The sequence below is a fragment of the Selenomonas sp. oral taxon 137 str. F0430 genome (assembly GCF_000183625.1).
GTDB classification, from domain to species: Bacteria; Bacillota; Negativicutes; order Selenomonadales; family Selenomonadaceae; genus Centipeda; species Centipeda artemidis.
This window is the reverse complement of sequence record NZ_AENV01000006.1, coordinates 57,672-173,014: the sequence shown is the minus strand read 5'-3', so window position 1 is coordinate 173,014 and position 115,343 is coordinate 57,672. Positions and strand designations below refer to the sequence as shown.

96 protein-coding genes, 1 tRNA gene, 1 other RNA gene and 4 pseudogenes (2 of these 102 cut by a window edge) are annotated in these 115,343 nt (G+C 54.6%); 41 read left to right on the top strand and 61 right to left on the bottom strand.

Translation table 11 applies throughout. The features are described 5' to 3' along the window. The 5 genes from HMPREF9162_RS04560 to HMPREF9162_RS04540 all read left to right on the top strand — a co-directional run. Nucleotides 1-959 carry the 3' portion of a multidrug effflux MFS transporter gene (locus tag HMPREF9162_RS04560; RefSeq protein ID WP_009438488.1) on the top strand. It extends 232 nt beyond the left edge of the window, so 959 of the gene's 1,191 nt are visible here — the last part of the coding sequence; the start codon falls outside the window, past its left edge; it ends in the stop codon at nt 957-959. 83 nt (nt 960-1,042) lie between these two features. Then, the gene (locus HMPREF9162_RS04555; protein WP_009438394.1) at nt 1,043-1,720 is read left to right on the top strand and encodes a response regulator transcription factor; all 678 of its coding nucleotides are present in this window, start codon (nt 1,043-1,045) and stop codon (nt 1,718-1,720) included. Next, complete coding sequence (locus HMPREF9162_RS04550; RefSeq protein WP_009438549.1) at nt 1,717-3,021, top strand: cell wall metabolism sensor histidine kinase WalK; 1,305 nt, start codon at nt 1,717-1,719, stop codon at nt 3,019-3,021. Before HMPREF9162_RS04555 ends, HMPREF9162_RS04550 begins: the two co-directional genes overlap by 4 nt. Before the next feature lie 51 nt (nt 3,022-3,072). Beyond that, on the top strand, nt 3,073-3,912 hold the full coding sequence (locus HMPREF9162_RS04545; protein ID WP_009438383.1) for an energy-coupling factor transporter ATPase: 840 nt from the start codon (nt 3,073-3,075) through the stop codon (nt 3,910-3,912). Then, nucleotides 3,897-4,823: an energy-coupling factor transporter ATPase gene (locus HMPREF9162_RS04540; RefSeq protein WP_009438522.1), complete on the top strand. Its 927-nt coding sequence runs from the start codon at nt 3,897-3,899 to the stop codon at nt 4,821-4,823. Before HMPREF9162_RS04545 ends, HMPREF9162_RS04540 begins: the two co-directional genes overlap by 16 nt. Here the strand turns inward: HMPREF9162_RS04540 and HMPREF9162_RS04535 are convergent. Further along, complete coding sequence (locus tag HMPREF9162_RS04535; RefSeq protein ID WP_009438336.1) at nt 4,816-6,021, bottom strand: HD-GYP domain-containing protein; 1,206 nt, start codon at nt 6,019-6,021, stop codon at nt 4,816-4,818. The genes HMPREF9162_RS04540 and HMPREF9162_RS04535 overlap by 8 nt on opposite strands. Nucleotides 6,022-6,258: 237 nt before the next feature. Here HMPREF9162_RS04535 and HMPREF9162_RS04530 point away from each other — a divergent pair, with 237 nt between their 5' ends. The 25 genes from HMPREF9162_RS04530 to HMPREF9162_RS04420 all read left to right on the top strand — a co-directional run bounded on the left by HMPREF9162_RS04530 (nt 6,259) and on the right by HMPREF9162_RS04420 (nt 37,920). After that, nucleotides 6,259-7,734 carry an LCP family protein gene (locus HMPREF9162_RS04530; protein WP_009438450.1) on the top strand — a complete coding sequence of 492 codons (1,476 nt, stop codon included), beginning with the start codon at nt 6,259-6,261 and terminating at the stop codon, nt 7,732-7,734. Nucleotide 7,735: 1 nt separating this feature from the next. Then, the gene (locus HMPREF9162_RS04525) at nt 7,736-9,652 is read left to right on the top strand and encodes an ABC-F family ATP-binding cassette domain-containing protein (protein WP_009438539.1); all 1,917 of its coding nucleotides are present in this window, start codon (nt 7,736-7,738) and stop codon (nt 9,650-9,652) included. Between the two features lies 1 nt (nt 9,653). Next, nucleotides 9,654-11,828 (top strand): ATP-dependent RecD-like DNA helicase, encoded by a 2,175-nt coding sequence (locus HMPREF9162_RS04520; protein ID WP_009438553.1) that lies wholly within the window; start codon nt 9,654-9,656, stop codon nt 11,826-11,828. 201 nt (nt 11,829-12,029) lie between these two features. Beyond that, the gene (locus tag HMPREF9162_RS04515; RefSeq protein ID WP_009348783.1) at nt 12,030-12,974 is read left to right on the top strand and encodes an aspartate carbamoyltransferase catalytic subunit; all 945 of its coding nucleotides are present in this window, start codon (nt 12,030-12,032) and stop codon (nt 12,972-12,974) included. After that, nucleotides 12,971-14,263 (top strand): dihydroorotase, encoded by a 1,293-nt coding sequence (locus HMPREF9162_RS04510; protein WP_009438508.1) that lies wholly within the window; start codon nt 12,971-12,973, stop codon nt 14,261-14,263. The genes HMPREF9162_RS04515 and HMPREF9162_RS04510 overlap by 4 nt, the downstream gene beginning before the upstream one ends. Beyond that, entirely contained in the window at nt 14,260-15,333 is a 1,074-nt protein-coding gene (gene carA / locus HMPREF9162_RS04505) for a glutamine-hydrolyzing carbamoyl-phosphate synthase small subunit (RefSeq protein ID WP_009438573.1), read from the top strand. The genes HMPREF9162_RS04510 and carA overlap by 4 nt, the downstream gene beginning before the upstream one ends. Before the next feature lie 3 nt (nt 15,334-15,336). After that, a complete protein-coding gene (gene carB / locus HMPREF9162_RS04500; protein ID WP_009438572.1) occupies nt 15,337-18,564 on the top strand; it encodes a carbamoyl-phosphate synthase large subunit in 3,228 nt (1,075 codons plus the stop codon). Continuing rightward, a complete protein-coding gene (locus tag HMPREF9162_RS04495; protein WP_037350210.1) occupies nt 18,536-19,324 on the top strand; it encodes a dihydroorotate dehydrogenase electron transfer subunit in 789 nt (262 codons plus the stop codon). Before carB ends, HMPREF9162_RS04495 begins: the two co-directional genes overlap by 29 nt. Further along, nucleotides 19,311-20,240 (top strand): dihydroorotate dehydrogenase, encoded by a 930-nt coding sequence (locus tag HMPREF9162_RS04490; protein WP_009438343.1) that lies wholly within the window; start codon nt 19,311-19,313, stop codon nt 20,238-20,240. Before HMPREF9162_RS04495 ends, HMPREF9162_RS04490 begins: the two co-directional genes overlap by 14 nt. A gap of 168 nt (nt 20,241-20,408) precedes the next feature. Next, an RNA gene (gene rnpB, locus HMPREF9162_RS11745) (RNase P RNA component class A) lies at nt 20,409-20,766 on the top strand. Between the two features lie 37 nt (nt 20,767-20,803). Then, entirely contained in the window at nt 20,804-21,466 is a 663-nt protein-coding gene (locus tag HMPREF9162_RS04485; protein ID WP_009438357.1) for a C40 family peptidase, read from the top strand. A 210-nt stretch (nt 21,467-21,676) separates the two neighbouring features. Next, on the top strand, nt 21,677-22,768 hold the full coding sequence (dprA, locus tag HMPREF9162_RS04480; RefSeq protein WP_009348775.1) for a DNA-processing protein DprA: 1,092 nt from the start codon (nt 21,677-21,679) through the stop codon (nt 22,766-22,768). Beyond that, on the top strand, nt 22,731-25,046 hold the full coding sequence (gene topA / locus HMPREF9162_RS04475) for a type I DNA topoisomerase (RefSeq protein ID WP_175282244.1): 2,316 nt from the start codon (nt 22,731-22,733) through the stop codon (nt 25,044-25,046). The genes dprA and topA overlap by 38 nt, the downstream gene beginning before the upstream one ends. Beyond that, a complete protein-coding gene (trmFO, locus tag HMPREF9162_RS04470) occupies nt 25,043-26,374 on the top strand; it encodes a methylenetetrahydrofolate--tRNA-(uracil(54)-C(5))-methyltransferase (FADH(2)-oxidizing) TrmFO (RefSeq protein ID WP_009438485.1) in 1,332 nt (443 codons plus the stop codon). The genes topA and trmFO overlap by 4 nt, the downstream gene beginning before the upstream one ends. Beyond that, entirely contained in the window at nt 26,371-26,910 is a 540-nt protein-coding gene (hslV, locus tag HMPREF9162_RS04465) for an ATP-dependent protease subunit HslV (protein ID WP_009438474.1), read from the top strand. The genes trmFO and hslV overlap by 4 nt, the downstream gene beginning before the upstream one ends. Further along, on the top strand, nt 26,907-28,301 hold the full coding sequence (hslU, locus tag HMPREF9162_RS04460) for an ATP-dependent protease ATPase subunit HslU (protein WP_009438425.1): 1,395 nt from the start codon (nt 26,907-26,909) through the stop codon (nt 28,299-28,301). The genes hslV and hslU overlap by 4 nt, the downstream gene beginning before the upstream one ends. Before the next feature lie 121 nt (nt 28,302-28,422). Continuing rightward, a complete protein-coding gene (locus tag HMPREF9162_RS04455; RefSeq protein WP_009438349.1) occupies nt 28,423-29,757 on the top strand; it encodes a replication-associated recombination protein A in 1,335 nt (444 codons plus the stop codon). A gap of 88 nt (nt 29,758-29,845) precedes the next feature. Further along, on the top strand, nt 29,846-30,640 hold the full coding sequence (speD, locus tag HMPREF9162_RS04450; protein WP_009438381.1) for an adenosylmethionine decarboxylase: 795 nt from the start codon (nt 29,846-29,848) through the stop codon (nt 30,638-30,640). An 11-nt stretch (nt 30,641-30,651) separates the two neighbouring features. Continuing rightward, nucleotides 30,652-31,212, top strand: coding sequence for a helix-hairpin-helix domain-containing protein (locus HMPREF9162_RS04445; RefSeq protein WP_009438523.1), 561 nt, complete (start codon nt 30,652-30,654; stop codon nt 31,210-31,212). Nucleotides 31,213-31,428: 216 nt separating this feature from the next. Continuing rightward, nucleotides 31,429-32,868 carry a ComEC/Rec2 family competence protein gene (locus HMPREF9162_RS12690; protein WP_009438434.1) on the top strand — a complete coding sequence of 480 codons (1,440 nt, stop codon included), beginning with the start codon at nt 31,429-31,431 and terminating at the stop codon, nt 32,866-32,868. Between the two features lie 44 nt (nt 32,869-32,912). Continuing rightward, complete coding sequence (locus HMPREF9162_RS12685) at nt 32,913-33,641, top strand: ComEC/Rec2 family competence protein (protein WP_009438571.1); 729 nt, start codon at nt 32,913-32,915, stop codon at nt 33,639-33,641. Nucleotides 33,642-33,705: 64 nt separating this feature from the next. Then, entirely contained in the window at nt 33,706-34,431 is a 726-nt protein-coding gene (locus HMPREF9162_RS04435; RefSeq protein WP_009438472.1) for an HAD family hydrolase, read from the top strand. Between the two features lie 140 nt (nt 34,432-34,571). Further along, complete coding sequence (locus HMPREF9162_RS04430; RefSeq protein WP_009348765.1) at nt 34,572-35,198, top strand: DUF47 domain-containing protein; 627 nt, start codon at nt 34,572-34,574, stop codon at nt 35,196-35,198. Further along, nucleotides 35,191-36,189, top strand: a complete 999-nt coding sequence (locus HMPREF9162_RS04425; RefSeq protein ID WP_009348764.1) for an inorganic phosphate transporter — start codon at nt 35,191-35,193, stop codon at nt 36,187-36,189. Before HMPREF9162_RS04430 ends, HMPREF9162_RS04425 begins: the two co-directional genes overlap by 8 nt. Before the next feature lie 114 nt (nt 36,190-36,303). Further along, complete coding sequence (locus tag HMPREF9162_RS04420; RefSeq protein WP_009438566.1) at nt 36,304-37,920, top strand: nucleoside kinase; 1,617 nt, start codon at nt 36,304-36,306, stop codon at nt 37,918-37,920. A gap of 61 nt (nt 37,921-37,981) precedes the next feature. Here HMPREF9162_RS04420 and HMPREF9162_RS04415 read toward each other — a convergent pair whose 3' ends face one another. Beyond that, the gene (locus HMPREF9162_RS04415; RefSeq protein WP_009348762.1) at nt 37,982-39,370 is read right to left on the bottom strand and encodes a pyruvate carboxylase subunit B; all 1,389 of its coding nucleotides are present in this window, start codon (nt 39,368-39,370) and stop codon (nt 37,982-37,984) included. 266 nt (nt 39,371-39,636) lie between these two features. On the opposite strand from HMPREF9162_RS04415, the gene HMPREF9162_RS04410 reads away from it, so the two are divergent. Beyond that, the gene (locus HMPREF9162_RS04410; RefSeq protein ID WP_009438564.1) at nt 39,637-40,593 is read left to right on the top strand and encodes a D-2-hydroxyacid dehydrogenase; all 957 of its coding nucleotides are present in this window, start codon (nt 39,637-39,639) and stop codon (nt 40,591-40,593) included. Nucleotides 40,594-40,596: 3 nt separating this feature from the next. Here the strand turns inward: HMPREF9162_RS04410 and HMPREF9162_RS04405 are convergent, their stop codons facing one another. The 15 genes and pseudogenes from HMPREF9162_RS04405 to cobO all read right to left on the bottom strand — a co-directional run bounded on the left by HMPREF9162_RS04405 (nt 40,597) and on the right by cobO (nt 58,557). After that, nucleotides 40,597-41,133 carry an HDIG domain-containing metalloprotein gene (locus HMPREF9162_RS04405; RefSeq protein WP_009438411.1) on the bottom strand — a complete coding sequence of 179 codons (537 nt, stop codon included), beginning with the start codon at nt 41,131-41,133 and terminating at the stop codon, nt 40,597-40,599. 18 nt (nt 41,134-41,151) lie between these two features. Beyond that, complete coding sequence (locus HMPREF9162_RS04400; protein ID WP_009348759.1) at nt 41,152-41,472, bottom strand: YerC/YecD family TrpR-related protein; 321 nt, start codon at nt 41,470-41,472, stop codon at nt 41,152-41,154. Between the two features lie 106 nt (nt 41,473-41,578). Beyond that, entirely contained in the window at nt 41,579-42,466 is an 888-nt protein-coding gene (locus HMPREF9162_RS04395; RefSeq protein ID WP_009438366.1) for an HlyD family secretion protein, read from the bottom strand. Between the two features lie 124 nt (nt 42,467-42,590). Next, nucleotides 42,591-45,209, bottom strand: coding sequence for an alanine--tRNA ligase (gene alaS / locus HMPREF9162_RS04390; protein WP_175282247.1), 2,619 nt, complete (start codon nt 45,207-45,209; stop codon nt 42,591-42,593). A 92-nt stretch (nt 45,210-45,301) separates the two neighbouring features. Further along, nucleotides 45,302-47,911: a DNA translocase FtsK gene (locus HMPREF9162_RS04385; protein WP_009438461.1), complete on the bottom strand. Its 2,610-nt coding sequence runs from the start codon at nt 47,909-47,911 to the stop codon at nt 45,302-45,304. 85 nt (nt 47,912-47,996) lie between these two features. Next, on the bottom strand, nt 47,997-49,274 hold the full coding sequence (locus HMPREF9162_RS04380; protein ID WP_009438389.1) for an amidohydrolase: 1,278 nt from the start codon (nt 49,272-49,274) through the stop codon (nt 47,997-47,999). An 11-nt stretch (nt 49,275-49,285) separates the two neighbouring features. Next, a complete protein-coding gene (locus HMPREF9162_RS04375; protein ID WP_037350208.1) occupies nt 49,286-50,527 on the bottom strand; it encodes an adenosylhomocysteinase in 1,242 nt (413 codons plus the stop codon). 23 nt (nt 50,528-50,550) lie between these two features. After that, complete coding sequence (locus HMPREF9162_RS04370) at nt 50,551-51,120, bottom strand: cob(I)yrinic acid a,c-diamide adenosyltransferase (protein WP_009438517.1); 570 nt, start codon at nt 51,118-51,120, stop codon at nt 50,551-50,553. Beyond that, nucleotides 51,117-53,131, bottom strand: a pseudogene (locus HMPREF9162_RS04365) (polyribonucleotide nucleotidyltransferase). The gene HMPREF9162_RS04370 and the pseudogene HMPREF9162_RS04365 overlap by 4 nt, the downstream one beginning before the upstream one ends. A gap of 183 nt (nt 53,132-53,314) precedes the next feature. After that, a pseudogene (rpsO, locus tag HMPREF9162_RS04360) lies at nt 53,315-53,580 on the bottom strand (30S ribosomal protein S15). Between the two features lie 84 nt (nt 53,581-53,664). Continuing rightward, the gene (gene ribF, locus HMPREF9162_RS04355; RefSeq protein WP_009348750.1) at nt 53,665-54,624 is read right to left on the bottom strand and encodes a riboflavin biosynthesis protein RibF; all 960 of its coding nucleotides are present in this window, start codon (nt 54,622-54,624) and stop codon (nt 53,665-53,667) included. Nucleotides 54,625-54,665: 41 nt separating this feature from the next. Next, a complete protein-coding gene (gene murB / locus HMPREF9162_RS04350; RefSeq protein WP_009438451.1) occupies nt 54,666-55,577 on the bottom strand; it encodes a UDP-N-acetylmuramate dehydrogenase in 912 nt (303 codons plus the stop codon). 15 nt (nt 55,578-55,592) lie between these two features. Next, nucleotides 55,593-56,081, bottom strand: coding sequence for a tRNA (cytidine(34)-2'-O)-methyltransferase (locus HMPREF9162_RS11880; RefSeq protein ID WP_009348748.1), 489 nt, complete (start codon nt 56,079-56,081; stop codon nt 55,593-55,595). Between the two features lie 113 nt (nt 56,082-56,194). Then, nucleotides 56,195-57,847, bottom strand: coding sequence for a dihydroxy-acid dehydratase (gene ilvD / locus HMPREF9162_RS04345; protein ID WP_009438417.1), 1,653 nt, complete (start codon nt 57,845-57,847; stop codon nt 56,195-56,197). A gap of 170 nt (nt 57,848-58,017) precedes the next feature. Further along, entirely contained in the window at nt 58,018-58,557 is a 540-nt protein-coding gene (gene cobO, locus HMPREF9162_RS04340; protein ID WP_009438344.1) for a cob(I)yrinic acid a,c-diamide adenosyltransferase, read from the bottom strand. A 46-nt stretch (nt 58,558-58,603) separates the two neighbouring features. On the opposite strand from cobO, the gene HMPREF9162_RS04335 reads away from it, so the two are divergent. Further along, a complete protein-coding gene (locus tag HMPREF9162_RS04335) occupies nt 58,604-60,226 on the top strand; it encodes a GDSL-type esterase/lipase family protein (protein WP_009438561.1) in 1,623 nt (540 codons plus the stop codon). 26 nt (nt 60,227-60,252) lie between these two features. Here the strand turns inward: HMPREF9162_RS04335 and queA are convergent, their stop codons facing one another. The 28 genes from queA to HMPREF9162_RS04195 form a co-directional block, all read right to left on the bottom strand. Continuing rightward, complete coding sequence (queA, locus tag HMPREF9162_RS04330) at nt 60,253-61,293, bottom strand: tRNA preQ1(34) S-adenosylmethionine ribosyltransferase-isomerase QueA (RefSeq protein WP_009438403.1); 1,041 nt, start codon at nt 61,291-61,293, stop codon at nt 60,253-60,255. Nucleotides 61,294-61,308: 15 nt separating this feature from the next. After that, nucleotides 61,309-62,352, bottom strand: coding sequence for a SpoIID/LytB domain-containing protein (locus HMPREF9162_RS04325; protein WP_139057083.1), 1,044 nt, complete (start codon nt 62,350-62,352; stop codon nt 61,309-61,311). A gap of 129 nt (nt 62,353-62,481) precedes the next feature. Then, nucleotides 62,482-63,084 (bottom strand): epoxyqueuosine reductase QueH, encoded by a 603-nt coding sequence (locus HMPREF9162_RS04320; RefSeq protein ID WP_009438496.1) that lies wholly within the window; start codon nt 63,082-63,084, stop codon nt 62,482-62,484. Between the two features lies 1 nt (nt 63,085). Beyond that, nucleotides 63,086-64,120, bottom strand: a complete 1,035-nt coding sequence (ruvB, locus tag HMPREF9162_RS04315; RefSeq protein WP_009438370.1) for a Holliday junction branch migration DNA helicase RuvB — start codon at nt 64,118-64,120, stop codon at nt 63,086-63,088. Nucleotides 64,121-64,146: 26 nt separating this feature from the next. Then, complete coding sequence (ruvA, locus tag HMPREF9162_RS04310; RefSeq protein ID WP_009438438.1) at nt 64,147-64,743, bottom strand: Holliday junction branch migration protein RuvA; 597 nt, start codon at nt 64,741-64,743, stop codon at nt 64,147-64,149. A 12-nt stretch (nt 64,744-64,755) separates the two neighbouring features. Further along, nucleotides 64,756-65,250, bottom strand: coding sequence for a crossover junction endodeoxyribonuclease RuvC (ruvC, locus tag HMPREF9162_RS04305; protein WP_009438437.1), 495 nt, complete (start codon nt 65,248-65,250; stop codon nt 64,756-64,758). Between the two features lie 48 nt (nt 65,251-65,298). Next, the gene (locus HMPREF9162_RS04300; RefSeq protein ID WP_009348738.1) at nt 65,299-66,024 is read right to left on the bottom strand and encodes a YebC/PmpR family DNA-binding transcriptional regulator; all 726 of its coding nucleotides are present in this window, start codon (nt 66,022-66,024) and stop codon (nt 65,299-65,301) included. Nucleotides 66,025-66,042: 18 nt separating this feature from the next. Continuing rightward, nucleotides 66,043-67,251 (bottom strand): tyrosine--tRNA ligase, encoded by a 1,209-nt coding sequence (gene tyrS / locus HMPREF9162_RS04295; RefSeq protein ID WP_009438518.1) that lies wholly within the window; start codon nt 67,249-67,251, stop codon nt 66,043-66,045. An 18-nt stretch (nt 67,252-67,269) separates the two neighbouring features. After that, nucleotides 67,270-69,390, bottom strand: a complete 2,121-nt coding sequence (locus HMPREF9162_RS04290; protein WP_009438339.1) for a transglycosylase domain-containing protein — start codon at nt 69,388-69,390, stop codon at nt 67,270-67,272. 442 nt (nt 69,391-69,832) lie between these two features. Beyond that, nucleotides 69,833-70,639, bottom strand: a complete 807-nt coding sequence (locus tag HMPREF9162_RS04285) for a response regulator (RefSeq protein WP_009438448.1) — start codon at nt 70,637-70,639, stop codon at nt 69,833-69,835. Nucleotides 70,640-70,663: 24 nt separating this feature from the next. Further along, nucleotides 70,664-72,322, bottom strand: a complete 1,659-nt coding sequence (locus tag HMPREF9162_RS04280) for a histidine kinase (protein WP_009438378.1) — start codon at nt 72,320-72,322, stop codon at nt 70,664-70,666. Nucleotides 72,323-72,482: 160 nt separating this feature from the next. Next, nucleotides 72,483-73,994 (bottom strand): lysine--tRNA ligase, encoded by a 1,512-nt coding sequence (gene lysS / locus HMPREF9162_RS04275; RefSeq protein WP_009438524.1) that lies wholly within the window; start codon nt 73,992-73,994, stop codon nt 72,483-72,485. Nucleotides 73,995-74,005: 11 nt separating this feature from the next. Beyond that, complete coding sequence (gene greA / locus HMPREF9162_RS04270; RefSeq protein WP_009438369.1) at nt 74,006-74,476, bottom strand: transcription elongation factor GreA; 471 nt, start codon at nt 74,474-74,476, stop codon at nt 74,006-74,008. Then, nucleotides 74,433-74,789 (bottom strand): GIY-YIG nuclease family protein, encoded by a 357-nt coding sequence (locus HMPREF9162_RS04265; RefSeq protein WP_009438568.1) that lies wholly within the window; start codon nt 74,787-74,789, stop codon nt 74,433-74,435. The genes greA and HMPREF9162_RS04265 overlap by 44 nt, the downstream gene beginning before the upstream one ends. Further along, nucleotides 74,789-75,403 carry a peptidylprolyl isomerase gene (locus HMPREF9162_RS04260; RefSeq protein WP_037350203.1) on the bottom strand — a complete coding sequence of 205 codons (615 nt, stop codon included), beginning with the start codon at nt 75,401-75,403 and terminating at the stop codon, nt 74,789-74,791. The genes HMPREF9162_RS04265 and HMPREF9162_RS04260 overlap by 1 nt, the downstream gene beginning before the upstream one ends. Nucleotides 75,404-75,438: 35 nt before the next feature. Continuing rightward, on the bottom strand, nt 75,439-76,161 hold the full coding sequence (locus tag HMPREF9162_RS04255) for an MBL fold metallo-hydrolase (RefSeq protein ID WP_009438408.1): 723 nt from the start codon (nt 76,159-76,161) through the stop codon (nt 75,439-75,441). 5 nt (nt 76,162-76,166) lie between these two features. Further along, complete coding sequence (locus HMPREF9162_RS04250) at nt 76,167-77,090, bottom strand: YitT family protein (protein ID WP_009438440.1); 924 nt, start codon at nt 77,088-77,090, stop codon at nt 76,167-76,169. Continuing rightward, the gene (locus tag HMPREF9162_RS04245; protein WP_009438530.1) at nt 77,087-77,734 is read right to left on the bottom strand and encodes a hypothetical protein; all 648 of its coding nucleotides are present in this window, start codon (nt 77,732-77,734) and stop codon (nt 77,087-77,089) included. The genes HMPREF9162_RS04250 and HMPREF9162_RS04245 overlap by 4 nt, the downstream gene beginning before the upstream one ends. 16 nt (nt 77,735-77,750) lie before the next feature. Beyond that, nucleotides 77,751-78,983, bottom strand: coding sequence for an aminopeptidase (locus tag HMPREF9162_RS04240; RefSeq protein ID WP_009438465.1), 1,233 nt, complete (start codon nt 78,981-78,983; stop codon nt 77,751-77,753). Nucleotide 78,984: 1 nt separating this feature from the next. After that, nucleotides 78,985-79,428, bottom strand: a complete 444-nt coding sequence (gene dtd / locus HMPREF9162_RS04235) for a D-aminoacyl-tRNA deacylase (protein WP_009348715.1) — start codon at nt 79,426-79,428, stop codon at nt 78,985-78,987. 63 nt (nt 79,429-79,491) lie between these two features. Further along, nucleotides 79,492-80,778: a M18 family aminopeptidase gene (locus HMPREF9162_RS04230; protein ID WP_009438510.1), complete on the bottom strand. Its 1,287-nt coding sequence runs from the start codon at nt 80,776-80,778 to the stop codon at nt 79,492-79,494. A 72-nt stretch (nt 80,779-80,850) separates the two neighbouring features. Beyond that, nucleotides 80,851-80,927: transfer RNA gene (locus tag HMPREF9162_RS04225), tRNA-Pro, on the bottom strand. A gap of 102 nt (nt 80,928-81,029) precedes the next feature. After that, entirely contained in the window at nt 81,030-81,398 is a 369-nt protein-coding gene (locus HMPREF9162_RS04220; RefSeq protein WP_009348713.1) for a cupin domain-containing protein, read from the bottom strand. A 97-nt stretch (nt 81,399-81,495) separates the two neighbouring features. Next, nucleotides 81,496-82,161, bottom strand: a complete 666-nt coding sequence (gene narI / locus HMPREF9162_RS04215; RefSeq protein WP_009348712.1) for a respiratory nitrate reductase subunit gamma — start codon at nt 82,159-82,161, stop codon at nt 81,496-81,498. Then, a complete protein-coding gene (gene narJ, locus HMPREF9162_RS04210) occupies nt 82,158-82,694 on the bottom strand; it encodes a nitrate reductase molybdenum cofactor assembly chaperone (RefSeq protein ID WP_009438486.1) in 537 nt (178 codons plus the stop codon). Before narJ ends, narI begins: the two co-directional genes overlap by 4 nt. After that, nucleotides 82,694-84,115, bottom strand: a complete 1,422-nt coding sequence (gene narH, locus HMPREF9162_RS04205; RefSeq protein ID WP_009438375.1) for a nitrate reductase subunit beta — start codon at nt 84,113-84,115, stop codon at nt 82,694-82,696. The genes narJ and narH overlap by 1 nt, the downstream gene beginning before the upstream one ends. Beyond that, nucleotides 84,105-87,797 (bottom strand): nitrate reductase subunit alpha, encoded by a 3,693-nt coding sequence (locus HMPREF9162_RS04200; RefSeq protein ID WP_009438420.1) that lies wholly within the window; start codon nt 87,795-87,797, stop codon nt 84,105-84,107. Before HMPREF9162_RS04200 ends, narH begins: the two co-directional genes overlap by 11 nt. Nucleotides 87,798-87,954: 157 nt before the next feature. Then, entirely contained in the window at nt 87,955-88,632 is a 678-nt protein-coding gene (locus HMPREF9162_RS04195; protein WP_009438377.1) for a Crp/Fnr family transcriptional regulator, read from the bottom strand. Nucleotides 88,633-88,780: 148 nt separating this feature from the next. On the opposite strand from HMPREF9162_RS04195, the gene HMPREF9162_RS04190 reads away from it, so the two are divergent. Next, complete coding sequence (locus HMPREF9162_RS04190) at nt 88,781-90,103, top strand: MFS transporter (protein WP_009438398.1); 1,323 nt, start codon at nt 88,781-88,783, stop codon at nt 90,101-90,103. 223 nt (nt 90,104-90,326) lie between these two features. Here HMPREF9162_RS04190 and HMPREF9162_RS04185 read toward each other — a convergent pair whose 3' ends face one another. From HMPREF9162_RS04185 to ychF, 5 genes are all read right to left on the bottom strand, one after another. Next, entirely contained in the window at nt 90,327-90,959 is a 633-nt protein-coding gene (locus tag HMPREF9162_RS04185) for a hypothetical protein (protein WP_009438421.1), read from the bottom strand. A gap of 180 nt (nt 90,960-91,139) precedes the next feature. Continuing rightward, on the bottom strand, nt 91,140-94,673 hold the full coding sequence (nifJ, locus tag HMPREF9162_RS04180) for a pyruvate:ferredoxin (flavodoxin) oxidoreductase (protein WP_009438331.1): 3,534 nt from the start codon (nt 94,671-94,673) through the stop codon (nt 91,140-91,142). A 284-nt stretch (nt 94,674-94,957) separates the two neighbouring features. Then, complete coding sequence (locus tag HMPREF9162_RS04175) at nt 94,958-95,182, bottom strand: hypothetical protein (protein WP_009438468.1); 225 nt, start codon at nt 95,180-95,182, stop codon at nt 94,958-94,960. Next, nucleotides 95,179-96,132, bottom strand: a complete 954-nt coding sequence (locus tag HMPREF9162_RS04170; RefSeq protein ID WP_009438407.1) for a magnesium transporter CorA family protein — start codon at nt 96,130-96,132, stop codon at nt 95,179-95,181. Before HMPREF9162_RS04170 ends, HMPREF9162_RS04175 begins: the two co-directional genes overlap by 4 nt. A gap of 228 nt (nt 96,133-96,360) precedes the next feature. Further along, on the bottom strand, nt 96,361-97,467 hold the full coding sequence (gene ychF / locus HMPREF9162_RS04165) for a redox-regulated ATPase YchF (protein ID WP_037350199.1): 1,107 nt from the start codon (nt 97,465-97,467) through the stop codon (nt 96,361-96,363). A 246-nt stretch (nt 97,468-97,713) separates the two neighbouring features. Between ychF and HMPREF9162_RS04160 the strand changes: the two genes are divergently transcribed. Then, nucleotides 97,714-97,929 carry a DUF1858 domain-containing protein gene (locus HMPREF9162_RS04160; protein WP_009438538.1) on the top strand — a complete coding sequence of 72 codons (216 nt, stop codon included), beginning with the start codon at nt 97,714-97,716 and terminating at the stop codon, nt 97,927-97,929. A 183-nt stretch (nt 97,930-98,112) separates the two neighbouring features. Here HMPREF9162_RS04160 and trmD read toward each other — a convergent pair. Next, nucleotides 98,113-98,884, bottom strand: a pseudogene (gene trmD, locus HMPREF9162_RS04155) (tRNA (guanosine(37)-N1)-methyltransferase TrmD). A gap of 154 nt (nt 98,885-99,038) precedes the next feature. On the opposite strand from trmD, the gene HMPREF9162_RS04150 reads away from it, so the two are divergent. After that, nucleotides 99,039-99,839: a DUF4931 domain-containing protein gene (locus tag HMPREF9162_RS04150; protein ID WP_009438559.1), complete on the top strand. Its 801-nt coding sequence runs from the start codon at nt 99,039-99,041 to the stop codon at nt 99,837-99,839. Next, a complete protein-coding gene (locus HMPREF9162_RS04145; RefSeq protein ID WP_009438467.1) occupies nt 99,820-100,734 on the top strand; it encodes a transglycosylase domain-containing protein in 915 nt (304 codons plus the stop codon). Before HMPREF9162_RS04150 ends, HMPREF9162_RS04145 begins: the two co-directional genes overlap by 20 nt. Nucleotides 100,735-100,736: 2 nt before the next feature. Here HMPREF9162_RS04145 and HMPREF9162_RS04140 read toward each other — a convergent pair whose 3' ends face one another. The 9 genes and pseudogenes from HMPREF9162_RS04140 to HMPREF9162_RS04100 all read right to left on the bottom strand — a co-directional run bounded on the left by HMPREF9162_RS04140 (nt 100,737) and on the right by HMPREF9162_RS04100 (nt 110,643). Beyond that, a complete protein-coding gene (locus HMPREF9162_RS04140; RefSeq protein WP_037350197.1) occupies nt 100,737-103,373 on the bottom strand; it encodes a TIGR03960 family B12-binding radical SAM protein in 2,637 nt (878 codons plus the stop codon). Between the two features lie 87 nt (nt 103,374-103,460). Beyond that, a complete protein-coding gene (rodA, locus tag HMPREF9162_RS04135) occupies nt 103,461-104,570 on the bottom strand; it encodes a rod shape-determining protein RodA (RefSeq protein ID WP_009348688.1) in 1,110 nt (369 codons plus the stop codon). Continuing rightward, entirely contained in the window at nt 104,567-104,842 is a 276-nt protein-coding gene (gene minE / locus HMPREF9162_RS04130; RefSeq protein WP_009348687.1) for a cell division topological specificity factor MinE, read from the bottom strand. Before minE ends, rodA begins: the two co-directional genes overlap by 4 nt. Before the next feature lie 12 nt (nt 104,843-104,854). Further along, nucleotides 104,855-105,649, bottom strand: a complete 795-nt coding sequence (gene minD / locus HMPREF9162_RS04125; protein WP_009348685.1) for a septum site-determining protein MinD — start codon at nt 105,647-105,649, stop codon at nt 104,855-104,857. A gap of 8 nt (nt 105,650-105,657) precedes the next feature. Further along, nucleotides 105,658-106,335 (bottom strand): septum site-determining protein MinC, encoded by a 678-nt coding sequence (gene minC, locus HMPREF9162_RS04120; protein ID WP_009438433.1) that lies wholly within the window; start codon nt 106,333-106,335, stop codon nt 105,658-105,660. After that, nucleotides 106,332-108,137, bottom strand: coding sequence for a penicillin-binding protein 2 (gene mrdA, locus HMPREF9162_RS04115; protein WP_009438542.1), 1,806 nt, complete (start codon nt 108,135-108,137; stop codon nt 106,332-106,334). The genes minC and mrdA overlap by 4 nt, the downstream gene beginning before the upstream one ends. 25 nt (nt 108,138-108,162) lie before the next feature. Then, nucleotides 108,163-108,659, bottom strand: a pseudogene (mreD, locus tag HMPREF9162_RS04110) (rod shape-determining protein MreD). Then, nucleotides 108,656-109,612 carry a rod shape-determining protein MreC gene (gene mreC, locus HMPREF9162_RS04105; RefSeq protein WP_009438334.1) on the bottom strand — a complete coding sequence of 319 codons (957 nt, stop codon included), beginning with the start codon at nt 109,610-109,612 and terminating at the stop codon, nt 108,656-108,658. The pseudogene mreD and the gene mreC overlap by 4 nt, the downstream one beginning before the upstream one ends. Further along, the gene (locus tag HMPREF9162_RS04100) at nt 109,609-110,643 is read right to left on the bottom strand and encodes a rod shape-determining protein (RefSeq protein WP_009348678.1); all 1,035 of its coding nucleotides are present in this window, start codon (nt 110,641-110,643) and stop codon (nt 109,609-109,611) included. Before HMPREF9162_RS04100 ends, mreC begins: the two co-directional genes overlap by 4 nt. Before the next feature lie 323 nt (nt 110,644-110,966). On the opposite strand from HMPREF9162_RS04100, the gene HMPREF9162_RS04095 reads away from it, so the two are divergent. From HMPREF9162_RS04095 to HMPREF9162_RS04075, 5 genes are all read left to right on the top strand, one after another. After that, complete coding sequence (locus tag HMPREF9162_RS04095; protein WP_009438570.1) at nt 110,967-112,199, top strand: aspartate kinase; 1,233 nt, start codon at nt 110,967-110,969, stop codon at nt 112,197-112,199. A 127-nt stretch (nt 112,200-112,326) separates the two neighbouring features. Continuing rightward, nucleotides 112,327-113,568, top strand: coding sequence for an aminotransferase class I/II-fold pyridoxal phosphate-dependent enzyme (locus HMPREF9162_RS04090; RefSeq protein ID WP_037350195.1), 1,242 nt, complete (start codon nt 112,327-112,329; stop codon nt 113,566-113,568). A gap of 150 nt (nt 113,569-113,718) precedes the next feature. Beyond that, nucleotides 113,719-114,144, top strand: coding sequence for a 50S ribosomal protein L13 (rplM, locus tag HMPREF9162_RS04085; protein ID WP_009348673.1), 426 nt, complete (start codon nt 113,719-113,721; stop codon nt 114,142-114,144). A 27-nt stretch (nt 114,145-114,171) separates the two neighbouring features. Continuing rightward, nucleotides 114,172-114,564 carry a 30S ribosomal protein S9 gene (gene rpsI, locus HMPREF9162_RS04080; RefSeq protein WP_009348672.1) on the top strand — a complete coding sequence of 131 codons (393 nt, stop codon included), beginning with the start codon at nt 114,172-114,174 and terminating at the stop codon, nt 114,562-114,564. 131 nt (nt 114,565-114,695) lie between these two features. Continuing rightward, nucleotides 114,696-115,139, top strand: coding sequence for an Rrf2 family transcriptional regulator (locus HMPREF9162_RS04075; protein ID WP_009348670.1), 444 nt, complete (start codon nt 114,696-114,698; stop codon nt 115,137-115,139). A gap of 52 nt (nt 115,140-115,191) precedes the next feature. Here HMPREF9162_RS04075 and HMPREF9162_RS04070 read toward each other — a convergent pair whose 3' ends face one another. Next, nucleotides 115,192-115,343 carry the end of a DUF445 family protein gene (locus HMPREF9162_RS04070; protein ID WP_009438525.1) on the bottom strand. Its footprint extends 1,138 nt past the window's final position, so 152 of the gene's 1,290 nt are visible here — the last part of the coding sequence; its start codon lies off the right edge, out of view — the gene reads right to left on this strand; the stop codon is at nt 115,192-115,194.

The following is a 115,343-nucleotide window of genomic DNA, read 5'->3' as shown; positions in this document are numbered from 1 at the left end:
TGTTCATCGGGATGCTTGTCTTTATCGGGGCAACGCTCGGCTGCGTCCTTGCCGAGGACATCGATTATTTTCTGTTCTTCCGTTTTTTCGCGGATTTTGCGGGGGCAAGCGGCATCGTGATCGCGCGTGCGATTGCGCGGGACGTGTGCGAGGGCGCGGAGCTCACGCGGTTCTTCGCCGTACTCATGATGGTCAACGGTCTCGCCCCAATCTTGGCGCCTATTATCGGTGGGCAGATCCTGCTCTTTGCATCGTGGCGCGCGACGTTCGTCTTGCTGACACTCATCGGCGTGGGGCTTGCCGCCGCGACGCTCGCTTACAGTGAGACGCTGGCGAAAGAGGCGCGCAGCAGCAATGTGACGGACTCGCTGAAGAAATTTCCGATACTTCTCAAAAATCGTTACTTCTTAGGGCATTGTCTCGTGCAGTGTTTCGTATTCGGCGCGTTCTTCTGCTATCTTGCGGGCTCATCCTTTATCTTTCAAAATATCTACGCGGTATCGCCACAAGCGTACAGCTTGATCTTTGGGGCTATTGGACTGGGGCTTCTCGTCACGGGCGTCCTGCCCGCGCGTCTTGCGGGACGCGTGCCGGACGTGCGTCTGCTGAAATATGCGGTGCTTGTCCCACTCCTTGGCAGTATTCTGCTTTTGACGGGATTTTATTTTACCGCGCCGCTGCTCGTGATCGTGTTGCTGCTCTTCCTGACAGTCGTTCCGCTTTCGGTGATGGGCGCCGCGAGCTTTTCCCTCGCGCTCTCACGGCAGGGGAAGAACGCGGGGAGCGCATCCGCGCTCATCGGCTGTTCCTCAATGCTCCTCGGCGCCTGTATGATGCCCGTGGTCGGCATCGCAGGAGATCATACGGCACTGCCGATGGCAATCATCATGGTCACGTTGTATGCGCTCGGGGCTCTCGTGTTTTTCTCCATGATCGCCCCGGAGCACCGTGCGGTATAGGATTTTCAGCTATCTTTCACATCGTTTCCGTATACTTTAGTTGCGGTATACATAATGTTTGATATATGCCGGAGGATGATATTATGCGGGTGCTGCTTGCCGAAGACGATCTGCGTCTCGGAAAGTTGATCCAATATATGTTGGAACAAAACGACATTACGGTAGAATGGGTCACAAACGGGGACGATATTTATGAGTACGCAACGTATACGGAGTACGATATTCTCATCCTTGATTGGATGATGCCCGGCGAAAATGGTGTGGACGCGTGTGCGCGTCTGCGCAAGAGCGGCTATGACCGTGCCATTCTCATGCTGACGGCGCGCGACTCCGTAGAGGATCGCGTAACGGGACTGGATGCGGGTGCGGACGACTATCTCGTGAAGCCGTTCGAGTTCTCAGAGCTTCTTGCACGTCTGCGCGCACTTGGGCGACGGTCGACGCAGAAGATCCAGCACGAGGTGGACGAGATCGGCGGATTCCGTCTCAACCGCACTGCCAATATCCTTGAAAAAAACGGAAAGATAATTCAGCTCTCTCCGCGCGAGTTCCAGCTCTTTGACCTGTTGGCGCAGAATATCGGCATCGTCGTGCCGCGCGACATCATATTGGATCGTATTTGGGGGCTGGAGTCCGATGTCAGCTCCAATAATATCGACTCCTATATGAAAATGCTGCGCAAAAAACTCGATGCGGCGAGCGAGGGCGAGGCAATCAAGACGATACGCGGCGTCGGTTATAAACTAGAGGCGCCGCATTGAGCGAGCAGAATGTCTTTGGCCGTAGCCGCCTGCGGCTCATGCTTCGCTACGCGCTTGTGATGGGAGGGCTGGTCATTGTCCTCCTCTTTGCCATGCATAAAACGATGGAGTGGGCGATTACTTCGGAGCAGGCGCGTGAACTGCTCGAGACGAGCAACGGCATCGCGGAATCGCAGATCTATGCGGAGCTCCATGCAGAGGGCGACGCTGATGAGGCGCATCTGTACCGCAGTACGAACGATCGCCTGTTTTACTACGTCTTTAACGATCAGGGGCGTCTGATTAAATTCTCACGCGCTTCCTATCGCATTGAGTCCTTCATTCTCGATATTGTCGGGGCGTGGAACGCGCCCGAGGGAGAGGTACGCGTATTTACGAAGACGGACGAGCGAGGCAACCGGACGAAGGTGATGATGACGGCAAAGGCAGTGCTTGCCCCGCCGCTCCCACCGCAAACCGTGTTCGTCGGCAAGGACGTGACGGCGATGTATAACGGAATGGAGAAGGCAACTTCGGCGCTCGCTGTGCTCGGTGTCATCGCGCTCACCTTTGCCGCGGGCATTGGCTATGTGCTCTCGGGCGGTGCGATGAAACCTGTCCGAGAGGCGTATGAACGCCAGCGTCAATTTGCCGCCGATGCCTCCCATGAGCTGCGCACGCCGCTCGCGGTCGTGCTCGCGTCTGCCGATCTCCTGCGCAGTGATACGTCCATTACCTCACCGTTCCTCAAGCAAGTCATCGAGGACGTGCGCGACGAGGTGAAGAAAATGACGAAGCTCGTCGGCGATCTCCTCACGGTCGCGCGAACGGACGGAAAGGCGAATCAGCTCAAAATCTCGCATATGGACATCGTATCCGCTGCCCGTCAGACAGTGCGCATCATGCACCCCTTTGCAGAGAAGAAGGACATTGTCATCGAGGAAGTTCTGCCGAAGAAATTGGAGATCTATGCAGACGAGCAAAAGATACGCCAGCTCATCCTCATTCTTGTGGACAACGCGGTAAAGTATACGCAGGAACATGGAAAGATCAAGGTATCGCTCATGGCGGAGAAAGGGGAGATACACCTCACCGTTGCTGACAACGGTATCGGCATCGAGCCGGAGCATCGGGAGCGCATCTTTGACCGGTTTTATCGCGTGGACAAGGCACGCTCGCGCCGCATGGGCGGGAATGGACTGGGGCTTGCGATCGCACGCGGTATTGTGGAGGCGCATCACGGAGAAATTTCTCTCGAAAGTGCTGTGAACGAAGGCACGACGTTCCATGTGCGCCTGAAAGAAAAACCAAAAGCTAGATAAAACATATACCATATATATACAGGGTAAAAAGTTGTGCTGGGAATTGATACGATGAAGGATGAGACATTGATCCGCCTCGAACATGTGACGCATACCTATATGAGAGGAGAGAACGAGGCGCACCACGCACTCAGCGACGTCTCGCTGTCCATAAAGTCAGGAGAATTTGTCGCGGTACTCGGGGCGAACGGATCCGGAAAATCAACGCTTGCGCGTCATCTGAACGCGCTGCTTCTCCCGACGGAGGGGGTGTGTTATATTGGGGGACGAGATACGCGCGATCCAAATTTGTGCATCGATATTCGCCGGGATGTCAGTATGGTATTTCAAAATCCGGACAATCAGCTCGTTGCGGCAACTGTCGAGGACGACGTTGCCTTTGGCCCTGAGAATCTCGGTGTTCCGCCCGAGGAAATCCGCAGGCGTGTAAGCGAAGCTCTCTCGCTCGTCGGGATGGAGGCGCGGCGGCAGGATGCGCCGCACCTGCTCTCGGGCGGGCAAAAGCAGCGCGTTGCGATTGCGGGGGCGCTCGCGATGCAGACACGCGTATTGGTGCTCGATGAGCCGACGGCGATGCTTGATCCGAGGGGGCGTGCGGAAGTCCTGGATGCGGTACGGATGCTGCACGAACGATACGGAATGACCATCGTCTACATCACACATTTCATGGAGGAAGCTGTTGCTGCCGACCGTATTGTACTGATGAACGCGGGGCAGATCGTGATGGACGGAACCCCGCAGGAAGTGTTTGACGATCCGCAGCGCGTACGATCGCTCGGTCTGGACGTTCCGCTCGCGGCGGAGCTCGCGGGGCGCCTGCGCTGCGGCGGGATCAACCTCCCGCATGGGATATTACGAGATGAGGAGCTGATCCGTTGTCTATCCGAGTAGAATCCGTTTCCTATACCTATATGGAGGATACGCCGCTCTCGCATACAGCGCTCCATGAGCTCTCACTGACCATCCCCGACGGCTCCTTTACGGCGATTGCGGGGGAGACGGGCGCGGGCAAGTCCACACTGATGCAGATCATGGGGGGGCTCGTCACGCCGACGAAGGGCAACGTGTTTGTTGACGATACGGCTCTGTTCGGTGCGTTTGGCAAGGAGCGCAAGCCGGCGTTAGCAGCGCGTCTGCGCGTCGGCATGGTGTTCCAATATCCGGAGCATCAGCTCTTTGAAGAGACGGTGTACGAAGACATCAGGTTTGGACCTAAAAATCAAGGACTCGCAGAGGAAGAGATTGATGCGCGCGTTAAGGATGCGATGCGGCTCGTGGGACTTGACGAAAGTTACAGAGCGCGCTCTCCATTTGCACTCTCGGGCGGGGAGCAACGGCGTGCCGCCATCGCGGGTGTGCTGGCGCTCGCGCCCCGATATCTCATCCTGGACGAGCCTGCGGCGGGGCTTGATCCCTGCGGCAGAGAATCGCTGCTGTCCCTGCTCACTATGCTGCATCGTGAACGGGGCATGACCATCATCCTCGTTTCTCATAGTATGGAGGATATATTGCGCGTGGCGGATCATCTTGTGTTGCTGGCAGTGGGACAGGTGATTGGTACAGGTGCGCCGCAAGAGCTCTTTCTCAACGATGCACTTCTGGAACGTACGTCGCTGCGTGCGCCACATATCCTGACGCTCGGCAAAAAACTTGCGTCAGCGGGATACGATACCGCCGGATGCACGTCCGTGGAGGAGATGGCTGCTCGCATCCTCGCGTGGAAAAAAATAAATGAAAACGCCGGATCATCGCTGTCCGGCTTTTCGTATGCTCATTTTATTTTTATGCAGTTGATTAATTGATGCGCGGCGGAGCCTTTATGCCCGAGGAGACGATTCCTGCCTCTTTATCCTTTGCACGCGCCTCTTCTAAATAATAGGAGGGATCGACGCCGAGCTCATGGATGAAATGATAGAGTTCGTTGCCCGTTGGAACGACTTGAATGGATTCTGCTCCATGATCTACTTCTGAAAGATCGATTTCCGTGCGTTCATTCAATAATTTTCCATTCGTATCGGCGAATCGGATGATGATTGGCGTCTTGGTTCGTCCGAATCGACTCTCCTTCACGACGGCAAATCCAAAAGTCGTTTTTAGAACGACCCCTTCCGGATAGAGAGCTACATTGTTGAAGAACTTATCAATCAGTTTCTGGTCAAACTGTCCTTTATTGATGTTATGCATAATGTTATAGGCGATATTTGGCATATATGCTTTTTTGTAAGGGCGTTCACTTGTTAATGCGTCATAGACATCAGCGATTGCCGTTATCTTTGCAAAGCGGTGAATCTCATCCCCCTTGATACCGCGCGGATAACCCGTCCCGTCGATATGCTCGTGATGCTGTCCTGCGATTGCCGCTAAAATACTCGTCTTTGGAAGATTATACATCTTGACGATGCGGCGTGCACCTGCACTTGGATGCTGTCGAATCATCTCGAATTCTGTCTGTGTAAGACTACGATCCTTATTGAGTATTTCGTACTCCACATCGATTTTCCCAAGATCATGCAGCAGCCCCCCCAATGTAATAAGAGAAAGCTCCTCTTTCGGCAGATGACAGAGCATTCCCATCATTGCCGAGAGAACAGCGACATTGACGCTGTGCGCAAATGTATATGCATCGTGCATACGAATATCAGTCAACTGCACGAGGTTTTCACGATTATTGAAAAGATCAAAGACAATGGCATCAGCAACTTTTTCGAGTGGTGCGGCATCGAGTGTCCGGTTTTCTGTGACCGATTGAAAGGTATCATAAACGGCACTGATCGCCTTGACACGTGTCTTTTCCTCAATGACGTCCGGCGGTGGTGCGACACGGTGGCGCGGATCCATCGACGTGACAGTCACGGTCTGTATGCCAAGCTGCCGAAGTTTACGAATATATTCAATAGTCACAGGTCGTCCCTTGACAAGATAGCTTCCGCCGGCAGTATTAAAGAGACTTTGCCCAAGAATCATGCCGTCCTCAAGTTTCGATATGGGAAGTCGCAGCATAGTTCTCTCCCTCACCCTTGTGCCATCGATACAATGCTCTTACCGGACATTCCCTAGAGCATCTATATTCGCACATATAACTTAATAAGTATATCAAACTAATATTTATAATAAGTTTACATGAATTGCTCTCATTTGTAAAGTGCCTTTCATGTAAGAGGGCAATTTGCATAGAACGCCCGTTTTTGCTATACTGAAGCATAATTTCTTTGCGATGAAGGGACGCCGTACGCCGTTATGAAAAAATCTGATACAACCGACCAAGAAGAAAAAGGAAACCATATACTTTTTATAAAATATGCGGGTGTTGTATTCGCATTTTCCTTTGTTGTTGTATGTGCACTTTATTATATGGGGGGGGATTATCTTTCGGAGTCGCTGGGCGATACGACGGTATTCCGATATGGTGAAAAAGATCAATTGTCATATGTCTTATTGATGGGCGTCGACCGCAGGGAGGGTGATGCAGGGCGCAGTGATACGCTGATGCTCGCTGCCATCGATGAAGCGCATGGACACGCGTCTCTGCTCTCGATCCCGCGCGATACACGCATAAAGGTGGGGAATTACGGTTACGATAAGATCAATCATGCCTACGCATATGGTGGGCATGAGCTGACACTCTCGTCGGTCAGTGCACTGCTCGGCGTACCTGTAACGCATTATATTCTCGTGGATACTTCTGCGTTTGAACGTATTGTAGATGCCGTTGGCGGCGTCGATATCGACGTTGAAAAGCGGATGCATTATGAAGATCCGTGGGATGACAACGGCGGGCTCGTCATCGATCTCTATCCGGGACTACAGCATATGGACGGTGCTCATGCGATTCAATATGTGCGTTATCGGGACGGTACGGGGGACATTGGGCGCATCGCGCGTCAGCAGGCATTTATGCGTGCGTTTTTCGCGCAGCTCATCTCGCCGCAGGTGTTCCCGCGGCTCGCCGCGCTGATGGACGAGCTGACACATGCGGTCGAGACGGATTTGTCGCCGCGTCAGCTCATAACGGCTGTCAGGCGGTTTCAAGACGTTGGCACGGAAGGGCTGAAGATGCAGACGGTGGAGGGGACGCCCGCTTACCTAGGAGATGTCAGCTACTGGATTCCGGATATTGAGGAAACGCGCAAAACGTTGTTTGAAGAAAATGGACTCGATTTTCCGGAGGATATGAGGGCGCAGGCAGCGCTTGACGCTGCGGCGTACCGTTCGGATATGCCGGAGCGTTTACGCATAATGACGGAACCATCGGGCAAGGACGTACTTCCGTCCTCCGACGAACTCCTTGCCGAAGGTGATCGTGAAATCGAAGCGCGCCGCGCGGCAGAGCAGAAATCAAACCGGGAAAAATCAGCACAGAAGAATGAGGCAAAAGAGACGCAGGAAACGAAAGTATCTGCTACGGAAGATAAGCAGAACGATATTTCCGTTATGGTCATCAATTCTAGCGGTATCGACGGTGCGGGGGCGGCGGTTGCTGATGTACTGCGCGCGAAAGGATTTCAGATTTCAAGCGTAGAGACGGGACGATCCTCGGATCGTCCAAAGACTGCGATTATGACGGCGCAGGCGCATGTTGATCTGTTTTACGGCATGCCGTTTCCGTGCGTTATTATGCCGGTGGACGGCGCGGGTGACCGGCAGGCGATTGTCATCATAGGGAAAGATTACGGCGGAGATCCATCCAAGAAAAAGGGGCGTATGGAAGAATAATATGGGACGGCTAAAGGTTATCGGTCTTGAAAAATCATACGGAATCCGTACGCTGTTCTCACAGGTGAATTTCGAAGTGATGCCCGGCGACAAGGTCGGTCTGGTCGGCGCGAACGGATCAGGAAAAACAACGCTGATGCGCATCCTACTCGGGTGTGAAGAGTCCGATGCGGGGCAGGTGCTCATCGACCGTGCGGATACGGTCGGCTATGTGGAGCAGCAGGCAGAGTTCGCGGACGGCACGCTGTATGAGGAATTTCGGCGCGCGTTTTCGGACATTATTGCGCTCGGCGCACAAAAAGAGGAGATGGAACGGCACATCGCAGCGGGAGCGACGGAAGAAGAGCTGAGCGCCTACGGAAACCTCGTCGCACGGTTTGAGGCGCTGGACGGTTATGAATTCGAGAGCCGCATCCGGCGTGTAGCGTTTGGACTGGGATTTTCCGAGGAGGATCTTACAAAGAACGTCCGCTATTTTTCCGGCGGGCAGACGACGCGCATCTGTCTTGCCAAGGCACTCCTTCGGGAGCCGGATTTCCTGTTTTTGGACGAGCCGACGAATCATCTCGACATCGGCATGATCGAATGGCTGGAAAAGTTTTTGCAGAACTATCGCGGCGGCGTGCTTCTCATATCGCATGATCGTTATTTTCTCGACCGCGTGACGACGCGCATCCTCGAACTTAATCACAGGGAAGTGATGGCATATACGGGTAATTATACGCATTTTATGCGCGTCAAGACGGAGCGGCGCGCGGCGCTGCAAAGCGCTTATGAAAAGCAGCAGGCACATATCAAAAAAACGGAGGAATACATTAGACGCTATAAGGCTGGAATCAAGGCGAAACAGGCGCGCGGACGGCAAAGCCAACTAAACCGTCTGGAACGCATCGTCCTGCCGCCTGCAGCCGCGGCGTTCAACTACTTCGCGTTCAGTCCGCCGCCGGAATGTGCGCAGCGTGTGGCGGAGATGGAGGATATTTCGTTCTCCTATCAAAATCATCCCGTATTGAACCGCATCTCCCTCCTCATCCGCAAAGGAGACGGCGTTGCGCTCATCGGCGAAAACGGCGCGGGGAAGACGACGCTCCTGCAAATCCTCATTGGAGAGCTGGAAGCAAGCGGCAGAATCAAAATTGGCAGCCGCGTTAAAATCGGATATTTCTCTCAGCAGCACGAGGGGCTTGATCCAGCGAAAACGGTATTGGACGAAATCTGCTACACGTTCGGTATCGACGAGGAACATGCACGCGGGTATCTCGGCGCGTTTTTGTTCCGCGGCGACGATGTACTGCGGCTCGTCGGCGCGCTTTCCGGCGGAGAACAGGCGCGTGTGGCATTTTTGAAGCTCATGCTGACGGGAGCAAATTTCCTCGTGCTGGACGAGCCGACCAACCATCTCGACATCCCCGCGCGCGAGGCGGTGGAAGAAGCGCTGATGGCGTTTCCGGGGACGTTCATCGCCGTTTCGCACGACCGCTACTTCCTCGATAAGGTCGCCAACTGCACACTAGAGCTCGCGAACGGAAAAATTACCGAGTATCTAGGCAACTATAGCTACTATCTGATGAAGAAAGAAGCGGAGGCTGAAGCCGCATCCGCCGATGAGGAAAAGGACGAAAAAAAGGCGGTTCAGCCGCCGACCGTTGCAAAATCCGAAAAAGCGAGTACCGCTACGAAATCAAACGCATCGTATCCGACGCGTATGAGTGACGCCAAACGCAGGGAACTTACGGATCGTGCGGAAGCGGAGATCGCCATGGCAGAGGCGGAGCTCAAAGGACTGGAATACGAGATGAATCGACCTGAAACGCAGGCAGATCCTGTGCGGAGCGGTGCGATTGCCGAGGAATATGCGACGAAGGAACGAGAGATTGCCGAGCGTTATGCGCGATGGGAACGATTGATGGAGGAATAACATGGACACCGGGCAAAACCTTGGATTTCGTTCCGAAGAAGACGAGCTGACGGGAACCGTCGACCATATTGTTTTTTCATCGAATGACGGCGCGTTCTCTGTGTTTCGTCTGCGTTTGGACAATAAGGGAAAATGCACCGCCACGACCAAGGGCGCCGCGCCGCTGGTTGGGCAGGAGGTGCGGCTCATAGGATTTTGGGTAACGCATCCGCGTTTTGGACGCCAGTTTCAGGCACTGCGGATGCGCGTCGCCGCGCCGACCAATGCGGCGGGGATGGAGCGTTTTTTGGCGTCCGGCGTCATCGACGGCGTGGGCCCCGCCATGGCACGGCGCATCGTGGACAGATTTGGCGCGAAATCTTTTGCCATCATCGAGACGGCGCCGCATCGGCTCAAGGAAGTCCCCGGCATCGGCGCCAAGACGCTGAAAAAAATCGTGTCGTCCTATATGCGCCAATCTGAACTGCGCGATATTATGCTGTGGCTTGAGGATCACGGTATTACGGGCGGCTATGCGGCGCGCATCTTCAAGGCGTACGGCTCTCTCGCCGTGCAGGTGCTGGAAAAATCTCCCTATCGGCTTGCGCAGGATATTGACGGCATCGGCTTCATGACGGCGGACGCTATCGCCGTCGCCGCCGGATGGGAAAAAAATGCGGCGGAGCGGATTGCCGCCGGTATTACCTATGAGCTGTCCATGATTTCATCCGGCGGACACTGTTGTATTCCTGAGCGTATTTTGACCGATAAAGCCGCGCAGCGGCTTGGTGTATCGCGCTCAGAAGTGATGGATGTCCTCGCGTGCGAGGTAAAGGCGGGACGTCTTCATGCGGTGGATGAGATGGGCGAGCGTCTAATTTACCCGACGCCCCTCTACCAAGCCGAGGAACGCACCGCACGGATGCTGCTGACACTTCAGCGGGAAGCGGAGTATATCCACATGGATGACGCCAAGGCACGTGTTGCTGCGTGGGAAGAAGTGCATGAGGTACATCTCGCCGCGGCGCAGAGAGAGGCAGTGATCGCCTCCCTCTCGAACGGAATCCTTGTGCTGACAGGAGGCCCCGGGACGGGGAAGACAACGGTCATCCGGAGCATCATAGATATTTTGGAAGAGCAGGGACTGGAGATTCTGCTCGGTGCGCCGACCGGGCGCGCGGCAAAGCGGCTCTCGGAGGCGACGGGAAAACCAGCGGCGACCATTCATAGAATGCTCGAGGCACAGGGCGGCGAGGAGGGCGCTACGCGCTTTGGGCGTGATGCCGAGACGCGGCTCGAGGCAGATGTCATCATTATCGACGAGGTGTCGATGATGGATATTGTGCTGATGTTCCATTTTCTCTCTGCCGTTCTCCCCGGGACACATATTATCTTTGTAGGCGATGTGGATCAGTTGCCGGCGGTGGGCCCCGGATCCGTTCTCAAGGATATTCTGCGTGCGGGTGTCATTCCGAGCGTACGCCTAACCGAAATTTTCCGGCAGAACAGTGCGGGAACGATCGTGCTCAACGCACATGCCATCAACGCCGGGCGCATCCCTACATTTTCCGCGGCGGACTTCTCCTTTCTTCCCTCGGTCTCAAGCGAAGATGCGGCGGCGCAAATCGTTCGACTTTCGGAACAGTTGCTGCGCAAGCGCGGCGGCTCCTCTATCATGGATATACAAGTTCTTTCCCCCATGCGCCGAGAGGCGTGCGGCGTGGATATGCTTAACGGGCGTCTCCAAGCCGCACTGAATCCGCCCGCGCCGGACAAGGCGGAAATCGGATGGCTGCGCATGGGCGATAAAGTGATGCAGACGCGCAACGACTATACGAAAGGCGTGTTCAACGGAGACATTGGAACGGTCTCATGGATAGACAGTGAGCATGTTGTCGTCCGGTTCGCAGAGGACATGGATGTCTTCTATACGCGTGACGAACTTTCGTCTCTCACTCTCGCCTACGCGATGAGCGTTCACAAGAGTCAGGGGAGCGAGTACGCGGTCGTCATTCTGCCGCTCGTGCGCGCCCATCATGTGATGCTCCAGCGCAATCTGCTCTATACCGCAGTAACTCGTGCCAAGGAAAGAGTGATCATCGTCGGCGACCGTGCCGCACTCTATACCGCCGTCAGTAACGACCGGACGCGGCGCCGCTATACGTTGCTGGCGGAACGGCTTACAGAAAAAATTTGAATTGACATCGCGCATAGAGTTGATTTTTCATCTGCAAAAACGTATAATATGAAGAACGATATTACCTTTTAAGAGGTCCCGTGAGGCCTTAAAGGAGTTTTCAATGACATGCAAGACACAATCCGTTTATCCATTTTTAGAATACAGGCTTTTCTATGCATTTGCGTGGAAGAGCTTTTTTATTGCTGAAGGAGGGCGAATATGAGTCGGGAGCTATCGCTGAAAGGGCGCGATATTCTTGCGCTGGAGGATTTTTCCGCAGACGAGATCCGTTTGATTCTAAGCACGGCGCGGGAGATGAAGAACATCGTCGGGCGCGATATTAAAAAAGTGCCCGCACTGCGCGGGAAATCCATCGTCACGCTGTTCTACGAGCCGAGCACACGGACGCGCACGTCCTTCGAGCTTGCGGGGAAATATCTCGGCGCCGACGTCGTGAATATTACGTCGGGAACCTCCAGCATCGTCAAGGGAGAGAGTCTGCGCGACACACTCTATACGATCGAGGCGATGGGCGTGGATGCCATCGTCATGCGGCACAAGGCGGAAGGCGCCGCCGCCTATGCGGCATCCGTTGTTTCACCGGTTATCGTCAATGCGGGAGACGGAGCACATGCACACCCTTCGCAAGGGCTCCTCAATCTCTATACGATCGAAGAATATGCAGGAAAACTCGCGGGGCTCAAGGTCGCAATCCTTGGCGATGTCCTGCACAGCCGCGTGGCGCGTTCCGATATACAGGGGATGCGCAAGATGGGGATGGACGTCCACATCGCGGGACCAAGGCCTCTCCTGCCGCGATTCCTGCACGAAGAAGAGGGGATTACCGTGCACGACCGGGTAGAGGACGCACTGGAAGGTGCGGATGTCGTCGAGGTGCTCCGCATCCAGTTGGAGCGCATGAAGGGCGGACTCTTCCCGTCGACACGCGAATATGCGCGCATCTACGGGCTGAATGAAGCTCGACTGGGGCTTGCGAACAAGGACGCCATCGTGCTCCACCCGGGACCGATGAACAAGGGCTGGGAAATCTCGGAGTCCGTTGCCTATCATGTCCAGTCTCGGATTCAAGAAGAAGTGAGGAACGGAGTCGCCGTCCGTATGGCGCTCTTTACGCTGACGTTGATGGGAGGAAAACACGAATGAGTACGCTGCTCTTAAAAGGCGGAACAGTGATTGATCCCGGCTCAAAACGAAACGAAGTATCCGATGTTCTCATCGAAAACGGCATCATTCAAAAAGTCGGTAAAAACCTGAAATCTCCTGATGCCGAGGTCTACGACGCCACGGGGAAAATCGTCGCCCCGGGGCTCATCGATATGCATGTCCATTTCCGCGAGCCGGGACAGGAGGCAAAGGAGGATTTTGCCTCCGGATCGCGCGCAGGCGCGGCAGGCGGCTATACCACGGTTGCCACGATGCCGAATACGAGTCCCGTGGTTGATACTGCCGCGCTCGTGCGAAGTCTGCAAAAGCGCGCCGAGGATGTGTCGGTGATCCATATCCACATCATCGGCGCCGTGACGAAGAATCAAGAGGGCAGGGAGCTTGCGGAACTGGGCGATATGGTGGAAGCGGGCGCTGTCGCGTTCTCCGACGACGGACATTTTGACCCGTCGGCAAAGGTGCTCCTCAGCGCCTATGATTATCTCGTCCCGTTTGATAAGGCGATCATCAACCATGAGGAGGACAATTCCCTCGTGGAGGACGGTGCGATGAATGAGGGACATCGGAGCGCGATGCTCGGGATTAAGGGGCGTCCGACGGTCGCCGAGGATATTGCCGTCGCGCGCGACGTCATGCTTGCGGAGTACGCGGGTGCGCACGTCCATGTGGCGCATATCAGCTCCGCGCGTGCCGTTCAGATCGTGCGTGAGGCAAAGGCGCGCGGTGTGCGCGTGACGACCGAGGTCACGCCGCATCATCTGACCATGACGGACGAATGCGTCAATCCCGTCGACAGCTCTACGAAGGTCAATCCGCCGCTGCGTACGCAGAAGGATGTCGATGCGATGGTGGCAGGGCTTGCGGACGGAACGATCGATATGATTGTCACGGATCACTCGCCCCACGAGCGCGAGGATAAGGATCGCGAGTATGTCTATGCGCCGAGCGGCTTTCCGGGGCTTGAGACCGCACTCGGCGTCGTCCTGACCGATCTCGTTCATACGGGAAAAATGGATATGGAGACAGTGATCGAGCGCATGAGCTATGCACCGGCACGCGTCTTCCGGCTGAATGCCGGCACGTTGAACGAGGGCGCTCCCGCCGATGTCGTCGTCATCGATCCGCAGCGCCTTTGGACGGTGGAGGCGGAAAAGTTTTATACGCGAGGAAGCCATTCCCCCTTTGTCGGAAGGAAGCTCAAGGGGAAAGCTGTGCTCACTGTTGTCGACGGTGAGATCGTTATGAAGGACGGTGTGGTCGTTAAATGAAAGGAAACCTGATCCTAGAAGACGGCGCAATTTTTCCCGGGACATTGCTCCAAGGCAGTGCGGCATCGGTGGGAGAAGTCGTCTTTACCACTTGTATGACGGGCTATCAGGAGTGCCTTACCGACCCGTCTTTTTGCGGGCAAATCCTGACGATGACCTATCCGCTCATCGGGAATTACGGTGTCGCGGAGAAATTCATGCAGGCTCCGCAGCCCTTTGTGCGCGGTTTTGTCATTGGCGAACTCTGCGATCTTCCGAATAATTGGCAGTCCGAGGGGACACTTGTAGATTTTTTACACAAATACCACATTCCATGTCTATATGATGTAGATACAAGAGCTGTTGCACGGCATATTCGTTCTGCAGGCGCGATGAAGGGCGTTCTTGTTCCGTCCGATACTTCCGATGAAGAGGTTCGTCGGCTCCTAGCCATCGAGCTGCCGCACGATCATGTGGATACGGTAACGACGCGCGAAGTCTATGTGCTTGAGACCGACGTTTCAAATGCTCCGCATATTGTCGCTATGGATTTTGGCGTTAAGCGCAGTATTTTGCAAAATATCAATCGTATCGGCGCAAAGGTGACTGTCGTTCCCGCTCATACCACTGCCGAGGAAGTCCTCGCGCTAGATCCGGACGGCGTGTTTCTCTCCAACGGCCCGGGAGATCCGCAGGATGTTCCGGAGATCGTGGCGGAGATTCAAAAACTTGTCGGCAAGAAGCCCATCTTCGGTATTTGCCTTGGGCATCAACTGCTCGCGCTGACGTTCGGTGCAAAGACGTACAAGATGAAATTCGGTCATCGCGGCGGCAATCAACCCGTAAAGACGCTAACAACGGGACAGGTACATATCTCCGCGCAGAACCACGGCTATGCGGTCGACCCCGCCTCTCTTGCCGGAACGCCTCTCGAGGTAACCCATATCAACGTCAACGACGAGACGATTGAGGGACTGCGGCATACGTCGCTCCCGATATTTTCCGTACAGTACCATCCGGAGGCGGCGCCGGGTCCCGACGACAATATGTACCTCTTTGATACGTTTTGGGATTTGATGAAGGGAGTGTAAACGATGCCGCGCAAGGAAAATTTGAAGAAGGTTATGGTCATCGGCTCGGGGCCGATCATCATCGGACAGGCGGCAGAGTTCGACTACGCCGGCTCCCAAGCCTGCCGTTCCCTCAAGGAGGACGGTCTTGAGGTCGTGCTCGTCAACAGCAATCCCGCGACCATCATGACGGATACGAATATTGCGGATCGCGTCTATATCGAACCGCTCACCGTCGATTTTTTGGCGGAGATTATCGCAAAGGAAAAGCCCGAGGGTCTCCTTGCGACCCTCGGCGGACAGGCGGGGCTGAACCTCGCCGTTCAGCTTGCCGAGAGGGGGATATTGGAGCAACACGGTGTGGAACTCCTCGGCACCTCGCTCGACGCCATCGAAAAGGCGGAGGATCGGGAGCGGTTCAAGGAGACGATGGAAAAGCTCGGTGAGCCGATCCCGGAAAGCACCATCGTGGAGGATGTGCATTCCGCCGTCGAGTTTGCCAATAAGATCGGCTATCCCGTTATCGTCCGCCCCGCCTACACGATGGGCGGCACCGGCGGTGGTATCGCGGAAAACGAAGAAGAGCTCATTGCTATCGTTATCAAGGGACTTAACTACTCCATGATCGGGCAGGTGCTCATCGAGCGCAGCGTTGCGGGATGGAAGGAAATCGAGTTCGAGGTGATCCGCGACGGGCGTGACAACTGCATCACCGTATGCAGTATGGAGAATTTTGATCCCGTCGGTGTCCATACAGGAGACAGCATTGTCGTAGCTCCCGCACAGACGCTGACGGATCACGAGTATCAGATGCTGCGGAGCTCCAGTCTGCGCATCATCAGGGAGCTCGGCATCGAGGGAGGCTGCAACGCACAGTATGCGCTCGATACGCAGAGCGATCGCTACTATGTCATCGAGGTCAATCCGCGCGTCAGCAGATCGTCCGCGCTCGCTTCGAAGGCGACCGGATATCCCATCGCGAAAGTATCCTCGAAGATTGCCATCGGCTATACGCTCGACGAGATCGTGAACTCCGTCACACAAAAGACAAAGGCTTGCTTTGAGCCGACGATCGACTATTGCGTGGTCAAGTTCCCGCGCTGGCCGTTCGATAAATTCATCTACGCCGATCATACGCTTGGGACGCAGATGAAGGCGACCGGCGAGGTCATGTCGATTGACCGCAGCTTTGAGGGGGCAATCCTGAAGGCGGTACGATCGCTCGAGATCGGCGTCCATCGGCTGCACATGGAGCGGTTTGACGCATGGGACGACGAGCTCATAAAAAAACACCTCTCGTTCGTCAATGACGAGCGGATTTTTCTCATTGCCGAAGCACTGCGCCGCGGCAAATTATCGGTTGAGGACATTTCGTCGATCACGAAGATCGATCAATGGTTCGTCCATAAGCTGAAGCATATCGCCGATATGGAGAATGAGCTTGCCTCGTCTCCGCTAACGCCGAAGCTGCTTGCCGCGGCAAAATGGACCGGACTTGCCGACGTTTCGATTGCGGAACTCACGCACAAGACGATCGATGAGATTCGCAGTATGCGCCGTTCGAACAACATTGTGCCGTGCTACAAAATGGTCGACACATGTGCCGCCGAGTTTGAAGCCGCGACCCCGTACTACTATTCTACCTTTCGCGGTACCGAGGACGAGGTCGCCGTATCGCATCAAAAGAAGGTCATTGTGCTCGGCTCGGGGCCGATCCGCATCGGGCAGGGCGTGGAGTTCGATTACTGCTCGGTACATTCCGTTTGGGCGCTCCGCAGTATGGGCATCGAAGCCATCATCATCAACAACAATCCGGAGACAGTCAGTACGGACTTTGACATCTCCGACCGGCTCTACTTTGAGCCGCTGACGGTCGAGGATGTTTTGAATATCGTCGATAAGGAAAAGCCGGACGGCGTTATCGTACAGTTCGGCGGGCAGACGGCGATCAACCTCGCCGCCGCTTTGGAGCGCGCGGGGCTTCGTGTCTATGGAACGTCGGTCGACGACATCGATCGCTCCGAGGATCGCGAGCGGTTCGACGAGGTGCTGACGCAGACTGGGATTTCCCGCCCCGAGGGAATCAGCGTCACAAACCTCGAGGATGCCGTTGCAGGGGCAAAGCGCATCGGCTATCCGGTGATGGTGCGCCCCTCCTATGTGCTCGGCGGCCGCGCGATGGAGATTGTCTACAATGAGGACGAGCTGCGCGACTACATGCAGCGCGCGGTAAAGGTCACGCCGGATCACCCCGTCCTCGTGGATCGCTACATGCAGGGGACGGAGGTGGAAGTCGATGCGATTTCCGACGGCGTCGACGTCGTTATTCCCGGCATCATGGAACACATCGAGCGCGCGGGGGTTCACTCGGGCGACAGCATCGCTGTCTATCCGCCGCAGACGCTTCCCGCCCGTGTCATCTATACCATCATCGACTATACGAAGCGGCTTGCCGTCGCGCTCCACGTCAAGGGGCTGCTGAACATCCAATTCGTCGTCGCGCACGACGAGGTGTTCATCATCGAGGTGAATCCGCGATCGAGCCGCACCGTGCCGTTCCTTTCGAAAATTACAAACGTCAATATGGTCAGTGTGGCGACGCAGGTTGCGATGGGGGCTTCGCTCAAGGAAATGGGATTCCATTCCGGGCTGATTCCGCCGCGTCCATACGTTGCGGTAAAGGCTCCCGTATTCTCGTTTGCAAAGATGACGGACGTCGATATTTCTCTCGGACCCGAGATGAAGTCCACGGGCGAAGTCATGGGCATCGATTATCACTATGCCCGCGCGCTGTACAAGGCGATCGTCGGCTCGGGACTCAATATCCCGACGAAGGGGCGACTGCTCTTTACCGTCGCGGATAAGGACAAGGAGGAGATGAAACAGCTCGCTAAGGCGTTCTCCGAATTTGATTTTGAAATCGTTGCGACCGAGGGGACGGCAAAGGCGATCGCCGCGCTCGGCATCGACGTCAATGTGGTCGGCAAAGTACATGAGCGCAGTTCGGACATCATCGAGATGATCAAGAGCGGACGGATCAACATGGTCATCAATACGCTGACGCAGGGCAAGCATTCTGCGCGCGACGGATTTAAGATCCGCCGTGCGACGGTCGAACACGGCATCGCCTGTCTGACCTCGCTCGATACGGCGTGGGAGGTTCTGCGGGTGCTGGAATTTATGCGCAAGCGGCGTCTCGTTTATGCGCTTGCGCTTCAAGACTATGTGGGCGGAGGGGATGACCTTGCCTAAGTTCGTCGAGGAAGCCCGCATTGCGGCGCATGAGAGCCCCGGTGCAGGGGTATATATCATGACGCTAATGTCGCCTGCCATTGCGGCAGAGGCGCTTCCGGGGCAGTTCGTCGATGTCTCCGTTCCTCTTGGCACGAGCATTCTGCGCCGTCCGCTCGGTATTGCCGAGGTGTCGCGTACGGAGGGATGGATTCGGCTCATTTACCGCATAGTGGGGCAGGGAACCCAGGCGCTTGCCGCAGCGCGTCCCGGCGCACGGGTCTCCGTGCTGGGACCTCTCGGGAAGGGGTTTCGAACGCAGCTGCGCCGCCCCCTGCTCGTCGGCGGCGGTATGGGATTGTCACCACTCCTCTTTTTTGCAGCGGAGAGCCGGGGAACGGCAAGTGTGCTGATGGGCGGGCGTACGAAAGACGAACTCTTTTGGGAGCATATTTACGCCCCCTATGTTCATGAGGTGTTTATAACGACGGATGACGGCTCCTATGGCACGAAAGGCTTCGTGACGACACTCCTGCCGGAGCTGCTCGCAAAGGAGAGTTATGACGGCATCGCCGTCTGCGGGCCGCCCGTCATGATGCAGCGCGTCGCCGCACTTGCGGCATCGTACGATGTCCCCTGCGAGGTCTCACTGGAGCGGCATATGGCGTGCGGACTCGGTGCATGCCTGTCCTGTGCCGTTGATACAAAATACGGGCGACGCAAGGTCTGCAAGGACGGCCCCGTATTTTCCGCCGACGAGGTATACTATGACGCATCATGAACGGGATAAACGCCTGCATACGACGCTTGCGGGCATTGATATGTGCACACCGGTGCTCGCGGCATCCGGCACCTTCGGGTTCGGCGAGGAGTTCGCGGATTTTGTCGACCTTTCGCGTCTTGGCGGCGTAATGGTCAAGGGGACGACACTGCACCCGCGGCGTGGGAACGACGGCGTCCGTATCGCGGAGACGCCGCAGGGAATGCTGAACTGCATCGGTCTTGAAAATCCGGGCGTCGATGTGTTCCTGCAGGAAATCCTGCCGCGCATTCGCCACTACGGCATGAACGTGATCGTCAATATATCAGGCGGTTCCGTCGAGGATTATGCGGCGGTTGCAGAACGGCTGAATGTGCCGGATGTCGCCGCGCTCGAGATCAATATCTCCTGTCCCAATGTGAAGGAGGGGGGGATTGTGTTCGGCACGGATCCCCATGCTGCGGCCTCTGTCGTCCGGGCAGTGCGGCGCACTGTGCAAAAGCCCGTCATTGCGAAACTGTCCCCGAATGTCACGAGCATTACGGAGATGGCGCGCGCGGTCGAGGCGGCGGGCGCCGATATGATCTCTCTCATCAATACGCTCATCGGTATGCGCATCGACATAGAAACAGGAAAGCCGGTGCTCGGCAACCGCACAGGGGGGCTCTCGGGTCCCGCCGTGAAACCTGTTGCCGTGCGGATGGTCTATGACGTGGCACGTGCCGTACGCGTGCCGATCATCGGAATGGGCGGCATCGCTTCATGGGAGGATGCCGTGGAGTTTTTCCTCGCGGGGGCTTCCGCCGTTGCCGTTGGAACCGCGAATTTCACCGATCCTGCAATCATGATGAAGATCTGCGACGGACTTCTCCATTATATGGAAGAACATGACATTTCTCACATCAACGAGATTGTCGGCGCGGCACATATGGAGTAAGCTGCTCAGATGAAGGTCTCATGTCATATGGGGAAAATAATTTTCTAAAATATTTTTTTAGAAATATGGACAACATGTTCGGTGATTTCTGAATTCTCTATATTATACAAGGGCTAGGGGGACTTTTGACACCTGACAGCCATATGTGGTATAATCTCTGCGTTGGTATGAGAAACCGAGACAATCGCCTGTATCGTTTTTGCGATGCATGAGGAAAGTCCGAGCTCCACAGGGCAGTGTGCCGGATAACGTCCGGCGAGGGTGACCTTAGGGACAGTGCCATAGAAATTTAAACCGCCGGCTTTGCCGGTAAGGGTGGAAAGGTGCGGTAAGAGCGCACCGGCGATCGGGTAACCGGTCGGCCTTGGTAAACCCCACATGGAGCAAGACCAAATAGGGAAGGACAAAGGCGGCCCGTCGACCTTCCGGGTAGAGTCGCTTGAGCCTGCGGGCAACCGTCGGCCTAGATAAATGATTGTCGCCGCCGCAAGGCGGAACAGAACTCGGCTTATTGGTTTCTCGTAGCCAATATCATAATGCATCTAGTGGAAGGAAGTGTTTGCTTGCAAAAGAAAATTAAGATTCTTGCATTATCCGCAATGCTTCTCTGCTCCGCATCCATTGCGAGTGCAGAGTCATTCCAAATTGGAGATCAAGGAACGGACGTTGCCGAGATTCAGGGGCAGCTTTCGAGCGTAGGATATGATGTTGTCGCCGACGGTGATTTTGGCCCCGCGACGGCAGAGGCGGTCAAGGAGTTCCAAGCAGCACACGGTCTTGCCGTAGACGGCATGGTCGGTCCTTCGACCTATGAGGCGCTTCTTGGAAAAACGATGCCGCAGGTCAGCCGCGGATCAAACTATATCGTTCGCCGCGTAATTTCGGATTCGATGCAGTATTTGGGCGTTCCATATTCCTTCGGTGGAACAACGCCCTCCGGATTTGACTGCTCCGGTTTTGTCCGCTACGTCTTTGCAAACGCGGGCATCTACCTGCCGCGTACGGCGGATGCACAGTATGATGTCGGCTATCCGGTTTCCTCCGCGGAGATGGTTCCCGGTGATCTCGTGTTCTTCTCGACTTATGAATACGGACCTTCACATGTGGGCATCTATCTCGGCGACGGCAACTTCATCAACGCTTCGTCGAGCCGCGGGGTTGCGATTGACAATCTGCGCGGCGGCTACTGGGGCGCATGTTATATCGGCGCACGCCGCATTATGTGATGATGCAAAATCTTGGGAGGGGCATAGCCCCTCTTTTTTCATAGGAGAAATACGATGGCAGATCTCTTTCTCATCCTGCTGATTTTCCTAATGGTCTATTACGTTTTTGGAGACGAACTGTTCCCGCGATAAAATATTATTCCTATAAAATCAATGCTTTCGGTTGCATTCCCGTATGTTTTTCGGTAAGATGAGGAGCGTGTAAATCGCATGGAAGAACGGTGGTACCTAGCGGCGCTGATGCAGTGTCATAATATCGGGAGCGTGCGCATGTGCCGCCTGCGTACGAGAGTCTCCTCACCGGAGGAGATTTGGTCGATGAATGCGGCGGCCCTGCAAAACATCGGAGGACTTTCCTCTCTATTAGCTGAAAAACTTGCGCATCACACACACGAGCACCCCGATCTTCCGCAGCAGCTCGAGGAGCAGTGCGAAAAGCGCGGCATTCGGCTGGTGACGATAGACGAGGAACTTTATCCGATCATCCTCAAGGAAATCTTCGATCCGCCGATCGTGCTGTATTATCGCGGTATGCTGCTTGCCGATGCGCGACGCGTCGGCATCGTCGGCGCACGGAAGTTTACGCCGTATGGAGAAGCCGCCGCAATGGAGTTTGGAGATAAGCTCGCCGCGGCGGGGGTGACGGTAGTCAGCGGCGCCGCGCGCGGGATCGACAGTTGTGCGCACCGCGGGGCGCTGCGTGCGGGCAGGACGGCGGCGGTACTCGGCTGCGGCGTGGATATTGCATATCCGCCGGAAAATCGGCGGTTGATTGCACAAATCATCGACGCAGGCGGCGCCGTCCTTTCGGAGTATGCACCGGGAACGCAGCCGCTCCCCGCATTTTTCCCCGCGCGAAACCGCATTATCAGCGGACTCTCTGAGGGCGTTTTGGTCGTTGAAGCCGCGCGGCGCAGCGGTTCCCTCATCACGGCGGAAATGGCGCTCAGCGAAGGGCGCGACGTATATGCGATTCCCGGCAGCATATACTCTCCGCAGAGCGGCGGCTGTCACAATCTCATCCGCGCCGGAGCGCGTCTCGTAGAATCTCCTCATGAGATCCTCGAAGATATGAATATCGTCCCTTTGCCCAAACGCCCTGTGAAAGACCGCTTGACTCCGGAAGAAGCTCGTATTTATAAGGTGCTCTCCTGCGATCATCCGCTGACAATGGACGAGATACTGGAGAGCCTGCCCGATGCCGTAACGGCAAATATTCCGCTGCTCCTCCTTCAGATGCAGCTCAAGGGAATTATTACAGAAAATGAAATGCACGCCTATCGGCGCCTCGAAAGGAACTGACAGATTGGCTACGACATCATCTGTACGCAAGACAAAAGCAGTCAATGAAAAGACGAACAAAAAAAAGTCGGCGGGAAAAACGCTTGTTATTGTGGAGTCGCCCGCGAAGGCAAAGACCATTGAGCGATATTTAGGAAAGAACTATATCGTCAGGGCTTCGATGGGGCATTTGCGCGATCTCCCGAAGAGTCAATTCGGCATCGACGTGGAGGATGCGTTCACGCCGAAGTACATCAATGTGCGCGGAAAAGGAGATCTCATTCGTGCGCTCAAAAAAGAGGCAAAAGAAGCGGATAAGATCTATCTGGCAAGCGATCCCGACCGCGAAGGCGAAGCGATCGCTTGGCATCTTTCATTTATCCTAGGCGTCGATCCAAAGGAGAACTGCCGCATCGTCTTCCATGAGATCACAAAGCCCGCCATTGCCGAAGCGATCCATCATCCGCGCCCCATCAACATGGAGCAGGTGGACGCACAGCAGGCACGCCGTATGCTCGACCGCATCGTCGGATATAAACTCTCTCCTCTGCTCTGGCGCAAAGTCCGCAAGGGGTTGTCGGCAGGGCGCGTGCAGTCCGTGACGGTACGCCTCATATGCGACCGAGAGAAAGAGATTGAAGCCTTTCACTCCGAAGAATATTGGACGGTCAAGGCAAAGGTCAAAAAAGATAAGAGCTCATTCATTGCCGAACTAACGCACATCCGTGGAGAAAAGGCGTCTCTGCACAGCGAAGAGGAGACCACAAAGGTCACGGACGATCTCGCCGCGCAGGAATTTAAGATCAAGGAAGTCAAGCAGAGCGAACGCCGCAAGAAACCGGCGGCGCCGTTTACGACGAGTTCCCTCCAACAGGATGCCGCACGAAAGCTCGGCTTTACGTCCGGGCGCACAATGATGATTGCACAGCAGCTCTATGAGGGCGTTGTGCTGGGACGTCAAGGTGCGACCGGTCTCATCACCTATATGCGTACCGATTCGACGCGTCTCTCAAATCTTGCGATCGAGGAGGCGCGCGGCTATATTGGCGAGGAGTACGGGCAGGACTATGTGCCGGCAAAGCCCAACATCTACGCCGGCGGGAAAAAAGCACAGGACGCCCATGAGGCGATCCGACCGACGAGCATCCTGCGCCTGCCGTCCGAGGTGGAGCCGTATCTCAACCGGGATCAGCAGCGGCTCTATACGCTTATCTGGCAGCGTTTTGCCGCATGTCAAATGACGGCGGCGGTCTACGATACCGTATCCGCTCAAATCGAGGCGGGCGACTACCAGCTGCGCGCACATGGATCGAAGATTAAATTCAAAGGATATACCGTTGTCTATGCGGGTGCAGAGAGCTCTAAAAAGGAAAAGGATACGATCCTTCCGGAGCTGTCCGCAGGGGATATGCTCTCCCTCACCGCGCTCGACCCGGAGCAGCATTTTACGGAACCGCCGCCGCGCTATAACGACGCGTCCTTGGTAAAAGCGCTCGAGGACATGGAGATCGGACGTCCGAGCACCTATGCGCCCATCATCGAGACAATACAAAAACGAGGATATGTGGAACGCCGTGAAAAGCAGTTTCGCCCGACAGAGCTCGGCTTCATCGTTACGGATATGCTGGGCGAATATTTTAAGGATATTGTCGATGCGAAGTTCACCGCGAACCTCGAGGGCGAACTGGACGAGGTTGCCGACGGTTCGCTCAACAAGAACGAACTGCTGCAAAAATTTTATACCCCCTTTGACGAAACTCTCAAAAAGGCGGAAGAGATCATCGGCACCGTCGATCTGCCCGAGGAAATCACGGACATTCCCTGCGATAAATGCGGGAGAATGATGGTTGTTAAACAGGGACGGTTCGGTAAATTTTTGGCATGCCCCGGCTTCCCCGAGTGCCGCAATGCGAAGCCCCTGCTGCGCGATACGGGCGTACAGTGCCCCAAATGCGGCGGTAAAATCGTCGAACGCAAGAGTCGCCGCGGACGTGCATTCTACGGCTGCGACCGCTATCCTGACTGCGACTATACGACATGGGACGAGCCGCAGCAGGAGACCTGCAAGGTCTGCGGTTCGTTCATGCAAAAGCATCGCTACCGCACGGGGCGTACCATTCTCTATTGCAGCAACGAACAATGTGAATCCCGCATCGGCAGCCCGATTGAAAAAGAACTCGCGCGCCAGAAAGAGCGTGCCAACGCCAAGACAAGCAAAGATGCCGATGTAAGTGCGGACACGAATACAAAGACGCGTGCAAAGCGTACCGCCTCCCGTAAAAAAGGATCGAATACATGAAGAAGGTCATCGTTGTCGGCGCAGGGCTTGCAGGCAGTGAAGCCGCGTGGCAGGCAGCACGTCGGGGCGCAGAGGTGACGCTCTTCGAGATGCGCCCCGGACGTACCTCTCCCGCACACAAGACGGATGATTTTGCGGAACTGGTATGCAGCAACTCTCTGCGCGGCGCGGGACTTGAAAATGCCGTCGGCGTACTGAAAGAAGAAATGCGCCGGATGGATTCACTGATCATCCGAGCGGCGGACGCAACCGCAGTTCCTGCCGGCGGCGCTCTTGCCGTAGACCGCAGGAGGTTCAGCCGATATATTACGGAGCAAATCACCGCGCATCCCAACATCAGCATCCGGCGAGAAGAGATCAAGGCCGTTCCGCGTGACGAAGACGCCGTTGTTATTATCGCCTCGGGACCGCTCACGTCCGGTGCGCTTGCCGATGAAATTCATGCCTTGCTCGGCGACGACGCACTGTACTTTTACGACGCGGCGGCGCCGCTTGTGGATGCTGCGAGCATCGATATGACACAGGCATATCGAGCATCCCGCTACGGGAAAGGCGAACCCTCCTATCTGAACTGTCCCATGAACGATAGGGAATACGAAGCGTTTTGGCAGGCGCTCACAGCGGCTGAAAAAGCGGATGTGCATGATTTTGAAAAAGAGATTTTCTTTGAGGGATGTATGCCCGTTGAGGTTATGGCATCGCGCGGCAAAGACACGCTCCTCTTTGGACCTCTCAAACCGATGGGGCTGGAGCATCCGGAGACGGGAGAGCGTTCGTATGCCGTCGTTCAGCTCCGACAAGACAATGCGGAGGGGACGATTTACAATATCGTCGGATTCCAAACGCGCCTTAAATGGGCGGAACAGCGCCGCGTATTCCGGATGATACCGGGACTCTCTCATGCGGAATTCCTGCGTTACGGCGTAATGCATCGAAACACCTTTATCAACGCACCGCGGCATCTGCGCCCGACTTTTCAGCTGCGCTCGGAGAATACACTATTCTTCGCCGGACAGATGACGGGCGTCGAGGGGTATGTCGAGTCGGCGGCTTCCGGCCTTACGGCGGGGATCAACGCCGCACGCATCGCGGCAGATCGCACACCTGTCGTATTTCCGCAGACAACGTGTCACGGCGCGCTCGCGCATTATATTACGACCTGTGACCCGGCACATTTCCAACCGATGAATATCAATTTCGGACTCTTGCCGCCGCTCGAAGATCTGCCGCGCCGTACGCGGAAACCGGAAAAAAAGCTGCTGACCGCGCGCCGCGCACTTGCCGCATTAGATGATTTCCTGCAAGAAAACGGAAAGGAATCGCCATGACATTTCATGCGACCACAATCGTCGCCGTAAAGAAGGGGAATAAGGTCGCGATTGCCGGAGACGGACAGGTGACCTTTGGAGAGCGCGCCATTATGAAGGCGACCGCACGCAAAGTACGTCGGCTCTATCACGGAAAGATCCTTGCGGGATTCGCGGGATCGGTGGCGGACGCATTTACCCTGTTTGAAAAATTTGAGGCAAAGCTCGAATCCTACAGTGGAAACCTCCAGCGGGCGGCTGTAGAATTGGCAAAGGATTGGCGTACGGACAAGGTACTGCGCAAACTTGAGGCGCTCCTGCTCGTCGCGGACAAGGACGGCATCCTCATGATCTCGGGCAACGGCGAAGTGATCGAGCCGGACGGCGACTGCACTGCCATCGGATCGGGCGGCTTCTTCGCTCTTGCCGCAGCGCGTGCCCTCACACTGCACAGCGACATGGACGCTCCTGCCGTCGCGAAGGAATCACTCGCCATCGCGGCGGACATATGTGTCTATACGAATCATAACATTACGGTGGAGGTGCTGGAATCATGAGTTCTATCGGCGTGAACGAACAGACACCGCGCGAGATTGTTACAGAACTGGATAAATATATTGTCGGCCAGCAGGAAGCGAAGCGCGCCGTCGCCATCGCCCTGCGCAACCGCTGGCGCAGCCGGCAGCTCGATACCGATATGCGCGAGGACATCATTCCGAAGAACATCCTCATGATCGGCTCTACGGGTGTCGGCAAAACGGAGATCGCCCGCCGCCTTGCCCGTCTCGTCCGTGCGCCCTTTCTCAAGGTCGAGGCGACGAAGTTCACAGAGGTCGGATATGTCGGACGCGACGTTGAATCCATCGTGCGGGATCTCGTAGAGACAGCCGTGCGTATGGTGCGCCGGGAGAAACTGGAAGAGGTCAAGGAAAAGGCGGCGGAAAACGCAGAGGAACGCCTGATCGACGTCTTTGTTCCTGCGCCAAAGAAATCGGTGAACCCGCTCGGCAAACTCTTTGGCGCAGAGGAAAAACCCGCCGAAGAGAAGCAGGAACCGCCGAAATATCAAGCCGGACGCGACTGGGTGCGCAAGCGTCTGCACGCGGGAGAACTCGAAGACGAGATGATTGAGATCGATGTGGAGGAATCCTCCCGTCCCATGGCAGGAATGTTCGCCGGATCATCGCTCGAGGGAGTCGGCGATAATTTACAGTCGATGATCGGTTCTCTTGTTCCAAAGCGCCGCCGCAGGAGAAAGGTTTCCGTCCGTCAGGCGCGTAAATTATTTACCGCCGAAGAGGCGGATAAACTTGTCGATATGGATGTCGTTGCAGACGAGGCGGTATATGCCGCGGAATACAGCGGTATCGTGTTTCTTGATGAGATCGATAAGATCGCCGTCGGCAACGGACACAGTTCGGGTGCGGATGTATCGCGCGAGGGTGTCCAGCGGGATATTCTGCCGATCGTGGAGGGATCGACCGTTGTTACGAAGTACGGTCCTGTCAAGACGGATCATATCCTCTTTATCGCCGCGGGAGCGTTCCATATTGCAAAGCCTTCCGATCTTATTCCGGAGCTGCAGGGGCGCTTTCCGATCCGTGTCGAGCTGAAATCACTTGTCAAAGAGGATTTTGAGCGCATTCTCACGGAGCCAAAGAACGCGCTCATCAAGCAGTATGCTGCGCTCCTCGGGGCAGAGGGCGTTACGCTGACCTTTGGAGACGATGCGATCGGGCGTTTGGCAGAGCTTGCCGAGACGGTTAACGAACAGACGGAGGATATTGGCGCACGCCGTCTCTATACGCTCCTTGAAAAACTCCTTGAGAATCTGTCGTTCGATGCACCCGATCTGACCGAAAAAGACATCGTCATCGATACGGCGTATGTGGATCGTTACCTTGCCGACATCGCGCGAGATCACGACATGTCGCGGTTTATTCTGTAACGCCTGCGAAACGATAAAAACGATTCGGAGAATTTTTTCCGAATCGTTTTTTCTATTGCCTAAGACTTAATTTTATGCGATAATTCAACATGAGATATACTGTGCTTGGAGGATGAGGCAAATGGATGAACAGCAGGGGCTTTTTGAACAAGCTCTGCACCGACCGCTTGCGGAACGTGTTCGTCCACATACGCTGGAGGATTTTGTCGGACAGGAGCACCTTCTGGGGAAAGGAAAAATTCTGCGTCGCCTCATCGAAAGCGATCAAATTACTTCAATGATCTTTTGGGGACCTCCGGGCGTTGGAAAAACCACGCTGGCGCAGATCATTGCGGCGCGGACAAAGGCGGAGTTTATTACGTTTTCCGCAGTGTCCGGCGGCATCAAGGACATTCGAACCGTCATGCAGGAAGCCGAGCGAAAGCGTTCCTACGGTCAGCGTGTCATCATTTTCGTCGATGAGATTCATCGTTTTAACAAAGCACAGCAGGATGCCTTTTTGCCCTTTGTGGAAAAAGGGAGTATCGTCCTCATCGGCGCGACGACGGAAAATCCGTCGTTTGAAATCAACGGCGCGCTTTTGTCTCGCTGCCGCGTATTCGTACTGCAAGGATTGAAAACGGAGGACATTCGAAAGCTCCTATTGCGCGCGGCGGCACTTCCTAGCGGGCTCGGCGGTCAAAAGATAGACATATCGGAGGACGCTGTGCTTGCGGTTGCACGCTTTGCCAACGGAGATGCACGCAGCGCACTCTCCACATTTGAGATGCTGATCCTCAATGCGGAGGAAAAAGACGGCATTGTTACGGTGACGGAAGAAAATCTCGCACAATGCATTTCCCGCAAGTCACTCCTCTATGATAAGACGGGGGAGGAACATTATAATCTGATCTCGGCGCTCCATAAGTCGATGCGCAATTCCGATCCCGATGCCGCCGTGTACTGGCTCGCGCGCATGCTCGAAGCAGGGGAAGATCCTCTTTATGTTGCGCGGCGAGTTACGCGTTTTGCGGCGGAGGATGTCGGTCTTGCCGACCCGCGTGCGCTTGAGATCGCCGTCGCGGCATATCAGGCATGCCGGTATATCGGTGTTCCCGAGTGCAACGTACATCTCACCGAGGCAGTGATCTACCTCTCGCTTGCCCCGAAATCGAATGCGATGGAAGTTGCCTACTTATCTGCCGCAGCGGATGCACGCACGATGCTTGCCGAACCGGTACCGCTTGTCATTCGAAATGCCCCGACCAAACTCATGAAGGAGCTAGACTACGGCAAAGGCTATCAATATGCGCATGATGCGGCGGAACATATCACAAATATGCAGTGTCTGCCCGATGCACTTGCGGATCGAACATATTACCACCCGACGGATCAAGGCGTCGAAGGACGATTCCGCGAGCGTCTGGACGCGATTAAGAAATGGAGAGCAGACCATGCGCCGCATCGTAAAAACTAGATGATGCAGACGTATGCCGCTATATCAAAATATATTGTTACAGTCGATGTGTATTATTTTTTGAACAGGAAAGGCAGGAATCCCGGCGTTGGATGGAAAGCTGAAACTATATGGATTTAACAATCTCACGAAAGCGCTGAGTTTCAATATTTATGATATTTGCTATGCAAAATCTGCGCGAGAACAGCGGGACTATATCAAATATATTGACGAACAGTATAATTCCGACCGACTTACCAAGATACTTTCTCAAGTGACGGATATGATTGGGGCGCGTATTCTCAATATTGCAAAGCAGGACTATGAGCCGCAGGGGGCGAGCGTGACGATGCTGGTTGCGGAAGAAGCCGCCGTCATATCCGGCAGTAAGAAACCCGTCAACAGAGCCGCCGCAGCGCCCGAAACGATACTGGCGCATCTTGACAAGAGCCATGTGACCGTTCACACATATCCGGAGTTCCATCCGGATACGAGCATCGCGACGTTCCGCGTCGATATCGATGTTGCGACTTGCGGAGAGATCACGCCGCTGCAAACACTCGATTACCTCATTAGCCAGTTTGATTCGGATATCATTACGATGGACTATCGTGTGCGCGGATTTACGAGAGATCTGCAGGGGCGCAAGCTGTTCATGGATTCGAAAATGACCTCGATCCAAGAGTTTATCAAGCAAGAAACCCTGGACGAATACGATGCGGTGGACATCAATCTCTATCAGGCCAGCCTTTTTCATACGCGTATGCTCATCAAGGAGCCGCAATTACAAAATTATCTCTTTAATACAGATGTCGATGAAATCCCGCCAAAGACACGACTGCTGATCAGTACCAGTCTTCGGCGCGAGATGATAGAGATCTTCAGCGGACGCAACGTCTATTAGGAGATGTTCGTATGCCCATGTTCAAAAAGTCCCTTGCCGTATTGCTCATTCTCGTTGCCGCCGCTATAGGCGGCACAATGTACGGCTACTATTCGGAACAGGAAACATTGGCGCTTGACGCGGGGACGAACATGCCGCCGGAACCGCCGCGTTCCGTGACCGTATATGTTTCGGGAGAGGTGAAAAAACCGGGACTCGTTATACTCCCCGAAGGAAAACGTGTCGCCGATGCCGTGAACGAAGTCGGCGGCGTGATAGAAACGGCAGACATTGACCGCGTGAATATGGCGGCGCTGCTTGAAGACGGAATGCATATACGCGTACCGGAAAATCAAAAATTCGGCAGTAAGACCGCCGTGCCCGCGGGGAACGATACAGACGGGCGGATCAACATCAACACAGCAAACGAGAAGGAACTGCAGGAGCTTCCCGGCATCGGTCCCGCGATGTCGGCACGTATTGTGGAGTATCGTGAAGCAAACGGGAACTTCAAGAAGATTGAAGATATAAAAAAGATACGCGGAATCGGCAACGCAAAATTTGAAAAACTAAAGGACAAGGTGACCATATGAAAACAGGGCAGTATCAGCTCACGTTTCTTATCGCCCTGTTATTTTCCCTTTGTCTCGGTATTTTCTGCAGCGCATATTTTGATATTTCTTTTTCTGCCGCGCTGCCGTATTTTTTATCCGTACTGCTGATTGGAAGCGGCGCGGCGATATTCCTGATATATCGGCAAAGCCCAAAGACATGGATTGTCTTCGTCGGGCTTTTTTTTCGTATTGGGGATGCTTCGATTCGCGGCGGTCTATGATCTTCCGGCTTCCGATATTTCGAATTACGCGGGACAAGATGCCAAGGTCGAAGGTGTCGTTACAGAACCGCCTCGTATTACCGCAGATCCGGATGGGGGTGTTCATCTGCGTTATACGGCACAGGTAACATCTATATTTTCCAAAGGAGAAGAACATGTCGGAGAAGGGAATATACTTATTTATTCCCGCGTGCGTGCCGGAGACGACCTGCCTGAAGTGCATATCGGGGATCATATTTCTGCCGAAGGAACAGTGCGCCGACCGCACAGTTATCAAAACCCGGGGCAGATAGATACGGCGTTCCTTTTGCACAGCCAAGGAATTACAGCGCGGCTTCACACAAGCCAAGATTCTCTTTCTTTTCAGCGTGCAGAAAAATATTCGTTATTTCAGAATATCATCCAATTTGCGGCAGATGTGCGTACACACTATATCAATCGCATGTCGGAGGTGATGCCGCACAGCGATGCAGCGGCGATTTTTGCAATGCTGTTTGGAGGATACGAAGGCATACGACCGGAACTATTAGAAGCCTTTACCACAACGGGAATTATACATATTTTATCTGTTTCCGGCTCCCATATCAGCTTGATTGCCGCCGTGACGGCATGGTTCTCTATAATTCTGAAATTTCCCAAATGGGCGCGGGCAATCTCTGTGATTTTTGTCATTTCAGCCTATGTCGTATTGGCAGGATTCGTGCCGCCTGCCGTACGTTCTGGCATTATGGGCGGAATTGCTTTTGTCGGACTTGTTCTAGGGCAGGAACGGGACGCGCAGCGTATCTTGATTGTGACGGGGATCTTGATGCTCCTCGTCTCTCCGCTGCTGTTTTTCCATATCAGCTTTCAATTGTCCTTTCTTGCAACGGCGGGGCTACTTTTTATTGCGCCCATACTGTTTCAACGTATGAAAGGGATATCCGTATTTGCCGCAGGCAGTTTATCCATCACAATGTCAGCGCAACTCGCGACGCTCCCCATGCTCGCATGGTATTTCAATCAGGTGTCGCTGTCGTCTTTATTATCGAATTTTATTGTCGTTCCGATTGTGGACATCATCATTATCGTCGGGCTTTTGGGCGGGATTACGGCGTGGATCATCCCTCTAGCGGGGAAAGTTGTATTTGCGTTTGACAGCATATTGCTTGCCATATCGTTTGAATTGACACGCTTTATGGCGGCGCTGCCGGCTTCTAAAATTTTTGTTCCGACGCCGGAGGTTGGTGTCGGATGTGCCTATTACACCTTGCTGCTGCTCATATTTGCACCGCAAGAACTGCGTGACCACTTGATAGAATTTATCAAGGGGAAACAAAAGGCTATTGGTGTCTCCCTCGGCGTACTGCTTATTTTTTCATCTTTCGCTATATTGCACAGCCTGCCGAACTATCGGTTCACTTTATTGATGTAGGGCAGGGGGACTCGGTTCTTCTAATTACGCCGCATGGTCATGCGATGATGTTTGATACCGGCGGAACGAGAGACGATGCGTTTGACATTGGCGCACGGGTAGATGTTCCGTATCTGCTGCACTATGGCGTGCGCGAGCTCGACTATATATTTCTCTCACACGCACATGCGGATCATGCCGCGGGCGCACATGCGATTCTTGCAAAAATGCCGGTCAAGCACGTGTTCATTGCGGATGAGGGGGTTACAGAATATGCGAGAAGTATGCATATGGGAGACAGCGATCCACTGCTGTTAAAATTTAGCAAGTCGGAAGAGGGAAGGCGAATCACAGTGGACGGCGTCACTATCGATACCGTCTACGCGCCGCCCTATGATCCGTCGGACAGCGCAACCGGCAACGAGGTGTCGAATGTCTATCGTGTGCACTATGGCAGCGCGAGCTTTTTGTTTACCGGCGATTTGGTCAAAGAACACGAGGCGAAGCTGCTTGCACTTCATAAGGACATACAGAGCACAGTCCTAGAAGTTCCGCATCACGGTTCAAATACATCGAGTTCAGAGGAATTTATCGCCGCCGTACATCCCGTATACGCCGTATACTCGGTGGGGAGAGATAATACATTTGGGCATCCGAAACAGGAGGTGGCGGATCGATACGAAAAACAAGGCATAAAAACGCTGCGAACGGATTATGACGGGGCAATCGTATTTCGCACCGACGGCAGCCGTCTTAAGGTGGAAACCTATACGGCGCACAAAATCCTGCACTAACGCATTGCGCGGGGGCATAATTTTATTTATAATAGCGATAGACTCTTCAATACAAAGCGAGGATATGATGAAAAACTATGGCGTAGTTTTTGATGTTGACGATACGTTATACGATATGTCTATTCCCTTTTTGGGTGCCTACCAATCCCTCTATGGCACGCGGTATCGGTTTCCAACGAACGATCTGTTCCTCTTATTTCGTCGCTACAGTGACGAACGCTTTGACGATACGCAAACCGGGAAGATGTCGATGGAGGCACTTTATGCCTATCGTCTTCGCATGACTATGCAGGAATACGGGGTCTCCGTCACTGATGAGGAGGTGTTGGAGTTTCAGCGCCGTTATGTGGAATTTCAATACCGGATTCGTCTCACCGATACGATGAAGCATATTCTTGATACATTACGGGAAAAGAATGTAAAAATGGGTGTTATCACGAATGGCAACTCCGTACATCAGCGTGAAAAAATCAAATCGTTGAATCTTGCACACTGGATTCCCGCAGAACATGTCATCGTCTCCGGCGATCATGATTTTCGCAAGCCCGATGTACGTATATTTCGAGAGATGGAGCGTCGGCTGGATCTTCCCGCAGAGCGTCTCCTCTACGTTGGAGACGCATTTGCCCTCGATATACCGGGTGCCTGTCATGCCGGATGGCATACACTGTGGTTCAACCATCGACACCGCATCAAACCGGACGATACAAAAATTACAGCGGATATTGAAGTTCATAGCGAGGAAGAGCTTTCTATGCGGCTTTTAGCATATATAACAACGGTATCATAAATCCTAATTTCAATATCAAATCGAATGCCGCGGAACTTGAATTTTGTCTTGCTGTCAATCCTAAATAATGATATTATTACACCGTAGACTTTCGAGCGGTGTGACTCCAAACTCGTATATTTTAGGGAGGGTCATGATATATGTTCAATTTCAAACAGAAAGACGATGAGTTTTTCAGTCTCTTCCTAGAAAGTGCTAAGTTTTTTCACACTGGGGTATTGGTTCTTAATGACGTAATGAAGGACTATACCTGTGTCGGTGAGAAAGTCAAAGAAATTGACCGCATTGAACATGAAGCGGATAACGTCAACGATCGTATCATCGATAAGCTGAACCTTACGTTTATCACCCCCATTGACCGTGAGGACATCTATGCCCTTGCAAATAATTTAGACGACGGGGTAGACCTGCTGCAGGGAACTTTACAGCGCTATCATATGTACCATGTCGGTGAGCCGATGCCCGGCGCGGTCAAACTGACGGAGCTGCTTATCGTGGCGACTGAAGAAGTTGTGCGCGCATTTTCCTTTTTGGATAATATCCGAAAGAATCAAGTTCAAATCCTCGATGCGTCTCATAAGATAGAACGCTATGAAAGTGAAGGGGACTCCATCTATCGGCAGGAAGTCGCGTATTTATTCGAGCACGAAACGAATGCAATCGAACTCATACGCTGGAAGGACGTCTTAGAGCAACTGGAGGATACGCTTGATCACTGCGAGCTCATTGCCGACATGCTGCGGGGAGTGGTAATGAAATATGCCTGATTTGCAGCTTTTGATTTTCTTAGTGATCCTGTTGGCGCTCATTTTTGATTTTATCAACGGCTTTCATGACACGGCGAACGCAATCGCCACTTCTGTATCGACGCGGGCAATTCATCCGCAGCACGCCATCATCATGGCTGCCGTTCTGAATTTCCTCGGGGCAATGTATAGCACGGGCGTTGCGAAAACCATCGGCTCTGACATTGTGAAATCTGCGGGACATGTGGACGAGCATGTCCTGATTGCCGCACTCTTCGGCTCTATTATATGGAATATTATCACATGGCGGTTCTCTATGCCGTCCAGCAGCTCGCACGCGCTCATCGGCGGGGTAATCGGCGCCGTTCTTATGTCCTCGGTCGGTTCGGACGGATTGAACTTCTACGGCATTGGCAAAATTATACTATCTCTCATTCTATCGCCGCTCGTCGGTCTTGTATCCGGCTGCATCATTATGTCGGCGCTCTTTCGCTTCTTTGGTCATTTTCGACCGACTTCCATCAATGGAAAATTCAAGAAGATGCAAATATTATCAGCCGCGACAATGGCGTTTTCTCACGGTTCAAATGATGCGCAGAAGTCTATGGGCATTATTACCCTTGCGTTATTGTCCGGCGGCTATATCGATGTCTTTGAGGTACCGACTTATGTTAAGGTACTGGCGGCGACGGCAATGGCGTGCGGAACGGCGGCAGGGGGATGGCGCATCATAAAAACCATCGGCGGAAAAATATTTAAGCTCCAGCCGATCTCAGGTTTTGCAGCAGATCTCAATTCATCCATAATCATATTCGGAGCGACGCTTCTCCATTTACCGGTGAGCACGACACATGTCGTCTCAGGTTCTATCATGGGTGTCGGCGCTGCCAAGCGTATTAATGCAGTTCGTTGGGGTGTCGCACAGCAAATGGTTATCGCATGGGTTCTAACCATCCCTTGTACCGCCGTTATGGGTGCACTGACATATAAACTAGTTACCGCATTAGTTTAGTCATATACAAATAAAATCCTGCACTACTGATGGGCAGGATTTTTGTATATCTAAACATAGAGCAGAAAACTAAACGCTATCTACTATCATATGTAAATAAAGGAGCATGTAAGAATGGAAAAAAGTCTGCTGGAAATCGCCCGGGAACATAGTCATGAATACGCTAGCCCCATCGTTGCCGCTGTTGTCGACGGAGAGGTGCACGATCTGCAGTCGTTATATCATGAGAGCAACGATATAAAGTTTATAGAACTAAATTCCCGCCTTGGTTGGAGAGTCTATCGGCGCTCCGTATTGTTTCTTTTAATTGTTGCCGTAAACGAATTGGATAAAGATGCGGAAGTCATTGCAAAATTTACAGTGAACAAGGGGCTGTTTTGCGAAATACAGCATCCCGACAAGAGCATTGATGTACATTTTGTCAAGGAAATCGAGGCCGTCATGCGGCAAATGATTTCCGAGAATATAGCCTTTTGCAAACGCTCCGTTGCGAGAGAAGAAGCGATCGAGCTCTTCCGCAAGGAAGGGCGCTATGGGAAGGTGCATTTGATATCGGAGCTGACACAGCCGTATATTAGCCTCTATACATGTAAATCGTATGCAGACTACCTATATGGTCCGATGCTGCACGAAACAAAAGAGCTGAATCAATTCGAGCTTGACCATGAAAAAACCGGCGTACTGATCCGTACGCCGGACGAGATGACAAACGGTAAAATACGAAAGCGCATCAACCAGCCAAAATTCGAGCTTATCCTGTCCGAATCGAAAACATGGGCGGATATTTTAGATTGTCGATACATCTCCGATCTGAACAGGATCAATAAAAATCATGAGATCGGGGAGCTGATCCGGGTTTCGGAAGGGCTGCAGGAAAAGAAGATCGCTCAGATTGCGGATCATATCTCTTCCAATAGTGACGATACACGCATCATTTTGATTGCCGGCCCTTCTTCCTCCGGAAAGACGTCTTTTGCACAGCGTCTGCGCATACAACTGCGTGTCAATGGCCTGCATCCGATCATGCTGTCCCTAGACGATTATTTCCTCAATCGTGAGGATACGCCGCGCAACGAGCGCGGAGAATATGACTACGAGTGTCTGGAAGCCCTCGATACAGAGCTTTTCAATCAAAATATGGTCGATCTTCTTGCCGGAAAAGAAGTTGTTCTGCCGCGCTTTAATTTCGTTAGCGGAAAAAGAGAATGGGGCAAGAGCAAACCTATATCGATTCGCTCGGATCAGCCGATCATCATAGAGGGGATTCACGGGCTAAACGAGGCGCTGACAAAGGAAATCCCGCGCAAGAATAAATACAAGATCTATATCAGCGCATTAACTCAGCTCAATATTGATGCACACAATAGGATTCCAACGACGGATATACGATTTTTGCGCCGATTGGTACGAGACCATCAATTTCGCGGCTCAAAAGCCATCAAGAGCATCAAACAGTGGCCGGACGTCAGGGCTGGGGAAGAAAAATACATATTCCCGTTTCAAGAGGATGCCGATGTCCTTTTCAACTCGGCGCTGATTTATGAGGTCGGCGTACTAAAGAAATATGCGATTCCTCTTCTAAAGGAAATAAAAAAAGGGGAGGACGGATATACAGAAGCTGCCTTAATTCTCCGATTCTTACAGTATGTGAACGAGATAACAGCGGTGGACGAGATACCGAACAATTCGATTTTGCGCGAGTTTATCGGGAAATCAGTGTTTTTCTCTTGAATACGAAAAGGAGACGGACTGCAAAGCAATCCGTCCCCTCGAATGATTCTAGGAAGCGTTATTATTCTTTGACATACGCCGTGATGGGCTTGTAGTGCGCCTTGAAGAACTCTTCTGCGACCTGCGGGAAAAGCGCATAGGACAGAACGTCCTCATCGGAAGGATTCAGATAGCCTTTTGTTTTGAGCTCTTCCTTAAACTCTGCAAACGTCTTAGCCTTGGCATCCTCGATGGAGCAGTCATCGATGATATCCTTGGGATCTATCTTCAAGGTGTCCGTCAGGAATGCACGATCGATTTCAACCGGCGTCTTGCCGAATTTTCCGCGTGCAAGATCCTTAAACTCGTTTGGAACCATCTTATAGCGCTCGCCTGTCATGACGTTAAACGTTGCCATCGTGCCGACGATCTGCGAAGACGGCGTGACAAGAGGAGGATAACCGATGTCCTTGCGAACGCGCGGCATCTCATCAAGGAGATCTTGATAGCGGTCTTCCATGCCGGCTTCTTTGAGCTGATTTGCAAGGTTGGAGAGCATACCGCCCGGGATCTGGAAGTCCAGAACATTGGGGTTGATGTCGAAGTATCCTTTTAGGTTAAAGGTCTTGATCAGATCCTGCTTGACCTTGAGGAAATGTTTGGAGATCGGCGTCATCGCCTGACGATCGAGCCCCGTGTCGCGCTCCGTCCCCTCGAGCATAGCAACCATCGTCTCTGTGCACGGCTGCGACGTATCGCTGGAGAAGGGGGCAAGAGCCGTATCAATGATGTCGACGCCGGCTTCAACCGCCTTGATGTACGTTGCATGACCAAATCCGGACGTGCAGTGCGTATGCAGGTCAATGGGAATCTTGACGGCGGCTTTGAGCTTCGTGATAAGATCCTCAGCGACATATGGCTTCAGAAGTCCCGACATATCCTTGATACAGACGGAATGGCATCCCATCTTTTCGAGTTCGACCGCCAGCTCAACGAACATTTCGTTGGTGTGCACAGGGCTGATCGTGTATACGAGACAGCCTTGGACATGCGGCTTTTCGGGACATTTGAGCGCGGCGCTGATCGCCACTTTCAGGTTGCGAATGTCGTTGAGCGCATCGAAGATACGGAAGACGCCGATACCGTGTGCAGAGGCTTTTTGAACGAACTTTTCTACAACATCGTTGGAATAATGATTATAGCCGAGCAGGTTCTGACCGCGCAAGAGCATCTGGATCGGGGTCTTGAGGTGCTTCTTCAGAGTGTCCAAACGTTCCCACGGATCTTCATCAAGGAAACGCAGGCAAGAATCAAATGTTGCTCCGCCCCAAGCTTCAAGGGAGTTGTACCCGATGGCATCAAGCGCCTCAAGCTGCGGAAGCATATCCGAAATTCTCATGCGGGTTGCCAGCAGTGACTGATGTCCATCGCGGAGCACAGTCTCAGTGATTTTTACAGGATTCTTTGACATAAAAGAACACTCTCCTTGACTAAAAATCATAATCAAAAATTATATAACCCAACATCTAAATTATAGGATTAAACGGGAGCGTTGTCAATCATAAGTTATAAAATTCACATATCTTTATTCTATTTTTACGCTTAACTATCCATAATGGTAATTATGGATAGTTAAGAAGGAAGAACTTTAGAAAAGGGTTTTTTGTCATTTTAGCGAATAGTTACTATTTAATGAACGGTATACGAATTTACTGCACATCGGAAAGGATTTATCATATGGAACTTCATCTTCTATCGTTTGTGCGATTGAATGACGAACAGATCGATCTTCTGCATCACGCATCGCCCGGCTGCACTGTCGTATGCGGGCGTCCGGAACAAACTGCTTCTGTGATGCCTGATGTCGATATACTGCTGGGATATGATTTCCAAATAGATATCGATACATTCCTCCAGCAGATGCCAAAGCTAAAATGGATTCATACCTTTAGCGCGGGTGTTGAGAAACTGATGGCCAGCGAGGATTTTTGCCGATCGGATATTTTACTTACAAATTCGCGCGGTATCCACGGGATCCCTATGGCAGAGCATATTCTTGGCACTATGCTCGCATCGAGCCGCCGACTGATCGAGGCATGGGAAAATCAAAAAAATCACCAATGGAAGCGTTTAACTTCTCCCGACGAACTCTACGGTAAAACGGCGGCAGTTATCGGACTTGGCAGCATCGGACGCGAGGTTGCAAAACATCTGAAAAATATGGGGATGCACGTCGTTGCCGTAAAACAAAAAGAAACAACCGAACCGTTTGTCGATCAGCTGCTTCCGATAGCACAGATTTCCGAGGCGCTCTCCTGTGCGGATTATGTTATTGTCACACTGCCGTTGACGCCTGAAACAACCAATATGTTTAATCAGGATGCATTCCGTCTCATGAAGAAAAATGCGTTTTTTATCAATGTATCAAGAGGCGCCGTGGTAAACGAGAACGACCTTATGGCGGCTCTTTCCTCCGGGATGATTCGCGGCGCTTCTCTCGATGTTTTCGCGGTAGAACCGCTGCCGGAGGATTCTCCGCTATGGGACGTTCCAAATCTATACATTACGCCGCATTATTCATCCGTTTCCCCAATGTATCTGGAGCGCTCTCTCAAGATCTTTCGCAGCAACCTGCAGATATTCCCGCAGCGTATCGGTATGATGAATGTCGTCGATAAGACACGCGGATACTGATCGTTAGTTCTGTGCGTCTGCCCGCTTCAAAATAGAAAGTACCGGATCATCTTCCGGTGCTTCTTTTTTTTGATGCTGCGCTACAATGACTGCTTCCCTATACCTCCCTATCATCCGAAGTTTCTCCGCACCGATTTCCGGGTGATGATAAGAAACATAAAAGGCGGTTCCAACCTTTCCGCAGATTCCACTCTTGTCTTTTTTTGAAACAAAGAACGGTATCGTCGACGGAAAGAATCGGCGTGCAAGAACGGATAGAACTTTACCCCAAACATCCGTCGTCCCTTTTGTTTTCCCTATATCGTGCAGTAACGCACAGCGAATGAGGAAGATATAGTCATCGGAGGATAAATGCCGCTCTTCTCGATAGATTTCCTTCGCGGTAAGCGCCACATGAAATGCATGAAACCGATCCGCAGGATGCATCGCATAAAAAAGCTCCTGTTCATCATCGGTGAGATAAGATCTGACAAAGGTATGGGTACCTGTGTCCATTTTCCCCCATATTGCCCAATAAAATTGTCGTATGCGCTGTATCATAAGAAAGGCTCGCCGCAGCTACTCATAAGCTTCCTCTTTCTGCTCTTCGTGTGGAAATAGTCTGCTCAGAACAAGCGCATATCCGTCGGCGCCATAGTTCAGACAGCGTTTCACACGGCTGATTGTCGCGGTGCTCGCGCCTGTCTGCGCAACAATCTCATCGTATGTCCCGCCTTCATACAGCATATGAGCAACCTCAAGACGCTGGGCAATCGCCTTGAGTTCTGCAATGGTACATATGTCCTCAAAGAACCGATAGCATTCCTCTCGTGTATTCAATAAAACGGTCGCATCACATAGCTGATCAGTCAGATGATCTCTGAGTTTATGGTTTGGCATATTTATTCCCTCTTAAAAAATCATTTTGCACAATAACGCTTTATTACGTCACAATATAAAATACTTCCTAGAAAAAGTAAAGCGTCACACGCCGCCATGAAAGCAGTCACGGAATAAAGTGCAGCTTGATATGCTCCGTATCCCCGTGCACCTCCGTTATATCGGACGGAACGGATATAACGACGCGTTTTCCTCCGCCCTCCGTTTCGCCATCCGAAATTTCCTGCACGGTACCGCTCAGTTTCATTCGGTCTAATTGATACTCTACCGGCTGTCCTAGATATATCCTATCTATTTCTTCTCCGATAATCTCTGTCTCAATCCATGGATTTTCTGCAAGGCGCACCTGCAGAAGAACCTCGCCCGTCTGTACGTGATCGCCAGGCATAACGAATAGTCTGGTTATCGTTCCCGCGTACGAAGAAACAATATCACTTGCCGCTGTCTCCTCTTTTGCTTTCTTTAATGTCTCTTCGGCGGCTTGGACTTGTCGCTTAGCTGCTTCGACAGTATTGGGATCGACGGTTATTTTTATCGGCGAGGACGATGAATAAGATGACGCACTTTTGATAACTTCGTAGTTTGCAATCGATTCATCGCGTTTTGCGGCGCTGATCGCCCCCATTTCATAGAGGGCTTTCATCCGCTCCATGCGTGTCTCTGCTTCGATGAGTTCATGATTGTTTTCGGTACTGCGGACACTGCTTGTCGTATTTCCAATAATACCGTTTTGAAGCTGTGCAAGATTGCTTTTTGATAAATCTAAATTTTGCTGCAAACGTAAGATCTCTTCCTCGGTTATTTGGTTTCGAACAACCGCCAAAACCGTTCCCTCTTCGAGAAAGCTCCCCTCCTGTGCCGTCATATCCTCTACCGTACCGCCGCTTGGGGAAAGTATATTTTCCGTGCGGTGCATAAGACGTCCTTCGGCGATAAGTGTCGTATGATTATTTGTATCTGTTTGCATCATAATATACGCGATACCGCCCGCCAAGATACAAAGCGCTATGCAGAAGCGTCCCGTATATTTTTTATATCGCTTGTAATATCGACATCCATCCTAAAATCCTTTCTAAAAAAGGCCGTCAGCATATGTGACAGCCTTTCAAGAAACCGTATTAGTTGTTTGCCTGCCGCTGGATTACGGAAATTGCCGCATCAAATGCCTGAGGAATGTTTTCGGGGGTCTTCCCGCCCGCCTGCGCCATATCCGGGCGACCGCCGCCGCCGCCGCCCACTTCCTTCGCGGCTTCTTTGATAATTTGTCCGGCATGAGCCCCGGCGCTCACCGCATTCTTATCCGCCTTAACAACGAGGCTGACCTTATCGTCAATGACCGCAGCAAGAATCACGATCCCATGATCGAGTTTCTCGCAGGCAAGGTCGGCGATGGTACGCAATTCGTCCATAGAATCAACATTCGCCTTACCAACGACGACATGGAAGGCGCCGATCTCACGAACGGCCATTAGGAGTTTCTGTGCATCGGCTTTATCCCTAAACTCGGCAAATTGACGAAGCTGTTCCTGCATCGCTTTCCTCTCGTCAAGGAATTTATCGATTTGAGAGGACAGATCTTCCGGTCTTGTTTTCAGCTTTTCGGATATTTCCTGTACGGTATGGTAGAGTGTCGCGGCATAGGAGAACGCCGCTTTCCCTGTAATCGCCTCGATACGGCGTACACCTGCGGCAACACCGGATTCTCCGATGATCTTAAAGAGTCCAATCTGCCCCGTATTGCCGACATGCGATCCGCCGCACAGCTCGATGCTGAACCCCGGAACGCTAACCACACGGACAATATCGCCGTATTTCTCACCAAAGAGCGCCATGGCGCCCATATTCTTAGCATCCGCAATCGGCATCATGGAGATATCGAGATCGACCGAGCGCAAAATCTCTGCGTTCACCAATTCCTCAATATCACGGATCTGCTGTTCCGTGACAGGTTCAAAATTGGTAAAGTCAAAGCGCAGCCGATCCGGCGTTACCAAGGAGCCCGCCTGTTTGACATGTGCACCCACAACACGTTGGAGTGCTGCCTGCAGAAGATGTGTCGCCGTGTGGTTGCGTGCGGAGGAGAGTTTTCGCTCCCGATTTACCGTGATGTCCACGCGGTCACCGCGATGGATTTCTCCTTCTTCCACGTAAGCAATATGATAAATTGTCCCGTCGGGAAGTTTTTTCGCATTGCTGATCGAAATATATCCGAGATCGCTCCGCAGAACCCCCTCGTCTCCGACTTGTCCACCGCCCTCGGCATAGAACGGGGTCCTATCGAGGATGATACCCGCGCTCTCACCGTCACGCAGAGAATCGACGATCTCGCCGTCACGCCAAATCGCCGCGACAACGGCTTCTTTGGCAGTCGAATCGGAGCGAAGCGCACTCGTATCGATATTCGACAAATCCGGCACGGCAACTACTTGATTCTCTGCACGCGCACTGCGCGCACGGCTTCGCTGGGCCTCCATCTCTTTGTCGAACTCCACGCCGTCAAGAGTGATGCCGTGTTCATGGAGAATTTCTTCCGTCAGTTCACGCGGGAATCCATAGGTATCATAGAGTTTGAATCCGATGTCTCCCGGCAGAACGACCTTGTTCTCCTCTTTGAGACGACCGATCTCGCCATTCAGCAGTTCCATGCCCTGCGCAAGGGTCGATGCAAAACGCTCTTCCTCGACGCGGATCACACGTTTGATGTATTCTTGCTTTGCCGTGAGTTCGCTGAAATCAGGCGCGCCGCGGAAAATCTCAACGACGGCATCTACTGCACCGTCAAGGAAAGGATCCGTAATACCAAGCATCCGCCCGTGCCGGATCGCACGGCGCAGTGTGCGGCGCAGGACATACCCCCGCCCTTCGTTGGACGGCAGGATACCGTCCATGATCATGACGGAGATAGACCGCGCATGATCCGCGATTACCTTCAGCGAAATATCTTTGCGCTTATCGCTTCCGTATGCAACGCCCGAAATCTTCGACGCGTAAGCGATGATCGGATAGAGCAGATCCGTCTCGAAGTTCGTTTCTTTATTTTGCACAACAGACGCAAGTCGCTCCAGCCCGCAGCCGGTATCAATGTTCTTGTGCGCAAGGAGGTTGTATTCCCCCTCCTCGGTGCGATCGTATTGTGTAAAGACCAAATTCCAAATTTCAAGGAAGCGGTCGCAGTCGCAGCCGACGCCGCAGGTAGGCTCTCCACAGCCGCGCTCTTCACCGAGATCGATATAGATCTCGGAGTCAGGACCACAGGGACCGGGGCCGATCTCCCAAAAATTATCGTTCAGAGGAACAATATGATCCGGCAGCAGCCCCGGCTGCTCCAGCCAAATGGCACGTGCCTCATTATCGTCGGGATAAATGGAGACCCAGAGCTTTTCCTTTGGGAGTTCTATCACTTCCGTTAAGAACTCCCATGCCCAAGGGATTGCCTCTTTCTTGAAATAATCCCCAAAGGAAAAGTTTCCGAGCATTTCAAAGAATGTCTGATGACGCGCCGTACGCCCGACATTCTCTATATCGCCGGTACGCACACAACGCTGCGAAGTCGTAATACGTGGGCGCGGCGGTTTCATTTTTCCCGTGAAGAAGGGCTTGAGGGGCGCCATGCCGGCGCCGATTAAAAGAAGCGTCGGATCGTCTTCAGGGATCAGCGAATAACTCGCGAGACGAAGATGGTCTTTTTTTTCTGCGAAGAACTGGAGATAGGTCTCCCGCAATTCGTTACCGGTCATGTATTTCAATCTGGACACCCTCCTAAAAGCATCACGGCAAAATACTGGTTGAGCGTAAGTATAGCATAGAACTGAAGAAAATACACGCTGTTTTACATCACACTTTTTACGAGCTCACGCGCCTGCTCCGGTGTCATAAGAATCTCGCGCGGCTTGTTCCCGCCGGCGCTCGGACCTATGATGCGCAGCTCTTCCATCGCATCGACGAGACGTGCCGCACGCGAATATCCGACACGGAATCGTCTTTGAATACTTGACGAAGATGCCTGCCCGGTCGATAGGACGAGCTCCACAGCTTCCGGCAGAAGCTTGTCCTGTTTCATAAGGAACTCGTCATCCTCTTCCGGCTCGTTTTCCTTTGCCTCGTTTTCGATGAAGCTGACAAGCTCCTCATTCTCGTCAATTTCCTGTCCCTGTGCGCGGATGAAGTCAAGCAGCATCTCGACTTCTTCATCGCTGATGAACGCGCCTTGAACACGCAGCGGCTTCGAAACGCCCTGCGGCGAAAAGAGCATATCGCCTTTTCCAAGCAAGGTTTCCGCGCCGCCGCGATCTAGGATCGTGCGTGAGTCGACTTGAGAAGACACGGCGAACGAAATCCTCGACGGCAAATTCGCCTTAATGATGCCGGTGATGACGTTCACCGACGGACGCTGTGTCGCAAGGATCATGTGGATCCCCGCCGCACGCGCCTTTTGGAGAATGCGGCAGATGGCGTCTTCCACATCACGCGGTGCAATCATCATGAGATCGGCGAGCTCGTCGATGACGATGACGATAAGGGGCATTTTTTCTTCCGCATATCGGCGGTTGAACGTCTTAATGTCCCTAACGCCGTGATTGGCAAAAATCGTATACCGTTTCTCCATCTCCTGTACCGCCCAGTTGAGTACGGACGAGGCTTTTTTCGGGTCGGTCACGACCGGAACCATGAGATGAGGGATGCCGTTATAGTTCGACAGCTCGACCATCTTCGGGTCGATCAGGATAAATTTTACTTCATCCGGCGCCGCCTTAAACAGGATGCTTGAGATGAGTGTATTGATGCAGACAGATTTTCCCGATCCGGTTGCACCGGCAACCAGCAGGTGCGGCATTTTTCCAATATCGGCAAAGACCGCCTGTCCTCCAATGTCCTTCCCTAGCCCGACGGTAAGCTTTGACTGTGCCTCTTGAAATTGTGGATTTTCCAAGACTTCTCTGAGCTGAACGCTCTCCAAGGTGCGATTCGGAATCTCGATGCCGATGGCAGCCTTGCCCGGTACAGGCTCGATACGCACAGAGGATGTTGCCAGTTGGAGCGCAATATCCTCCGCCAGATTTGTGATCTTGCTGACCTTGACACCGGGCGCTGGTTCCAGATCATAACGCGTGACCGCGGGACCGTGACAGGCGCTGATCACCTTTGCGTTGACGTGGAAGTTCTCTAGTGTCTGGTGCAAAATGTGCGCATTCTCCTCAATCTCCTGCGCTAAAGATTCATTTTCCTGTTTGATATGCTTGGATAAGATATGCGTAACCTTGGGCAGCTCATAGGCATTCTCCTTATGGTCGGGAGGCATTTCCACAGAGTTGCTTATTTGCGGCGGCTTCTTTGCCGACGAAGGAGCGGCAGGAGGTTCGGAGGGCGCATCAAGAGGAAACGGTGCAGCATCCTCCTCTATTTCTATCGCAGGTTCGTCAATATGAGAAATCTCTATCATAGGCGCAGACGTCGTATCTTCCTGATGGCCATACGGCAGAGCGACATCAATAGCTTCCTCGGACTGCGCGTTATCTTCCGCGTACCGGATGGGAAATATCGAAGGAACAGTATGATCCGCTTCCTCTTCTTCCGCTGTAACGGGGATTAGCGGCTCGTACGGAGCTTGTGCTTGTATTTCCGCTTTTTGTTCCCGCTCTTCAAGAGCCGGCACGTCAAGCGTTTCGATTGCTTCCGGAATAGGCTTTTCCGGCAGATTTGCGCCAAAGACTTCATCGGGCATGTCCGCTTCCGCAAAGAGTGTGTCATTTGCCTGATTATACGGAACGGATGCGCGCACGTCACTGACGATATTTGCGGCTTTTTCTTCGATTTTTTCGCTGACGGCACTCATCTTTTCATAGGTCGCACTAACGGCTGTTCCGGCGGCTGATGCGCCTTTTTTTGCCTGCTCTTTTGTGCGGATATAGCCGGAAGCGAACGACCACGTTGTTGATAAAAGAACGGAGCCTAGAATGATCGTCGTGAGCAGGATAATAGATCCGTCCACACCAAAGAATTTCCGCAGCACGAGGAGCACGCTCCCACCGAGCAGTCCCCCGCCGTCTGCAAGGCTTTGAGGCAGTATCTCCTCACCGATGGGAATGACAAAATGATGCCATGCCGCAAGGATCGATATAAATAAGCCTATGACACCAAAAAAACGCTTCGTATATAATAAGCTGCGATGATGCAAAATATACTGTATGCTGACAAGCCCAATGACCAAAATTGCAAAGGCCGCGCCCCAGCCGAATAAATATCGAAATATATTTGCGAAAAAGATACCGACAAAACCGACATTCCAACCGAGAAGCCCAACGCCTGAGAGTACGGCAAATGTGAGAAGTATAAGCCCGACAAATTCATACTTTCGTCCTGAATCGTTCGCCGGAGAACTTCCGCGGGCTTTCGGCGATCGACGACCGGGACTTCGTTTTTTCAATGAGAATCCCTCCATACTTGACTATGCCTCCATCTTTTTGAGATGGAGGCATAGTCAAGTGAAATATCTCTTCATCAAATGTGATCGGAGCATGTGCGCACTATTTTGTCAAGCGATCCGCCGTGCGCTGTGCTTCGTATAAAATACGCTCTTCATCCAGTGTCTTGAGTTCTCTATTTTCCATGAGAATTTTTCCGTTTACGATCACCGTATCAACGGATGAGGATTTTCCGGAATAGGCAAGGAGTGAGACCGGATTGTAACACGGTGTCCACTCTGCACCGTGCATGGAAAAGAGGGCAATATCCGCCTTCTGCCCCGGCACTAGTTGTCCGACATCCTTTAACGAAAGTGCCTGCGCCCCGTATTCCGTTCCCATCTTGACCGCCGTGAGCGCAGGGACTGCAAGCGGATCGAGTGTATCCACTTTATGCAAAAGCGCCGATAACTGTACCTCGTCCAGCATATCCAAGTTGTTGTTGCTGGAAGCGCCGTCGGTTCCGAGAGCCACGCAGATCCCTTCTTTTAACATCCGAGGAACAGGCGCGATACCGCTGGCAAGCTTCATATTGCTGCCGGGATTATGGGCGATACGGATATTGTGTTTCTTGATGATAGAGAAATCCTCATCATCAAGATGCACGCAATGTGCGGCGATCGTCCCGTTTTCAAAGAGTCCCGTGGATTCCACATGTGCAAAGGGGCGTTTTCCATAGTCTTTGAGGCAGGACTCTACTTCCCCCACAGTCTCGGACATGTGTATGTGTATTTCGGCGCCGAGCTGCTGTGCGCGCTGTGCAATCTTTTTGAGATAGTCCGGCGGGCAGGTATATAGGGCATGTGGGCCAAACATCACGGTGATGCGCCCGTCCGCGGCTCCATGATAGGTCTCATAAAGCGCGGCGTTTTCCTCCAGCTTCTTATCCGCATCGGGCGCAACGCCAATCAGACCTCTCGCGAGAACGCCGCGCAGACCGGAAACCTCCGTCACCTCGGCGACACGATCCATATCGGGACCGTACATATCCGCAAACGCCGTCGTCCCGCTGCGAATCATCTCTACTGCGGCAAGCATAGCACCCCAATAAATATCGTCGGAATGCAGTTTTGCCTCGATTGGCCAAATCATTGTCTGAAGCCAGTCCATCAGCTTCATATCGTCCGCATAGCTGCGGAGGAGTGTCATTGAGGCGTGGGTATGCGCATTGACCAATCCCGGGATTGCAAAGTGCCGTGTCCCGTCGATTGTTTTGTCCGCATGAAAATCATGCGGCACGTCGCCCATCGAAAGAATACGGTCATCCGCAATCGCGATATTGAGCGTCGGCGTTGTCCCGTCCGGCAAAAGAGCAGCAACGTCTTTAATCAGTATATTCACGGGGCGCCCCCTTATGCCAATCCGAGATATTCTTTTTGTTCCGCGGTCAATGTGTCGATGGAGATACCAAGCGAATTGAGCTTGATATTGGCGATCTCGACATTGATCTCCTCGGGCATCAGATGAACGCCTTTTTTCATCTCTTTCCCATGGCGGAGAAGATGCAGCGCGGAGAAGAACTGCACGCCGAAGGAAAGATCCATGATCTCTGCCGGATGTCCGTCCCCCGCAGCGAGATTCACGAGGCGTCCCTCCGCCAGTAAGTAGAGACGTCGCCCGTCGGGCTGGACATATTCTTCGATATTGTCTCGTACTGTTTGATGGGATACGGATTCTGCGGCGAGCTCCGGTATATTGATTTCAACGTCGAAATGTCCGGAATTCGCCATCATTGCGCCGTCTTTCATCGCGGCAAAATGATGTTTGCGAAGAATATCTTTGTTTCCGGTCAGTGTCAGGAAAATATCGCCGACTTTCGCGGCTTCGTCCATCGGCATCACATAGAATCCGTCAAAAACGGCTTCGATTGCCTTGATCGGATCTACCTCCGTAATGATGACGTTAGCGCCGAGTCCGCGCGCACGCATTGCACCGCCCTTGCCGCACCAGCCGTAACCGGCGATAACGACGGTTTTTCCCGCGATGACAAGATTCGTCGTCCGCATAATGCCGTCCCAGGTGGACTGTCCGGTTCCGTAACGGTTGTCAAACAGGTATTTGCAGTATGCATCGTTTGCCGCAATCATAGGAAATTCGAGCTTGCCCTGCCGCTCGAGTGCATAGAGACGATGCACTCCGGTGGTTGTCTCCTCGGAACCGCCGATGAGCGTCGGCAGCAGCTCCCGACGAGTAGTATGAAGCATATCCACCAAGTCGCCGCCATCGTCAATGACAATGTCGGGCTTGATATCGAGCGCCTTATTGAGGAACACGGAATATTCCTCATCGGTGCATCCATGCCATGCAAATACGTGAACGCCTTCTTCGACGAGTGCGGCTGCAACATCATCCTGCGTCGATAGGGGGTTGCTGCCGGTCACGGCAACCTCCGCTCCTGCATGTTTGAATATCGTTGCCATATAAGCGGTTTTTGCCTCAAGATGAAGCGTAATTACCATCTTAATGCCTGTGAAGGGCTTTGAAACAGAATACTCCTTATCCGCAGCCGCCATCACCGGCATGAAGCGTTTCACCCAGTCGATCTTTGCGTGTCCGGACGGCGCTAGTTTAATATCGCGAATCATAGATTCCATCATGCGGTCTCCTTCTATTTCCTTTAATTCTCAATCCCTTTTCGTGCAGGGATTCCCCGCTCATAATAATGCCGCACTTCCTTCATCTCCGTGATGAGGTCGGCGCGATCCAGCAGCCACTGTGGGGCATTTCGCCCCGTACAGACGAGTTCGGTTTCAAGAGGAAGAATTTCCAAAAAATGCTCCATCTGCTCTTTTTGTAGTAGACCAAACGCCAGTGCGACATTGATCTCGTCTAGGATAACGAGTTGATACTCCCCAGTTGCGGCAGCATCTGCCGCACGGCGCAGGCCTTCCGAGAGCAGCGCGACATAATCCGCCGGCGGATGTCCTTTCGGAAAGATAACAACGCTGTCCCCAAATGCTTCTTTGGTTTTTTCATCCATCATGCCGTCTTCAGCGATAAAGAAAGGTTTTCCCGTCGTTTCAAGTGTCATATGAGGGAGCGTACGCAAAAGCCCCTGTTCGCTGTAAGCAAGGCTCTTCATAAACTGCATCAGATAGACCTTGTATCCTGCGCCGAGCGAGCGAATCGCCAAACCGATGGCGGCAGTCGTCTTTCCCTTCCCGTTTCCCGTATAGACCTGAATCATGAGAGCAGTACCTTATGGCTGACGTTGATGCGCCCCTTCTCGTCAATTTCAATGACCTTGACCTGCAGCTCGTCGCCGATATGCACAACGTTCTCCACGCTCTCTACGCGATGCTTTGCGAGCTGGGAGATGTGGCAAAGCCCCTCTTTCCCGGGGAGAAGTTCTACAAAAGCGCCGAACTTCAGGAAGCGTGTCACGCGGCCGGTATAAATCTCTCCGACCTCAACGTCGCGGACGATGTCCTCGATCATCTTGCGCGCACGATCCATCGCTTCGGTATTCGGAGAGGTGATAAAGATATTGCCGTCCTCATGAATATCGATATCCACGCCGGTCTCGTCGATGATTTTACGAACGACCTTGCCGCCGCTGCCAATGACGTCGCGAATCTTGTCCACATCAATGGTGATCGTCTCTACACGCGGCGCATACGGCGAGAGTTCTTCCGCAGGCTTATCAATGCATTCCAGCATCTTGTCAAGGATAAAAGCACGCCCCTCCTTCGCCTGTGCCAAAGCGGAGGCGAGAATATCCCTCGTGATGCCCGCGATCTTGATATCCATCTGAATCGCAGTGATTCCCTTTGCCGTTCCCGCAACCTTAAAGTCCATATCGCCGAGCGCGTCTTCCATTCCCTGTATATCCGTCAGAATGGAATAATCGTCACCGTCCCTGACAAGCCCCATGGCGACGCCGGAGACAGGACGCTTAATCGGAACGCCTGCGCACATCAGCGAGAGCGTACTGCCGCAGACGCTGCCCATCGAACTCGATCCGTTCGACTCCAAGATCTCCGAAACAAGACGTATCGTATAGGGGAAATCCTCAATGGATGGAATCATCGGGAACAGGGCGCGTTCAGCAAGCGCACCGTGTCCAATTTCACGGCGTCCCGGGCTGCGCATGGGACGTGCTTCACCGACGCTGTACCCCGGGAAATTATAATGATGCAGGTAGTGTTTCGTGGTCTCAGGTCCCAAACCGTCGATGATCTGCTCGTCGCCGATAGAGCCGAGCGTCGTTACCGTGAGTACCTGTGTCTGACCGCGTGTAAAAAGCCCGGAGCCGTGCGTCCGCGGCAAAATTCCGACCTCACAGCTCACAGGACGCACCTCGTTGAGCGCGCGCCCGTCCGGACGTATCTTTTCATGCGTAATCATATGGCGCACGATGCTCTTTTCAATCTTGTAGAGAATTTGCGAAATCTCTTTTGCCTGCTCCGGATATTCAACGATAAAGTGTTCCATCGTTTCGGACTTAATCGCCGCAATATCGGCATCTCGTCCGAGTTTATCCTCGTTGCGGGTGGCGGCGTCAAGACGCTCCTCCGCATAAACGCGGATCTTTTCCTCGAGCTCTTCGGAGACGGCGAAGATCGCCGGAATTTGTTTTTCCTTTCCGCAGGCGCTTTGTATATTTTTTTGAAATTCAACCAAACGGCGGATCTCGGCATGTCCGAATAGGATGGCGTCTAAGACGATCTCTTCGGACAGCTCATTTGCGCCCGCCTCGACCATCATGACCGCATCATAAGAACCGGCAACCGTGAGGTTCAGCTCCGAGACGGCGCGTTCCTCCTCCTTTGGATTGATCACGAACGCACCGTTAACATAGCCGACGCGCACACCCGCAATCGGTCCCATAAAAGGAATATCGGATACGGTCAGCGCGCAGGATGCGCCGAGCATTGCGGCGATCTCCGGCGGATTATCCTGATCGACAGAGAGCACCGTTGCGACAATTTGAACATCGTTTCGAAAACCTTCCGGGAACAGCGGACGAATGGGGCGATCAATCAATCGTGCGCAGAGTACCGCATCGTTGCTGGGACGACCTTCTCTCTTAATGAAGCCGCCGGGAATTTTGCCCGCCGCATACATTTTCTCCTCGTAGTCCACGGTCAAAGGGAAAAATCGACGCCCTCTCTTGGCGCACTCGATGCGGTCGCCGTGACAAGTACGACCGTATCGCCATAACGCACCAATGCGGCGCCGTTTGCCTGCTTTGCCATTTTTCCGTGCTCTACGATTATATTTCGTCCGCCCAGTTCAATTTCGAAACTCTGCATACATTTATCCTCCTAGGTCTCTCACATGCATTACATGACAAAAGCATTCGACAAAACATCTTAGAATCCTTTTCCCTATAGCAAAAAAGCGGGGAAATCCCCGCCCTTTCACCTCCGCATAAGCTGTTACTTACGCAGATTGAGCTTTGTTATGATAGCGCGATACCGCTCAATGTCCGTTTTGTAAAGATAGCCGAGCAGACGGCGGCGATGTCCGACCATCTTCAGAAGTCCGCGGCGCGAATGATGATCCTTTTTATGTTCTTTCAGATGTTCGGTGAGATACTGAATGCGCGCCGTCAATACGGCAATCTGCACCTCCGGCGATCCGGTATCACCCTCATGAATTGCATGTTCCTTAATGATTTCCTGTTTTTTTCCTGCGTAAGCATATAAAATCCTCCTCTAAAATATTGACCGATGACCAAGAAAACGTCGGATTAATCGTTATCCGAGTCACGGCTCTATGACGTCGTTCATATTACCATAGAAATATTTTCTTGTAAATGAAAAATTTCAGCTATCACGCTGATAGACGTTTTTTTGTCGCGCTCGATCTGTGCTTTCAGTTCCTCTGCTGAAGAGAATCGCCGCTCCTCTCGTATGCGCGCGTGAAACGATACAGTGAGCCGATCTCCGTACAGATCCTTCGAAATATCAAAGATATGAACCTCAAGGCGCCGCCTGCAGCCGCCGAAGGTCGGATTATTTCCGATGTTGGCAACGCCCGCATACTGCTCCGCTCCATGCGCAACGGTTACCGCATACACACCGTTTGGCAGACTCTCGTTCTCGTCCTGCAGTTCAATGTTCGCCGTTGGAAAGCCAAGCAGGCGTCCGCGCGCCTCACCGTGAACAACCGTTCCTATGATAGAAAACGGATACCCAAGATACTCGTTGACTTTAGCAATTTCTCCCTGTTGAATGAGCCCCCGAATACGTGTGCTGCTGATAGGCTCTCCGTCACGGATCACCGGATTGCAGACGAGTGCCCTGAATCCGTAACGCTTCGCCTCTTGACGCATGAGATCAGGTGTGCCGCGCCCAAATCTGCCAAATGTGTAATTTTCTCCGATCACAACGTATTGCGGTGCACAATATTGATGCAGCAGTGCAACAAAATCTGCGGCATCCGTTTTGGCGAAATTTGGCGTAAACGGGATCTCCACCAAGACATCAACACCGAGGCGCTCTAAAATCTTTCGCCGCAGAACATCACTGCCGATAAGGCGCGGACTTCTTTGCGGGTCTACCACGGCACGCGGGTGATTCAAGAAGGAAAAGACAAGCGCCGTTCCGCCGATCTCCCGTGCGCGGCGCACCGCCGTTTTGACGATGCGTTGATGCCCTAAGTGAATGCCGTCAAACATCCCCAGCGCCATAACGATGCGCGGATATAATGCGTGAAATTCTATGAGTTTTGTATAGCATTCCATTACAAAGAAACATACTCCTAATCATATACACAGTGATACTGTTACGGCTCCCCAATGATGCGCAGTTCGGGCACAAGGCGCACCGCGTGCCGCGCATAAACGCATTCCTGTACCACCGCAATCAGACGCTGCACATCATTTGCCGTCGCGCCCCCAATATTTACAATAAAGCCCGCATGTTTGCGTGATACCTGTGCACCACCGACCGTGAATCCCTTTAATCCCGCCTCGTCAATGAGCGTGCCGGCAAAGTATCCGGGGGGACGCTTGAACGTGCTTCCCGCGCTCGGGTATTCAAGCGGCTGCCTGCTCTTGCGCCGCCCGTTCAAATCGGTCATCTTCTCCAAAATATCGGCAGGATTCCCCGGCGTCAAATGCAGCCGCACTTCACAAATCGCTTCCTCGCGCTCGTGAAATATACTGTGGCGGTAATCAAAGTTCAACTCATGCGCTGCATAGGAACGTATTTCTCCTGCAGCGGAGACCGTTTTCACCTGCGTTACGATAGATTTCATCTCCCCGTCATAGGCGCCCGCATTCATAAAGATCGCGCCGCCGATGCTGCCGGGGATTCCGGCGGCGAACTCCATTCCGGTCAGACCCTGCCGCTGTGCAAAAGCGGCGGCATCTTTCAGCAACGCGCCTGCGCCCACAGTAATGTCTGAGCCGGATGCAACGATGCTGCTCATCGTATGATTGAACCGAACGACCAGTCCTCGAATCCCACCGTCACGCACCAATATATTAGAACCGTTTCCCATGAGTGTGATCAGCTCGCCATATGATTTTGCCGCTTGGATGATCTTCTGCACCTCGTCGATAGAAGCGGGATAAAACAACATATCGGCAGGTCCGCCGATGCAAAAGGTCGTATGGAATCGCATGGGTGCGTTCATGAAGAGCCGCGACGGATCAAATGTCTTATGACAGAAATCGATAAAATCCTTGTTCATCTCATTCTTCCCTTCTCATGGTTCCGCAGAAAATCCGATACCGACACATTGCAGCGCAGAAAAGTTATTTTGCCGCAGCGCTTCATAGGCAACAACGGCGACGGCATTGGATAAATTCAGAGAACGCGCTCCCGATGCCATAGGGATGCGGATTGTTCGGTCTCGATGGGCGGCGAGCAAATCATGCGGGAGCCCTGCGCTCTCTTTGCCGAACACCAAGAACGCATCCGGTGGATATGCAACGTCACAATGTGTCCGAGAAGCTTTGGTTGAACAAAAGTAAAACGTACGGTTTGGGTACATCTCCAAAACTTCGTCAAAGCGGTCGTGATAATGCACCGTCACCAAATGCCAATAATCCAACCCCGCACGTTTCAAATATTTATTGTCCGTTGAAAAGCCAAGCGGTCTGACAAGATGAAGCTCTATGCCCGTGCCGGCACATAGCCGCGCAATATTTCCGGTGTTCCCTGGGATCTCCGGCTCTACGAGAACAATATGCACCCGCCGTATCCCCCCTTACGATATAATCTTACAAAATGCACCGTTATTATATCGAATCAACGCAATAAAAACAACCCACAGGAGGCGTACCTCCCGTGAGTTGGAATTGATTCCTAGCTTAACACGGCGCCGGTATTTGCCGACGATGTGAGCTTTGCATAGCGTGCGAGATAGCCGGTCTTGATCTTCGCCTCCGGCTGTACCCAGCGTGCGCGCCGCGCTGTAAGCTCTTCGTCGCTGACCTCCAGCTCCAATTTGCGGTTTGGAATATCAATCGTGATCATATCCCCATCCTCGATGAGCGCGATGGGACCTCCCGCCATCGCCTCGGGAGAGATATGTCCGACGCAGGCGCCCTGACTTGCACCGCTGAATCGTCCGTCGGTGATCAGACCTACCTTGAGCCCCATACCGGTGATGACTGCCGTCGGATTCAGCATCTCCTGCATCCCCGGACCGCCTTTCGGACCTTCATAACGGATGACGACAACGTCCCCGTCGTGAATTTTCCCTGCCATGATGGCGTTGACGCCTTCTTCTTCCGAACTGAAGCACTTGGCCGTTCCGCGATAGGTGAGCATATCGTCGGCAACGGCGGACGCCTTCACAACGGCGCAGTCGGGCGCAAGATTCCCCCGCAGAATCGCGAGCCCACCTTGCGGGCGATAGGGATTATCCACACTGTGAATTACCGTCGGATCGAGAACTCTTGCGTGTTCGATTCGCTCGCCTATCGTTCCGGTGACCGTCAGCGCGTTGAGATGAATCAAATCTTTTTTCGCTAGCTCGTGCATAACGGCGGAGATGCCGCCCGCTTCATTAAGATCCTGCATGTGATGCGTTCCCGCGGGGCTGAGTTTCGTGATATAGGGCGTCCGTCTGCTGATTTCATCAAAGAGCGGCGGAGGCAGTTCGATGCCTACCTCGTGGGCGATCGCCGTCAGGTGCAGCACGGTGTTGGAAGAGCCGCCGATGCCCATATCCACCGTAATGGCATTCTCAAACGCTTCCTGCGTCATAATATCGCGCGGGCAGATTCCCTTGCGGACGAGGTCGAGGATGACAGCGCCCGCATGTTTTGCGAGGAGACGCCGCTCGCCCGTGTAGGGCGCAGGAATCGTGCCATTCCCGGGAAGTCCCATTCCGAGTACTTCCGTTAAGGAGTTCATCGTATTTGCAGTGAAGAGTCCGGAGCACGACCCGCAGCTTGGACACGCACTGTTTTCGATCTCCGTCATTTCGCTCTCGTCCATTTTTCCGGCGGCATACATGCCCGCCGCTTCAAATGCCTGACTGACGCTAATATCCCTGCCGCGATAGCGTCCCGCGAGCATGGGGCCGCCGCTGACCAGAATTGCCGGGATATTGAGCCGTGCCGCAGCCATGAGCATACCCGGCACGACCTTGTCACAGTTGGGGATGAGCACCAAGCCGTCAAAACCGGAAGCCATCGTCACAGCCTCTATGGAGTCCGCGATGAGTTCGCGGCTGGCAAGAGAATACTTCATGCCCGTATGCCCCATGGCAATGCCGTCGCAGACGCCGATGGAGGGAAACTCAATCGGCGTGCCGCCCGCAGCTGCCACGCCCAGCTTTACGGCTTCCGTAATCGTATTCAGATGAAAATGCCCCGGAATGATCTCATTAAATGAATTGCATACGCCGATGAGCGGCTTTCCAAGATCCTCGGCACCATACCCGTTTGCATGAAATAATGAGCGGTGCGCACAGCGTGTCGCCCCTTTTTTTACCACGTCGCTTCTCATATCATCTCTCCTAATTCTAAATAAAGTTTATGGTGATCAACAGTCATCATAAACGAAGTATAAACACATGACTGAGATTGTAGCGCATTATACTTTTTTTTTCAATAGCTAAAGTATCATAGAGAAATTTATGAATCGTGGCATAGTTGGTACACCTATGTTATAATGATCTAAAATTCTATGCCGCGCTGTGCCTTGATCCCCTTTTGATAGGGGTGCTTCACGAGATGCATTTCTGTGACAAGATCGGCGCGGTCAATCAGTTCTTCCGAGGCGTTTCTTCCCGTAAAGATGAGATGGGTCTGCTCCGGGCGTGCACTTAGAATTTGCTCCAATTCCTCTTGACGGATCAGACCGAACGAATAGGCATAGTTAAATTCGTCCAAGATGATCATGTCCCATGTGCCGCCCGATATTTCATGCAGCGCGCTTTGCAGGAGCTCTTCTGCGGCACGACGGTGTTCCTCCGCATCTTCATTTCCTTTGCGTGTGAATCCGAGACCGCCTTGACGGATTTCAATACGTCCGCCGGCATCGTTTAATGTTGCGATTGCCTTTAGTTCGCCATACGACCAGCTCCCCTTGATGAACTGCAGGATCAAGACACGCATCCCGTTTCCCCATGAGCGTATCGCCATGCCGAGCGCAGCCGTTGTTTTCCCCTTTCCTTCGCCTGTATGAACGATGACAAGTCCTCTTCGATTATCCATATGTATCACCTCATGATTGAATAAAAAATTGATATACGGTGGTTTTATGAAGCATTATATTTTTTTTACGGCAATTATTTTCCTCGTTTCCATGATGTGTATTTTCTTCATTGAAAAAAAAGATGTCCTAAGCCTCAAACAAATTGATATAGCGACAAGTATCCGTGAGGAGCATGGAGAAAGTATACTCACGTGGAAACGCATCCCCTACCCTTGCTATTATCGTGTGGACACCTACATCAAGATGACCGGAAAAATATCGAATGAAACAGTCTACCAGCGGGTCAAGTCAGAGTTCACAACAACGCCCTCTTATCATATCACTTCTGCACCGATTCCATTTTACTACCGTATTACCGCTTACGGAATGTTTGGCGCGGTGACCTCCCCGTCGACGCCAAAATCAAATCCATATTTCGAAGCCGTGTTCCCCATTCATATCAGCAAATACCCCGAATCGTCCCCCGCCAGTCTCATGCCGTTTCTCATATGGCACAGTATGGCAAACGCCGTCTTATACGAAGTCGAATTTCTTTCCGCCCCTCCCGAAAAAGAGGGCGGGATTGCATTATCCAAGACCAAGCACCTGAGCAGTACACAGGGCGTCTTCACGAACGGAATGCAGGCAGATCTGCGCAAGTTCCAGTCCTACGGGACAATCTATTGGCGCGTGCGCGCATTGGGGCTCAAACATGAGCCTATCGGCGAGTTTTCACCGGCGGAGCCGATTGTACTCAGCGGCGAAGAGGAACTTCCAAATCGCCCCATTCCAAATACATTTGATCAGGTGATGAACTTCCGGCAGCCGCTTTATCCCGTGTATCAGTGGATTCCGCTCAACGGCGTAACGCGTTACGAAGTAGAACTGCTCTCAACACGTCCTGTCAATGACCACGGCACCGAACCGGATCCAAGTCAAGTATGGTCGGCAGAGACCGTATCTGCCAATGCCGTCTATGACGAATATCCGCGCCCCTACGCCGGGATTTACTACTGGCGCGTACGCGGACTCGACGCACAGGGCAAGACGGTCGGTACATGGTCGGATATCGCATCTTTTACAGTGGAAGCACCGCACAATCATCGTCTGTACGCCGCCGCACTCGGGGACAGCATCACACACGGCGGTGGTGCAATCTCAAACTCTCCGGCACTCCTCGAATACAGCTATACCACCTACCTCCCGTTCGAGTGCTTGAATCTCGGGCGCAGCGGCGATACCGCGCATACAACCTTGGAACGCTTTGAGCAGGACGTACTGCCCACCCATCCGGAGAACCTGTTGATCCTCACGGGGTCAAATAGCCTGCGCGCGGATACGACAAGTGCGCAAGACATTATCCGGGATCTTGACGCCATACAAAGAAAGTGTATCGCCCATGATATTCGCCCCGTTTTCCTCACGCTGCTTCCGCTGAATCCTGAGCGCATTACGCTTTCATTCCAATCTGAAACGGATCCTCTGTGGCATTTGAAGCTCAATGCCGTCAACACATGGATTCGTGCACAGCGATACCATATTGATATGGAGCCGTTTTTCTATGATGCCTCAAACGGGATCCTGAGCCCCCTGCTCTCAACCGACGGCCTGCATCCGGATATTGACGGGAAGCGCATGATGGCGGAAGTGATTTTGCAGCATTTAGATGACCTGACACCGCAGGAATAGAATGGCAAAAGCAACATGATCCTAGATCACGTTGCTTTTTTTCTGCCTTGAATCAGCATCGCATCCCCAAAAGAAAAGAAACGATACCCCTCATCAACGGCTTGTTTATATGCATTTAATATAAACGAACGCCCGGCAAACGCGCTGATAAGCATGATCAGCGTAGATTTTGGCAGATGAAAGTTCGTTATGATTGCATCCACTACCTTAAACCGGTAACCCGGATAAATAAAAATATCCGTCCACCCGCTTGTCGGGCGAATTTCACCGGTCTCCCCCGCGGCTGATTCGAGCGTTCGAATGGACGTTGTCCCTACGGCAACGATACGACGACCTTCCGCTTTCGCCCGCCGGATGATCTGCGCCGTTTCTTCCGGAATGGCATAATACTCACGGTGCATCACATGATTTTCAATCGTCTGCTCCTGCACCGGGCGGAACGTCCCCAATCCGACATGAAGGGTAACAAAACCGAATATAACACCTTTTTCCTTGAGACGTACTAAAAGTTCTTCAGTGAAATGAAGCCCTGCCGTCGGCGCGGCTGCAGACCCGCGTTCCCGGCTGTATATGGTTTGATACCGATCCGCATCGGAAAGTTTTTTCCGGATGTACGGCGGGAGCGGCATCTCGCCCAATCGATCTAAAATCTCTTCAAATATTCCTTGATAAATGAATTTTACAATACGACCGCCAAAATCCGTATGCGATATGATCCCACAGGAAAGCTCTTCACCGAACCGGATACGATCTCCTATGCGCGCCTTTTTGCCGGGCTTTACCAAGGCCTCCCACCGGTCTCTGTCGATTTGCCGGAGTAAAAGAACTTCCACCTTTGCACCGGTTTTATCGCGTGCACCGATCAGCCGTGCCGGAATCACGCGCGTATCGTTAAATATCAGGACGTCCCCCGGCTGCAATAATACGTCCAGTTCATAAAAATGCCGATGTTCGATTGTCTGTTCCGCAGGATCGAGCACCATGAGGCGCGACGCATCCCGCGGTTCGAGCGGTGTTTGTGCAATACGCTTCTCGGGTAAATCATAGTCAAAATCAGAAATATCCATATGATATATGCCTCATCAGTATAATTTCTCTACGGAAACGCCGGTATAATAGTAACGCAGGATCTCTTTGTAATTCTTTCCACGCTCCGCAAATGCCTCGGCGCCCCACTGAGACATGCCAAGACCGTGGCCGGAACCGTATCCGTTAAATTCTACCGTCGACTTTTGCATCCGAACGTTGAACAGTGTGCTTGGAAGCGCAAATAGGGAGCGTATTTTATTGCCGCCAAGGACGACGTTCCCCTTATCTCCGATGATGCGCATGGTCAACACACGTCCCGCGTGACTGCGGTCTCCTTTCCCATTGCCAATCTGGAGGCGGGAGAGCTTAATCTCCTTGAGGTTCCCTATTTTTCTGCCGGTTGATTCTATTTTTTGGACAAAGAGCGCCGATGTTATGGATCGATTCCATGGGAGTGTCTGAGCGCGGGCTTCGGGAACTGCTCTGAGATACGGCACATAACTTCCCCATACGTTTTCACTCGACTCCGTCATGCCGCCGGAATCCGTATGAAACAGAGCGTCAGCAATTTCCCCTTGATAAAATAAAACTTCCCCGTGCGTCGCGTCAACGGCATCGGTAGAAGCCTTTGCCTCGGCGTTCATCCCCTCGTATACTTGGCACTCAGGGGTATTGCAGAGATCATAGCCGTCCGCACGGTGCCGCCCCCTATTTTTGAGCGCAAAGGTGCGTGCCGCAACACTCTGCGCGCGCAGTGCCTCGCTCCTCCACGAGGCGGGCATTTCCTTCGGGACGACCCCGTATAGATAGTCCTCAATCAAAACGTTGTTGACGACAGTCATTCCCGCCTTCTTGAATAAGGTGATATATCCGCGATAAGGGCTTCCGTCGACCTCCACAAAGCCGCTTCCGGAAGGCTGAACAATCAGTCGATCTGATTTTTGTTCTGTGCCGTTGACCCAAAAAGCGCCGCTTTTTTCCTCAACGACAAGTTTTTCCCCCATCGGCACGATGAGAAACGGATCGTCTTCAAGCGTCCTATGGACATAAAGCACGGTATTCCTGCCCGTGACGGTAACGATATGCCGTTCACTCATAATGCCGACCGTGAGTTCCGGTTGGAGCGAAGCGTTCGTTCGATGGAGCGGAATGAACACCGACGCAAAAAAATTAGGGACATCAAAATACGTTTGCACTGCGCCATTTCGCTCCCCTGCTTTCTTTAACTATGCCTGTGCCAAAAGGCGGAGACGTTTCTTCTCTTTATTTTCCTTGCGCTGCATCTTGCGCAGCGTACGGCTGTACCGCTCTTCCTCGCTAAGAATACATCCGCAGTAGGATTGACGGTAGAGCCCCATGTCTTTGCTGATGTCGATTCCTTCCTGCCAGCCGACGCGGAAATCCTCGTAGTAGAAGGAAATACCGTACATGTTCGCATAACGCTGCGCCGTTTCGCGCATGAGTTCGTGCTGCTGATAGATGCTGTAAAACAGTGTGGAGGTAAACGTGTCAAAGCCGTGTTCCGCCGCATAACGCACGGCATTCTCCAGTCGCCACGTGTAGCACATACTGCAGCGCCCCAGTCTCGTATTCTCTGCCGGCAGGGCTTTCTTTAGAAAATCTCGTATGCGGTATTCGCGATCCGCGACAAAGTCCATATGTGACATCGCCGCAAATTTCTCAGCGTTCTGCAGACGCTGATCCCATTCCGTATAGGGGTGGATATTGGGATTAAAAAAATATCCCGTCGGCTCGATCCCCTCTTCGCGAAGTTTTTTCAGCGGATAACAGGAGCAGGGTCCGCAGCACATATGCATCAAAAGATTCATGTTAGAGCAGCTCTCCTTGCCGGTAATCGTTTTCCGGATAAGCGATTTTCATGTGTTCGTATCCGCCGCGTGTGACGATACGCCCGCGCGCCGTCCGCGCAATAAAGCCGAGCTGTATGAGATACGGTTCATAAACGTCTTCGATGGTTTCGGGCATCTCGCTCAGCGCGGCGGCAAGCGTTTTGAGTCCGACGGGTCTCCCTGAAAATTTGGTAATCATCACTTCGAGCATCGTGCGATCTTTATTCTCCAGTCCCTGTTCATCGACCTCGAGGGCTGTGAGCGCAGCAAGCGTCGTTTTGTGAGATATGATGTCTTCTCCCGCGACTTGCGCGATATCGCGCACGCGTTTGAGAATACGATTTGCCACACGTGGCGTACCTCTGGAACGGCGCGCAATCTCAAGCGCACCCTCGTGTTCAATCGTCACAGACAGGATCTCCGCCGTTCGCTCAATGATGAGGAGAAGCGCCTCCGGCGTATAGTATTCGAGCCGTGCCTGAATTCCAAACCGATCGCGCAGCGGCGCAGAGAGCGCCCCCGTCTTTGTCGTCGCGCCAACCAGCGTAAACGGAGCGAGATCCAGCCGGATGGAACGAGCGCTCGGCCCTTTGCCAATGATAATATCGATGGCATGATCCTCCATCGCCGAGTAGAGGATTTCCTCAACATGATGGGACAGTCTATGAATCTCATCGATGAAGAGCACATCATGATCCTGCAAATTGGTCAGCAGAGAGGCAAGATCGCCCTGACGCTCAATCGCGGGTGCCGAGGTCTGGCGAAAGTTCGCCCCCATCTCGTTCGCTATGATGCCGGCGAGCGTCGTCTTTCCAAGCCCCGGAGGACCGTAGAGAAGAACGTGATCAAGCGCTTCCCCGCGCGACAATGCGGCTTGAATAAACTTGGACAGATTATCCTTTATTTTGTCCTGCCCAATGTACTCGCTGAGACGGCGCGGGCGCAGACTGTATTGCCAACCGTCGGTACTTTGTTCTTCGAATGAGACGAGTTCCTCCTCATTGCGTATATCCATAGATCTCTCCCCTCCCTCCTATATCGTTAGAATCGCTGCAAAACGGACAGCGCATATCGCACCAATTCTTCCGTACTTTGATAGTCCGTCTTTCCCTGAAAGACCGTTTGAATTTCGTTTTGCTGAAACCCTAAACTCATCAGAGCTTCCGTAGCTTCCGCAAGCATGGAATCCGAGACATCGGAGACAACGGCGCTCGTATCATCCACACCTGTATCGGCATAAGCGCCGAATTTATCCTTAAGCTCTAAGACAAGGCGTTCCGCCGTTTTCTTGCCGATGCCCGGTAATTTTGTAATGCCCTTGACATTCTTTTTGTGAATCAACCGATAAAAATCGTGAGGTGTCACCTCAGAAAGAATACTCTGCGCGCCTTTGGGTCCGATGCCGGAGATACCGATGAGGTGCTGAAAAAGATCGTATTCCTCCTGCGAGAAGAACCCGTAGAGGAGGATCGCGTCCTCACGCACATGCGTATGGATATAGAGAAGCGCCTCTTCCCCCTGAGCAATATGTGCGCAGGTTTTTCTCGAGACAAACACACGATACCCCACGTCATGTACATCGAGCAAACAATGGTCAACGGCGCTGTGCACGACAGTCCCGCGCAAGAACCCTATCATACGTCTCTCCCATTAAATACGATTGCGCCACGCAATACTATCCACACAATACGCCGTACAAATCGCAACGGCAAGCGCATCCGCCGTATCGTCCGGATACGGCGGCTCCGGCAGATGGAGCAATTTCGTCACCATATAGATGACCTGTTCTTTGGTCGCTTTCCCATATCCGGTGACAGCCTGTTTTACCTGCAGCGGCGTGTGTTCGACGATCGGGATATCGTTCTTTGCCGCCGCAAGGAGTGCGATACCGCGTGCCTGCCCCACGGGGATTGCCGTCGTTACGTTGCGATTGAAAAATAGCTGTTCTATTCCTATGGCGGACGGGCGATGCTCCTGTATGAGGTTTTCGAGCTCTGTGTAAATCTTGAGCAGACGCCGTTCCGGCTGCATTTTAGACGGTGTCGTAATCGCACCGTACGCGTGCGGAACGAGGCGGCTGCCTATCTGCTCTACAAAACCGTAACCGCAAATCGCCGTCCCCGGATCTATTCCGAGAACCAACATATTCCGTCCCTAAAAAAGTGCAGACGATATGTCTGCACTTTTTTCTCCTTAATCCATCTCATAGTTGCTGTATACGTTCTGCACGTCGTCATTGTCTTCCAGTGCATCGATGAGCGTCTGCATCTTCTCCGCATCTTTTTCCGAGAGGCTGACCATCGTATCCGGTACCATCGTAACCTCCGCCGACACGGTTTCAATGCCCTTGTCTCCAAGCGCCGTTTCGATGGACTCGAAGGCATCCGGCGCCGCTACAATCTCGAATACATCGTCCTCTGCGCGCATATCCTCCGCGCCCGCCTCCAAGACGAGTTCCAACAGTGCGTCCTCGTCGTCAAAAGAGTCTTTTTCGACGATAAACACGGCTTTTTTCTTAAACATCCATGCAACGCAGCCGTCCTGTCCAAGATTTCCGCCGTACTTCGAGAAGAGATGTCGCACGTCCGCTGCTGTACGATTGCGGTTGTCGGTCAGAATATCGAGGAGAACCGCGGTGCCGCCGGGACCGTATCCCTCGTACACAACTTCCTCGTAATTGCTCCCCTCCGTAGCGCCGAGCCCCTTTTGGATGGCACGGTTGATGTTATCCTTCGGGATATTGTTTGCCTTTGCTTTCGAGAGCGCAAGTTTGAGACGCATATTCCCCGTGGGATCACCGCCGCCCATACGCACGGCGATCGTGATCTCTCTGCCGATCTTCGTCGTGATTTTGCCGCGGATGGCGTCGTTTGCGCCCTTTTTACGCTTTATATTCGCCCACTTTGAATGTCCTGACATGAAATAGCTCCTTCTCTATCAACCAATTACTAGTTTATAGTGCTTCTTTTTTCCTTTTTTCAGAAACGCCTCACCGTTGGAGAAATCGGCATCCCCGAGCACATAGTGTTCGTCGGACACGCGCAGGTCGTTGAGCATGACACCGCCCTGTTGTATCAAGCGGCGCGCTTCGCCCTTCGAAGCAAATACGCCGCCGCGCGTGAGCACATCGACCAGTTTTTCGCCCGTGGCGCAGACAACTTTCGGGACATCCTCCGCCGCGCCGCCGCTGAAAAGAGCCTGCGCCGTGCTGCGCGCCTGCGCGGCAGCCTCTGCGCCGTGTACGATTTTCGTTGCTTCGTAGGCAAGGATTTCCTTCGAGCGATTGATTTCAGCGCCCTCTGCCGCGGATAAGTGGCGCACCTCATCCATTGGGAGATAGGTGAGCAGGGACAGACAAGTCTCCACATCGGCATCGTCTATGTTGCGCCAATACTGATAGAAATCATACGGCGAAGTTTTTTCCGCGTCAAGCCATAATGCACCGCCCGCAGTTTTTCCCATCTTCGTCCCGTCACTCTTTGTGAGGAGTTTGTTCGTGAGACCGAATACCGTTTTACTGCTCTTGCGGCGGCAAAGCTCGACGCCCGCAATGATGTTCGACCACTGATCGTCGCCCCCCATTTGCAGCCTACAGCCGTAACGGCGGTTGAGTTCGAGGAAGTCGTACGCCTGCATGATCATATAGTTGAACTCGAGGAATGTCAGCCCCTTTTCCCAGCGCTGCTTATAGCTCTCGGCGGCAAGCATACGGTTGACAGTGAAATGTGCGCCGACATCGCGCAGAAGTTCAATATAATTGAGACTGCGCAGCCAATCTCCATTATCCACCATAATCGCACGGTCCTCTGTAAAGTCGATGAAGTGCGCGATTTGTTTCTTGAAGCACTCGCAGTTATGGCGAATGGTCTCGTCGGTCATGACTTTGCGCATATCCGTGCGTCCGGACGGATCGCCGACGGTTCCCGTGCCGCCGCCCACAAGACAAATGGGGCGATGCCCCGCCTTCTGCAGATGCGACATCGCCATCAGGGCAATAAAATGACCGGCGTGAAGGCTGTCCGCAGTCGGATCAAAACCAATGTAAAAAGTGACCGGTCCTTCCGCCATGAGTTTACGCAGCGCCTCTTCATCCGTGCATTGTGCAAGAAAACCTCGTTCCTTTAGAATATCGATCGCATTTTGCATATAGACCCCTCTATCGCTTTAGTTTCTGCCCTTTTCTACCCCGGCGCCCCTCGTCGGAACCTCGTCGGAGGCAGACGGGGCACTGCTCGGAGACCGTGGTTCAGAGGCAGACCTATCCTTATTTGTTTTTTTTCTCGTTTTTTCATGATTTTTATCTTTATTATCCGAGGTATCCTTGTCGTCCTTATCTTTGTCCTTTTCAGAGTCATCATTCAAATCATCTAATTCGGAGGCAGGCTTATACGATGCACTCCCCTCAAAGCTGCGTACAGGCAGGCGTTCATGTGCCTTAAGCATAAACGCGCGCCAAATCGCAGCAGGAGTTGTCCCCCCCGCCATGCCGTGCAGGTCGCTCACACTGTCGTTCCCAATCCAAACGCCCGCAACAAGATCCGGCGTATAGCCGATAAACCATGCGTCGTGATAATCGCTCGTCGTTCCCGTTTTTCCCGCTGCCGGTCTGCCGATATTCGCGCCTGTGCCGGTACCGCTCCGAATAACATCCGAGAGCATATTAGTCATGGTCGCGGCGTTCGCCGCAGAGATGACGCTCTTTTCTTGGCGTGTTGCCTCTTCCAATACCTTTCCCGTACGAGAGACAACTCGCAGCACAGCAACCGGCTCCACATGAATACCGCGATTAGCAAACGTCCCGAACGCACTGGTCAGCTCGAGAGGTGTAACGCCGCGCGTCATGCCTCCGAGCGCGGTCGCTAGGTTGCGATCATTCGTTGCACCATCTAGAACAAAGGTCGATATTCCCATTTCCTGCGCATAGTAAATGGCTTTATCAATTCCTATATCCTGCGCGATACGAACGGTTGGTACATTTAGTGACCAACGCACAACATCGCGCAAACGTACTTTACCGGAAAATTTGCGGTTATAATTCTGTGGCTCCCACCCGCCTACCTTGAGCGGTTTATCCTCAATCACCGAATCCGGCGTATATTTGTTTTCAAGTGCGGCGGCGAACACGAACGGCTTAAACGCCGATCCGGGCTGGCGCACCGCCTGTGTCGCACGGTTAAACTGATCTGTTCCGCGCCCGCCGACCATGGCTTTGATGTAGCCCGTATGGGGATCGATGGCGACCAACGCCCCCTGTGGCTGCACGATGCCGTTGGCATCGGTGAAGTAGGTCGGCAGGTTTTGCATCGCGTTCTCGGCAGCCGCCTGCATATCCATATCGATCGTCGTATAGATCTTTAGCCCGTCTTTATAGATGGCGTCGTCCCCATATTTTTCAACAAGGAGCTGCAGCACATAGTCTACGAAATAGCTTGCCGCCCTAACGCCGTCATTGGAAACTTTAGCGATCGCAAGATCTTCTTTTTTCGCCGCGTTTGCCTCACTGTCGCTGATATAACCGTACTTCGCCATTTGATCGAGGACAACAGCTTTGCGCTGCTTTGCCGCTTCTAAATTGTTGAGTGGTGAATAGTAATTCGGACTTTTGGGAATGCCGGCAAGCATGGCGCATTCGTTGAGCGTCAGATCCTTGACGTCCTTCCCGAAATACGTCCGCGCGGCTGCCTGGACGCCATAGGCACCCTGCCCAAAGTATATTTGATTCATATAGAGCTCAAGGATTTCCTGCTTCGTATATTGACGCTCCAGCTGAAGCGCCAAAAACATTTCCTGAACCTTGCGCTTCAGCGTGCGATCCTGCGTCAAATAGGCATTTTTAGCAAGCTGCTGCGTAATCGTAGAGCCGCCCTCCGTGACGGTACGCCCGCGAATATTCGCCCAAACCGCACGCACGATGCCGCGTGGATCGATGCCCGCATGGTCGTAGAAGCGATTATCCTCAACCGCGACAAACGCATTTTGGAGATTCTTCGGAATATCGTTGATACTCACCGGCATACGATTTTCTGCCGCATGTATATTAGCGATCTCGTTGCCGTTGATATCATAAATCTGAGACGAAGCGGGCGGCACAATATCTTCCGCTAAATTCTGTTTTGTGTTCAAACTTGCCGTGAGAAAACCGCAGCCGACACCGATCACCATCACAAACAAAATGAGTCCTATAACAAGGATTGTCTTGCCTAGGATAGAACCTGTACTTGATTTACGCGAATTTCCTTTTGCTGTCTTCTTCATAGGTGCCTTTTTATCCGGCTGTTTATCCATCGTGCTCTCCTTGTGGGTAGTAACGACTCCATTATAATACAAAGTATTTCATCGTATCCATAAGGCAAAAATCTCCTTATTATAAATTTACATGACACAATACTTATTATACCAATACACGCCGTAATTTCAATAGGATAATTAACAAAGACATCAGGCGCTGTCTTTGCAAAACTTAATGGAACCCATACAACAAAACAGGACTGTTCCGCCAACATGATTGGACTTAGGAGAACAGCCCTATTATTTTGACCTAAAGTATCGGTAATGCTTTAGTTTGCCGAAATATACTCATAGACCAGTACATTGAACCTATACACCGCATTGCTGCAGATATTAAGATATCCATCTAGAAAATGATCTTTTACCGTACTTGTTACCCGATTTTAGAACATATTACATCATGAGATTTTCATTGTCAAGGCAGTGTATAGTTCCGAATTTATATCATGGTAGATACATCCTGTTTTATTTCCAAGCCTTGCTTTTTACAGTGTTTCATGAAGTCGGTCGGTGATTCGCCCGCATATTTTTTGAACACGGTGCAAAAGTTTTTATAATCGCCGAACCCGTTCTGCTCGGCGACCTCATAGACTCGGTAGATGCCTGTGGCGAGCTGCCGCGCCGCCATGTAGAGCCGCTGACGCGTAAGAGCTTCGCCGAAGGTCTGATGCGCGGCTTCTTTGAATTTGCGGCTGAGGTAGCTGGCGCTGACGCCGAACTCGTCGGCAAGCCGTTCGATGCTGAGACGTTCGGCAAACGACTGCCGGATGCGCTGCATGGTCTGCCGCACATAGGGGTTCATCCCCTCATCGGCAAGCCAGTCCTGCCACGGCAGGGGCGCGACGGGAAGCGGGACGCCGGGAGCGTCGTCTCTCTGTACGCCCGCCGTCAGTTTTTCCATGAGTTTTGCGAGTTCGCGCTCGTCGACCGGTTTGAGCAAATAGTCCGCGGCGTCAAGACGGATCGCTTCGCGCGCATAGGTAAAGTCGCTGTAACTGGTAAAGAATACGAGCGCGCCCAGAATTCCATCGGCGCGTGCCGCGCGCGCCATCTCGATGCCATCCATGCGCGGCATCCGAATGTCGGTCATCACAATATCGGGATGCAGGCTGCGTATCATCTCAAGCCCCGCGCGCCCGTCCGCGGCATCGCCGACAACGACGCATCCCATACCGCTCCAGTCGATCGTATCGACGAGTCCGCGGCGGATGATCTCCTCATCCTCTACGATGAGCACTTTGCGCATCGTTCCCCCTCCTTTGCTCCGCTGCTAAATCCGTGCCGGACAGCGCATCTCGACGCGCGTTCCGCACCCCGCAGGGCATGTGATCCGCAGGCCGTATTGATCGCCGTAGAGGAGCTGAATCCTCCGGTGGACGTTGTGAACGCCCGTATGGATGGAGGTATTCTCTCCGCTTTTGAGCATTTCCTGCAGGCGCGCGAGCTTCTCCGGCGCAATGCCGGAACCGCTGTCCGCAACGGTAATCACGAGCAGGTTCCCCTCTTTTTCCGTATGCACGCGAATCCGTATGACGCCGGTTTCATCCGCTCCGTATTTGATGGCGTTTTCCACAACGGGCTGCATGATGAGCTTCGGCACGCGGCACGGCAGTGTTTCGGGCGCGATCTCCTCCTCGTAGGAGAGCTGCGTGCCAAAACGGCGGCGCTGAATCCGCAAATATCCCGCGAGATGATCTAAGTCCTCTTCCAAAGGAACATTGGTCACGCGCTCAATGCTGTATCTGAGGAGCGCCGACAAATCCATGACCATATCGACCGCCTCTGCGGGAGCAAGTCGTATCATGTATTTGATATTTTCCAGCGTATTGAAGAGAAAATGCGGGTTGAACTGCGATTCGAGCTGCCGCAGCTCGGAGACGACCTTCGCGCGCGTCTGCTCTTCGTTGAGCCGCAGCAGCTCTTTGATGCTGTCCACGGTTCTGTTGTAGGAGTTTGCGATCTCTTCGAACTCGTTGCCCGTCCTGATGTCGAGCCGGTGATTCAGACGCCCGCGGCGCACCTCATGAAACGCCTTCATAATCTCCTCGGCGGCCTTTGTCTTCCCCGTCGTCTCACGGCGGACGCGCATCAATATCGCGGGTGTCATGACAATGAGTACACCGAGCAGGATCAGGGCACCGACGACATACTGCCACAGGACGTGGGCAATCGGTGTGAAGGCGTAGATACGGAACGCACCGCCGAATATATCCCGATGGGTTGCATAGAAGAGGCTGTCCTTGATATCCACGATGCCGTCCGCACCGCGCAGTTCGGCGCTGATTTTGTCAAAGTTCTCCGAACGCAGCTGCGGCAGTGTCGAGAACGGCGCATAGCCGTACGCGTCCACAATTGCCCAGTGCGTATCGGGCGGCAGCTCCGGCGACATAAATGCCGCCTGCGGCAGGACGAGCGCGGCGTATCCCGTCACACGTCCGTCCTCCCAAAGCGCGTGCCCGACGACAAGGTTCCATTCCTTTTCCCCCGCGCGCACGAACTCAACGACAGGCGCGCCCTCCGTGCGCATCCGCCGCAGGATTCCCCACGGCGTACGAAAATACGGCGGGGACGCCGTGTAGTTCGTAAATATGGTCTGCCCGTCGGCGTCGAGGAGGTAAAAATACGGGTGATCGGCACGGCGATTCACAATCGCGTAAAAATCGCTGTAAAACGCGCGCTGCGCTTCCCCGCCGGCATGCGCATCCGTGATCGAGAGCCGCGTCATATCGCTCACGCGGTCGATGTAATCGGTGACGGTCTCGCTGAAGATCTGCGCCGTGAGGTCGCGTATCTCTCCGTTGCGCCGAACGACGCTCCACTGCCAATTGAATATGCCCCACGCAACGCAGAGAAGCGCAACGACCGTGACCGGTACAAAGGCGTATCGTATCAGCGCCTCGCGCACCTCATCCTCTAGTCTCCGCCGCAAACGCTCACGCTCCTTTGCCGTACGATACGAAAATCACCGGATGATTTATCGTTTTTTATTATAACAAAAAGATTCTTGAAAGAGAAGTAAAGCACACAACAAAAGAGAGCAGTCGCCGTAATAGCGTCCGCCCTCTTTGTTTTTTATTTGTCGGTAGAAATCACTCCGCAAGCGGCTTCATCGTCGGGAAGAGGAGCACGTCGCGAATGGAGGGGCTGTCCGTGAGCAGCATAACGAGGCGGTCGATGCCGATGCCGAGCCCCCCCGTCGGCGGCAGTCCGTACTCAAGCGCCGTCACATAATCGCGATCCATGACATGCGCCTCCGCATCGCCCGCTTCGCGCTGAGCGAGCTGATCTATAAACCGCTGTTCCTGATCGATGGGGTCGTTCAGCTCGGTGAATCCGTTGGCGAGCTCTCGCCCGTAGACGAAAAATTCAAAGCGATCCGTGATGCGCGGATCGTCCGGATTGCGCTTCGCGAGCGGTGAAATCTCCGTCGGATGCCCGGTGATAAAGGTGGGCTGGATCAGCGTCTCTTCCACCTTTTCCTCAAAAGCGGCGTTGAGGATTCCGCCGATGCCGTGCCGCTCTTCGAACGGGACGCCGATCTCCTTGGCCATGGCGCGCGCCTCGTCCACAGTCGTGCAGGAGAGGAAATCCCTGCCCGTGGCTTCGCACACCGCGTCGTTCATGCTGACGGTGCGCACCGTGCCGAGATCGATCTCAACGCCCTGATAAGTGATCTTCGTCGTACCGAGCACATCCTCTGCCGTGCGGCGCACGATCCCCTCCGTGATCTCCATGAGGTCGCGGTAGTCGCCGAACGCCTGATAGATCTCGATGGAGGTGAACTCCGGGTTGTGCCGGACGTCCATGCCCTCGTTGCGGAAGATGCGCCCCATCTCATAGACGCGGTCGAGTCCGCCGACGATGAGACGCTTCAGGCTAAGCTCCGTAGCGATGCGCAGATAGAGGTCGATGTCGAGCGCGTTGTGGTGCGTGATAAAGGGGCGCGCCGCCGCGCCGCCTGCGATCGTCGAGAGCACGGGCGTCTCGACCTCGAGGAAGTCGCGCTCATCCAAATAGCTGCGGATAGACCGGATGATCTTCGCGCGCTTGCGGAACGTATCGCGCACCTCGTAATTGACCATTAGATCGAGATAGCGCTGTCGGTAGCGCGTATCGACGTCTTTGAGCCCGTGAAATTTTTCCGGCAGCGGGCGCAGGGACTTGGAGAGCAGGTCAAAATCCTCGACGCGGACGGTGACTTCGCCGCGCCGCGTCTTGAACACGACGCCGCAGATGCCAATGATGTCGCCGATGTCGAGACGTTTGAACTCCTCTTTGTACTTTTTCTCGCCGAGGACGTCCTGCTTAAAGTAGATCTGTATGTTCCCCGTGCGGTCGTTGAGCGTGGAGAACGATGCTTTGCCGTGCCCGCGGATCGCCATCAGACGCCCTGCGATGCGCACCTCGCCCCCCTCCTCGTCCTCGCCGAGACCGTCGTACTGCGCGCGGATCTGCGCCGCGTAGTCCGTGACCTCGAACCGGTGTCCGAACGGCGCGACGCCCATCTCACGGAATGCGTCCATCTTTTCGCGGCGCACGCGCATCATCTCATTGAGATCCTGCTCCTGCACCTCAGCCATCTGCGCTCTCTCTTCTGCCATAGGTGTTCCTTTCACTTCTTGATGTCGACGATCTTATACCGGATCATGCCCGCAGGGGCGCTCACGTTGATGACTTTGCCTATTTTCTGCCCGAGGAGCGCCATGCCGAGCGGCGATTCGTTAGAAATCTTGCCCTCGTCCGGATCCGCCTCCGTCGAGCCGACGATGAGGAAGGTCTCGTCCTCATCGAACTCGAGATCCTTGACAGTGACGCGGCTTCCGATCGTCACGGATTTTCCGTCGCCCGCCTTGATGATGTCGGAGTTGCGGATTTTATTTTCGAGTTCCTGAATTTCTCCCTCGAGAAATGCCTGCTCGTTTTTCGCGTCGTCATACTCGGAGTTCTCGGACAGATCGCCGAGGGCGATCGCCGCCTTGAGCCTCTCCGCCACTTCGATGCGGCGGACACTTTTCAGATAGTTAAGCTTTTCGACGAGTTTATTGTACCCGTCCTCCGTCAGCATGACCTTCTTTTCCGTCATTCAAAATTCTCCTTTGCTCTGCGTCTTCCGTGTTGATATGTGACAGCAGCGCCGCCATATCGGCACGACGCTCTCCTGCGCGGATGAGTGAGAGACGCTCACTGCGCCGCATTTTTTTGATTTCGTATTCTCTCTTTTGCGCTTCTTCCTTGGTCGAAAATGCTTCCGCATACACGAACTTCACCGGACGGCGCGCTCTCGTATACTTTGAGCCGGTGCCGTCGTTGTGCGCGGCGAGCCGCCGCCGGAGATCGTTCGTCCACCCCGCGTACAGACTATCGTCCGCACAGGCGAGGAGATATGCATAGTTCATTATTCCGCGTCTTTGAGCGTGATTTTTTCGATAACGACGTCATGCACGGGGCGGTCGCCGTAACTCGTCGGCGTATGCCCGATCTCGCGCACAACGTCCATGCCCTCGACGACCTTGCCGAAAACGGCGTGATGATTGTCAAGCCACGACGTCGGCGCCAGCGTGATGAAGAACTGACTGCCGCCCGTATTGGGGCCTGCGTTCGCCATCGAGAGGACGCCCTCGTCGCTGTGTTTGAGCTCCGGGTGGAACTCGTCGGGGATATGATAGCCGGGGCCGCCCGTCCCGTTGCCGCTCGGATCGCCGCCCTGAATCATAAAGCCGTCGATGACGCGGTGAAAGATCAGACCGTCATAGAATCCTTTCTCCACGAGATCTATAAAATTCTTTGTGGTAATCGGCGCTTTATCTTCAAATAGTTCGACCTCAAAAGTTCCCTTGTTGGTCGTAAAAACTGCAATACGGTTTGCCACGATTCCGTTCTCTCCTTTTCCTTTATCCTGATCCAAAAGCATATTGAACGACATCCCCGCACTGCCGCTGTGCGCCGCAAAAAATATGCCGCCAATCACAACGACGAGACAGAGTGCAAGGATATAGAAATACTTCCCCATTCTACCGAAAGCCCCCTCATATTTCAATACATATTTCAAAAAGATTGTGTTTCCCCCGAAATACGCGGCGACCACACGGGAATCTCCCGCCCCGGCAGGAAGAAATCCGCCGGCGGCCGCCACACGGGATAGCCGACCGAGTGCATAGTAACGAGAGCATCCGGATAGGTCTCGGCGCAAAACTCCTTCGCCCCGCGATCCATCGAGGTCTCAAGACGCCCGTCCACAGGGAAGAACGCGAGGTCGAACGACAGCCCTTTGAGCCGCTTCATCTGCTTGCGGAATCCGTTTTCTGCGAGCTTGCGGTTCTCTGCGGTATCGCCGATCCAATCCCACCAGTTGAAATCGCCCGCATGGAAGATTCTGCGCCCGCGCGTCTCAACGAGGAACGACGTCCCCTCGTCGGTCGAAGAGAACGACGTGACGGCGATCGTATCGTCGTGCCACACGTCGTAGATCGGCATCCAGACAACCTTGTCCCGCGGGATGCGGGCAGCCCCCGGCACGTTCCGGATGTCCTCACTGAGGATGTAGCGCGTCGCCTCCGCTGCAAACTGTGCGATATGCGGGCTGAAATGATCAAAATGCGCGTGCGACGACAGGAAATATACCTTCGTATAGCCCCCTTTTTCGATCGCCTGCGGAACGACGCCCGCGGGATCGTCAAAGTCGTCAAAGATGAGCAGTACGTTGTCCACGCGGACGAGGAATCCGCTGTTGAGCAAATAGGTCACGTCGATCGTGTGTGCATCCGCCATACGCTTCACTTCCTTTCGTGTTCGCGTTCATCGTCGTCCTCGTCGGAGGCGGACGCATCGTTTTGATTGATGCGCCCGAAACCGCGCCCCATGACCTCGTTCGCGGACATGATGATGACGAACGCATGAGGATCGACGTTATGAACGATGAATTTGAGTTTTCCCACCTGCGTCGTTCCCACCGCGACAAAGACAACGTTGCGTTCCCTGCGCGTATATGCCCCCTGCCCGTGCAGGAAGGTGACGCCGCGGTGCATCTCATCGATGATGTTCTCCGCGATTTCGCGGTATTTGTCCGAGACGATGAGCACCGCCTTGCGGTGGTTGAACCCCGCGACGATCTTATCGACGACTGTCGCGTTGATGAACATATAGATGAGCGTGAACATCGCGGGCGCCATGCCGAACAGGAACGCCGCGATGAGCATGATGAGACAGTTCATCGCAAAGAGCACGCCGCCCATATGCAGGTCGTAGTATTTCCGAACGATGGCGGCGAGGATGTCAAATCCGCCCGTACTGCCGTTCATGCGGAACACGAGTCCGTAGCCGAGTCCCGCGAACACGCCGCCGTATACGGTCGTCAGCATCATATCGCTGACCGGCGCATACGCGTTCAGCGGGCGCGTGAGGTCGAGAAACGCCGAGAAGATCGCCGTGCCGATGATGATGTCGACCGTATAGCTCCGCCCCATCAGTTTCCACGCCATAAAGAGGAGCGGGATATTGTAGAGAAACGTCTGTATACCGATCGGCAGTCCGAAGAGGTAGTAGACGATCATCGCGATGCCCGTTGCGCCGCCCGTGAGCAGATGCGCGGGAATCAAGAAGATGTTGATGGCGGAGCTCGCGATGAGACAGCCGAGCGCGATGCCCATGTATCGCATCGCGCGGTGTCCAAGGACACGCATATGCACGTGGTGCATCATTTCGCATATCCTCCGAGCCGCACGGGCTGCTCCTTCGGCAGCGCGGACACATCGATGTTCTTTGCCGCGATGAAGCCGCTGCCGAGATCGAGCACATCGGCGGCGTCATCGTTCGCAAGCGCCATCTCATCCGCCTCCTCGTCGCTGAGCGGCAGCATCGTGATGCGCGCCGCCGTGAGGAATCCGCCCTCGGGATCAAGGTTCAGCACGAGATGCCAATGGGGATGCGACGGATGCGCATAAACGTAGCAGGTATTATCGTCGAGCATCTGCCGGGACGCCTTGCCGTACGTCTTAAAGATATAGCCGGTTGTCGCGCCCCGCCGCACATTTTTCCGCAAGCGGTATTGATCCCCGGAGAGCGCAATATCCGCGACGCGTCCGCTCCCCGCCGCAACGGCGACGGTCACATCGCCGTAGGTGCAGACGTTCAGACGGACGCCGCGCACATAGACCGTCTTTTCAAAGGAGGGCGCGCCCCACTTTTCACGCAGCGTCTGCTCCGTATCTCCTAAGGATATGCCCCGATAGGAGAAATCCGCGTCCTCGACAGCGCCCTTCGCCTCTGCGGGCACGGCGCAAAAAAGTACAAGCGCGCACATGACCATGAGACAAAGCCCGTATTGTTTGAAACTATCCTGCATCGCTCATACCTCTGCATCAGAATGCGAAATTCCCCTGCTCCATCACGCGGATCGTCCGCCCGTCGCGCGTGCGTCCTACGACGGAGAGATCCTCCGTACCGATCATAAAGTCCTCGTGGACGATGGAGTCGTTCACGCCCGCACGGCGGAGTTCGTCCTCCGTCATATCCTCGCCGCCCCTGATGCAGGTCGGATACGCCTTGCCGAGTGCAAGGTGACAGGAAGCGTTCTCGTCGAAGAGCGTGTTGTAAAACAGGATATTGCTCCGCGAAATTGAAGAATCATACGGCACGAGCGCAACCTCGCCGAGGAACGACGCCCCCTCGTCCGTCTCGATCAGCTTCTTTAGATGCTCCGCGCCGCGCGACGCCATATGATCGACGACTTTTCCGTCGCGGAAGGTCAGCCGTATATCATAGATCACGTTGCCGTTAAAATGGAGCGGCTTTGACGCCGCCACCGTCCCGTTCACGCCGCCGCGGTGCGGGAGCGTGTAGACTTCCTCCGTCGGCATGTTCGCGGCAAAGAGCACGCCGTCCGCCGAATGCTCCGCGCCGCCCATCCAGAGATGCCCCGCGGGAAGCTCAACGCGCAGATCCGTCCCGAGGCCGTTCGTATAATGCAGCTCTGCAAAATCGCATTGATTGAGAAACGCCGCGCGTTTTTGCAGCGTATCGATGTGCTCTTTCCACACCGCCACGGGATCGTTCTCCGGCGTAATGCGCACCGCCTTTAGAATCTCCTCCCAAAGCCGCGCGACGGCAGTCTCCTCCGCCGCCTCCGGGAACACCTTGCGCGCCCACGCGGGCGTCGGTATCGAGACGACACACCACGTGTTGCGATTGCTCATCAATCGATTGCGGTAGTCGGCGAGCGCTTTGCCCGCCGAGAGCTGCACCGCCGTTAATTTTTCGGGCGCAATATCGGAAAAAATATCCGGATCGCTTGCCGCGATGGAGATGAACGCCGCGCCGCGCCCCGCATGATCGTCGTAAAAGAGTTTGCGCCACGCGGGGAACTCCTCAAATCGCTCCATGGGCGCGTTTTGATAGCGAATGCGCTCGAACGCCTCGTCGCTCCAATGCACGGCGACGTCGTACGCACCCGCGGCGAACGCCTCCGCCGAGAGCGCGCGAACGAACGCCGCGCATCCGATCGGCGCGCGTATCACGAGCGGCTGAGACGGCTGCAAATTGACGCCGACGCGGACGACAAGAGCCGCGTATTTCTTCAGAATATCCTCTCTCATCTCACACCTCATCCGTATCAAACAGGAGCGTAACGGGACCGTCGTTCACCGAGGAGACCTGCATGTCCGCACCGAACACACCGCACGCCACGGGCACATCATGCGCCCTCATGCACGCGATAAATTTCTCATAGAGCGGAATCGCCGTCTCCGGTTTCGCCGCGTGAGAAAAACCGGGACGCCGCTTTTTCAGATCGGCATACAGCGTGAACTGAGAGACGATGAGCGCGCTGCCGCCGACATCCGCAAGCGCGAGATTCATCTTGCCCGCCGCATCGGAAAAGACGCGCAGATGCACGATCTTCTCCGCGAGACGCGTCGCGTCCGCCTCCGTATCCTGCGGCGCAATGCCGAGGAGAATCAAATATCCGCGGTCGATTTGACCGCGAACTTCGCCGTCGATGCGGACAGCCGCCGCATTGACCCGCGTCACCACCGCGCGCATGTGACCGCCTCCCTTCCCGTCGTAATGTGCTCCATTATAACACGTTCGCCGCACACTGTCCTCTCATGTGGAAAAAAAGGCGGTGAGGAGACGTGTCAGCGCATATTGATCGCGCATCCCCATCGTCTCGCGCGCGGAATGCATCCCGAGAATCGGCACGCCGACGTCCATGGTCTTCATCGGGAGGAGCGTCGATAGGATCGAGCCGAGCGTCGCTCCGCCCGGCGCATCCGAATGATTCGTAAACACCTGATGCGGGATGTCCTCACGCATACAGATGTCCTGCACCGCCGCGAACGCCTCGGGATCGCACGCATAGGACTGACTCGCGGCGACCTTGAGCACGACGCCGCGGTTCAGCAGCGGACGATTCGTCGGATCCGCCTTTTCGGGCGCATTCGGGTGCAGCGCATGGGCGACGTCCGCAGAGATGCAGACCCCGCCGAGCGCCGTGCGCAGGTATTCGTCCCGCGAGAACCCGAGCGCCAAATAAATGCGCTCCAGCATCATGGACAACGCCAAAGAACCCGCGCCCTGCTTTGTTCTGCTGCCGACCTCCTCGTTGTCAAAGAGCGCGGCGACGGAGACGCCCTCCGCCGGCGCCTGCGCGATCGCGTCAAAGCACGCCTTCACCGACGAGAGATTGTCGAGCCGCGGCGCGGAGAGGAACTCCTCACCCGATCCCACGAAACAGCCGCGCTCTGCCGGATAGACGTTCAAATCATAGGAGAGAATATCCTCCGCGCGCACACTAAGATGCTCCGCCAAAAGCGCGTGCAGCTTTTTCCCGTCGTCCGCCGCATCCCCCGCCCCATCCGATTGGAACAGCAGCGGCAGGAGGTCTTTTTGCGGCTTCAGCTCGACGCCCTCGTTCACCTTGCGGTTCATGTGGATCGCGAGGTTCGGAATGACGGCGAGCGGCCGCCGAAAATCCACAAGGCGCAGCTCCGAATGAAAGGCGTCCGCGCCGCGCAGCGTAACCGCGCCCGCGATGGAGAGCGGGCGATCGAGCCATGTATTCCGAATCAGTCCGCCGTAGGTCTCCACGTTGAGCCTTCCGTATCCTGCATCGCACATGACAGGATTCGGCTTGATGCGCAGACAGGGGAAATCCGTATGCGCACACGCCATCCGCAAGAGACCGCGCGGATTTTCCCCCACGGAGACGACAACCGCTCCCGTTCGAAAGAGCGGCAGATAGAATGTTTTGCCCGGGCGAATGCGCTCTATCGTGTCGTTCGTGATCCGCTCCCATGCGGGATTGGGATTTTGCGCCGCGTGATACGGCGAGGGCGCGGCATCAATAAACTCTATCAGCTCTTCTGCGCAGGCTCTCTCTGCTTCCGTCATAATGCGCTCCTCTCTGTGCTATAAACAGAAAAAGACCCGCCCATCGGCTGGTCTTTGTACTCCGAAAATAAATGGTCGGGATGACAGGGTTCGAACCTGCGGCCTCATCGTCCCGAACGATGCGCGCTACCAAACTGCGCCACATCCCGACAACGATAGTTATTTTAGCAACTTTTGAAAGAAAAATCAAGTGCTAACTGCAAGAAAAAAGAGGAAATTTCCCGTCGGTTTACACGAACGCATCGCGCCCCTCATCCCTCGATGGGATAGTAATCCGCCGGCAAGGGCGCAAGGATACCGACGAAAACGAAGTCCTCCGTTCCTGTATTGCGCATTCCGTGGCATGCGCCTTTCGCCGAGACGATAACGTCGCCCTTCGCGATCGGTTCTTCCTGCCCCGGCGCGGGATAAAATACGCCCGTCCCCTGCACGCAGATCCATATATCGTCCGCCTGCGCATGCCCATGTGTCTTGATTTCCTGCCCCGGCTTCAATACCCAAACGACACCGCTCGTCGATGCCGTGCTGTAGATCGTCGTCCGCGTCGCCGTCTCCCCCGCCTTTGCCACATCCGCCAAGTGAACCCGGCGTGCCGAGAACGCTGTTCCTGCTTCAATCATTTTGAAACACTCCTTTAATCATAGATTTTAGAATACCAAACTATGCTTGTCAATTAAAATATCCGCCGCTCCAAAGAAGCGGCGGACACCAATTTTTTTATTTTTTACGATAGATGATCGGGCTGCGTCCGAGGTACTCAAACGGTGCGCTCAGGCAGTGCACGAGACGTGTGAACGGAAAGAGAATCGCAACTGCCATCCAACAGAACATGTGAATGCGGAACATGAGCGGCACATTCTCCATGTATTCAATCTGCGGGTTCAGCATGAGTACGGAGCGGAACCACGGCGAGATGGTCTCGCGGTAGTCAAATCCGCCCTGCACAGCGTTGAGCGTCGTCGATGCGCAGCCGGTGAAGATCGCGGCAAAGAGGAAGAGATAGAGCCACTTGTCCATCGTCGAGGTGTTCACCGCCATGCGGTCTTTGCCAAAGCGGCGGATCAGCAGCAGGATAAAGCCGCCGAAGAACAGCAGTCCTGCGGGGGCACCGCCGCCGAGGGCGATCATGTGGTAGAGATGTTCGTTGATGCCCACCGCCTCCGTTATAAATTTCGGGATGAGCACGCCGATGACATGACCGCCGAACGCCATGACGAGCCCCAAATGGAACATGGGCCCCGCGATCTTGAGGTCGCTCTTCGAGAGGAACTGACTCGACTTCGTTGTCCAGTTGCGTTCGAACACCGTATAGCGCACGATTGTCCCCACGATGAGGAACGTGAACGCAATATAGGGGAGCACTCCCCATGCGAATTGTTTCATGATGCGGACCTCCCTACGAGACTTGCGGCTTCGGTGAGCACGACGTCAATCAAAAACGCATACGGGAGCTTTGCCTCGATCAGCCGATCCCGCAGGAGCTCCATCTTTGGACGCACCTGCGAAAGGATATACTCGGCACGCTCCTCGGGTACCGCCGCCGCAAGCTCTAGGATCGCCGGCAGATAGTCCGGCAGCTCGCGGTCAATATCGAATCCGCTGTCAAGGAAGAGCTGCTTATACGCGAGCATCTCCTCGGACTGCTTCCCAAAATCCGTGCGGTTATGCGTCGTGAGGTAAAGATTCGTGTTCTGTGAAAAGTCAAAGGTACGCACATAGGCGTCCTCAAACTCCCGGCGATCGCTCTCCACCACATACTCAAAGAACTCCGTCAGTACTTCGCGCGTCTGCGGACGCTCCACTTCGCGCGCCGCTTCGGCGTAATCGAGCAGATTCGTCCACCAATCCTCGGTGGGATATTCGAAAAGATACGCCGTGAGCATCAGTTCTTTTTGGATGCGGTTTGCCGTCTCCATCAGCAGCATCCTCCCGGACATGCGTAGCCTGTCGTTCCTTGCAGTTCGCGCAGTTTCTCATCCGCAACGCCCGCGACGCCTGCGGGGATGTTGAACCGATCCCTGCGTTTGGCAAGCCCGAGCAAGCGGTACATCGCGTCATAGGTCTCTATCGGAAATGCGAGGCTTTCGGGAACGGCATCGCCCGTCTGTTTTGCGCGCATGACGGCGCGGAGTTCGAGCATGACGTGCAGGACGCGCTCGATCGCCGCCGTGTCCCCCGCCGTGAGGAGCTGCGCGAGGTATGCCACGGGGATGCGCATCTCCGCCGCCCCCGGGAAGAATACCTCCTCCTCCACGCGCCGCGCAATGGGGCTAAGGGGCGGGACATACCAAATATTCGGCAGTGTGCGGTACTCCGGATGGAGCGGGAACGCAAGCCGCCATTCCCTGATGAGGCGGTACGAGGGCGAATCCTGCGCCGCACGAATCCAGCGCGGCGGAATGCCCGCCTCCTTTGCCGCCGTAACAACCTGCGGATCGTTCGGGTCACAGATGACCTCCATGAGCTTATTGTAAATCTCTTTCGGATCCGTGACGCTCGCGGCTTCCTTCACGCGGTCGGCATCGTAGAAGATGACGCCGAGGTAGCGCATCCGCCCGACGCAGCCGTCGCTGCACACCGTCGGCAGACCGTTCTCAAGACGCGGGAAGCACAGCGTGCATTTCTCCGCCTTGTTCGTCTCCCAGTTGTAGTAAATTTTCTTATACGGGCAGGACGGTACACAGTGCCGCCATCCGCGACAGCCGTCCTGCGAGATGAGGACAACACCGTCCTCATCGCGCTTGTAGATCGCGCCCGAAGGGCACGCCGCAACGCACGCAGGGTTGAGGCAGTGGTTGCAGAGACGCGGGAGATGCTTCATAAAGATGTCGTGGAACTCGAGCGTGATCTCCTGTCCGATTTTTTGCAGGTTGATGTCGCGGCGTGCCGACTGCCCGTCCGCGAGGTCGTCCTCCCAGTTCGGCCCCCACTTGATCTCCATCCGCTTCTGCGTGATGAGCGAGCGCGGGCGCGCGACGGGCTGATGATTCTTCCGCTTGGAGTGGAGGAGCGTCTCGTAGTCGTACGTCCACGGCTCATAGTAATCGTCCATCTCGGGCTGCTGCGGATGGTAGAACAGCTTGGCAAGACGGCTGACCATCGAGCCGGTCGCGAGCGAGAGCTTGCCGTCCTTCAGCGTCCAGCCGCCCTTCCACTTCTCCTGATTCTCCCATTCTTTGGGATAGCCGATGCCCGGCTTTGTCTCGACGTTGTTGAAATACATGTACTCCGCGCCGCGGCGGTTCGTCCACACATTCTTGCACAGGATGGAGCAAGTGTGGCAGCCGATGCATTTGTCGAGATTCATGACCATCGCAATCTGCGCTTTAATCTTCAAGCCAATCTACCTCCTCCATGCGGCGCACGACGACATACGAGTCGCGCTGATTTCCCGTCGGGCCGTAGTAGTTAAATCCGTAGCTGAGCTGCCCGTAGCCGCCGATGAGGTGGGTGGGCTTCATGTGGATATGCGTCGGCGTGTTGTGGGTTCCTGCGCGTGTGCCCGAGATCTTCGACCCCGGGACGTTGATGTGGCGATCCTGCGCATGGTGCATGAACACCGCGCCCTGCGGGATGCGCGGCGAGACGACGACACGCGAGGCGACGACGCCGTTGCGGTTATAGAGTTCGATCCAGTCGTTGTCCTTCACGCCGATCTCCGCCGCGTCCTTCTCGCTCATCCACACGCTCTGTCCCCCGCGGAACATCGTGAGCATCTGCTGCGCGTCGAAGTACATGCTGTGCGTACTCCACTTGTTATGCGGCGTCAGATATTTCAGCGTGATTTCTTTCTGCGTCCCGTTCAGGGATTTGTTCATCGGACGGAAGTCGAGAATCGGGCGGTAGATCGCCTGCGCCTCGCCGAACTCGCGCATGACCTCGTGATCCATGTAGAAATGCTGCCGCCCCGTCAGCGTACGGAACGGAACGAGTTCCTCCACGTTGGTCGTAAACGGCGTATAGCGGCGGTTCTGATTGCTGCCCGTAAAGGTCGGCGCCGTGATGGTCTGACGCGGCTGCGCAATGACTTTATCATAGGTAAAGCGATCTTCTTCGCGATCCTTTGCGAGGCGGACGAGATTCGTCAGCCCCGTGCGCTTTTCGACCGCTTCCCACGCGCGCACCGCCGTGCGCCCGTTCGTCGTCGGCGACATGCCGAGCACCGCCTCGATCGCCTGCCGCGCCTCGTAGATGGAGGGCATCCCGTAGGAAACATAATCTTTGTTCTGGATCACGCCGTTGCGCGCGCGCACTTCTTCGTAGTCTTCCGCCGAGTCCCACGTGTTGCCGTGGCTCGCCGTCTTGCCTGCGGCGTTCGGACCGAGCGCGATCCACTTTTCGTAGAGCTTCGTGTAGTCGATGATATTCTGCGCGATATTCGGCATCGTCTTGCCGGGGATCGGCTCGCACTCGCCCTTGCTCCAGTCGCGCACGATGCCGTCCGGCTGTGCCAGCTCGGTCTCGTTATCATGTCCAAGCGGCGTTGCCACAACGTTCGTGTAGGGCTTGAGGTTTGCTTCCTTGGCAACCTTTGATACCGTCTCCGCAAGCGTGCGGTAGATGTCCCAGTCCGTTCGCGACTCCCAGAGCGGATCGACCGCAGGCTGGAACGGATGGACAAAGGGATGCATATCCGTAGAGGAAAGATCCGTCTTTTCATACCACGTTGCCGTCGGCAGAACAATGTCGGAATAGAGCGCGTTGCCCGCCATGCGGAAATCGAGCGCGACGAGGAGGTCGAGCTTGCCCTCGAGCGATCCGCCCGGCTGCGCCAGCTCCTCCTTCTCCCGCCATTTGATTTCCCGCGGGTGTTCTTTCGCATCTTCCTCTTGGAAAATGCTATTCTCCGTGCCGAGGAGATATTTCAGGAAGTAATCGTTGCCTTTTGCCGACGAACCGAGCAGATTACAGCGCCAGACAAAGAGGTTGCGTGGGAAATTCTCGGGAGCGTCCGGATCCTCCCATGCGAATTTGAGGCTCTTGTCCTTGAGGCTCTTGACGATGTAGTCCTTGACCCCGTCAAGTCCTTCGCCGCCTGCGGCGGCGGCTTCGTCGGCGATCTGCTGACCGCCCTTGTTGAACGTCGGATAGGCGGGCGCCCAGCCAAGACGCGCCGCGAGGATTGCATAGTCGCCGGGATGCGTATAGCGCGCCGTTTCGTTCGGCGCCGCAAGTGCGTCCGCCTGAATCTCGTCGCTGCGCCACTGATTCGTCGCAAAGTAATAGAACGACGTGGCGTTGAGCAACTTCGGCGGTCCCTGCCAGTCCGAGCCCGACATGATGCGCGCCCAACCTTCGTTCGGACGCAACTTCTCCTGCCCGACGTAATGCGCCCAGCCGCCGCCGTTGCGTCCCTCACAGCCCGTGAAGAGCAGGAGGTTGATGATCGTGCGGTACACGACATCCGCATGGAACCAGTGGTTGATGCCGCCGCCCATGATGATCATGCTGCGGCCGTTCGTCTTGATCGCGTTGTCCGCAAGCTCGCGCGCCGTATGGATGACGAGTTCAGGCGAGATGCCCGTGTACTTCTCTTGCCACGCGGGCGTATAGGGCGTGTCGTCCTCATAGGAGCCGGCGCTCTCGCCGCCGAGACCGCGGTCGATCGCATAGTTCGCAAGCGTGAGGTCGTAGACCGTCGTCACGAGCACTTCGCCGTGCGCCGTCTTGACGCGGCGTACGGGGAGCGCGCGCGTAAGCGTCCGCTTTGCGCGGTCGTTGCCGAAATACGGCAGCTCGACCTCGACCGTATCCGTGCGATCGTCCCACACGGAGAGACGCGGGCAAATCTCCGCACCCGTGTCACGGTTCTCCTCTTTGATGTTCCATTTTTCCTGCGTGCTCCAACGCTCGGCGAGCGTCCCGTTCGGGATGACGATCTCGCCGGTTTTGTCGTCGACGACGTAGTAGCGGAAGTCGGCGTGCTTTTCATCGCGCCCCATGTCGCGCGAGCTGAGCATACGCCCGGGAACGTAGCCGCCGTTTCGCTCCTCGATGCGCACGAGAAACGGGAAATCCGTATACTTGCGTGTATACTCGAGAAAGAACGGCACCGTTTTATCGATATAGTATTCCTTCAGGATCACATGCCCCATCGCCATCGCCATCGCGGAGTCGCTGCCGACCTTCAGCGAGATCCATGTGTCGGCAAACATCGACGACTCGGCATAGTCCGGCGCGATGGAAACGACCTTCGTCCCTTTATAGCGTACCTCCGCCATGAAATGGGCGTCCGGCGTCCGCGTCAGAGGCACGTTCGAGCCCCATGTGATGAGATAGCCCGCGTTGTACCAGTCGCTCGACTCCGGCACATCCGTCTGCTCGCCCCAGATCTGCGGACTCGCGGGCGGCAGATCGGCGTACCAGTCGTAGAACGAAAGCCCCACACCGCCCATGAGCTGCATGAAGCGAATGCCCGCCGCATAGCTCAGCATGGACATCGCAGGGATGACCGAGAACCCGAAGATGCGGTCGGGGCCGTAGGTGTACGCCGTATAGAGTACCGAGGACGCGATCAGCTCCGAGACTTCTTCCCACGTTGCGCGCACAAAGCCGCCCATCCCGCGGGCTTCCTTATATTTCTTCTGCTTCACAGGATCGGAGGCGATGCTCTTCCACGCGTCGAACGCCGTCTTGTGCTTGGCGCGCGCCTCGCGCCACAGCGCTGCGAGTTCGCCGCGCATATAGGGATATTTTACGCGATGCGGGCTATACAGATACCACGAGAACGTCGTCCCGCGCGGACAGCCGCGCGGCTCAAAATCCGGCATATCCGGCGCGGTCTCCGGATAGTCCGTCGCTTGGTTCTCCCACGCGACGATGCCGTTCTTCACATGCACATTCCAGCTGCACGAGCCGGTACAGTTCACGCCGTGCGTCGTTCGGACAGTCTTGTCGAACGACCAGCGGTCGCGGTACATGTTCTCCCAGTCCCGTCCGCCCTCGTGCATCTCCTGATGCCCGTCTGCGGATACCGATGTGGGGACAAGATACTTGAACTTCTGAAAAATACTGTGCACCCCAAAGCCCTCCTAAAAGTTTTGCGGATACCGACAGCGATGAAAGCCTCTCCACCGCTCCTTAATTGTAGTGTAACAAAAAAAATCGCCTTTCCTGTGACATATCTCACAAAAAAGGCGTTATTATCAATTTTTTCTATCTCACCTATCAAGTTTTTTATTCAATGATGCAATCCTCTGCGCCGCAGCTCTCACAGCGCACCTCCCGGCGCAAATATTCCATATCCCGCAGAAAGATAAAGTTGCCGCGATAGGCAACAATCCCATCGCGCTTCATCTCGCTCAGCAGTCGGTTCAGACTCTCTCGCGACATCGCCGAATAATCCGCCAGCTCCTGATTCGTCATCTCCAATGGAATCAAGACCCCGCCGTCCTCCTCGCGCCCGTAACTGTTCGCCATGCGAATCAGCGTCGAATAGACGGCTCCCTTTTTCCCATAGAGGAGCAGGTCACGGAATTTATGATGCTGCTTTCGCATGTGTTTCGCCATGATCTTGAGCATATTGACGGCAAGCTGCGGCTGTCGTTCAAGGTTGTGCTCGAGCACAGGGTACTCGATCGCGTAGACTTCCGCCGCCGTCTTTGCGATGGCGTCAAAAATATAGACACGGCGCTTTTGATAGAGCGGCAACTCCCCGATGACGCTTCCCTGATGCGCGAGCCGGAGCGAGAGGACACGCCCCGAATCGGCACTTTTGGAAATACGGATTTGACCGCTGTGAACGAAGTAAAAATACTTCGCCGCGCCGCCCTCGTGAAAAAGGTATTCGTTTTTATGCAGTGATACGATTCTTCCCGGTACTTCATAAAACGGCTGTACCAACGCATCCGGCATGTCCATTCCTCCAAAAAGTCTTCGCATTCAGATGGCAGTATTGTGAGAAACATCACATACAGATATAGTTTTTCGTTATATACTCATAGCTATGAATAAAGGGGGTGCACCCGCGCTTCCCCGCGAAATCATAAAGGAGTGTTGTAAATTGAGCGCACAAGCGTATACCTCGCGCAGCGAAATTTTGGCGCATTGGAATCCGGAGGATACGGATTTTTGGAAGCGTTACGGCGAGCGCATTGCCAAGCGCAACCTCTACACATCGACGTGGGCGCTGACCCTCGCCTTCGTTGCATGGACGATGTGGGCAACGATTGCCGCACAGCTCAATCAGATCGGATTCCACTTTACTGATAATGAAATCTTTACACTCGCAGCTCTTCCGGGTCTCGTCGGCGCGACGGGACGGCTCGTCTACACCTATATGCCCGCCATCGTCGGCGGCCGCAACTGGACGCTCTTTTCCACCGCGCTCCTGCTGATCCCACTCATCGGACTCGGCAACGCCGTCACCAACACCGCGACGACCTATGACGAATTCGTCGTGCTCGTCGCCATGATCGGCATTGCGGGCGCGAACTTCTCCTCGTCGATGGCAAATATCGGTTTCTTCTTCCCGAAATCGGAGAAGGGACTTGCGCTCGGCATCAACGCCGGCATCGGCAACCTCGGCGTCTCTATCATCTACCTCACCGCGCCGTTCCTGCTCGGCATGGGCTTTGGCGGACTCTTCGGTGCGCCGCTCATCAATGCTGCAGGAAAAGAGGTCTATGTGCAGAGCGTCTGCTATTTCTGGGCAATCCCGACCGCGCTGACGCTCGTCCTCGTGTGGCTCTTCATGGACAATCTGCCCATCCCGCGCCAAAGTCCACGAAGCATGATGTCCATCTTTGGCAATAAACACACATGGCTGATTACGGTCATCTACACCTGCGGCTTCGGCTCGTTCATCGGCTACTCCGCTGCGCTGGCACTGCTCCTCAACCGTGAGTTCCCGGAGATTTCATTCGCCTACGGCGCGTTCCTCGGCCCCTTCATCGGCGCGAGCGTACGCCCCATCGGCGGCTGGGCGGCGGACAAGCTCAACAGCGGCTCCATCGTCACCTTTGGCGGACTCGTACTTATGCTCGTCGCCTGCATCGTCACCGTTCTCGGCATCGAGATGCATAATTTCGCCCTATTCTTCGGCGCTTTCCTCGTCCTCTTCTTCTCGACGGGCTTCATCAACGGTGCTTCGTTCCGCATGATTCCCTTCGTCTTTGAGAATCCGGTACATGCTTCACTCGTCACGGGCTTCACCGCGGCGATCGCCGCCTACGGCGCTTTCTTCATTCCGAAACTCTTCGGCTACTCCTACGCCACATACCAGAATGTCGCGCCCGCGTTCTACTACCTTATCGGATTCACCGTCGTTACCATCATCATCACGTGGGTGTTCTACGCCCGCAAAGGTTCCGGCATCAAGTGCTGACCTCCTCCGGATATGCATAACGGGAGCTGTGATACCTGCACAAAAGGTATCACAGCTTTTCTCGTGCACAATAGTATTACGGCAAAATTGACAGCGCAATACTATGAACGAGATATAATAGAATTATACGACAAAGACTCCTCTATGGCAACTGCACAGGATCGATGAAATTCAATAAAAAAGCCGTACCGATGTATTGGTACGACATTATTTCACTGCCACTCTATAGCCCTAAGTCTCCCATTTTTATCTCCTCGACGCGGCCGTGCTCCATCTCGAAGGCGATGCCCACGGTAGGATCGTCCTCAGAGAAGTAAATATAGTCATCGCCGTAAACAAGACAGGGCTCTCCATAAATGTTACGCAGCGCGTCAACCGAGGTGCCGATCCCCACGCCCTTCCCAGAGACAAGCGTGCTGTGCGATGAAATCTTCACCCGGCGCACGGTGCCGTCTACAAAGTGAACGGTCAGACCGTTCGCATATTCATAGGTGCGAACATCCTTGCCGGGATACCGCTCGCTCCGTTTCGTCTCCATCCCCTCGGGGCTGCCGCAGCGCGCGCGGACATCCGTCTCCGGCGCCGCATAGGAAATATCGCCGAGCACGAGTCCGTCCGGTGTGAAGCGCGAGACCGCTGCCTTCGTCTCTTTACGATGTACGCGCAGACTCTCTGCTTCGCGCTGCACGGCATCGTCTGCCGAGAGCGTTTTCTCCACGTCCGCGCGGGCAATCGCCGCGGCGCGATGCACTCCGCCCGGAGACGGCACGGCGCAGTTCTGATAAAAGATATAATGGGCGGCGAAGCCTGTCAAAGCGGCAACGGCAATAAACGCCGCACACCTTTGCATGTTCAAAAGCGTTCCTCTTCCCTGTTCCCCGATTGATACAGACTATAAGATGCGCCCATTATAACGAGAGACGCTGAAAGCCCTCTGAATACTTTCTTTCAGAGGGCTTTCAGATGATAAAAGGAGCCGCCGTACAGATCTGTACGGTGACCCCTCTCCTTAGCGCAGCGGACGAAGTCTTTTGATTTACGCTTTGCCCGCGAGTTTCTTGTAGCTGTTGTAACGTGTCTCCGCGTCCTTCTGCGTCTTTTCAAAGAGCGCCTCAGCCGCCTCGGGGAAGCTGCTCTTCAGACTGATGTAGCGGTTCTCGCCCATAAGGAACTCTTGGAACTTCGAGAAATCCGGCTCCTTGGAGTCAAGACTGAACGGATTCTTACCCGTATCCACGAGCTGCGGATTGTAGCGATAGTTTGCCCAGTAGCCGCACTCAACGGCGAGCTTGCCCTCGAGCTGTGCGCAGCCCATGCCCTTGCGGATGCCGTGGTTGATGCACGGCGAATACGCGATGATGAGGGAGGGGCCGGGGTATGCTTCCGCTTCGCTGATCGCCTTGAGCACCTGATTCTGATCGGCGCCCATATCCACCTGTGCGACGTAGACGTAGCCATAGGAGATCGCCATCATGCCGAGATCCTTCTTCTTCGTCTTTTTGCCCGTCGCAGCGAACTCCGCGATGGCGGCCGCAGGCGTGGACTTCGACGCCTGTCCGCCCGTATTGGAGTAAACTTCGGTGTCGAACACCATGACGTTGATATCCTCGCCCGATGCGAGCACATGGTCGAGACCGCCGTAGCCGATGTCGTATGCCCAGCCGTCGCCGCCAAAGATCCACTGCGAGCGCTTGACGAAGTAGTCATTATCGCTGTAGATGCGGCAAAGGAGCTCATCGCTTCCCTTCTCCGCCTCGAGGAGACTCTTGAGCGCGCTCGCACGGTCACGTGTACTCTCGCCCTCGTCGCGCTTGTCGAGCCATGCCTGCATCGCTGCGCGCAGCTCCTCGGAGCCTTTCTGCGCTTCGATCGCTTCGATCATCGCGGATGCAAGCGCTTCGCGGATGGACTTCGTACCGAGATGCATGCCGAGACCGTACTCTGCATTATCCTCGAACAGGGAATTCGCCCATGCGGGTCCCTGTCCCTGCGCATTCGTCGTGTATGGCATGGCGGGTGCGCTCGCGCCCCAGATGGAGGAGCATCCCGTTGCGTTTGCGATCAGCATCCGATCGCCAAAGAGCTGTGTGACGAGCTTTGCATACGGTGTCTCGCCGCAGCCCGCACACGCGCCCGAGAACTCAAAGAGCGGTTTTTCAAACTGCGATCCGATGATGGTGGTCTTCTTCATCGGCGTATTCTTGATCGAGACTTTCTCCACATCGACGCCAAAGTCGAAATACTTCTGCGCATCGCGGAGTTTGTCATCGAGCAGGGTCATATCGAGTGCCTTGCCCGGGCAGACCTGCGCGCAGTTGCCGCAGCCAAGGCAGTCGAGCGTGGAGACCGCAATCGTGAAATTGAGGTTCTGCGCCTTGCCGGGCTTCGACTTGATGGACTCAAATCCCTCGGGCGCCGCCGCAAGCTCCTCATCGGTCGTGAGCACAGGACGGATGGAAGCATGCGGGCAGACGAGTGAACACTGGTTGCACTGAATGCACTTCTCCTTGTTCCAGACAGGAACGGAGATCGCTGTACCGCGTTTTTCGTACGCCGTGCCGCCGAGCGGGAACGTGCCGTCCTCCATGCCGGTGAGATCGGAGACCTTGAGCTTATCGCCCTCCTGACGGTTCATGACGTTCTGGATCTTCGTGATGAACTGCGGCGTCCGCGGGTTGACCTCTACCTCTTCGTCAAAGGCATCCTTCCATGCGTCGGGGACAACAACGCGATGCAACGACTCAATGCCGTGATCGATCGCACCGTTATTCATGTTGACGACCTTCTCGCCCTTGCTCCCGTAGGAGGTTACAACGGCATCCTTGAGGTACTTCACAGCATCCTCGATGGGGATGATATTAGCGAGCTTGAAGAACCCCGACTGCATGACCATGTTAAAGCGTCCGCCGAGACCAAGCTCACGCGCGATCTGAACCGCGTTCACCGTGTAGAACTCGATCTCGTTCTGCGCGATATAGCGCTTCATCGATGCAGGCAGATGTGTATTCAGCTCCTCGTCGCTCCAGACCGTATTGAGCAGGAACTTGCCGCCCTTCTTGAGACCCGCGAGGAGGTCGTACTGACGGACATAGGACTGCTGCGAGCAGGAGATGAAATCCGCCTTATTGATGAGGTACGGACTGATGATGGGCGATTTGCCAAAACGCAGATGGCTCATCGTGATGCCGCCCGACTTCTTCGAGTCGTAGGCAAAATACGCCTGCGCATACATATCCGTCTTGTCGCCGATGATCTTGATCGCGCTCTTATTCGCGCCGACCGTACCGTCCGAACCAAGCCCCCAGAACTTGCACGCCGTCGTCCCCTCTTTCGTGAGGTTGACGTCGCCGTGGATCGGCGTAAGGCTGCGATGCGTCACGTCGTCCTCGATGCCGAGGGTAAAGCCGTGGATCGGATCGTCCTTCTTCAGCTCCTCATAGACCGCAAAGACCTGATCCGGCGTCGTGTCCTTGCCGCCGAGACCATAGCGGCCGCCGACGATGACGGGGTTCATGCCCGAGCTGTAATACGCCGCCTTGACGTCGAGGTACAGCGGCTCGCCGATTGAGCCGGGCTCTTTCGTGCGGTCGAGCACGGCAACCTTTTTCACCGTCTTCGGCAGATACTTGAAGAAATGCTCGAGCGAGAACGGCCGGAAGAGATGGACGGAGAGGAGACCGACCTTCTCGCCCTGCTTGTTCAGGTACTCCGCGACCTCCTCCGCCGTCTGACAGATCGAGCCCATCGCGATGATGATGCGGTCGGCATCGGGCGCGCCGTAATAATCAAAGAGATGATGTTCGCGCCCCGTGATCTTCGCCATCTGCGCCATCGCTTCTTCGACGAGCGCCGGAATGGCGTCGTAATACTTGTTGACCGCTTCGCGCCCCTGGAAGTAAATATCGGGGTTCTGCGCCGTGCCGCGAATGACCGGGTGCTCGGGGTTGAGCGCGCGGCGGCGAAACGCGTTCACCGCATCCCAGTCGAGGATCTTGGCGAGATCGTCGTACTCCACGACCTCGATCTTCTGAATCTCGTGGGACGTACGGAATCCGTCAAAGAAGTTGATGAACGGAATGCGCCCCTTGATCGCAACGAGGTGCGCGACGGCAGCGAGATCCATGACCTCCTGCACGCTGGACTCTGCGAGCATCGCAACGCCCGTCTGGCGCGCCGCCATGACATCCTGATGGTCGCCGAAAATATTCAGCGAGGAAGCCGCAATCGCGCGCGCGCTCACATGGAACACGCCGGGCAGCAACTCGCCCGCAATCTTATACATATTGGGAATCATGAGCAGAAGCCCCTGCGACGCCGTGTAGGTCGTCGTGAGCGCTCCCGCCTGAAGCGAACCGTGCACTGCTCCTGCCGCGCCCGCTTCGGACTGCATCTCGATGAGACGTACCTTCTGCCCGAAAATGTTCTTCATGCCCTTTGCGGCGAGCCCGTCCACATGCTCCGCCATCGGCGAAGACGGCGTGATCGGGTAAATCGCCGCCACGTCCGTAAAGGCGTACGAAATGTAACCGGCGGCAGTGTTGCCGTCCATCGTCTTCATTTTTTTGGCCATCTTACTGCTCCCTTCCTAAAAGAGAAATACTGATACATTTCCCCATCGGTTTGAAATATAATCCACAGTAGTATAGAAATATATGACCTTGCAAACTCTTCTGATAATAAGAATCAGAAAAAATATCTATGAAGGCACACTCCTCCTATACTTTTCGTTTATTATACAACGGAAAAACGCCCTTGTAAACACGATAGACTTTCTCAAACGTAGAACCGACACCGTTTATCCATTGTTTTTTATGATGAAATCATCTATAAATCCTATCAAAAAACGAGCCGCCGTCAGCAGCTCGTTCGTCCAAGCAAAGGATGTTCCGTTGGTCTCAGATCCCGCACGCGGATGAGATGCAGCGCTTCGTCGAGGTCGATGTCCGCGCGACCCGTCTCCGTTTCGTACACATAGACGGGCGTCTGCGCGCCGACCTCACTGCCCGGCATATATACATACTCGGCAGTCCGTTTGTCGCCAAAGATGATGCCCCGCAGGAGCTGTTCCTCGCGTATCAAAACATATCCCTCCGCCACAGCAGGTAGACAGCCCCAGTCGACACGAGCGAAGCGATTACAACAATGCGCACGAATCCATATGGATCATCCGTAAACGGCACCGGCACATTCATCCCGAAGAAGCTCGAAATCACGGTCGGGATCGCGAGGATGATCGTGATCGCCGCGAGGAATTTCATCACGAGGTTCAAATTGTTCGAGACAATCGACGAGAAGGTATCGGCGAGCCGCGCGAGAATCTTGCTGTACATCTCGACCATCTCGCGCGCCTGCTTGTTCTCGATGATGACGTCCTCGAGCAGATCCTCGTCCTCCTCGTACATCTTAATGATATGATGCACGGACGTATTCGTCCGAAGACGCATCAGCCGGTCGAGCACCGCCCCGTTCGAGCGCAGCGCCGCGTTGAAATACGTCAGACCTTTTTGGAGCTGCAAGAGGCGCAGGATCTCGCTGTTCTTCATATCATGGCGCAGGCGATCCTCGATCTCCTCGGAGAGCTTGCTGATCTGACGCAGATAGCGCAGATAGAACACGTCCGATTTATAGAGAATCTGAAAGAGGAACCGCGTCCGCTTATAGGTGCGGAACAGTTTCGCCGTGCGCTCGTTGAACTCCGCCATGACGGGCGTCTCCTCAAGACAGACCGTGATGACGTGTTCGTCCGTGAGGATGATCGCGAGCGGCAGCGTATCATAGCTGTCCTCGCCTCGGTAGACCGGGACATTCGTCAGGATCATGACCGAGTCGTCCTCAATGTCCGTATGCGACCGCTCCTCATCATCGAGTGCGGACCGCAGAAAATCGGGGTCAACCTCTGTGAGCGTGCTGACCACCTTCAACTCGTACGGCGTCGGATTCACGATATTGATCCACGCGCCTTTGCTGAGCGTTTTGAGGGACAGCTCCTGCAGCGGTCCCGATTCCATGGATTTATAAATTTGCAGCAAGGGAGAGCGCTCCTTTCCGAGACCGCCCTCCTCCGTCAATGTGAAATCAAATCTGCGGAGCGAAGAGAGGACGGGTAATGTCGATGCGATTTAGGTTGCAAAGGTGTGTCGTCCATGCTCTTCACTTCCTTTCAAAATATATGTGCTCGAATTGACCGAATGCATTGTAGCGCAAAAGCACGCGCTTGTCCAGCGTGGGGAGCGAAAATCTTCTCCGCGCGCGGCGGCTCAGACGTTGAAGCGGAAATTCACCACATCGCCGTCCTGCATCACGTAGTCCTTACCCTCAAGACGCACGAGTCCCTTGTCGCGCGCCGCCGCGACGCTGCCGAGCGAGACGAGATCGTCATAGCTCACGATCTCCGCGCGGATGAAGCCGCGCTCAAAATCCGTATGAATCTTGCCCGCCGCCTTCGGCGCGGTCGTGCCGCGCGTGATCGTCCACGCGCGGCACTCGTCCTCGCCCGCCGTCAGGAATGTCTGGAGTCCGAGCAGCGCGAACGCGCCGTGGATGAGCCGGTCGAGACCGCTCTCTTTAAGCCCGAGATCCTCAAGGAACACCGCCGCTTCCTCCGCGTCCAGCTCCGCGATCTCCTCCTCCAAACGCGCCGACACCGTAACGACCTGCGCGCCCGTGCGCGCCGCATAGTCCTGCACCGCCTGCACATGCGGATTCTCCGCGTCGGCGGTCGCCGCCTCGTCCTCGCCGACATTCGCGACATAGAGGATCGGCTTGCGCGTGAGGAGATTCAGATCGCGCAGGAGCGATTGTTCTTCCTCGGAAAGCTCCGCTTCGCGCGCGGGACGCCCCGCGTCGAGCACGGATTTCAGGCGTTCGAGCGCCGCGGCTTCCGCCTTTGCCTCCTTGCTCCCCGATTTCAGCAGCTTCGTCACCTTCGCCGCGCGCTTTTCCACCGCCTCAAGATCGGCGAGACACAGCTCCGTCTCGATGATGTCGATATCGCGCAGCGGATCGACAGCCCCCTCCACATGCGTGATGTCCGAACTCTCAAAGCAGCGCACTACATGCGCGACCGCATCCACCTGACGGATGTGCTCAAGGAACTTATTGCCAAGCCCCTCGCCCTTTGACGCGCCCTTCACAAGCCCCGCAATATCGACAAACCGCACGCTCGCAGGCGTCGTTTTCTTGGAATGATAGAGATCCGTCAGCGCCGTCAGGCGCGCATCCGGCACCGCCACCACGCCGACGTTCGGCTCGATCGTGCAGAACGGATAGTTCGCCGCCTCCGCGCCCGCCTTCGTAATCGCGTTGAACAGCGTGCTCTTGCCCACATTCGGCAGACCGACAATACCGACCTCAAGATTGCTCACAGGGATTCCTTCTTTCACCGGATTTTATTTCAAAGTACGTTATTTTAATGAATATGCTTGTTATGTTATACCAAAAAACACCGAGAACGTCAATCTTCGCGCGTTCTTATGCGATATATGAACACATATCTATACAAAAGTTGCATTTGATACTTTTCTTTTTTGAAAGATGTGTTATAATCGGGATAACTTGAAGGATTTTCCTTCTACGATCGCTTTATGTTTCCCATACAGGAGGTTTATATTATGGCTATCACCAAGGATATGAGCATCATCGACATCGTTCAGCAGTACCCCGACACCGTGGACATCCTCATGAACGCGGGCATGGGCTGCCTCGGCTGCGCGGCGGCGCACTTCGAGAACATCGAGCAGGGCGCGATGGCGCACGGCATCGACATCGACGCGCTCATCGACGCGCTCAACGAGTCCATCGGCGAGCCGGCGGCTGCGGCACAGTAAAATACATACGAAAATAATGCCCCCATGAGGACAGGTTGTTCTCATGGGGGCGTTTTCTATATCTGTAAAAATCATTGCGGCTGATGCAGAAAGAGTGCTTTTCCCTCCGGAGTTTCACAGACCAAATCGCAGTTCGCCGACAGCAGATTGCCGGCAAGGACATAGTTGGCCGCTCTGCACCAGTCACGGATCATCGCCTCGTCGAATCCGAGGCAATAAGCGATATTCCCGGCACTCTAAAAACGCGCGCTCCTCCTCCGTGAGTTCCGTCCTCTCTAAAAGCTCCGGGCGGCGCCGGAGGGTTGCGAGGAGGGACATGCGGCGGCGCCAGCGCGTGATCTCGGCGTGGTTGCCGGAGAGGAGGACATCGGGGGACATCCCTCCCCTCGAAGGAGCGCGGGCGCGTGTACTGGGGATAGCCGAGCAGTCCGTCATAGAAGGAGTCCGTCGGCGCGGACGTGTCGTCGCCGAGAACGCCGGGCAGCATCCGCGCGGTGGCGTCGACGAGGAGCATGGCGGGGATCTCTCCGCCGGTGAGTACGAAGTCGCCGACGGAGACGAGGCGGTCGGCGAGGTCGTAGATGCGTGCGTCGAATCCCTCATAATGTCCGCAAATCAATATGAGCTGCTCGTAGGCGGCGAGTTCTTTTGCGGTCTCCTGCGTGAACACTTCGCCTGCGGGGTCAAGGATGATCGTGCATCGCCCCCCCTCGTATGCCGCGCTCTCCTCCCTGACAGCGCGGACGGCGGCGTACATCGGCTCAGGCTTTAAGACCATACCCGCGCCGCCGCCGAAAGGGCTGTCGTCGACGTGGCGGTGCTTATCCGTGGAGTAGTCGCGAAAGTTCGTATAGTGTATGTCCAAGATGCCGCGCGCCGCCGCTCTGCCGATGATGCTGCTGCTAAAAACGCCCGCGAACATTTCGGGAAAGAGCGTGACCAGATCGATCCTCATATGCGTTCCTCTTCTTCCGTTGATGATGCACACTATTATATCATAAAGACGGCGGCGCGCCGCGCACATTTTTTCCGAAACGGCTACAGAAAATCCGCGCTTTGCGTTATAATAAGAGCATCGACAACGTACCCGAAGGATTTGGAGCAGTTTTATGGACATCAATCTCGCCCTATTCAACACGAATATTGGTCGACAAAAGCCGGAGAATATCGTTCACAGCGAAGCCGCCTGCCCGTTCTGCGAGCCGGACAAGCTCACAGGCATCATCGAGACGGACGGCGACATCATTCTGCTGAAAAATAAATACAATGTCCTTGAGGGCGCGGATCAGTTCGTGCTCATCGAGGGTAGTGAATGCTGGGCGGACATGCCGGACTACACACCCGAACACATGCACCGGCTCATCGCGTTCGGCATGAGACATTGGGAGCGTCTGCGGCGGAGCGGGAAGTACGAGGCGGTGCTCTTCTTTAAGAACTACGGTCATTATTCAGGCGGGACGATCCGCCATCCACACATGCAGCTCGTGGGCTTCCCTCATTTGCAGACGCAGCTTCTCTTTCGCCGCAGCGATTTCGAGGGTCTCAAAGTCGCGGAAAAGGACGGCGTGATGCTGAGTCTCTCCGCAGAGCCGCGTGTCGGCTTTTGGGAGCTGAACATTGTCCCGCGCGATGCGTCGGACACGGATACGATCGCGGACTATATTCAAATCGCGGTGGATTTCCTGATGCATCGCTTTCATCGGCGGCTGGACAGCTACAATATCTTTTTCTACAACGACGGCGAGGAGATCTTTGTGAAGATACTGCCGCGCTTTGCCACGTCGCCGATGTTCGTCGGCTACAATATCCGGCTCGTGCCGTCGAATCTGGAGGAGATGTGCGCGCGCATCCGGTCGATTTACTTTACGGACAGAGAGAACGGGAGTCTCCATGACAGAAGAGCAAAATGAGCAGTCTCCGCCGAAGCGGCGGCGTCGAAAGAGTACGGGAACAAAAGGGACAAAAGGCACAAAGAAACGCACCGCGCGGCGGAAAAGCACATCCAAGAAACGCACGGGACTGCTGTGTCTGATCCTCGTCCTCCTCGTATTCGTCCTCTGCGCCGGCACGTTCCTCTTCTTCCCGCGCACTTGGCAGGGCATCGGTCTGTTGCTGCCGGATGCGGAGCGGCAAAAGCCCGCAAACGAGCTTCACGAGATCTATGAGCCGGATGCCGGGGAGCGCATCATACGCGTGCTGTTCATCCGCCGCGCGATCGAAGCTCGTCTGAACCGTTCGGACTACGTTCCCATCGACCGCATCGCGCCCGACCTCGGGCGTGCGGTCGTCGCGGTGGAGGATCGCCGCTTTTACACGCACATGGGCTTCGACGCGACGGGCATGGCGCGCGCGGCGCTCGTCAACATTCAGAACGGGCGCATCGAGGAGGGCGCGAGCACGATCACGCAGCAGCTCGTCAAAAATCTTTTCCTCGCCAACGATCAGACCTTCACGCGCAAGGCGGAGGAACTGCTGCTCGCGCTCGACATCGAACTCGCGTACACAAAGCCCGAAATTCTCGAGATGTATCTGAACGTCGTCTACTACGGCGCGGGGTTCTACGGTGTGGGCGCGGCGTCGGAGGGATACTACGGGAAATCCCCCGACGCGCTCGACCTCCCCGAGGCGTCGATGCTCGCGGGCATCCCGAACGCGCCGTCAACGCTCTCCCCCTTCGTCGATTTCATCGCGGCAAAAAAGCGCCAAGCGATTGTGCTTGACGCTATGGAGTCGCAAAACTATATTGATCGTCGCACGGCGGAGGATGCGAAGATTCAGCCGCTCATCCTGCGCCCGAAGCCGTGAAACTAGCGGTCGATGAGCGCCCGCCCCTCGGAGAACAGCCCGATGCGCGTCACATACGCCTCGCCGGGATCGATGGGCAGGTCAAAGTCCCGTGCCATGAGCGTGAGGATTTCGATCGGCTTGACACTGCCCGCAGGCGTGACGACGAGATTCATCCAAAAGGTGAGCCGACCGCCCTCTATGCGGACAGTGACGGGAGACTTTAGATATGCCTTTGTCTCGATCTCGCGTTTTTTCTTCGGTGTAACGCGGTACCACACGGCGATCTCGGCTTCGTTGTAGCGGCGCACGCTCTCCTCTATGGGCGCGGCATCTCCCGCATAGGCGACGGCGATGCGATAGCGTGCCTCGTCGACGTCCGCCATGAGCGCCTTGTGCTTGCCCTCCAGCATCCGCAGGCGAATCATGTCCGCCCCCACGGGCAGGTGCCGGCGCAGCCGCGTCATCACCTCGGCGGCGGGGAGCGCTTCCGTCATCTCAAAATCGACGTATTCGGCATCGCTTGCCGCGCCGAGGGAGAGCGCGGAGGCGAATGCCACCTTCATATGCGGATTGAACCCCTCGGAATACGCCATTGGCAAATGCGCGCGCCTGCACGCCCGCACAAAGAGATTCGCATAGTCGAGATGAGAGACGTAACGCAACTCCTCTCCCTTCGTAATCAGTCCCCGATAGGTCGTCAACGTACGCTCCTGCGGGGGATTTTTTACGTTCGTTTCGTCGGTCTGCGCCGCAGTCGGCAAAACTTCTGCGGGCGCCGCTTGCACCTCCTCTGCCGTGCGCTGCTGCTCCGCCGCCGCGTAGTCGACAATGTCGACGCCGAGTGTCGGACAGATGCCGCAGCCCGTGCAGTGCGTGCGGCGGCAGTCGACCGTGAGCGAGGCGGCAAGCGCCTTTTGCCACTCCTGCCGGAGGAACCGCTCGAGCACTCCTGGGGACGTGTGCGCCCACGGCAGCGGCTCGCCGATCGTACGCGTCCGCCTGCTGAAATACGTCCAGTCGATGCCGCAGGTCTCGAACGCGGCAAAATAGCGTGCGTCGTCGAAGAGATCCGACCAGCCGTCGAACTTCGCGCCGTTTCTCCACGCCTCATAGAGCGCGGGCGCAAGGCGGCGGTCGCCGCGCGCAAAGACGCCCTCGATGACGGAAAGCCGCGCGTCGTGGTAGTGGAACGAAATGGAGCGATCCGTGATATGCTCCTTGAGGAGCTGCTGCCTCCGTTGGAATTCCTCGATGGAAAGCTGACCGAACCACTGGAAAGGGGTATAGGGCTTCGGGACGAAGCAGGAGACGGAGACCGTCACCTTGACACCGCGCCTGCCGCGAATCTCCGTGTAGAGATCGACGACCCTTTTTGCGAGGCGCGCGATGCCGATGATGTCCTCGTCCGTCTCGGTCGGCAGCCCCATCATGAAGTAGAGCTTCACCTGTTTCCACCCGTGTCGGAACGCCGCGCCGCACGCTTCGATGAGGTTTTCCTCCGTGACGCCCTTGTTGATCACGTCGCGCAGCCGCTGTGTCCCCGCTTCGGGTGCGAACGTCAGCCCCGACTTTCTGACCTGCTGCATCTTGTGTGCGAGATCGATGGAAAAACTGTCGATGCGCAGCGACGGCAGGGAGAAGCTGATCTGCTCGCCGCGGTAATCGTCCATGAGATCGTCGACGAGACGTCCGAGGCACGAATAATCCGCCGAGGAGAGCGAGGTGAGACTCATCTCATCATATCCCGTCGCCTCCGTGAGTCCGTGCGCCATGCGCCGCAGGCGCGCCTCCGTCCGCTCGCGCGCGGGGCGATAGGCGATGCCCGCCTGACAGAACCGGCAGCCGCGCGAGCAGCCGCGAAAGAGATCGAGCATCAGCCGGTTATGCACAATGTCGATATAGGGGACGATCGGATGCTCGACGGACATCACATCATCCATGTCCTTGACGACGCGCTTGTAGATGACAGGGCGCGCCCCGAGATGCAGCGGGCGCAGATCGGTAAAGTTCCCCGCCGCGTCATACTGCGGCTCGTAGAAGGACGGCACATAGATGCCGTCCACGTCGAGCAGGCGCGTCAGGAAACCGCGCCGCCCGCCCGGACGCCCCGCCGCGTTCCACGCGATGAAGGCGTCCGCGATCTCGAGAATGACTTCCTCGCCTTCTCCGATGACAAAGAAGTCGAAGAAGTCCGCGATCGGCTCGACATTATAGACGCATGGACCGCCGCCGACGATGAACGGCGCATCTTCACCGCGCGCGGATGCATAGAGTGGGATGCCCGCAAGGTCGAGCATATTGAGCACATTGGAGTAGATCATCTCGTATTGGAGGGAGAATCCGAGGAAGTCAAATGTATGGATTTCCCGGCGCGATTCGAGGGAAAAGAGCGGGATGCCCTTCTCCCGCATCTTTTCCTCCATATCCACCCACGGCGCATAGACGCGCTCGGCGAGAATGTCCGCGCGGCGGTTCAATATCTCGTAGAGGATGGCAAGTCCGAGATTGCTCATGCCGACCTCGTAGACGTCGGGGAGCGCGAGCGCGAACCGGCACGCCGCCGCATCCCAGTCCTTGCGGACGGCGTTCCACTCGCCGCCCGTATACCGCGCCGGCTTTAATACGGACTGCAGGATGCTGTGATCAAGCTGCACCATCTCTTCCCATTCCTCCATGATTCAAAATACTTCAAATAAAAAGGACTGCCGCACGCAGGCAAGCAGCCCCACAGTGATGTCAACCTTCTAAAACAGCAGTTTTTGCCGCCGCAGCTGAATGTTCAGCAGAATCGCGATCGCCATGATATTCGTCGTGAGTGAGCTGACGCCGTAGCTCATGAGCGGCAGCGGAATCCCCGTGACGGGCATGATCCCCATCGTCATGCCCGCGTTGACGAGCACATGGAACGCGAGCATCGAGGTGATGCCGACCGCGAGCAGCCGCCCGAAGAGATCGCTCGCATCCTGCGCGATCCGTATTCCCCGCCACAGGATGATGAGATAGAGCAGGAGCAGCACGGCGCATCCGACGAATCCGAGCTCCTCTCCCACGACGGAGAAGATGAAGTCCGTATGGTTCTCCGGCAGGAAGTTGAGCTGACTCTGCGTCCCGCTGAACAGTCCTTTGCCAAAGAGCATTCCCGAGCCGATCGCGATCTTGGACTGGATGATGTGATAGCCCGCGCCGAGCGGGTCGACGTTCGGATCCATAAAGACCATGATGCGCATTTTCTGATAGCCCTTGAGAAAATGCCAAACGACAGGCATTGCCGCGATCCCCAGCCCGAAGATCCACGCAAGCATCCGCAGGCGAATTCCCGCGGCAAAGACCATGCCAAAGAAAATCGCAAGAAAGACGAGCGATGTACCGAGATCCGGCTGCTTGAGCACAAGCAGGAACGGCACGCCGACATAGGCAGCGACGGGGAGGAGTTCGCCAAGCGTGTTGATCTTCCCGCCGCGCTTTTCGAGCATCGCTGCGAGCGCAATGATCATGATGAGTTTTGAAAATTCCGAGGGCTGTATGCTGATGGGACCGAGTGCGATCCACCGCTGGGCGCCGAGCGCCGTCTGACCAACCAGCATGACCAAAATCAGCAAAACGAGATTGAAGATATAGAAATAATTTCCATATCGCTGCAGAATCTTATAGTCAAAGTTCATCAAAAAAACTGCAAGTGCAATGTCCACAAGGATCGAAACGCCCTGGCGCTGTACGAACCAATAGCGTTCATCGCTCGGCGCATTGATATGTGTCGCGCTGCCGATGACCACAAGGCTCATGATAACGATCGCCGCAGCTGCGATAATCAGTGTGAGATCCGTACGTCGCAGCAGACGTTTTGATAGTATCATCGCCCGCCGGAGCCGCCGTGCTGTACGCTGACGACGGGAATATTGACCACGAGTGCCATCGTGTCGTTCTCGTTCTCGAGTGCAAACTCCATTTCACGCGTATCAATATACATATATTTCGAGATCACCTGTATGATCTCCGCGCGCATATTATCCATGATCTCCGGCGATACATTTGCCCGATCATTGATGATGACAAGTTGGAGACGGCGGCGCGCAACGGAGCCGGAGCTTTCTTTCTTGCCGAGAAGCCTCTTGAGTGCATCAATCACGTTCGCCCCTCCTTAATTTTTCCCAAAGAGTTTGCCTTTGATCGTCTCCCAGAGACTTTCCTTTGCAAATTCACGAAACGGAATGTCCTCGCCGCAGAGACGGCCTACCACGTCAAGATATGCCTGCCCCGCGGGGGAATCCGGCATCGTCACGCACGGCTCGCCGCGATTCGTGCTCGTAACGACCGTCTCATCGTCCGGAATCTGACCGATGCAGCCGACGGAAAGAATATCGTCAATGTCGTTCATATCGAGCATGTCGCCCTTTTCCACCATCTTCGGACGAATACGGTTGACAATAAGACGTATGTCCTCTTTGTCGGCGCGCCCCAGTTCACCAATGATCTTGTCCGCATCGCGCACCGCAGAGATCTCCGGCATCGTCACGACAATGGCAGTATCGGCGGCGGCAATTGCTGTCTTGAATCCCTGCTCGATACCCGCCGGACAGTCGATGATGATAACATCATATGCACGACGCAACTCCTCACAGAGCGCCGCAAGCTCCTCCGGATTCACCGCGCTCTTATCCTTGACCTGAGAGGTTGGTAAAAGATAGAGGGAGTCGTATTTCTTATGACGAACAAGCGCTTTCTTATACGGCACACGCCCTGTCGTCACATCTACCAAATCGTACATAATGCGGTTCTCAAGTCCAAGCAGGAGATCGAGATTACGCAGTCCCGTATCGGTGTCAATGAGCACAACGCTCTTGCCGCGCATAGCAAATCCGACACCGATATTGGCAGTCGTCGTCGTCTTGCCGACGCCTCCTTTGCCCGATGTCACCACATAGATCTCACTCATATGCTATCCTACCTCTCTATTGGTTCAATAACAATCTGACCGTCCCTCACATAGGCGCGCTCCGCCTTGCCGGAGTCCTCCGGTTCGTCCGGTGAACGCGCCACATAGTTCGCAATGCGAATCTGTGTCGGCATCAGATGATCTGCGATAATAAATGCAGTCGAATCCCCCGCTGCCCCCGCATGGACGACGCCGCGGCACGTACCCCGAATATCGACGCTGCCGCCCGCGATGATCTGTGCCCCGGGGTTGACGTTGCCGAATACGATGACGGAGCCTTCCGTCTCAACTGCCTGTCCACCGCGCAGTGTCTTGTCAATGACGAGCATTTGCCGGAGTTCCGAGGACTTTGCTGCGACCTGTACTGAAGAGTGGTGTGCCTCTTCCGGTTGGTCTAACAGAGGATTCTCTGCCGCAATTTGCCTCGCTGGCGACTTTGCCGGCACCGGTTTGGCAAGGCGACAGATAAGACCGTGCGTCCGAAAGAGTTCCTGCAGCTCCTTCAGCTCGTCTTTGGAAAACAAATCCCGCGGCACATATACAAGCGTACCGCGCAGAAAGAATCCGGAGCCGGACTCGAGTTTTCTCCCCAGTTCCTCCACAATCTCCGCAAAGGACATATCCGTCGGAAAAGCAAGCATCAGTCCGTTGTTTTCTCCCTTAATCTTGATCTTATCCTCACTCATTGACTTCCCTCACTCTTCCCCTGCGTACTCTCTATCTGTTTATCAAGACCGAATGCCGCCTCGAGAATCCGCCGCGCAATCGGTCCTGCCGCAACCGAACCAAACCCTCCCTGCTCCACGATGACCGCCACTACGACATTCGGATTCTTATAAGGACCGTATGCGACGAACCAACTATGGTCTCTGCCCTGTGAGTTCTCTGCCGTCCCGGTCTTACCCGCAATATCGACGGGAAATCCGGCAAAGAGCTCCGTGCCCGTGCCGAGTTTCGTCACACTATGCAGACCTTCCTGCACATGACGGATCACGCTTGGATCAACCTCTAAAGTAGAAAGCAGCTCCGGTTTGATCTCTCGCACTGTATTTCCATTTACATCGACAATGCGCTGCACAAGATGCGGACGGTAACGCTGCCCGTTTGCCGCAATCTCCGATACGACCATCGCCGCCTGCAGCGGTGTCACAAGATTGAACCCCTGACCAATCGCTGCATCAAAGGTCTCTGAGAGATACCATTCGCCGTCCTCGTAGTTATCTGCCTTGTACTTGCGGTTCGGTACAAGCCCTTCTGCCTCATAAGGAAGGTCAATACCCGTCCGCGTACCGAGTCCAAATAGACGTGCATAACGCTCGAGTGTATCCACGCCGAGGCGGTTTCCCATCTCATAGAAGTACACATTGTCGGAGTGTGCCATCGCCTGCTCAAAATCAATCCAGCCAAGCGCCTCTCCCCCCGCATTGGTCTTTGGAATAATCCAGTGCCGCCCCGAATCAAAAATCTTTTCCTGCGCTGTGACCTTGTGCTCTGCAAGTGCCGCCGTTCCCGTCACAATCTTAAACGTCGAACCGGGCGGATATTCTCCCGTAATCGCCTTGTTATCCATCGGATGATAGGGATTGTTGTTGAGCATATTCCAGTTCACGGTCGAGATTCCGCCCGCAAAGAGATTCGGATTGAACGCGGGACGACTCACCATCGCGAGGATCTCACCTGTCTGGGGGTTCATCACGACCGCCGCCGCAGCATGGGCATGGACGGCGGCAAGCTGATCGTCAACCGCACGCTCGGCTGCCTCCTGGATGTGGCTGTCAATTGTCAGTACAAGGTCATTTCCCGGTATAGGGGACTGACGTCCCAGAATTTGCACAGGGCGTCCCGAGACGTCCACCTCAACCTGCTCACCGCCTTTGATGCCGCGCACTTCCTTGTCATAGACACGCTCAAGACCAAATTTACCAATGATATCGCCGGACTTATACCCCTCACCCTTGCGGCGCTCCAGCTCCTCCTCGTTGATCTCGCTGACATAACCGAATACATGTGCAGCATATTCGCCGAAAATATAGTCGCGTACAGGCAATACCTCGACAACAACACCCGGATAACTGTCTTTTTGCTCCTCGATAATGGAAACTATATCGGGCAGGACATCGTTTTTAATACGAATTGGATCAAAACCGATATGCGCATCGATTTTCTTTTGAATCTCCTCGACCGGTACATGAATCAGCGCTGACACACGCGCAATGACCTCGGGCGAAATCGGCTCTGTAAGCGGCAGCAACGATACGGTAAAACCGGGTCGATTCGTTACGAGGAGTTCACCGTTGCGGTCGTAAAACGTCCCCCGCGCCGCTTCTGCAGGAATGATACGGATACGATTGCCCTCCGCGAGGCGCGCGTACAGCTCTCCATCATATACTTGGAGATACCCTGCGCGACCAATGAGGACGAGAATGATGCAGACCGCTACCACGCGCAGGAACTGCAGGCGGCCGCTGAAATCTTCATTTTCGTTCACAGTTACACTCCAAGAATATCCTTTCCTAACGCTTTGGCTGACTCATATGTTTATCGAGCCGAAACGTCATCCAATGAATCGGATAGGCGAAAATCAGCTGAAAGATCAGCAATAAAAAGAGTACGCGCCCCATGTGCAAAAACGGATTGTACCGATAGCCGAGTAAATACACGATCAGTGCTGAAATCACATATTGAGCGATTGTCGCCGCAATGGACGCCGTAATCGGCAAAAAAACTGTTCTTTGAATACGCGGTCAGAAAACCTGCCAAAGAAAAGCCCGATGAGCGTCAATGTGAAGGCATGCAGTCCAAAAAAAGAACCGATACTGAGATCCTCCAGCAACCCGAGAGAAAAGCCGACCAAGCTCCCCCTTGCACTGCCGCGCAGGAATGCATAAGACACTGTCGCCAAGAGAAGTAAATCCGGAACCACACCATATACAGCGATAAACGGCATAAAGGAAAACTGTAAGACAAAGAGGGCAATGAAAAACAGGATTAAAAATCGATATTTCTTCACTGCGACTCCGCCTTTGTCTGTACCGATTTTGCCTGTGCCGCCGAAATCTCTGCCGCTGCGGCAGCCCCCGGGCTCAAGGGCATCGCTTGGATAGGATCGGGCGGTGCCTCACGTGATGCTGTGATGATCGCCACATCCTCGAGGCGCTGAAAATCCACCGCCGTCTCAATGACAGCAACTTTCAGGAGTCCACTGTCATCGCTCTTCTGTGCAGCAACATGACCGACCATGAGCCCCTTCGGATAGACCCCACCAAAGCCCGACGTCACAACGGCGTCGCCGTCCTCAACATCGGCATTGCGCGGGATATTGACCATCTGCGGCATATACGGATTGTCCAGCGTCCCTGTGACAATGCCGTTCACACGTGAATCGGCGCGCTGAATGAGTGTTCCGACAGAGGAGCGCACATCAAGGATAAGCTGTACTTTGGACGAGACCGGGCCGACCTCCATAATGCGCCCCACAAGACCTTTGCCCGTAACGACTGGCATGTTCTCTCGAACGCCGTCCTTTGCGCCACGGTCGACCACGATTGTGCTCGTCCAGAACGCCGCGTCACGTCCGATCACACGTGCAGCAAGGAGATCAAACTGATGCACAGACTCCTTATACGAGAGGAGTTCGCGCAGGCGCATATTTTCAGCAGCATACTCCTCTGCCGCAGTATTCTCCTGCCGCAGCTGCTCGATCTCGTTTTTGAGCATTTTATTCTGCTCATGTACCGTTGCGATCTCCCAAATATTCGACGTCAGTGACCTAATCCGGCTGCTGCACCATGAGGCTGCCATCTCGAACGGTGCGAGCACCGTGCCCACTGTACTCGTCGATGCGGATGCTTGAAACCGCCCTCGTGCGGCAAAGAAAATGATGCAGAACAGAGCCAACAGAACGAAGAGCAACGCCCAGATCTTTGGTCCCGACTGCCTTGCCCGTCCGAGTCTGTCAATCATTGTTTCAGTTTCTTCGATGCCATGACAACACTCTTGAGGAGACCAATGTTCTCAAGTGTCCGCCCCGTCCCCTCGCCAACGCAGGAGAGCGCGTCCTCCGAAACGAGAACAGGCATTCCCGTCTCGTGTGAAAGAAGCTTATCGAGGTTCGTCAGGAGAGCACCGCCGCCCGTCATCATGATGCCGTGATCCATGACGTCTGCTGCGAGTTCCGGGGGCGTCTTTTCGAGTGTGGTCTTCACTGCATCGATGATCTTGTAGATCGGCTCGTTCAGTGCTTCCCGAATTTCCTTCGCATGAATCGTCAGGGTCTTTGGGAGACCGCTTACAAGATCCCGCCCTCGAATATCCATCGTACGATCCATGTCCGGCGTTACAATCGCGGTGCCAACCGTGATCTTAATCTCCTCCGCCGTGCGCTCACCGATCATGAGATTATACATGCGCTTGATGTACTGCACAATTGCAGAGTCCATCTCGTCGCCGCCGATTCGAATAGATCGGCTCGTCACGATGCCGCCGAGCGAAATCACGGCGATCTCCGTCGTACCCCCGCCGATATCAACGACCATACTGCCCGTTGCCTCTTCGACCGGAAGCCCCGCACCGATCGCCGCAGCCATCGGCTCCTCAATTAGATATGCTTCGCGTGCGCCTGCCTGTTGTGCAGCATCGATGACCGCACGCTTTTCTACCTCCGTGACTCCTGACGGAACACCGACCACCACACGCGGACGGACAAACGACTTTGAGCGCATTGCCTTTCGAATGAAGTATTTCAGCATCGCCTGCGTCACGTCAAAATCCGCAATCACGCCGTCCTTCATTGGACGAATCGCGACAATATTGCCGGGTGTACGCCCGATCATCTGCTTTGCTTCCTCGCCGACGGCAAGCACATCTCCCGTATCATTCTTTATCGCAACAACGGAGGGCTCGCGCAGTACGATTCCCCTGCCCTTTACATGCACCAGTGTATTTGCAGTACCGAGATCGATGCCCATATCGTGTCCACCAAAAAGACCAAACATTGTAAAAGGAGTCTCCTTCCATCAGATGAAAATACATCGCTTAAGTATAATTCCGGTTGCATATATGCTTACACAGAATATGCTACGTCAGTATATCATACGCAAGTTTATTTTTCCATGAGATTTTATCGGAAAAATACAATAGGTTACGTTGGCTAAATTACAAGTACTGCCAGCGGAGAAAAATTATGTATCCGAATCAATGCAACAAACTGCGGCGCATCAACCCTTGATATAAAAGGCTTATAGACACAACCGCTAATTTCTTGTATAATGCGTTCATCAATTCATCATAAAAATTATGATCCTTAGGGGGACGCGATATGGCACTTATTGTAAAGAAATTTGGCGGAAGTTCGGTTGCGACGCCCGAGAAGATAAAGAACGTCGCAAAGCGCATCCTCAGCGAAAAAGCCCCCGACGATCGGATTGTCATGGTGGTCTCGGCGATGGGCGATACGACGGACGATCTGATCGCGCTGGCGGAGCAAGTGGCTGACACGCCGTATCAATACGCGCGCGAAATGGACATGCTCATGACGACGGGCGAGCAGGTCTCTATCGCGCTGCTCACGATGGCGTTTCGCTCCATGGGACAGCCCGCTATCTCGCTCACGGGCGCGATGGCAGGGATGAAAACGGACAGCGCGCACACGAAGGGGCGCATCATCGGGATCGAGCCGGCGCGTGTGCATCAGGAACTGGACAAAGGAAATATCGTCGTCATCGCCGGATTCCAAGGAACCGATCCCGCGGGTAATCCCGTGACGCTCGGGCGCGGCGGCTCCGACACCTCCGCCGTTGCGATTGCGGGAGCGATCGGCGCCGATACCTGCGAGATCTACACGGACGTCGACGGAATCTACTCCGCCGATCCGCGCATCGCGCGGGGTGCGCGCCGTATGCGCGAGATCACATACAACGAGATGCTCGAGATGGCGCGTCTCGGCGCGGGCGTCATGCAGCCGCGCTCCGTGGAGATGGGACAGCTCTACAAGATCCCCATCCATGTCCGTTCGACATTTACGACAGAACCCGGCACGATCATTAGGGAGGAATATACAGTGGAAGAGAAGTCCTTTATCATTCGCGGTGTGACGCATGACGAGCACGTTTCGAAGGTCGCCGTCCTCGGCGTTGCCAATGTCCCGGGCGTCGCGCACGAGATTTTCTCAGCGCTGGCGGACGCGAACATCGACGTCGATATGATCGTGCAGAGCCTGCGCAGCGCCGAGTCCAACATCACCGATATGATCTTCACCGTCGCCTCCATCGACGCGCCGGAGGCAAAACAGGTCGTCGAACGCATCGCGGATAAAATCAACGCGTCCTCCGTGCTCATCGACAACGACGTGGCAAAAGTCTCCATCGTCGGCGCGGGGATGCTCGGCAGTCCCGGGATCGCCGCGCGCATGTTCGGCGCACTCTCGCGCACGAAAATCAACATTGAGATCATCAGCACCTCTGAGATCAGCATCTCCTGTCTCATCAAGGGCGGCAGCGTAAAGGAAGCCGTCAACGTAATTCACGACGAGTTCTTCCCCGACGCGCATTGATGTGCGCGCAGGATATACCGACCGGCGGCGTTGAATACTTGTATACACTCCCGTGTGCCGTGGACATCGCCCCAATAACGCGCTATGATTCATGCGACGCAATATAATGAAGGAGAGTGTATTTAACATGGCATTTCAGATGGCGGCATCCCATGCAGCCGGAAAGCAATTAAAGGACGCGATTTTCGGCGCGAGCGCGGCATGTCGTGCCGCGAGTGAAAAGTATGGCGAGGATCGCGTGACGAACGCCACGATCGGCGCAGTCATGGATGACGCGGGGAAACTGGCGCATCTGCCGACCGTGGAGCGCATCTTCCGCGCCCTCCCCATTGAGGATTATATCGCCTACGCTCCGATCGCAGGACTGCCCGCATATCTCGATGCGGTCATCGACATCACCTTTGCCGGCAATCGCCCGAACGGATACCTCGGTGCGATCGCATCCGCCGGCGGCACGGGGGCACTGCGTCTCGTGGTCGCGAACTATGTGGAAAAGGGCGACAAGGTGCTGACCTCCGATTGGTTCTGGGGCACTTACGGCGTGATCTGTCAAGAACTCGGCTGTTCCATCACGAATTTTACGTTGTTCGACGCGCAGAACAATTTCAATCACGAAGCGTTCGCCGCGTCGGTCGACGAACTTCTGCGCGTACAGGACAGTCTGCTCATCATCCTCAACACGCCCGCGCATAATCCGACGGGATACAGTCTCTCGGCATCCGATTGGGATCACGTCTTGGACGTTGTAAAGAAATATGCGGCGGCAGGGAAAAAGATTGAGTTGCTCGTCGACATCGCCTACATCGACTTTGCCGGCGAAAAAGTCGCAACGCGCGCATTCATGCAGAAATTCGCGGGGCTTCCCGAGAACATCCTCGTCCTCTTTGCATTCTCCATGTCCAAGGCATACACGTTCTACGGGCAGCGCTGCGGCGCACTCATCGCCCTCTCGTCGAATCAATCCGTGATCGCAGAGTTCAGCGAAATCACGAAATACTCCGCGCGCGCAACGTGGTCGAACATCAACCGCGGCGCTATGACGCTCCTCACGCGCATCGAGCAGGACAAAGCCGCCTATGCCGCATATGAGGGGGAGCGCGACGCGCTTTATCGGCTCGTACAGGAACGCGGCGACATCTTCATGCAGGAAGCGGCGGCGTGCGGACTCCCCGCACTGCCCTACAAGGGCGGCTTCTTCCTCGCCGTTCCCACGGACGATCCGCAGGCGGTCTGCGACCGCCTCCACGAAGATCTCATCTTCGCCGTGCCCCTCAAAATGGGCGTGCGCATCGCGGCATGCTCCGTGCCAAAGGATAAGATGCACGGTGTCGCCGAGAAAGTAAAGCGCGCAATGGACAAAATTTCTTAACAATCCTTGACAATCCGGATGAAATTTCATAGAATAGCAACGTGTGATATTTTTCATGTATCCATTAGCCCCGGAGTCGTGAGTGTATATCGCATCAACACATAAAAAACTCTTATCTCTCTAGGGGGGAATTACGTGAAAACCACGGTTATGGCAAAAGCTTCCGATGTTGAGCGCAAGTGGTATGTTGTAGACGCCGAGAATCAGACGGTCGGACGCCTTGCAGCGGAGATCGCGAAGATTCTTCGCGGTAAGAATAAGCCCATTTACACGCCGCATGTCGACACCGGTGATTATGTCATTGTTATCAATGCTGAAAAAGTAAAGTTCACGGGAAAGAAGCTGACGGACAAGACCTATTTCCGTCACTCCGGCTATCAGGGCGGCACGACGTTCACGACTGCCGGTCAGATGCTCCAACGATTCCCTACCCGCGTCATTGAACATGCCGTTAAGGGTATGCTGCCGAAGAACAGCCTCGGCGCGCAGATGTTCCGCAAGCTGAACGTATATGTCGGCGCAGAGCATCCCCATGCGGCGCAGAAGCCGGAACCGCTGTCGTTTGACATTCGCTGAGTTTCGTAAAAAGGAGGAATCTGTTCAATGGCACAAGTTACTTACTACGGCACGGGACGCCGCAAGACCTCTGTCGCCCGCGTTCGCCTCGTTCCAGGCGACGGCAAGGTGACGATCAACGGTCGCGATATGTCCGAATACTTTGGTCTTAAGACTCTCGAGCTGATCGTTCGCCAGCCGCTGAACCTGACGGAGACGGTTGATAAATATGACGTCATTGCCAATGTTGCAGGCGGCGGCGCATCCGGTCAGGCAGGCGCGATCCGCCACGGCATCACGCGCGCCCTCATCGAGATGGACGCGGAGCTTCGCCCGGCACTGAAGAAGGCGGGCTTCGTCACGCGTGACCCGCGTGAGAAGGAACGCCGCAAGTACGGTCTCAAGAAAGCGCGCAAGGCTTCGCAGTTCTCGAAGCGTTAAGTGCACGAACACAAAGCAATATAAAAATCCCCTCTTCCGGCAAAGAAGACGGGATTTTTTATTGACATTTTCTCTATATTAACCTATTATGTATATATAAAAAATAGGTTTTATGAAAAGAGGCTCACGTCATGAAAATTTCCGCGAAGGGACGGTATGGCATTGCCGCGATGGTTTTTCTTGCCCGCAATTACGATGCCTCCTCCCCCATCACCATCATCAGCATCTCCGAACATCTCGGCATCTCGAAGATATATCTCGAGCAGGTATTCTCGCTCCTCAAGCGCAGCCGGCTCGTCAATTCCATCAAGGGCTCGCAGGGCGGCTATCAGCTCTCACGCCATCCGCGCGAGATCAACGCGTACGATGTGCTCTCCTCCATCGAGATCTCGCTGATTGAAAAAGCGGGTCCCGCGACGGATAAAATGGACGCGCTCAACCGTATGCTCTCGCGCTGCGTCTTTGACGAACTCGATCGAAGCATCCTTGAGACACTGCGCGGCATCAGTCTCGAGGATCTTCTCACCGCACTGAACCATGAGGAAACGGACGACAGCCTGATGTATTTTATCTAATACGGTGCATGTAAAATCGGCTGCATGGAAAAACTTCCATGCAGCCGATTTTTTATACGGCAAAATAGGAAACAATAAAGAGAAGCCCGCCGATGCATCCGCCGACGAGCGAGCCGTTCACGCGAATCCACAGGAAATCCTGCTCGACCTTATCGTAGACGAGCCGATTGAGCTCATCGTCCGTCAGCCGTGCGAGCACATTCT

Excerpts from the sequence above, each read along its gene's own strand:
- HMPREF9162_RS04555 (WP_009438394.1), top strand. The coding sequence starts at position 1,043 with ATGCGGGTGCTGCTTGCCGAAGACGATCTGCGTCTCGGAAAGTTGATC.
- HMPREF9162_RS04545 (WP_009438383.1), top strand. The coding sequence starts at position 3,073 with ATGAAGGATGAGACATTGATCCGCCTCGAACATGTGACGCATACCTAT.
- HMPREF9162_RS04535 (WP_009438336.1), bottom strand. The coding sequence starts at position 6,021 with ATGCTGCGACTTCCCATATCGAAACTTGAGGACGGCATGATTCTTGGG.
- HMPREF9162_RS04530 (WP_009438450.1), top strand. The coding sequence starts at position 6,259 with ATGAAAAAATCTGATACAACCGACCAAGAAGAAAAAGGAAACCATATA.
- HMPREF9162_RS04525 (WP_009438539.1), top strand. The coding sequence starts at position 7,736 with ATGGGACGGCTAAAGGTTATCGGTCTTGAAAAATCATACGGAATCCGT.
- HMPREF9162_RS04520 (WP_009438553.1), top strand. The coding sequence starts at position 9,654 with ATGGACACCGGGCAAAACCTTGGATTTCGTTCCGAAGAAGACGAGCTG.
- HMPREF9162_RS04515 (WP_009348783.1), top strand. The coding sequence starts at position 12,030 with ATGAGTCGGGAGCTATCGCTGAAAGGGCGCGATATTCTTGCGCTGGAG.
- HMPREF9162_RS04510 (WP_009438508.1), top strand. The coding sequence starts at position 12,971 with ATGAGTACGCTGCTCTTAAAAGGCGGAACAGTGATTGATCCCGGCTCA.
- carA (WP_009438573.1), top strand. The coding sequence starts at position 14,260 with ATGAAAGGAAACCTGATCCTAGAAGACGGCGCAATTTTTCCCGGGACA.
- carB (WP_009438572.1), top strand. The coding sequence starts at position 15,337 with ATGCCGCGCAAGGAAAATTTGAAGAAGGTTATGGTCATCGGCTCGGGG.
- HMPREF9162_RS04495 (WP_037350210.1), top strand. The coding sequence starts at position 18,536 with ATGTGGGCGGAGGGGATGACCTTGCCTAAGTTCGTCGAGGAAGCCCGC.
- HMPREF9162_RS04490 (WP_009438343.1), top strand. The coding sequence starts at position 19,311 with ATGACGCATCATGAACGGGATAAACGCCTGCATACGACGCTTGCGGGC.
- dprA (WP_009348775.1), top strand. The coding sequence starts at position 21,677 with ATGGAAGAACGGTGGTACCTAGCGGCGCTGATGCAGTGTCATAATATC.
- topA (WP_175282244.1), top strand. The coding sequence starts at position 22,731 with ATGAAATGCACGCCTATCGGCGCCTCGAAAGGAACTGACAGATTGGCT.
- trmFO (WP_009438485.1), top strand. The coding sequence starts at position 25,043 with ATGAAGAAGGTCATCGTTGTCGGCGCAGGGCTTGCAGGCAGTGAAGCC.
- hslV (WP_009438474.1), top strand. The coding sequence starts at position 26,371 with ATGACATTTCATGCGACCACAATCGTCGCCGTAAAGAAGGGGAATAAG.
- hslU (WP_009438425.1), top strand. The coding sequence starts at position 26,907 with ATGAGTTCTATCGGCGTGAACGAACAGACACCGCGCGAGATTGTTACA.
- HMPREF9162_RS04455 (WP_009438349.1), top strand. The coding sequence starts at position 28,423 with ATGGATGAACAGCAGGGGCTTTTTGAACAAGCTCTGCACCGACCGCTT.
- HMPREF9162_RS04445 (WP_009438523.1), top strand. The coding sequence starts at position 30,652 with ATGCCCATGTTCAAAAAGTCCCTTGCCGTATTGCTCATTCTCGTTGCC.
- HMPREF9162_RS12690 (WP_009438434.1), top strand. The coding sequence starts at position 31,429 with ATGCTTCGATTCGCGGCGGTCTATGATCTTCCGGCTTCCGATATTTCG.
- HMPREF9162_RS12685 (WP_009438571.1), top strand. The coding sequence starts at position 32,913 with ATGATGTTTGATACCGGCGGAACGAGAGACGATGCGTTTGACATTGGC.
- HMPREF9162_RS04435 (WP_009438472.1), top strand. The coding sequence starts at position 33,706 with ATGATGAAAAACTATGGCGTAGTTTTTGATGTTGACGATACGTTATAC.
- HMPREF9162_RS04430 (WP_009348765.1), top strand. The coding sequence starts at position 34,572 with ATGTTCAATTTCAAACAGAAAGACGATGAGTTTTTCAGTCTCTTCCTA.
- HMPREF9162_RS04425 (WP_009348764.1), top strand. The coding sequence starts at position 35,191 with ATGCCTGATTTGCAGCTTTTGATTTTCTTAGTGATCCTGTTGGCGCTC.
- HMPREF9162_RS04420 (WP_009438566.1), top strand. The coding sequence starts at position 36,304 with ATGGAAAAAAGTCTGCTGGAAATCGCCCGGGAACATAGTCATGAATAC.
- HMPREF9162_RS04415 (WP_009348762.1), bottom strand. The coding sequence starts at position 39,370 with ATGTCAAAGAATCCTGTAAAAATCACTGAGACTGTGCTCCGCGATGGA.
- HMPREF9162_RS04410 (WP_009438564.1), top strand. The coding sequence starts at position 39,637 with ATGGAACTTCATCTTCTATCGTTTGTGCGATTGAATGACGAACAGATC.
- HMPREF9162_RS04405 (WP_009438411.1), bottom strand. The coding sequence starts at position 41,133 with ATGATACAGCGCATACGACAATTTTATTGGGCAATATGGGGGAAAATG.
- HMPREF9162_RS04400 (WP_009348759.1), bottom strand. The coding sequence starts at position 41,472 with ATGCCAAACCATAAACTCAGAGATCATCTGACTGATCAGCTATGTGAT.
- alaS (WP_175282247.1), bottom strand. The coding sequence starts at position 45,209 with ATGACCGGTAACGAATTGCGGGAGACCTATCTCCAGTTCTTCGCAGAA.
- HMPREF9162_RS04385 (WP_009438461.1), bottom strand. The coding sequence starts at position 47,911 with ATGGAGGGATTCTCATTGAAAAAACGAAGTCCCGGTCGTCGATCGCCG.
- HMPREF9162_RS04375 (WP_037350208.1), bottom strand. The coding sequence starts at position 50,527 with ATGGAATCTATGATTCGCGATATTAAACTAGCGCCGTCCGGACACGCA.
- HMPREF9162_RS04370 (WP_009438517.1), bottom strand. The coding sequence starts at position 51,120 with ATGATTCAGGTCTATACGGGAAACGGGAAGGGAAAGACGACTGCCGCC.
- ribF (WP_009348750.1), bottom strand. The coding sequence starts at position 54,624 with ATGGAATGCTATACAAAACTCATAGAATTTCACGCATTATATCCGCGC.
- murB (WP_009438451.1), bottom strand. The coding sequence starts at position 55,577 with ATGAACAAGGATTTTATCGATTTCTGTCATAAGACATTTGATCCGTCG.
- ilvD (WP_009438417.1), bottom strand. The coding sequence starts at position 57,847 with ATGAGAAGCGACGTGGTAAAAAAAGGGGCGACACGCTGTGCGCACCGC.
- cobO (WP_009438344.1), bottom strand. The coding sequence starts at position 58,557 with ATGGATAATCGAAGAGGACTTGTCATCGTTCATACAGGCGAAGGAAAG.
- HMPREF9162_RS04335 (WP_009438561.1), top strand. The coding sequence starts at position 58,604 with ATGAAGCATTATATTTTTTTTACGGCAATTATTTTCCTCGTTTCCATG.
- queA (WP_009438403.1), bottom strand. The coding sequence starts at position 61,293 with ATGGATATTTCTGATTTTGACTATGATTTACCCGAGAAGCGTATTGCA.
- HMPREF9162_RS04325 (WP_139057083.1), bottom strand. The coding sequence starts at position 62,352 with ATGAGTGAACGGCATATCGTTACCGTCACGGGCAGGAATACCGTGCTT.
- HMPREF9162_RS04320 (WP_009438496.1), bottom strand. The coding sequence starts at position 63,084 with ATGAATCTTTTGATGCATATGTGCTGCGGACCCTGCTCCTGTTATCCG.
- ruvB (WP_009438370.1), bottom strand. The coding sequence starts at position 64,120 with ATGGATATACGCAATGAGGAGGAACTCGTCTCATTCGAAGAACAAAGT.
- ruvA (WP_009438438.1), bottom strand. The coding sequence starts at position 64,743 with ATGATAGGGTTCTTGCGCGGGACTGTCGTGCACAGCGCCGTTGACCAT.
- ruvC (WP_009438437.1), bottom strand. The coding sequence starts at position 65,250 with ATGTTGGTTCTCGGAATAGATCCGGGGACGGCGATTTGCGGTTACGGT.
- HMPREF9162_RS04300 (WP_009348738.1), bottom strand. The coding sequence starts at position 66,024 with ATGTCAGGACATTCAAAGTGGGCGAATATAAAGCGTAAAAAGGGCGCA.
- tyrS (WP_009438518.1), bottom strand. The coding sequence starts at position 67,251 with ATGCAAAATGCGATCGATATTCTAAAGGAACGAGGTTTTCTTGCACAA.
- HMPREF9162_RS04290 (WP_009438339.1), bottom strand. The coding sequence starts at position 69,390 with ATGGATAAACAGCCGGATAAAAAGGCACCTATGAAGAAGACAGCAAAA.
- HMPREF9162_RS04285 (WP_009438448.1), bottom strand. The coding sequence starts at position 70,639 with ATGCGCAAAGTGCTCATCGTAGAGGATGAGGAGATCATCCGCCGCGGA.
- lysS (WP_009438524.1), bottom strand. The coding sequence starts at position 73,994 with ATGGCAGAAGAGAGAGCGCAGATGGCTGAGGTGCAGGAGCAGGATCTC.
- greA (WP_009438369.1), bottom strand. The coding sequence starts at position 74,476 with ATGACGGAAAAGAAGGTCATGCTGACGGAGGACGGGTACAATAAACTC.
- HMPREF9162_RS04265 (WP_009438568.1), bottom strand. The coding sequence starts at position 74,789 with ATGAACTATGCATATCTCCTCGCCTGTGCGGACGATAGTCTGTACGCG.
- HMPREF9162_RS04260 (WP_037350203.1), bottom strand. The coding sequence starts at position 75,403 with ATGGGGAAGTATTTCTATATCCTTGCACTCTGTCTCGTCGTTGTGATT.
- HMPREF9162_RS04255 (WP_009438408.1), bottom strand. The coding sequence starts at position 76,161 with ATGGCGGATGCACACACGATCGACGTGACCTATTTGCTCAACAGCGGA.
- HMPREF9162_RS04250 (WP_009438440.1), bottom strand. The coding sequence starts at position 77,090 with ATGATGCACCACGTGCATATGCGTGTCCTTGGACACCGCGCGATGCGA.
- HMPREF9162_RS04245 (WP_009438530.1), bottom strand. The coding sequence starts at position 77,734 with ATGCAGGATAGTTTCAAACAATACGGGCTTTGTCTCATGGTCATGTGC.
- HMPREF9162_RS04240 (WP_009438465.1), bottom strand. The coding sequence starts at position 78,983 with ATGAGAGAGGATATTCTGAAGAAATACGCGGCTCTTGTCGTCCGCGTC.
- dtd (WP_009348715.1), bottom strand. The coding sequence starts at position 79,428 with ATGCGCGCGGTGGTGACGCGGGTCAATGCGGCGGCTGTCCGCATCGAC.
- HMPREF9162_RS04230 (WP_009438510.1), bottom strand. The coding sequence starts at position 80,778 with ATGACGGAAGCAGAGAGAGCCTGCGCAGAAGAGCTGATAGAGTTTATT.
- HMPREF9162_RS04220 (WP_009348713.1), bottom strand. The coding sequence starts at position 81,398 with ATGATTGAAGCAGGAACAGCGTTCTCGGCACGCCGGGTTCACTTGGCG.
- narI (WP_009348712.1), bottom strand. The coding sequence starts at position 82,161 with ATGAAACAATTCGCATGGGGAGTGCTCCCCTATATTGCGTTCACGTTC.
- narJ (WP_009438486.1), bottom strand. The coding sequence starts at position 82,694 with ATGGAGACGGCAAACCGCATCCAAAAAGAACTGATGCTCACGGCGTAT.
- HMPREF9162_RS04195 (WP_009438377.1), bottom strand. The coding sequence starts at position 88,632 with ATGCCGGATGCGTTGGTACAGCCGTTTTATGAAGTACCGGGAAGAATC.
- nifJ (WP_009438331.1), bottom strand. The coding sequence starts at position 94,673 with ATGGCCAAAAAAATGAAGACGATGGACGGCAACACTGCCGCCGGTTAC.
- HMPREF9162_RS04160 (WP_009438538.1), top strand. The coding sequence starts at position 97,714 with ATGGCTATCACCAAGGATATGAGCATCATCGACATCGTTCAGCAGTAC.
- HMPREF9162_RS04150 (WP_009438559.1), top strand. The coding sequence starts at position 99,039 with ATGGACATCAATCTCGCCCTATTCAACACGAATATTGGTCGACAAAAG.
- HMPREF9162_RS04145 (WP_009438467.1), top strand. The coding sequence starts at position 99,820 with ATGACAGAAGAGCAAAATGAGCAGTCTCCGCCGAAGCGGCGGCGTCGA.
- HMPREF9162_RS04140 (WP_037350197.1), bottom strand. The coding sequence starts at position 103,373 with ATGGTGCAGCTTGATCACAGCATCCTGCAGTCCGTATTAAAGCCGGCG.
- rodA (WP_009348688.1), bottom strand. The coding sequence starts at position 104,570 with ATGATACTATCAAAACGTCTGCTGCGACGTACGGATCTCACACTGATT.
- minD (WP_009348685.1), bottom strand. The coding sequence starts at position 105,649 with ATGAGTGAGATCTATGTGGTGACATCGGGCAAAGGAGGCGTCGGCAAG.
- minC (WP_009438433.1), bottom strand. The coding sequence starts at position 106,335 with ATGAGTGAGGATAAGATCAAGATTAAGGGAGAAAACAACGGACTGATG.
- mreC (WP_009438334.1), bottom strand. The coding sequence starts at position 109,612 with ATGATTGACAGACTCGGACGGGCAAGGCAGTCGGGACCAAAGATCTGG.
- HMPREF9162_RS04100 (WP_009348678.1), bottom strand. The coding sequence starts at position 110,643 with ATGTTTGGTCTTTTTGGTGGACACGATATGGGCATCGATCTCGGTACT.
- HMPREF9162_RS04095 (WP_009438570.1), top strand. The coding sequence starts at position 110,967 with ATGGCACTTATTGTAAAGAAATTTGGCGGAAGTTCGGTTGCGACGCCC.
- HMPREF9162_RS04090 (WP_037350195.1), top strand. The coding sequence starts at position 112,327 with ATGGCATTTCAGATGGCGGCATCCCATGCAGCCGGAAAGCAATTAAAG.
- rplM (WP_009348673.1), top strand. The coding sequence starts at position 113,719 with ATGGCAAAAGCTTCCGATGTTGAGCGCAAGTGGTATGTTGTAGACGCC.
- rpsI (WP_009348672.1), top strand. The coding sequence starts at position 114,172 with ATGGCACAAGTTACTTACTACGGCACGGGACGCCGCAAGACCTCTGTC.
- HMPREF9162_RS04075 (WP_009348670.1), top strand. The coding sequence starts at position 114,696 with ATGAAAATTTCCGCGAAGGGACGGTATGGCATTGCCGCGATGGTTTTT.